At 61.4% G+C, this 91,407-nt stretch carries 71 protein-coding genes and 4 pseudogenes; 38 read left to right on the top strand and 37 right to left on the bottom strand.

The window, feature by feature from the left end; all coding sequences use genetic code 11:
• The first annotated feature begins 177 nt into the window (after positions 1-177).
• On the top strand, positions 178-708 hold the full coding sequence (locus KQ661_RS20985) for a GNAT family N-acetyltransferase (protein WP_216690873.1): 531 nt from the start codon (positions 178-180) through the stop codon (positions 706-708).
• Positions 709-960: 252 nt separating this feature from the next.
• On the opposite strand, the gene KQ661_RS20990 is transcribed toward KQ661_RS20985, so the two are convergent.
• Together KQ661_RS20990 and KQ661_RS20995 are read right to left on the bottom strand one after the other, a co-directional pair.
• Positions 961-2,571 carry an FG-GAP-like repeat-containing protein gene (locus KQ661_RS20990; RefSeq protein ID WP_216728052.1) on the bottom strand — a complete coding sequence of 537 codons (1,611 nt, stop codon included), beginning with the start codon at positions 2,569-2,571 and terminating at the stop codon, positions 961-963.
• A gap of 375 nt (positions 2,572-2,946) precedes the next feature.
• Entirely contained in the window at positions 2,947-3,726 is a 780-nt protein-coding gene (locus KQ661_RS20995; protein ID WP_216690871.1) for an MBL fold metallo-hydrolase, read from the bottom strand.
• Positions 3,727-4,237: 511 nt separating this feature from the next.
• On the opposite strand from KQ661_RS20995, the gene KQ661_RS21000 reads away from it, so the two are divergent.
• Positions 4,238-5,416 carry an MFS transporter gene (locus tag KQ661_RS21000; RefSeq protein ID WP_216728053.1) on the top strand — a complete coding sequence of 393 codons (1,179 nt, stop codon included), beginning with the start codon at positions 4,238-4,240 and terminating at the stop codon, positions 5,414-5,416.
• Positions 5,417-5,624: 208 nt separating this feature from the next.
• On the opposite strand, the gene KQ661_RS21005 is transcribed toward KQ661_RS21000, so the two are convergent.
• The 4 genes from KQ661_RS21005 to KQ661_RS21020 form a co-directional block, all read right to left on the bottom strand.
• Complete coding sequence (locus tag KQ661_RS21005; RefSeq protein ID WP_216690868.1) at positions 5,625-5,828, bottom strand: hypothetical protein; 204 nt, start codon at positions 5,826-5,828, stop codon at positions 5,625-5,627.
• 183 nt (positions 5,829-6,011) lie between these two features.
• Positions 6,012-6,218, bottom strand: coding sequence for a hypothetical protein (locus KQ661_RS21010; protein ID WP_216726967.1), 207 nt, complete (start codon positions 6,216-6,218; stop codon positions 6,012-6,014).
• 60 nt (positions 6,219-6,278) lie between these two features.
• Positions 6,279-6,938, bottom strand: coding sequence for a hypothetical protein (locus tag KQ661_RS21015; RefSeq protein ID WP_216728054.1), 660 nt, complete (start codon positions 6,936-6,938; stop codon positions 6,279-6,281).
• Between the two features lie 643 nt (positions 6,939-7,581).
• Positions 7,582-10,092, bottom strand: a complete 2,511-nt coding sequence (locus KQ661_RS21020) for a zinc-dependent metalloprotease (RefSeq protein WP_216728055.1) — start codon at positions 10,090-10,092, stop codon at positions 7,582-7,584.
• 143 nt (positions 10,093-10,235) lie between these two features.
• On the opposite strand from KQ661_RS21020, the gene KQ661_RS21025 reads away from it, so the two are divergent.
• Positions 10,236-11,348 (top strand): IS4 family transposase, encoded by a 1,113-nt coding sequence (locus KQ661_RS21025; RefSeq protein WP_216727498.1) that lies wholly within the window; start codon positions 10,236-10,238, stop codon positions 11,346-11,348.
• Positions 11,349-12,235: 887 nt separating this feature from the next.
• On the opposite strand, the gene KQ661_RS21030 is transcribed toward KQ661_RS21025, so the two are convergent.
• From KQ661_RS21030 to KQ661_RS21045, 4 genes are all read right to left on the bottom strand, one after another.
• Positions 12,236-14,713, bottom strand: a complete 2,478-nt coding sequence (locus tag KQ661_RS21030; protein WP_216728056.1) for a TonB-dependent receptor domain-containing protein — start codon at positions 14,711-14,713, stop codon at positions 12,236-12,238.
• Positions 14,694-16,046 (bottom strand): HTTM domain-containing protein, encoded by a 1,353-nt coding sequence (locus tag KQ661_RS21035; protein WP_216690863.1) that lies wholly within the window; start codon positions 16,044-16,046, stop codon positions 14,694-14,696. The genes KQ661_RS21030 and KQ661_RS21035 overlap by 20 nt, the downstream gene beginning before the upstream one ends.
• An 11-nt stretch (positions 16,047-16,057) precedes the next feature.
• Positions 16,058-17,170, bottom strand: coding sequence for an imelysin family protein (locus KQ661_RS21040; protein WP_216728057.1), 1,113 nt, complete (start codon positions 17,168-17,170; stop codon positions 16,058-16,060).
• 93 nt (positions 17,171-17,263) lie between these two features.
• Complete coding sequence (locus KQ661_RS21045; protein WP_216728058.1) at positions 17,264-18,415, bottom strand: DUF4856 domain-containing protein; 1,152 nt, start codon at positions 18,413-18,415, stop codon at positions 17,264-17,266.
• 812 nt (positions 18,416-19,227) lie between these two features.
• Here KQ661_RS21045 and KQ661_RS23205 point away from each other — a divergent pair.
• Positions 19,228-19,476, top strand: a pseudogene (locus KQ661_RS23205) (hypothetical protein); the annotation flags it as partial.
• 9 nt (positions 19,477-19,485) lie between these two features.
• Here KQ661_RS23205 and KQ661_RS21055 read toward each other — a convergent pair.
• From KQ661_RS21055 to KQ661_RS21065, 3 genes and pseudogenes are all read right to left on the bottom strand, one after another.
• Positions 19,486-19,890 (bottom strand): annotated as a pseudogene (locus tag KQ661_RS21055) (TerC family protein); the annotation flags it as partial.
• 376 nt (positions 19,891-20,266) lie between these two features.
• Positions 20,267-21,508 (bottom strand): replication initiation protein, encoded by a 1,242-nt coding sequence (locus tag KQ661_RS21060; protein WP_216690860.1) that lies wholly within the window; start codon positions 21,506-21,508, stop codon positions 20,267-20,269.
• Positions 21,509-22,166: 658 nt separating this feature from the next.
• Entirely contained in the window at positions 22,167-22,433 is a 267-nt protein-coding gene (locus tag KQ661_RS21065) for a hypothetical protein (protein ID WP_216690859.1), read from the bottom strand.
• Between the two features lie 474 nt (positions 22,434-22,907).
• Here KQ661_RS21065 and KQ661_RS21070 point away from each other — a divergent pair, with 474 nt between their 5' ends.
• From KQ661_RS21070 to KQ661_RS21105, 8 genes are all read left to right on the top strand, one after another.
• Positions 22,908-23,297, top strand: coding sequence for a hypothetical protein (locus KQ661_RS21070; RefSeq protein ID WP_216690858.1), 390 nt, complete (start codon positions 22,908-22,910; stop codon positions 23,295-23,297).
• Between the two features lie 127 nt (positions 23,298-23,424).
• Complete coding sequence (locus tag KQ661_RS21075) at positions 23,425-24,102, top strand: response regulator transcription factor (RefSeq protein ID WP_216690857.1); 678 nt, start codon at positions 23,425-23,427, stop codon at positions 24,100-24,102.
• Positions 24,103-24,222: 120 nt separating this feature from the next.
• On the top strand, positions 24,223-25,794 hold the full coding sequence (locus KQ661_RS21080) for a TolC family protein (protein ID WP_216726972.1): 1,572 nt from the start codon (positions 24,223-24,225) through the stop codon (positions 25,792-25,794).
• 61 nt (positions 25,795-25,855) lie between these two features.
• Positions 25,856-26,995, top strand: coding sequence for an efflux RND transporter periplasmic adaptor subunit (locus KQ661_RS21085; protein WP_216690855.1), 1,140 nt, complete (start codon positions 25,856-25,858; stop codon positions 26,993-26,995).
• Between the two features lie 178 nt (positions 26,996-27,173).
• On the top strand, positions 27,174-30,281 hold the full coding sequence (locus KQ661_RS21090; protein ID WP_216690854.1) for an efflux RND transporter permease subunit: 3,108 nt from the start codon (positions 27,174-27,176) through the stop codon (positions 30,279-30,281).
• Positions 30,282-30,430: 149 nt separating this feature from the next.
• Positions 30,431-31,324 carry a DUF2279 domain-containing protein gene (locus KQ661_RS21095; RefSeq protein WP_317196164.1) on the top strand — a complete coding sequence of 298 codons (894 nt, stop codon included), beginning with the start codon at positions 30,431-30,433 and terminating at the stop codon, positions 31,322-31,324.
• Positions 31,325-31,388: 64 nt separating this feature from the next.
• Positions 31,389-32,096, top strand: coding sequence for a DUF1345 domain-containing protein (locus KQ661_RS21100; protein WP_216690853.1), 708 nt, complete (start codon positions 31,389-31,391; stop codon positions 32,094-32,096).
• Positions 32,097-32,926: 830 nt separating this feature from the next.
• The gene (locus KQ661_RS21105; RefSeq protein ID WP_216726973.1) at positions 32,927-33,646 is read left to right on the top strand and encodes an SGNH/GDSL hydrolase family protein; all 720 of its coding nucleotides are present in this window, start codon (positions 32,927-32,929) and stop codon (positions 33,644-33,646) included.
• Positions 33,647-33,941: 295 nt separating this feature from the next.
• Here the strand turns inward: KQ661_RS21105 and KQ661_RS21110 are convergent, their stop codons facing one another.
• The 3 genes from KQ661_RS21110 to KQ661_RS21120 are packed head-to-tail and all read right to left on the bottom strand — an operon-like array spanning position 33,942 to position 39,948.
• On the bottom strand, positions 33,942-34,790 hold the full coding sequence (locus tag KQ661_RS21110) for a hypothetical protein (protein ID WP_216690851.1): 849 nt from the start codon (positions 34,788-34,790) through the stop codon (positions 33,942-33,944).
• Complete coding sequence (locus KQ661_RS22970) at positions 34,787-35,512, bottom strand: 4'-phosphopantetheinyl transferase family protein (RefSeq protein ID WP_216690850.1); 726 nt, start codon at positions 35,510-35,512, stop codon at positions 34,787-34,789. The genes KQ661_RS21110 and KQ661_RS22970 overlap by 4 nt, the downstream gene beginning before the upstream one ends.
• Positions 35,494-39,948, bottom strand: a complete 4,455-nt coding sequence (locus KQ661_RS21120; RefSeq protein WP_216728059.1) for a Pls/PosA family non-ribosomal peptide synthetase — start codon at positions 39,946-39,948, stop codon at positions 35,494-35,496. Before KQ661_RS21120 ends, KQ661_RS22970 begins: the two co-directional genes overlap by 19 nt.
• Positions 39,949-40,466: 518 nt before the next feature.
• Here KQ661_RS21120 and KQ661_RS22665 point away from each other — a divergent pair.
• From KQ661_RS22665 to KQ661_RS21150, 6 genes are all read left to right on the top strand, one after another.
• A complete protein-coding gene (locus KQ661_RS22665) occupies positions 40,467-42,227 on the top strand; it encodes a HAMP domain-containing sensor histidine kinase (RefSeq protein ID WP_216690848.1) in 1,761 nt (586 codons plus the stop codon).
• A gap of 33 nt (positions 42,228-42,260) precedes the next feature.
• Positions 42,261-44,303 (top strand): KUP/HAK/KT family potassium transporter, encoded by a 2,043-nt coding sequence (locus tag KQ661_RS21130; protein WP_216690847.1) that lies wholly within the window; start codon positions 42,261-42,263, stop codon positions 44,301-44,303.
• Between the two features lie 393 nt (positions 44,304-44,696).
• The gene (locus KQ661_RS21135; protein ID WP_216690846.1) at positions 44,697-45,137 is read left to right on the top strand and encodes a hypothetical protein; all 441 of its coding nucleotides are present in this window, start codon (positions 44,697-44,699) and stop codon (positions 45,135-45,137) included.
• A gap of 84 nt (positions 45,138-45,221) precedes the next feature.
• Positions 45,222-47,315 carry a phosphate acetyltransferase gene (pta, locus tag KQ661_RS21140; RefSeq protein WP_216726977.1) on the top strand — a complete coding sequence of 698 codons (2,094 nt, stop codon included), beginning with the start codon at positions 45,222-45,224 and terminating at the stop codon, positions 47,313-47,315.
• A 97-nt stretch (positions 47,316-47,412) separates the two neighbouring features.
• Positions 47,413-48,624 (top strand): acetate/propionate family kinase, encoded by a 1,212-nt coding sequence (locus tag KQ661_RS21145; RefSeq protein WP_216690844.1) that lies wholly within the window; start codon positions 47,413-47,415, stop codon positions 48,622-48,624.
• Positions 48,625-48,757: 133 nt separating this feature from the next.
• Entirely contained in the window at positions 48,758-49,192 is a 435-nt protein-coding gene (locus tag KQ661_RS21150; protein WP_216728060.1) for a hypothetical protein, read from the top strand.
• Between the two features lie 82 nt (positions 49,193-49,274).
• On the opposite strand, the gene KQ661_RS22440 is transcribed toward KQ661_RS21150, so the two are convergent.
• From KQ661_RS22440 to KQ661_RS21160, 3 genes are all read right to left on the bottom strand, one after another.
• Positions 49,275-49,571 (bottom strand): GAF domain-containing protein, encoded by a 297-nt coding sequence (locus KQ661_RS22440; protein WP_226930197.1) that lies wholly within the window; start codon positions 49,569-49,571, stop codon positions 49,275-49,277.
• Between the two features lie 3 nt (positions 49,572-49,574).
• Positions 49,575-49,835, bottom strand: a complete 261-nt coding sequence (locus KQ661_RS22445) for a hypothetical protein (RefSeq protein WP_226930192.1) — start codon at positions 49,833-49,835, stop codon at positions 49,575-49,577.
• A 306-nt stretch (positions 49,836-50,141) separates the two neighbouring features.
• Positions 50,142-51,044, bottom strand: a complete 903-nt coding sequence (locus KQ661_RS21160) for an alpha/beta hydrolase (RefSeq protein ID WP_216690842.1) — start codon at positions 51,042-51,044, stop codon at positions 50,142-50,144.
• Between the two features lie 572 nt (positions 51,045-51,616).
• Between KQ661_RS21160 and KQ661_RS21165 the strand changes: the two genes are divergently transcribed.
• Positions 51,617-52,327, top strand: a complete 711-nt coding sequence (locus KQ661_RS21165; RefSeq protein ID WP_226930190.1) for an IS630 family transposase — start codon at positions 51,617-51,619, stop codon at positions 52,325-52,327.
• 489 nt (positions 52,328-52,816) lie between these two features.
• Here the strand turns inward: KQ661_RS21165 and katG are convergent, their stop codons facing one another.
• The gene (gene katG, locus KQ661_RS21170) at positions 52,817-55,111 is read right to left on the bottom strand and encodes a catalase/peroxidase HPI (RefSeq protein WP_226930187.1); all 2,295 of its coding nucleotides are present in this window, start codon (positions 55,109-55,111) and stop codon (positions 52,817-52,819) included.
• Positions 55,112-55,469: 358 nt separating this feature from the next.
• Between katG and KQ661_RS21175 the strand changes: the two genes are divergently transcribed.
• Complete coding sequence (locus KQ661_RS21175) at positions 55,470-57,515, top strand: HelD family protein (RefSeq protein WP_216726983.1); 2,046 nt, start codon at positions 55,470-55,472, stop codon at positions 57,513-57,515.
• 258 nt (positions 57,516-57,773) lie between these two features.
• Here the strand turns inward: KQ661_RS21175 and KQ661_RS21180 are convergent, their stop codons facing one another.
• A complete protein-coding gene (locus tag KQ661_RS21180; protein WP_216690839.1) occupies positions 57,774-58,145 on the bottom strand; it encodes a transposase in 372 nt (123 codons plus the stop codon).
• Positions 58,146-58,410: 265 nt separating this feature from the next.
• On the opposite strand from KQ661_RS21180, the gene KQ661_RS21185 reads away from it, so the two are divergent.
• From KQ661_RS21185 to KQ661_RS21200, 4 genes are all read left to right on the top strand, one after another.
• Positions 58,411-60,969 (top strand): PKD domain-containing protein, encoded by a 2,559-nt coding sequence (locus KQ661_RS21185; RefSeq protein ID WP_216728061.1) that lies wholly within the window; start codon positions 58,411-58,413, stop codon positions 60,967-60,969.
• Positions 60,867-61,229: a T9SS type A sorting domain-containing protein gene (locus KQ661_RS23210; protein WP_394369654.1), complete on the top strand. Its 363-nt coding sequence runs from the start codon at positions 60,867-60,869 to the stop codon at positions 61,227-61,229. The genes KQ661_RS21185 and KQ661_RS23210 overlap by 103 nt, the downstream gene beginning before the upstream one ends.
• 213 nt (positions 61,230-61,442) lie before the next feature.
• Entirely contained in the window at positions 61,443-61,739 is a 297-nt protein-coding gene (locus KQ661_RS21195; protein ID WP_216728063.1) for a hypothetical protein, read from the top strand.
• Positions 61,714-62,625, top strand: a complete 912-nt coding sequence (locus KQ661_RS21200; protein WP_216728064.1) for a hypothetical protein — start codon at positions 61,714-61,716, stop codon at positions 62,623-62,625. Before KQ661_RS21195 ends, KQ661_RS21200 begins: the two co-directional genes overlap by 26 nt.
• 815 nt (positions 62,626-63,440) lie before the next feature.
• On the opposite strand, the gene KQ661_RS21205 is transcribed toward KQ661_RS21200, so the two are convergent.
• The 9 genes from KQ661_RS21205 to KQ661_RS21240 form a co-directional block, all read right to left on the bottom strand.
• Positions 63,441-63,662, bottom strand: coding sequence for a hypothetical protein (locus KQ661_RS21205; RefSeq protein ID WP_216728065.1), 222 nt, complete (start codon positions 63,660-63,662; stop codon positions 63,441-63,443).
• A 37-nt stretch (positions 63,663-63,699) separates the two neighbouring features.
• Positions 63,700-63,897, bottom strand: coding sequence for a hypothetical protein (locus KQ661_RS21210; protein WP_216728066.1), 198 nt, complete (start codon positions 63,895-63,897; stop codon positions 63,700-63,702).
• Positions 63,898-64,147: 250 nt separating this feature from the next.
• The gene (locus tag KQ661_RS21215) at positions 64,148-64,759 is read right to left on the bottom strand and encodes a recombinase family protein (RefSeq protein ID WP_216690833.1); all 612 of its coding nucleotides are present in this window, start codon (positions 64,757-64,759) and stop codon (positions 64,148-64,150) included.
• A 211-nt stretch (positions 64,760-64,970) separates the two neighbouring features.
• Positions 64,971-65,261: a fatty acid desaturase family protein gene (locus KQ661_RS22975; RefSeq protein ID WP_317196165.1), complete on the bottom strand. Its 291-nt coding sequence runs from the start codon at positions 65,259-65,261 to the stop codon at positions 64,971-64,973.
• Positions 65,176-65,976 carry a fatty acid desaturase family protein gene (locus KQ661_RS21220; RefSeq protein WP_317196166.1) on the bottom strand — a complete coding sequence of 267 codons (801 nt, stop codon included), beginning with the start codon at positions 65,974-65,976 and terminating at the stop codon, positions 65,176-65,178. Before KQ661_RS21220 ends, KQ661_RS22975 begins: the two co-directional genes overlap by 86 nt.
• A 417-nt stretch (positions 65,977-66,393) precedes the next feature.
• Complete coding sequence (locus tag KQ661_RS21225; RefSeq protein WP_216690945.1) at positions 66,394-67,014, bottom strand: DUF4136 domain-containing protein; 621 nt, start codon at positions 67,012-67,014, stop codon at positions 66,394-66,396.
• A 32-nt stretch (positions 67,015-67,046) separates the two neighbouring features.
• Complete coding sequence (locus KQ661_RS21230; protein ID WP_216728067.1) at positions 67,047-67,361, bottom strand: hypothetical protein; 315 nt, start codon at positions 67,359-67,361, stop codon at positions 67,047-67,049.
• A gap of 107 nt (positions 67,362-67,468) precedes the next feature.
• The gene (locus KQ661_RS21235; protein ID WP_216728068.1) at positions 67,469-67,699 is read right to left on the bottom strand and encodes a hypothetical protein; all 231 of its coding nucleotides are present in this window, start codon (positions 67,697-67,699) and stop codon (positions 67,469-67,471) included.
• A gap of 332 nt (positions 67,700-68,031) precedes the next feature.
• On the bottom strand, positions 68,032-68,367 hold the full coding sequence (locus tag KQ661_RS21240; RefSeq protein ID WP_216726993.1) for a YbbN family protein: 336 nt from the start codon (positions 68,365-68,367) through the stop codon (positions 68,032-68,034).
• 187 nt (positions 68,368-68,554) lie between these two features.
• Here KQ661_RS21240 and KQ661_RS22450 point away from each other — a divergent pair, with 187 nt between their 5' ends.
• From KQ661_RS22450 to KQ661_RS21270, 6 genes are all read left to right on the top strand, one after another.
• A complete protein-coding gene (locus KQ661_RS22450) occupies positions 68,555-70,246 on the top strand; it encodes a sensor histidine kinase (RefSeq protein ID WP_226916007.1) in 1,692 nt (563 codons plus the stop codon).
• Positions 70,224-71,276 (top strand): response regulator, encoded by a 1,053-nt coding sequence (locus tag KQ661_RS21250; protein WP_216728069.1) that lies wholly within the window; start codon positions 70,224-70,226, stop codon positions 71,274-71,276. Before KQ661_RS22450 ends, KQ661_RS21250 begins: the two co-directional genes overlap by 23 nt.
• Positions 71,277-71,623: 347 nt before the next feature.
• Positions 71,624-72,457, top strand: a complete 834-nt coding sequence (locus KQ661_RS21255; protein ID WP_216728070.1) for a YsnF/AvaK domain-containing protein — start codon at positions 71,624-71,626, stop codon at positions 72,455-72,457.
• Between the two features lie 182 nt (positions 72,458-72,639).
• Positions 72,640-73,095 (top strand): YsnF/AvaK domain-containing protein, encoded by a 456-nt coding sequence (locus tag KQ661_RS21260; protein ID WP_216728071.1) that lies wholly within the window; start codon positions 72,640-72,642, stop codon positions 73,093-73,095.
• Between the two features lie 137 nt (positions 73,096-73,232).
• The gene (locus tag KQ661_RS21265) at positions 73,233-73,856 is read left to right on the top strand and encodes a DUF4136 domain-containing protein (RefSeq protein WP_216728072.1); all 624 of its coding nucleotides are present in this window, start codon (positions 73,233-73,235) and stop codon (positions 73,854-73,856) included.
• A gap of 176 nt (positions 73,857-74,032) precedes the next feature.
• Positions 74,033-75,550: a trypsin-like peptidase domain-containing protein gene (locus KQ661_RS21270; RefSeq protein ID WP_216728073.1), complete on the top strand. Its 1,518-nt coding sequence runs from the start codon at positions 74,033-74,035 to the stop codon at positions 75,548-75,550.
• A gap of 379 nt (positions 75,551-75,929) precedes the next feature.
• Here the strand turns inward: KQ661_RS21270 and KQ661_RS21275 are convergent, their stop codons facing one another.
• Positions 75,930-78,578 (bottom strand): PAS domain-containing protein, encoded by a 2,649-nt coding sequence (locus KQ661_RS21275; RefSeq protein ID WP_216728074.1) that lies wholly within the window; start codon positions 78,576-78,578, stop codon positions 75,930-75,932.
• 46 nt (positions 78,579-78,624) lie between these two features.
• A complete protein-coding gene (locus tag KQ661_RS21280) occupies positions 78,625-79,683 on the bottom strand; it encodes a chemotaxis protein CheB (RefSeq protein ID WP_216728075.1) in 1,059 nt (352 codons plus the stop codon).
• Between the two features lie 254 nt (positions 79,684-79,937).
• Here KQ661_RS21280 and KQ661_RS21285 point away from each other — a divergent pair, with 254 nt between their 5' ends.
• From KQ661_RS21285 to KQ661_RS21295, 3 genes are all read left to right on the top strand, one after another.
• Positions 79,938-80,402, top strand: a complete 465-nt coding sequence (locus KQ661_RS21285; RefSeq protein WP_216728076.1) for a BON domain-containing protein — start codon at positions 79,938-79,940, stop codon at positions 80,400-80,402.
• Positions 80,389-80,589, top strand: a complete 201-nt coding sequence (locus KQ661_RS21290; RefSeq protein WP_216728077.1) for a hypothetical protein — start codon at positions 80,389-80,391, stop codon at positions 80,587-80,589. The genes KQ661_RS21285 and KQ661_RS21290 overlap by 14 nt, the downstream gene beginning before the upstream one ends.
• Before the next feature lie 130 nt (positions 80,590-80,719).
• Entirely contained in the window at positions 80,720-82,030 is a 1,311-nt protein-coding gene (locus KQ661_RS21295; RefSeq protein WP_216728078.1) for a sterol desaturase family protein, read from the top strand.
• A gap of 484 nt (positions 82,031-82,514) precedes the next feature.
• Here the strand turns inward: KQ661_RS21295 and KQ661_RS21305 are convergent.
• Positions 82,515-83,516: pseudogene (locus KQ661_RS21305) on the bottom strand (IS701 family transposase).
• 56 nt (positions 83,517-83,572) lie between these two features.
• Between KQ661_RS21305 and KQ661_RS21310 the strand changes: the two are divergent.
• Together KQ661_RS21310 and KQ661_RS21315 are read left to right on the top strand one after the other, a co-directional pair.
• Entirely contained in the window at positions 83,573-85,018 is a 1,446-nt protein-coding gene (locus KQ661_RS21310; protein ID WP_216728081.1) for a dihydrolipoyl dehydrogenase family protein, read from the top strand.
• A 373-nt stretch (positions 85,019-85,391) separates the two neighbouring features.
• On the top strand, positions 85,392-85,664 hold the full coding sequence (locus KQ661_RS21315; protein ID WP_216728082.1) for a hypothetical protein: 273 nt from the start codon (positions 85,392-85,394) through the stop codon (positions 85,662-85,664).
• Between the two features lie 142 nt (positions 85,665-85,806).
• On the opposite strand, the gene KQ661_RS21320 is transcribed toward KQ661_RS21315, so the two are convergent.
• Positions 85,807-86,490 carry a haloacid dehalogenase type II gene (locus KQ661_RS21320; RefSeq protein WP_216690951.1) on the bottom strand — a complete coding sequence of 228 codons (684 nt, stop codon included), beginning with the start codon at positions 86,488-86,490 and terminating at the stop codon, positions 85,807-85,809.
• Positions 86,491-86,851: 361 nt separating this feature from the next.
• On the opposite strand from KQ661_RS21320, the gene KQ661_RS21325 reads away from it, so the two are divergent.
• Together KQ661_RS21325 and KQ661_RS21330 are read left to right on the top strand one after the other, a co-directional pair.
• Positions 86,852-87,727, top strand: a complete 876-nt coding sequence (locus KQ661_RS21325) for a helix-turn-helix domain-containing protein (protein ID WP_216727004.1) — start codon at positions 86,852-86,854, stop codon at positions 87,725-87,727.
• A 210-nt stretch (positions 87,728-87,937) separates the two neighbouring features.
• Positions 87,938-88,495 carry a carboxymuconolactone decarboxylase family protein gene (locus KQ661_RS21330; RefSeq protein ID WP_216690926.1) on the top strand — a complete coding sequence of 186 codons (558 nt, stop codon included), beginning with the start codon at positions 87,938-87,940 and terminating at the stop codon, positions 88,493-88,495.
• 197 nt (positions 88,496-88,692) lie between these two features.
• Here the strand turns inward: KQ661_RS21330 and KQ661_RS21335 are convergent, their stop codons facing one another.
• The 3 genes and pseudogenes from KQ661_RS21335 to KQ661_RS23220 all read right to left on the bottom strand — a co-directional run.
• Positions 88,693-88,866, bottom strand: coding sequence for a hypothetical protein (locus tag KQ661_RS21335; RefSeq protein ID WP_216690925.1), 174 nt, complete (start codon positions 88,864-88,866; stop codon positions 88,693-88,695).
• A gap of 73 nt (positions 88,867-88,939) precedes the next feature.
• The gene (locus KQ661_RS23215; protein WP_394369655.1) at positions 88,940-89,281 is read right to left on the bottom strand and encodes a sigma factor-like helix-turn-helix DNA-binding protein; all 342 of its coding nucleotides are present in this window, start codon (positions 89,279-89,281) and stop codon (positions 88,940-88,942) included.
• Positions 89,282-89,324: 43 nt separating this feature from the next.
• Positions 89,325-89,438: pseudogene (locus tag KQ661_RS23220) on the bottom strand (hypothetical protein); the annotation flags it as partial.
• Between the two features lie 871 nt (positions 89,439-90,309).
• Between KQ661_RS23220 and KQ661_RS21345 the strand changes: the two are divergent.
• The coding region (locus KQ661_RS21345; RefSeq protein WP_216728084.1) for a dihydrolipoyl dehydrogenase family protein at positions 90,310-91,407 on the top strand (1,098 nt) is incomplete at its 3' end.

Consider the following 91,407-nt stretch of genomic DNA (forward strand, 5'->3'; position numbering starts at 1 on the left):
CGAATTTAGTCGCTGCCACATTTAGCGCAAAAGTGTTCCGTATAACCTACAAAGCCTCTGACGGATTTTATCTGAATTTAGCCCACCGCCCAGTAAACGAGCTGTCCTCTGATAAATAACCGGCCATTTTCTTACTTATGCGTTGGAAAACTATCCAACACCGAAATTCCTGCCCTTATGCCATTCAACACACAACCCACGTTGGAAAACCAACAAGTCTGGCTGCTGCCGTTGGAAGCAACTGACTTTGCCGACTTGTATGCCGCCGCCTCCGACCCAAAAGTCTGGGAGCAGCACCCCAATAAAGACCGATGGAAGCCTGAGGCATTTGGGACCTATTTTGAAGGGGCCATGGCGCAAAAGGCCCTCAAGATTGTGGATAAGGCCACGAACAGCATTCTGGGCAGCACTCGTTTCTACGACTATGACGCGCAGGATGACAGCATCCTGATTGGCTACACGTTCTATGCCACCCGGTATTGGGGCAAAGGCTTCAATTTAGGGGTGAAAGCGCTGATGCTGGATTACGTGTTCCAATTCGTATCCAGAGTCTACTTTCATATTGGTGCGGATAATATGCGGTCGCAAATAGCCATTGGCCGCCTAGGGGCGGAAAAAATTGCGGAGGAAGAAATAGCCTATTTTGGCGAAGCTCCGAAGTTGAATTTTGTGTATCGGCTGGAGAAGAAAGCCTGGCTAAACCGCTAACTGGAGCCACTTGTAAAGCGGTGCTCGCAGCAGAAGCCCTGCTCAACCGGACAGCGAGTAGCAGCCCATTTGTATCCATCGCTTTTTTTTAGGCAGACCAAAGGGTCTGGCAGCCCTCCCATTCAATCCTAAGCCCCTACTCCACGCCGGGGTGAAGATGCCATCAGGCACATTAACTGCCTGTTGGGAAGCCAATTAAACCGATTCTGGCTCCATAAATGGAAGGGGTCCTCCTCACATCACTCAAACCCCTTAATCCACCAGCAGACGGCGCGTAACCGTTGTGGCCCCGGCCTGCACTTGCAGCACGTACAGGCCCGGAACGAGGTGCCGCAGGTCCAGTTCCTGGTGCAGGCCTGTAGCGGGCACCATCGCCTCCACGGTGAATACCAGTCGGCCCAAGGCGTCGCGCAGGCGCAGGCGCACGGTACCCATGCCCGGGCCGGGCGGTACCCGCACTGTGGCCCGCGCATGAGCTGGGCTCGGAAACACATCCACCTGTTCAGCCAGCAGCCCGGGCACCGTTGCCAGGGGCGCGCTGACCCCGAAACCGGTGGCCGGGCTGGTGCCATGCGGCGTCACGACTGCCAGTAGATAGGGGCCCACGACCAGGCCAGCCGGCACCACCAGCCCGATGGTGTTGGGCGTGGCCGTGTAATTGGTACTGGTGAAGCTGGTAGCGGGCACGGTGGTCACAACCTGGGTATTACTGCTGAACGTAACCGCCGTGGCACCAACCAGTCGGGTACCGGTGAGGGTAATGGGCGTGCCCGCGCCGCCGCTCGCGGGGCCGGTCAGGTTTAGCACGGGAGCCTGGCAGAGGAATACACCGGCGGTGCCAGCGTTGAAATTTGACGACACCAAATCGGGGGCACCATCACCGTTTATGTCGCCGATGGCTACGCTGATGGGGCTGCTACCGGGGCCGATGGCGTAGTTGGTGACCGGCCCAAACAAGCCCGCCCCAGTCCCCAGCAGCACCGACAGCTGGTCGCTGCCGAACCCGGCGGTCACCACGTCGGGAAGGCCGTCGTTGTTCACATCGCCCACGGCCATACCCACCGGCGCCGCACCGACGGGGTAAATCGTGACCGGCCCGAACTGCCCCCCGGAATTCAGGCGCACCCCCACGCTTCCGGCGTGGTTGGCCGTGAGCAGGTCGGGCTGGCCATCGCCATTCACGTCGGCCACGGCTATTCCCAGCGGCCCGGTCCCGACGCCCATACTATAGCTCGTGGCGCTCCCAAACAGGCCATTGCCCAGGTTCAGGAGTACCTGTACGGCATCGGTGCCAAGGCTGGCCACGGCCAGGTCGGGTCGGCCATCGCCGTTCACGTCGCCCAGCGCTACGGCTTCGGGCTGGCTGCCGGCGGCGAGAGAATAGGTGAGGGCAGGCGCAAACGAGCCGTTTACGCGGCCCAGCAGCACGGCGGCCTGCTCGTCGTGGCTGTTGCCCGTGCTGGCCCCTGCCACGGCCACCGCATCGGGCTGGCCGTCGCCGTTCACGTCGCCCAGTGCTAGCGCACCCGGGTTGCTGGTCATGCGCAGCGAAAACTGATACCCGGGCGGGATGAGTACCCCGGCAGCGGTACCAATCAGCACGCCGCCCGAGCCGGCACCGGCTACCACCACATCGGGGCGCCCGTCGCGGTTGAGGTCGCCCACTTTCAGGGCCACCGCACCGGCGCCGGCTGCTGGCAGCAGCTGAAGCTGGCCTAGGGTGCCATTGCTCTGCCCGTAGAGCAGGCTCAGCGATTGGCTGGGGTCGTTGGCCGTGAGGAGGTCGAGGCGGCCGTCGCCGTTGAAATCAGCCAGAGTCACCCCGAGAGGCGCGACGTTGCTGCCGACGCTATACGGAATCATGGCCCCAAAATTCTGTGCCCGCGCAGACAGTGCGGCCCCGAAAAGCCCAGCTGCTGCCACCAGCCGCGCGGCCGGCACCCAAAAATGTAGTGGTAGCTTCATCAGCAGCAAGATAAGCCGCTGCCTCGCCCCAACCCGCACAACGACTTCCGGGGACAAATCATCTGGCAGACTCGTTAGCTGCCTTTCAGCGCTGCGGGCTGAAGTACGCACCCTATCAAATCCAACTAAACAAACTCACTTCTACTAACTATTATTCAGTTAGTTATACTTTAATTCGGTTTGAGCGAGCAAAGCCGTATTGGGCGCTGAAACCACGAGGCACATCCTGCCAAGCCAGCGGCTCGACAGGACGTGCCTCGTGGTTTCGTTACTTTATTGGGCCGCCGGATACCAGTTGCGCAGCCGGACGTCAATCTTCTTATTGGACGTGTTCACGGTTTTCTTAAAGCTGGCCACATCGCTCAGGCCGCTTTGCCCCCGGTAGTGGTACGGGTAAACAATGCCCGGTTTAAAGGCCAATACCCCCTGCGCGGCCTGGTTCACGTCCATGGTATAGGGCAGGTTCATGCACACGAAGGCCACGTCGATGCCCTTGAGGGCGCGCATTTCGGCAATATCTTCGGTGTCGCCGGAGAGGTAGACGTTTTTGCCGCCCAGGGTCAGCACGTAGCCATTGCCCCGGCCTTTGGGGTGCATGGCGTCGGCCGCTTCGGGCAGGTTGTACATCGGAACGGCCGCAACCTTCAGGCCCAGCGTATCGAGTTGCTGACCGTTGCTCAGAATGCGTACCTGTGCCTTGTACTGCGCCGGCAGCATATCGGCCACCGCCTGGGGCACCACCATCAGGGCCTTGCCTATGGAGAGCCCCGCCAGGGTTTTCGGGTCCAAGTGGTCGCCGTGAATGTCGGTGATGAGGATAACATCGGGTGCGGCCAGGCCAGCATAGGCCGCGGCCCCGCCGTAGGGGTCTACGTAAATGGTCTTGCCGCCCCACGTAAACACCACGCTGCCGTGCGTGATGGGCTGCACCGTGAGGGGACCTTTTTTAGTGGCAATCTGGTCGGCGGCCACGCGCGGCGTGCTGACGGCTTGGGCCTGCGCCTGAACCGCAAATGAAGCCAGGGCAGCCGCAAGGATTAGGGTGGATTTCATTGTTTTGTTGTGTTTTGAGTGAGATGAATTGCCGTTTGTTTCCAGTAAACTGGCCCCGTGGGAGCTGGCGCTACCGAAAACCGGCAGCATAACCTAGTCACCCCGCACAAGTTCAGTACCTGCCAAAAATGCCTGCGCTTGCCCGCAGAAGCATATGCCAGCCCTATTTTTTGCTAACGCCGCTTGGTGCGGGCCGCTGCCAAAGCCATCCGTGATAACCTACTCATCAATAGTGGTGCAGATACCAATGCAAGCTTTATTCTTTGTCGCAGCTGATTCGCCCGCGAAAGCGCTTACCACCGTTGACTGCCCGTTGAGCATGACAAGGGCGTGAGCGAAGACAGGTGCCCCGCAAATCCATTAGCCCGCCGTCGGGTCAGCCTAGCTTCAGCGCTTCGTCGCCGAAGGCGCGTATTTCCTGCCCGGCAAGCGCAGAAACGCCGTAGAGGAAGTGTAGCTGGCTGCTTTGCTGCTGCTCAAGCATGAATCACGGATTCCTAACCGCTACCCTATGCCTCGTTTCGCTTACCTGACCCGCGCGGTATGGCTGCTGTCGCTCATTAGCCTGTTCACCGATTTGGCGAGCGAGATGCTTTACCCGGTGATGCCGCTGTACTTGCAAAGCATTGGGTTTTCGGTGCTATTCATTGGTCTGCTCGAAGGGCTGGCCGAAGCTACGGCCGGTCTGAGCAAAGGCTACTTTGGCCAGTGGTCTGACCGGATGGGCCGGCGGGTACCGTTTGTGCAGTGGGGCTACGGGCTCAGCGCGCTCACCAAGCCCATGCTGGCGGTGCTGGCCGCGCCGTGGTGGGTATTTCTGGCCCGCACCCTCGACCGCCTGGGCAAAGGCCTGCGCACCGGGCCCCGCGATGCGCTGCTCTCCAACGAAACCACGCCGGCCAACAAGGGCAAGGTGTTTGGCTTCCACCGGTCAATGGATACGCTCGGGGCCGTGTTGGGCCCCACGGCGGCCTTGCTCTGGCTGGCGGCCCGCCCCGGCCAGTTCCGGCTGCTGTTCCTACTGGCCTTTGTACCGGGGGTGGTGGCCACTGGCTTCACGTTTTTCCTGCGGGAGCGGCGCGCGGTGCCGTCTAGCCGCCCGGTGCAGCCGTTCTGGGCCGTGTTCAGTTACTGGCGGGTGGCCCCGCCAGCCTACCGACGGGTCGTAGGCGCATTGGTGGCCTTTGCCCTTTTCAACAGCTCCGACGCTTTCCTGCTGCTGCTGGCCCGCCAGCGGGGCCTATCCGAAGCGGGCGTTATTGGCCTGTATATCCTCTACAATGCCGTGTACGTAGCCGCGGCCTGGCCCCTGGGCTACCTGGCCGACCGCTTGGGCCCGCGCCGGCTGCTGGTAGCCGGCCTGGTGCTGTTTGCCGCCGTGTACAGCGGCGCGGCCCAGGCCCGCGAGTGGTGGACATTTGCCGCCATTTTTGGCCTCTACGGCGTGTATGCGGCCAGTACCGAAGGGGTGGCCAAAGCCTGGGTCAGCAACCTCTGCGAACCGGCCGATACCGGCGCGGCCCTGGGCACCTTCGGCGGCCTGGGCAGCCTGGCCGCGCTGGTGGCCAGCTTAGGAACCGGTGCGGTGTGGCAGTTGGCCGGGCCGGGCTGGGCCTTCGGGCTGGCGGCCGGTGTAGCATTAGTCGTAGCCTTTTACCTGAGCCGCCTGCCGGCCAAGCATGGCTCCTGATAGCCTGATATAAAGTTAGTTATATCTTTTACCAAGAATCTAATCTCGTTACTGACCCAAGAATATAGAGACGCGACATTTCGCGTCCAAATACCCCGTACTCACTAGATACCGTCTCACCAGCCTTCAGCCAGCAATAAAATCTCAGCTACAGCAGGCACAACGTAGCAACGGTAACAACTCCCCTGGCCGTCTAGCTTTCCTCGTTTTAAATTTTGAATTTTAGGCCTGACCCCATTTCACCAGACAAGCCATTGAACACGGCTAAACAAGCGGAACCCGCCACCGTTGGGGCTATTAGCCGCATCCAGCTGCCCCCCACCGCCGTTACCTTGCCCTGAACGGCGATGCTCGGTTTTTCGGTGCTACCGTTGATTTCGCCTTCGAAGCCGCAGCATTGGTGTTCCTGCATAATTGGGTCAATAAACCTTATAACAAGAGCTTGAATATCAACAAATTACTCAATGTTCCGGGGCCTTCACCTGCGGGGCACCCACTACGCCGTCGGGCCGCTGGTGGGTACGCCAGAACTCCTCGTGGAAGGGTTGGCCTTTGAGCAGCATGGTGGCAATGGGCGGCCGCTCCGGCAGCACTTCTACGCCACTGGGCGGATGTTGGCAAACTGCAGGCTCTGCACCGAGAGCTTTTCCATGCGCTGACCGGTAGCCAGGTCCCAGTGTTTTTCAATCCAGGTCTGCACGCTGCGGTCGAGAAAATACGGACCACCGGGCTGCTGCTGCTGGTACGTCACGGTTTGCCGGATGCGATAGTCGCTGTGCAGCTGGTGCCAGCCCCGGGCCACGGTGCCGCCACGGGCAAAGTACTTACGGGCAAAACTGTTCAGCAGCAGCGTGTCGCGTTGTCACTCCACGTCGCAGCGGGTCACGGCGTAGTCGGCGCGGTTGATGTACAGCTTGCCGGTGTAGCCCTGGTCAAAGTAGTCGCCCGTGGTGCGGTGGTTATTCTTTTTAGCCACAAAATCAATCACCAGCGTTTCGCGGCCCTGGTCCTGGATGACAGAAGCCAGCGAGTACGTATATTTTTTCAGGGTACGCGCCTGAAACATCGGGTTTTCATCCACCAAATCGAAGAAGTTGGTGAAGGAACCAGTGTATGCGAAGTGATAATCTCCCCAGAACTTACTCGGGCCCGTGGCCTTGTTCCATTTCACTTCCTCCAGCCGCGAGGCTCCGCCGCCTGCCGAGCGGTAGCCCTGGGCATCGTAAAACGTGCTAAAACACTCCACATCGTAGAGCAGCGAGTCGAAATTGGTGGACGAGCCGCAAGCGTACACGTCGGCATCGTAGTCCTGCTGCTTGTAGTTCCGGGGCAGCCGCTGGATGACGCGCGCCATGATTTTGCGCGGGTCCAGACTTTCGGCTTTTACCGTCACTTCGGCCAGCGCGTAAGCTTGCGGCGGCAGTAGCACCGTCAGGTAGGGCTGGGCACCCACGGCCAGGGCCTGCCGGCCAAACCCCAGGCAGGTAGCCACCAGCGGGCACGGCCGGGCGGGGCAGTGCAAACTCGCCCTTGATGTTGGTGGTAAGGCCCCACGCCTAGCTGCTTAAGGTACACGCTGGCGAAGGGCACCGCCGCCCGGGTTTTCTGGTCGAGCACTACGCCGCGCAGCTGGCCGGCGGCCGGGCTGGTTCCGGCGGTGCGTATCGTTACCCGACTACGCTCATCGGCCGCCAGGGTGCCGCGGCTGGTCAATAAACACGGGAGGGTGCACGGTTTTTAGGAACAGCACGCCGTCGAGCACCTGGGTCCAGTTGCCGGTATTTGGCTCGTAGCCGAGCAGGCAGGAGGTGGCTTTCTCCAGGGCCGGTCCAGAAACACCACCCGCGCCGGGCCAATCGCCTGTTTCAAAAATGCTAAATCGGCCAGGTCCGGGTCGGCCGGGTTAATGGTCCTGATGGGGTGATAGGTGAGACCACTGGCCGTTTGCAGCGGTTATGCGGTAGCAACCACAAGGCGCAGCAGGAGAAAAAAAGAGGAGTAACAGACGATGGTAGGGCAGAAAGGACATCTATGGAAAGGGAGAAAGGCTTGCTGCCTAACATCAGAGGGTAACAGAACCACACAAATCTATAAGCAGCTCCCCCCCTCCTGAACGAGAGGCGCAGCGAGCAGAATCAACTGCAAGAAAATCGACCACCCCGGGCTTAGTCCAGGAAATTGAGCCCGGGCATGCCGATGGGGGCGCCGGGCGGCATGGTGGCCGTGGGCGGGGCGATGAACTTGCCCGGCTCGGACCAGAACTGGTCAATCTGGGCGAGGCCGAACAGCAGGTTGGCTTTTTGTGTGGGGGAGGCGTTTTTGGTCTGGCTGCGCATCCAGCGCTGCAGGTCGTCGATTTGCAGCAGGGCTTCGCCGCGTACGCTGGCGGCGGCGCGGGGGCTGGCGGCCAGCTGCAGCAGGTATTTCAGCGTCAGGTTGTTCACCACGGTTTGCAGGGCGCCGGCGTAGCCGGGGGCCGGGGCGGCCTGCCAGGTTCGGGCCAGCAGCTGCTTCACCACCGGTCCGAAGCCGGGCTGCCGGCCATCGCGGGCCCGGTACTCCATCAGCCGGGCGGCGCGCTCGGCGTTCAGCAGCGCGGCAATGGGCGGGCCGGCGGCAGCTTCGGCGGCGGCCAGTGGGTCGAACGTGGGGCCGGTATAGCCCGCAAAGGTTTCAACGGAGCCGGGGTAGCCCGTGGGCCGGGGCGGAATCATAGCAATCAGCGCCTCGGGCAACTGCAGTGCAGCCGGGCTGATGGTGGCCAGCAGGGCGTCCAGCGCCCGCTGCTGCACGGCCGGGTCCACGAGCCGGGTAGGCACCTGGCCGTCGCCTTTCAGGGCGGGGGTGAAATACATGCCGCCCAGCGATTTGGCCACGGCTTCTACCTGGTAGCGGTGCAGCAGGTACACGGGTACCAGCACCTCCTCAAGCGTGGCCAGCGGTGCACCGGCCCGAATGGCCTTCTCCGAAAAACCATCCAGCACGTGCCGCCGCAGGGCCATCAGGTTGGTTAACTGGGCGATGGGGTCGGGGCCGTCGTCCCACTGGTTGGCGTTGGGGTGGGCGTAGCCGCCAATGTCGGGAATGAAGCGGTGGCCCTGGCGCAAGGTTTCCTGCATAATGGCACTCAGCGCCGAGGTTTCGTCGGTGCCGGGGGCAAAATCGGAGTAGCCCCACATGATGGCGCGCTTGTCCCAGGCCCCAATACCGGTGGCGTAGGCATCGGCCACGTCCATGCGGCCATCGGGCAGCAGGCGAAAACGCGGAAACGGGTAATCCATCACCGAGGCCCGCTCCATGATGCTGGCCGTGAAGTTGTGCTCGAGGCCCAGCGTATGGCCAATTTCGTGCGCCGACAGCTGGCGGATGCGCGCCAGCGCCAGCTGCTGCATCTGCTCGGGCACGGGTTGGCCGTCGGTGTAGGGCTGCAGCATGCCTTCGGCGATGAGGTAGTCCTGCCGGTGCCGGTCGGCTCCGAGCGACACCACGCCCTTGATGATTTCACCCGTACGCGGGTCGGTGTACGCGATGCCGTATGAAAACGCGCGTGGGGAGCCCGAGCGGTTTATCCAGTTCACCACGTTGTAGCGAATATCCATTGGGTCGGCGCCCTCGGGCAGCTCCCGCACCTGGAAGGCATTGGTGTAGCCAGCGGCCTCAAACGCCTGGTTCCACCAAGAGCCGCCTTCAATGAGGGCTTTTTTGATGTCGGCCGGCGCGCCGCGGTCCACATAATACACAATGGGTTTCACCGGCTCGCTCAGGGCGGCGGTAGGGTCCTTTTTTTGCAGTCGGTGGCGTTTAATGAAACGTTGGGCCAGCGGCTGGCTCATGGGCACCGAAAAATCGAGGTAGCTGAATGGATTGAAGCCGGAGCGCGGGTCAAACTGCCGCCGCCGGAACCCGTTGTCGGGCAGCTCCACGAACGCCTGATGAAAATGCACTGTCACCGCGCCCGGGTCGGGGGCCAGGTTTGCGCCGCCATCCTCGCCCCCTCCGGTGCTGCCTGTTGTGGTGAAGGTCGCCATCGCCTCAAATTCGGTGTTTTTGGGAAAGTTGCGCGTATTTTCCAGGTATACCGCTGAGCGCGACTCATCGAGCTTGTAGGTAGCCGGCGGGCGCGCCCCGGCTCCGGGAGTCAGCAGGCTAGCGCCGGGCCCCGAGAACCCGCCGCTGCTTAGCTTCTCGCCAATTTTCTGGCTGTCGCGCACCAGAAACGGCGTCAGGTCAATGAGGACCTTGTTGCCCTCGCTGGCCAGCGGCACGAATCCCCAGATAACCGACTTCGCAAAGGCATTGTCGACGGCGCGCCGCTCGTCGGCACTGCCAGTGGTGGCGCGGTAGTCGTAGTTGGGTTCCAGCAGCAGCACCTTACCTCCCACCCGCACAAACTTGGCGATGGCCGAGGTGCTTTGGCCGCGCTCGATGCCATTGCCCACACCATTGGCCAGCGAGCCGAAATAAAGAAACTCTTCCTCCAGCCGGCCAATTTCCAGCAGGATTTTGCCGGTTTTCGCGTCGTAATAAAAGGGGAAGTAACCGTCAAATTTTTGCAGGCCTTTGGTGATGGCAGCCATCGAAGTGGACGGGGCTGCCGCGGGCTGTTTACCGGCCTGGGCTTGGCTTAGCGCCGGAGCCGCCAGCAGGGCCGCCAGCAACAGGTGTGAAATCTTCATGGTTGCGGGGTTAAGCTGTAAAATTTAATCCCGTAATGTTACAATTAATTTAACCAATTAACTCTACCCTACTAAATTTTAGGGCATAAAAACGGGGCAGCCCGACCTTTGGGGTTCCAACCACCAAAAACCCGTTCTGCCCCGTGAAGCAACACTTCGCTGCCAAAATTACGACGCTTTTGCAACAGGCCCCGTTTGTGGGCCACTTGTCCCGCCAAAAGTTTGTGGGCCAGTTTATTCTTGGCCTGATAAAGAGCCGCAACGTGCAATTCGGCGAGGTGGCCCAGCACCTCAATGACGCGGCCAAGCCCGCCTCGAACGAAACGCGCATTCAGGACTTTTTCCGCGAAGTAGACCTCAATTACGTACTGTTGGCCAGACTTTTACTGAGTTTGTTGCCTGCGCAGGGCAAGCTGCGCTTATGCCTCGACCGCACGGAGTGGGACTTCGGCCAGTGCCAGGTGAACATCCTGCTCGTCACCGTCGGCACGGGCGAGGTCCACGTGCCCCTTTATTGGCACCTACTCGACAACCGCAGCGGCAACTCCAACGCCGCCGACCGCATCGCCGTGCTCGAAAAATGCGTGGCCTTGCTGGGCAAAGACCGCATCGGCCTGGTCGTGGGCGACCGGGAATTTGTCGGCCATGCGTGGTTCAAGTGGCTCAAAGACAACGGGCTTAATTTTGTCATGCGCCTGCCCAAGCACCACTGCCTGACCCACGCCGACGGCCGGCGGCAGGCCGTGGCCGACCTGGGCCTGGTGCCGGGGCAGGTGCGCCGCTTCGCTCACGTGCAGGTCGACGGGGTTTGGGGGCAGGTCTGGGTCAAGGCCGTGGCGGCGGACGCGTTTGTCTTCCTGTTTGCCACGGCCGGCCTGAACCACCTCGAGCAACTCTATGCCAAGCGCTGGACGATTGAGCAATGCTTTCAAAATCTGAAAGGGCGGGGCTTTAACCTGGAAGCCACCCACTTGCGCTGTTTCCAAAAGCTGCGCAAGCTCGTGGCCCTGGTCAGCCTGGCCTACGCGTTTTGTCTGGGCGTGGGCGCGGCCGCCCACGGCGGCCGCCAGCCCATTGCCCGCAAAAACCACGGCTACCGGGCCGCCAGCCTGAGCCGCCACGGCCTCAATCTGCTCCGCCAACTCGCCCGCCCGCTGACCCTGCCCGAGGACCCATTGGCCTGCTTGGTTGAAACGCTACTGAACTGGATTACGAGGCAACTTGCTAAAAATCAATTACTAAAAATAGTAGGGTAGAGTACAACCAATTAACTGCGCGTTACACAGCCCGCCTCCACCGGCTGGGTAATATCGGTTACTGTATCGGGCCTTACCGGGATAAGATATGGAAACGGGCCGGCACTTTGCGGTGGTGCGTGGCCCACTCGCAGGCGTAGCGATATTTTATGAGCGTGTACTCACCAAACGAATGGCCCAGCAGCTGTAGCGCGGGGGGGCAGCAGGTCGGCCCACAGCATGCCGGTTCGCACGAGCCGGGACAGCGGTGGGAAACTGTCGGCCCAGCTCGCGAAGCGTGTTTAAATACTAGTGCACAAGGAAGCGTATGCTTCGGTCCGACCGCCTAAGGTTAGGCCGCTACTCAATTCTTGAATCAATGTCCTCGTGAGCCAATACGTACCTGAGAGCGGAATCGTGGAAGCACTTTGTTTAGCAGCTGCTTGAGTTGGCAAGATTTGAGAATCCGTTTCATATTGACCAAATGCACCAGGAAATCGGCTTTCCCATTGCAGAAGTGCCGCTTCAGCGTGGCTCTGTCAGACGGCAGGTTGGCCACCACGCTAACTGCCGTGGTTTCGGCCAATGGGGGCGTTGTGGCACCCACGGGTTGAGAACCGTGCAGGCGTTGCGGCGGGCCGCTACATCGCACCACAATACGCTAGACAAAGCCTTACTCTGGATTCGTATTCAGGTGCAGCAACGCGGCCCAGCCGGACTGCCGGCCAGGAGGCGGCCGTTACTTCGGGTACTACCGCCTGGACAAAGGCGAGTAGCTCCGCTTCCGGAAACTGGGGCCGGCTGCGGAAGTAGCCACGCAGCTGGGACCATGCCCGCAGCATCCGGTCCATCGACATAGTTGCTGGTATCATGGGCGTTAGGGCTGATTGCCCCCGCGAAGACACCGGTTACCACTTCACGGCGGCCGTCAGAAAGAAGCTGCGGCCGTCCGAGGGCAGGATGCCCGGGCCGGGGTAGCCGGTGGCGCGGCGGGTGAAGTAGATGGCGTTGGCCAGGTTGTTGACGCTGCCTTCGAGCTTGAGCCAGCGCCGCTCCCAGGATACAGAAGTATCCAGAATATGGTAGGCCGGAATCACGCCCACCACGGCCGAGTTGCGCTCCGGATTGGCCACGTACGGGCTATTGGGGGAGTTGGTGGCTTCGGAAAACTGGTTGGCTAAATATGTGAATTGCACCGATGCCTTGAAGGGACCGTAGCCCGCCTGCATGCCGGTTTTCAGGTTCACTACGGGCACAAATTCCACCTGGTTGCCAACGATGGCCTGGTCGTCGCTGGCAGTGTAGCGGCTACGAATCAGGGCCAGGTTGCCAAAGGTGGACCAGCGCCAGCGGCCGGGCCCGGCTTCGGGGGCCAGCAGGCGCAGCATATCTACTTCAGCGTACGACTCAAGGCCCAGAATCAGGGCCCGGCCAATGTTGCTGCGGTAGCGGAAGGGTACATTGTTGGCATCGTAGGTCTGCACCTCGCCAATGCGGTTGTTGTAGAGCAGGGCAAACAAGCTCACATCGTAGGTCAGCCACTGCCCCTGCTCGCCGCGCAGGCCCAGGTCGGCCGAATAGCCGCGCTCGTCCTGCAGGTTGGGGTCGATGACCAGCGAGTTGTTGACAATCTGCATGTCGGAGAACGTGATGGAGCGGTAGTTCTGCGACACGTTGGCGTACAGCTCCCGCTGCTCCGTCGGCTTGTAGCTCACGCCGAGGCCCCCAATCACAAAGCCGCGCGGGCTAGTGCGCACCTGGCTGTACTGCCGGATGGTGTCAATGTTGTTGGCCAAATCCCGGTCGATGACTTTATAAGAGCCTTCGGCGCGGGTGCGGATGTACTCCACGCGCAGGCCCGGCGTGACCGAGAACTTCTCACCGAAGTAGAAGATATTTTCGAGAAAAGCGGCCGCGTTGTAGTTGGGAAACCGGTAATCAGAAGATGAATTTTGAGTACTCAGGGCGGCCACGGGCTCCACGAAGCGAAAGTCGGCCCTGCGGCCCGCGGGGCCGAAGCCCTGCAGGCTGTGGTTGTAGCCCCGGTAGAGGCGCGTGCCCACCAGCAGCACCCCACTTTTCGAGGGACCCAGCTCGTAGCGGGTCAGGTAGCGGGCTTCGGCCCCAAGGTTGCGGAAGTCCCCGCTGATGAGCTCACGCTGCTGCGCGTCGTTGTCGGTGCGCTCCACGAAGTTGGGCCGGTAGCCCAGGGACTTGCGCGAGGCCACCAGCCCGAAGGTGGTCAGGTTGAGGTTGGAGCGGGGCGTGAGCTTCCAGTCGGCCGAGGCATTGAACAGGTTCCAGTCCACGGCAAACCAGTTGCGCTCCCGGTTCGACTGCCGGGCATTGCGGGCAAACTGCGCATCGGAGAGGCCGCCCGGCTGCTGGGCCAGGTAGTCCATGTGCGTCACCTGCAGGCCCACTTTCACGTTTTCCGTGAGCTGGTAGCGCAGGTCGGCATAAGCGGTTTTCGAGTCGAAGTGGGCGTTGGGGCGCCAGCCATCGCCGCGCTTGTACTGCACGAAGGTGTAGTAGCTGAGCTTCTTCACCGTGCCGCTCACGCTATTGAAGGAATTGAAAAAGCCGTAGGAGCCCACCGTCTGGCGCGACACCACCGCCACGGTTTTGTCCGGTTCCGGGGCACGCAGCTCAAAGTTGAGCAGGCCCCCGAACTGGGTGCCGTACTGCAGCGAAGCCGCCCCGCGCACCAACTGAATGCGCTTGATGGCCTCCACCGGCGGCGTGTAGTAGCTTTCGGGGTAGCCCAGGGCATCAGCCGAGATGTCGTAGTTGTTCTGACGCACGTTGAAGTTGCTGGTCCGGTTGGGGTCCAGCCCCCGGCCGCCGATGCTGAGCTGCAGGCCACCCTGGTCGCTCTCCCAGATGTTGAGGCCAGCCACGCGGGCATACACCTGCCGGGCGTTATTGGTGGCCAGGTTAGCCACCAGGTTGTCGGGCACGATGACGTCGGACTTTTTGGCCGCGAAGATGGCCGTGCCCTCTACCTCCCGCAGGCGCTGCGGTCCGAAGCGGCCCTGCGGCACCCGCACCGTCACTTCCTGCAGCTGCTGGTCGCGCCGCGTCAGCGTAAAATCCAGCACGCTGCCGACGGCGGGCAGCGCTACTTCAGTTTTCAGCGGCTCGTGGCCGATGGAGGAAAACTGCAATTGCTGGCGACCGGGCGCGAGGCGGGCCAGCGTAAACAGGCCCGCCGAGTCGGTGCGGGCAATCTGCCGGGAGCCGCGCACGTACACCTCGCAGCCCACCACGGGCTGGCCGGTAGTGGCTTCGCGTACCCGGCCCTGCAGGCTGGCCTGCTGGGCCACGGCCGCAAATGAAGACAGCACACTCGCCACCAGAGCGACGCTATAAACCGGAAATCTCATCGTCAAAGGGTAAAATCCAGGCCTTGGGCCGCAGGTCGTCAGCCGCCTGCGCCAGGTCCACGGTGGGGTCAATGAAGCTTTTGCCCAGGCGGCCGTTCAGGCTCACGTAGGCATCGGCGTATACTTTGGGGTTGGTCATGCCGCGCCGGGCGTAGTAGGCGCGCAGGTAGTGGGCAAACTGCACCAGCATGTCGGGCTGGGTGCTCATCATCTTTTCCTGCAGCACGCTCAGGTGCTCGTCGTTATTCACCAGCCGGGTCTGGCCGGTCTGACCATCCACTACCTTGAACTGCACCTGGCCCATCTTCTCCATGAGCATCACCCGCCACGAAAAGCGGTAGCCTTCCTCCGTCCAGAACAGCTCGTGCGGGTAAAGCAGGTAGCGAAACGGCAGGAGCAGCTGCACCGCAAAAAACACGCCCAGCACCAGCAGCAACCCCTGCCGGGTGCGCGGGGCATACACCAGCGGCCGCTCGGCAGGGGCTGCCACGGGGCTCTGGCCCCACCAGCTGCGCAGCCGGGCCAGCACCTGCTCGTGGGCGCTGGCCGGGAAATACACCAGGGCGGCCACTATCATCACGTAGGGAAACATGCCGATGGGAAACAGCACAGCCGTGAGCCCGTGGAACACTACCACCGTGGCGTAAGCCCATGGCCGGGTGGGGCGGTAGAGCAGGAAAAACACCACCGTCAAATCGTAAAACGCCCCAAACCAGCTGAACACGTAGGCCACCCAGGGGTAATTGAACAGGGGGCCGATGAGCCACAAGTCGTTTTTGGCCGGCAGCCAGATGCGCAGCGGCATGGCCTGCAGCAGCCAATCGGAGTTGAGCTTGGCCAGGCCGGCGTAGCAGTACACAATGCCCACGAGCAGACGCAGGGCATCCACCGTCCAGCGGGGCACCTGGTGGCGGTGGCGGGCCGGGTCGCGGTACGCATCCACCGAAAAATATCGGCCGGCCGGCAGCAGCATGAGCAGAAAAGCCGCCAGACTAACGAAGTAGTAGTGGTTGAGGTAGGTGCTCTTGTCCATGAGCTCGATGTAGGTGAAGCTCAGAAACAAGCCCACGGCCGCCGTGCGGTACCACCAGCCCAGCGCCACCAGCAGCGCGCACAGCGCACACAGTCCAAACAGGCCGTAAGTAGCCGGCCCCAAGGGCTTTATCCACTCAAACCCGTAGTAGGAAAAGAAAAGCCGGGGCTTTAGGTAAAGCTCCGCAATCCAGCCCCTGGCCCAGAAGCGCCCCACACTGGCCAGCACCAAAAGGCCAAAGGCCACGCGGAACGTAGCCAGTGGAGCAGCAGAGGTGTAGCCCTGAAAGTAGTGCCGCATCCCCGCCCGCATTAGTCGCCGTCGTTGTCGACGTAGGTCACCGTGATGCCCAGCGCCGAGGTCATATCCACCTTAATCAGGCGCACGGCCTTTTGCATCTCGTTGTAGGAAGCCACGGCATCGACGTTGCGGGCCGTGATGGTCGTGTGCAGGTCGGGGCCCAGGGAGCTGAGCTGCTGCGCCGACACACCAAACTGCGTGTTGATGATGCTGACCAGGCCCTGGCCCGTGCGGCTGTCCTTGGCGCCCAGCGCATCGAGGTAGCTTTTGAGTGAGGGCCGGCCCGTGCGGCCATTGAAAAACTGCTGCACCGTGGCGTGGGCCGTAGTGGCCAGCTGCAACGGCAGGGCTCCCTTCAGGTAATACGCCTCAATTTTCTCGGGCCGGGGCGTGCCGCTCATGGTGCCGGCCGGAATGCCCACTTTGCCGGCGCGCAGGTAGCGCTCAAAGTAAAGCGAGTAGGCATTGATAACCCGCGAGAGCGAGGAGCTGGCATCGGTGCCGGCATTATTGATGAACGTGTCGCGGTAGGAGCCAGTCCACTGGCCGTACACCGTGCCAAAGGTCTGGTCCATCTTGGCCATCACATCGGTGAGGTAGCGGCGGTGGTTGGCTGAGGCCACGTACTGCTGCACAATGGCCGCGTCGCTGGTCGCCACGCCGTTCAGCAGGTAGTCCAGCGTGGGAAAACCCTGCTGGGCAATAGCGGTGGCCACCTCAAAGTCGTAGGTGCCAGTCGAAATATTGCGATTGATGCCGGTCACATCGGTCGGGTAGATGTTGAAGTGGTTGCGCAGACTCACCGATTCAGCGGGGCCGAACTCAAACAGCTCCACTTTCTGCCACTCCAGGTAGGCCGCCTGCCAGGCCTGGCGTGCATCCAGTAAGCTGGCCGTAGTAGGGGCCGCCGTGAAGGCTGTGGTTTTGGTTTTGAGGGCGCTCAGCTTGTCGTTGAAGCGCTGGTAGCCGGGCTTCACCAGGCTGTCGGCCCACTGCGTGAGCAGGGCCTTACGGTCCAGGGACGTGTCCGGGGCCGGCGTATCGGAACCGGTGCTTTTCTGGCAGCTGAAGATACCCACCGTGGTGAGCAGCAGCAACAGGGCAAACAAAACAGTCTTTTTCATCGGAATCAATTTTTGGTGGCAAAGGCCCACGCACCCCACCGCCACAGCGGCCCGGTGCGTGGGCCTGGGTCCGCGGCGGGCGCGGGCCAAAAGCTATTGAATGCTGAACTTGGACTTGATGGCATTGATGGCCACGTCGGCCTGGGCATTGGTCAGGCTCCAGGCGCCGTTGGTGCCGGAAGTGAGGCCCGCGAGCAAATTATCGGAAAAAGCCGCATCGGCTCCGTACTTGGTGCCGAAGCGCAGCGAGTAGATAAAGCCCAGCCCTTCGCCCAGCGCGTGGGCTTTCACGTCCAGCGTGGAGGCCGATTTCCAGCTGCTCAGGTAGGACACCGCCGACAGGGCAATGGTCTTTTCCAGCTCCGTGCGGATAACATCAGCCTGGGTTTTCACGCCAGCCGCGTCGTTGTTAACAATGGCCGCGCGGCCCTTCAAGAAGGCCAGGTACACGCCGGGCGAAGCCAGACCGTTTTTCTCGTTCAGGTAGCCGGCCAGAAACCGCTCGCGGGGCGTCAGGTTGATGTCCGTGGTCATGATGGCGTTGGCCGTGAGGTAGCCGTAGGCCAAATCCCAGTTATGCTCCAGCTCGGAGTAGGCTTTGCCGGCTACCACCTGGCGGTTATCGGCCTTCAGGGCATTGTCGGTAAGCAGCACGTTGTCAATCTGGTCGAGCAGCAGGGCCCCAATCAGAGCCTTCTGAATCACCTGGTTCACTTCAATACCTTGCTCGTCCACAAGGTAGCGGCCCAGCCGGCCGGCGCTGCCGGGCGTAGCCACGTTGTTCACCGACTGGCTGGTGGTGGCCAGCTTGGTCAGCTGCTGGTCGAGGTAGACGCGCACCGTTTCGGCGTTAGTGGCCGGGAACGAGGCCGCAGTGGTAGCGCGCAGCGACAGGCCCGAGCCGTTCAGGCCGGTGCCGGTGAAGTAGCTGCCGGTATTGTTGTAGTAGCCGCGCAGCTTGGCCGCATCCAGGGTAGCGGGTGTGGCCGGGGCCGCCGCGGCCACCAGGGCCATGTAGGCATTCAGCTCCGAGAACATGTCCAGGCGCTGGTTCGCGGTCGTCAAATCCACCGTGGACTGCCCGCCGGCATCTTTGAACGATTCCGTGTACTTCGAGGTGGCCGTCAGCGTACTGGCATCCAGCTTGGCGCGCAGGGCCGGGGCCGACTCGGTGTCATTCTTGTCGCAGGAAGTAAAACCAAAAGCCAGGGCAACCAGCGCGCCGGGAACGAACTTAAACGTCATAAGAAACAGGTTTAGCAGAAGGAGCAGTAAACGATGCCTCAAAGGTATTACCCTTATTTGGAATTATTCCAAATAAGGGTAAAGTTTTTTATAAAATGTCTAAATAGTATAATAGTATATATTATATATTTACCCTTCGATACCCAAACTATCCTCGTGAATGCTCCCGGCGGGCGCTTCGGCCTGCTGCCCGGCCTGCCGCCGCAAGCCACGCCGTAAGGCGATTAGGGCCATTGCACCAAATGCGTTGCTATAGTTGAGCTAATATTCACAACGCATTGATCAATAACATGCTTTGAACAAGGCAAGTTGTGAGGAGGCTGTTGTAACTATTTGAGCAGCCAGTAAAACATTTCACTGAATCCTGGCGCTGGAAAGGGCCTTCCGATTCAGCAATCGACACATGTTTTTTTTAAGCTCAACCTGAAAACGCTAACTACGCATTTGGTACAATGACCCTAATCTACAAGCCGTGCTGCGGGAAATTGAGGCTGCGCGGCACTGCGAGCAGCAGGTGGGGTGCGGCGTGGAATTCGTATCTGGGGAATTGAATTTTCGGCTCCGCACCTGGCTGCCGCCCGGCAGTGGCTGGCTGATAGCGGGCCTCTCTAGAACAGCGTGCCGGAGCTGACGATGAGAAAAGCAGCCCAGCGCTTGAATCTCTTTTTTTATTCTTATTTGCAGGTAGTTGAGCCTGCCCGGAGTTGTAGCCACTTTGTACCTGCGCCATGAATATGCTGTCCCGCATTCACGATAAGGCCAGGCCCATTGGGCTATTTCTGCTGGTAATGCTCGTCATTTTGGGCAGTAGCATGGTAGAAAGGCGGCTGATGAATAAAGTCACCACCTCGCTTTCATCGCTGTACCAGGACCGGCTCCTGCCCGCCACGGGCTTGTTCGAGCTCAATAACCTGCTCTACGCCAAGCAGCAGCTGTTGACAGCGTATGAGGCCGCGTCGGCGATGGAGCGCCGCCGGACACTCCAGCTGTTAGCCGGCTACAATCAGCAGCTGGCCGCCATCATCAAGCAGCACCAGGCCACCTATTTGGTAAGGCAGGAAAAGGTGGTGCTACGGGCATTCCAGGCGCGGCTGAACCGCTACAACGCCCTCGAAGCGCAGCTGCACGGGCGGGGCCTTTTTGCGCAGGCGCATATTGAGCAGTTCGACCAGCAGCGAGAAGGCCATAGCGAAGTAGAGGTAGCCCTTTTCGATTTCCTGGTGGGCGGCCTCCATCACCAGCAGCAGGCCAATCATGATGAGGAAGGAGAGGGCCAGCATCTTGATGGTGGGATTCTTGTTCACGAAGTCGACCACCACGCCGCTGAAGGGCAGCATGAGACCCATGGCCCCTATCACGGCCAGTATCATCACCAGCACGTTATCGACCATGCCCACGGCCGTGAGCACGAAATCGAAGCTGAACACGAGGTCGATGACGCCGATTTGCAGCACCACGCGCAGCAGTGTGGCCCGGCCCGTGGTACTGGCGCTGGCTTCTTCCTAGCCCTGCAGCCTGGTGTGGATTTCGGTGGTGCTCTTGTACATCAGAAACAGGCCGCCGCCCAGCAGAATCAGGTCGCGCCCGCTACCCAGGTTGCCGATTACCAATATGCCGCACTCTACCCGAAAAGCCTGGCAAGGCGCATGGAATCGATTCAGAAAGTGGGTCTGACTGGACGATGCCCATCGATTTCGCCCACGCCTGAACCAGAACCAGAAAAGCGCCTTAATCGCGCTGATAACCGTCTTTACCAGTAATTACGGGCGCACGTTGCCTGCCACAACCACCGCCCACACCACCAAAACGCGGCCAAGCACCCGCCCGGTTTTGCATTCAAACATAACCGCGCTAGTGCCGCAAAATCAGCACCTGCTGTCCTTCCCTGAAGTCAAGCACGAAACCCTGACTGAGGTATATGCGCTCAATGTGTTGTTCAAAAGTCGGGGCTCGGTTCGCATGCTTGGCAAAGGGCCCAGGCGTTTCATACATTTCCCGTACTTCCTCCAACTGATATATTGTTTCGGCCGGAGCCACAGCAACCGGTTTGACAACAGATTTGCGAACGGGCTTCACGGCAGGAGCTGGTAGCACCTCCTGACTACGACGGAATTCTTCCAGCAGTAGTTTGCCCGTAATGCACTTATAAGCGTAATCAGCGGGCTTACGAATCTTGGCTTTACGTGGGCGTTGAAGCACTTCTATCACATAATCCAGGTAATCAACCGGGTACTGGCCCTCCACCAGATGCCGGCGAATGACCTCGCAGCCAGCTTCTGCAACCCCCATTGCCAGCAAGCTCATCGCCCAGAGCTCCATTGCAGTGGCAGGCTTGGCGACTGCAAACGGCAATTTGGTAGCAGATGGCTCCAATACCAACGGTCCCGCATTGAAGGTAAAGCGAATTTGCTTGACTGCCTTGCCTACTCGCAGCAGTTCCATTTCGAACCGCAAGTCCGTGTCAGCCAACTCTTCCTGCGCTTTGTCCAGAACCTTCGCTTTAAAGTTATTGAACCGGTCCGTGTACTCTTCAGACCGGATTCCCAGTCGAAAACGCAAGTCTTCTACCGTGAACGTGCGCGCACCAAACGTGCGGTATTCAGAAAGCAACCAGTAAATCTTAAACGAATGACTGCTATTCAAGCTCTTGAGCTCGGCAGTCAGGCTTTTTGTGAAGTTTCCACGTTGCGTGAGTTGCAGCAGGTAGGGGACAAAATCAGGGTTGACTTTGACAAAGAGCCCCCCACGCTGCCGCATGTAGCGCGCTTTGGTAATAAAGGAGATGTATTCGTAGTCCGGTTTGCTGACGCGCTCACCCTTCGGGCCCAGTAACTCCACATACAACGTGCGGTTCAGCAAGCGCTTAGCTAAGCTCTTAATCTGCGAGTAAGCACTTCCCCCCGTTTCATCGCCTACCAGCTCGGGAGCAGGGATGAAGTATTCCTTGAATTCCTCGTCGTCCGGATGAATACGGGACAAAATCGCGGTAAAAGCCCGCCATTCGAGCGTATTTAACACGAACGAGCTATTAATCAACGCATTATGCTGGCGAACTTCCGGACGCGGAGCAATGACGGTTAGCTGGTTATCCACAAAACGGCAATTTGGTAGCAGATGAGGCTTCAAGTTACGCACTCCCCCAATAGCAGTCGGCAATTTGGTAGCAGATAACGGCAGTTGGGTAGTTGGCAAACGGCAATTTGGTAGCAGATAACGGCAATCTGGTAGCAGATGACACCTACCCAAAACGGCAATCTGGTAGTCGGGAAACGGCAATTTGGTAGCAGATAACGGCAATCTGGTAGCAGATAACGGCAATCTGGTAGCAGATGAAGGGTGTAAAATATTATGATTCAATTAGTTGTGGAGCCTGTAAGACTTATAAGACTTATAAGTAAATAAAGACTAGCTAGGTGTTTTTTTGATTTATTAAAATCTGCGGTGAACTGCTTAGTGCAAGCCAGCGACGAGTTTGGCTTCGCACACCCCGGGGGGGGGGGCCAACTGCTGCTGAAGGCAGGCAGTGGTGCAGGGTAAGATATAGCGCAAGGGCAAAGCGGAAATGCCAGTTGGAACCAATGCGCCGGATTTTTGCAAGTTCGGGATGTCCCGATAACGGCCGCTTTAGCGGCCCACCCGCGCTGGCGGCTTCATACTGCGTAAAGCTGTAGCGTGAATATAACTTTCTGATTATAGACAATAAGCAGCTCGACACCTATAGCCCTTAATGACTTCTTGAGAAAGACCACCATCATTTGCGGCTGTATCCGTGTGAGTGCTTCCTGCTAGCAGTTACGCTGGCAACGGCGGGTTCGCCGTTCGTGGCGGCGTGGTCGCGCAGCTGCTCCAGCGTGAGCTGGCCCTGCTCGAAGGCCTGGCCGGCCCTACTGTCGAAGGAATCGTAGCGCTGCTGCCGAATCGGCTGGTAATCGGACTTTGGGCGCACGTTGTCGGCTGCGATGAGGGCGCGGGCAAACAGGTCCATGCCGACGACGTGGGCGTGGAACAGGTCCTGCAATGGTTCACTAAAGTACTCAAGGAGCCAAGACTGGCTTTTAAGTAAGGGGCCTCTCAGAATACAGAAAAATAACACGCTAAAGGACGGATGTAGCGCGCGACCCCGGAGATGCGCTGGCACCGGGAAACCTCGTTCACCCCACGCTGGCCCGCACCCGGGGGCTGCTCGGCGGCAGCAGACATGAAGGTGGCTAAAAAGCAAAATCAGTACCGCAAACTTCGACGTGCAAAGTGTAGGACAAATGAATAAATAAATCATTGTATCCCTCATAAGACATTCATTTCATGGGCATTAATCTTGTATCCTCATACGGTTGGCATCGCCAGCCGGTGCCCATCGCCTCCGGGTGAAACTGGCCTTCCGGGAGCAGTATTTTAAGTAGTAGATACTTCGATGTCCGGCATGCTTTTTTGCGGAATTTCCTTATTGTACCTCGTGCCTCCGAACCTGAGAATAGCACGTGCTCAGACTCTCATGCGGACTAATTCGTGGCGCCCCAGTCCACCTGCAGGCGCGCCCCAGCCCACCAACTATACCCACTGGGGTCTGGACGAGGGCACCTGTATCCCCCATTCCTACGGCCCCGCCCAAGCCGTTTTCAACGAAGCCGAAGCCACCCCGGGTTACGCCCCCACCGGCGATACGGAGTGGAACCTGCGATACACGCCCCTTTTCGGGGTCGGTAGCCGCCAGCGGCGGCGCGCCACCATCGCCCAAAACCGGGAAGGTAGCAGTGCCGCCGGCACGCGGGCACAAAGCCCAGGTGCCTTCCGGGTAGGCGCGGCCCGCGAGCTACCGGCCAGCCTGGCCACGAAGCGCCCGGCCCGTTCGATGCGCCGTTCGTGGCCGCGCGCCTGGACGTGACCAGGCGGGTCATCTGCATTCCGATGGTATTGATTTTCCTCAAAGGCACACTGCTGTAGCCAGCAAGTAACCGGGTGCCGTCCAACGGGCACCCTTACCTGCTCCACTCATTTCCCAATCAACCTTTATGCGCGTTCTGGTCATTCATTCTGAAGAAGCTTTTTGCCAGCAGCTGTACCACTTTTTGCAGCAGGCCCACTACCTGGTCGACTGTGCCGCCACTCACGCCGCCGCCGTTGAGCGGCTGGCCCGGCACGAATACGATTTTGTGCTGCTCGCCGCCGAACTGCCCGATGGCGACGGCCTGGCACTGTTGCGCGCGGCCGTGCTTGACCCAATGCAGCCGGCTTCGTTCATCGTCCTCACCGCCTCCGCCGGGGGCGTTCACCTCAAAGCCTTCGACCTGGGTGCCGACGATTGCCTGCCCAACACTGTGCTGCTGCCCGAGCTGGAACGCCGGATGCAGGCCATCGTGCGCCGCCGGTTTCGGTTGCAAGACCCTAAAATCCGGTTTGGCAACGGGTTCGTGATGGACTTGGCCGCCCACACCCTGCGCCATAATGCGTGCCCCGTGCCGCTCAGCAGCAAACAGTTTGATTTGTTGCACTACCTGTTGCTGCACCGCGGCTATCCCCTCACGCGCCAGCAACTGGGTGCCCACGTCTGGGGCGATGATGTGGCCAGCCAACGTGCTTCCAACTACATCGACGTGCATATCAAGAACCTGCGCAGGGCACTGGCCAGCTTTGCTTCGCCCGACTTTCTCGAAACCGTGCACAGCATCGGCTACCGCGTGGCCGCCTGAGTTCTGCGTGGTATAGCAAGGTCTGAAATTGGTTTATGATTCTGATAATCAGTAATTAAAATATACAACGCACACCCCGGATGCAAGCCCGGCTCTTCTTAACACCGCCTTATTACTGTCATGAAATCCTTCGGAACCGCCGCACTGCTGCTCGCCGTAGCCGTACTGGCCGGCCCTGCCGCGGCCCAGCGCCCGGCTACTACCACGCCCTCCTCCAGCATGAGCCGGCCCCCGGGTGGTACGCCCAATAACACCCCGGCCCAAATGCCTGGGCAACCTACTCCCGGCTACGGGCCGGCCGGCCGGCCATCAACACAACCGAAGCAGCCCAGTCAAACCAACAGTGGGACTGCTGCAAACTCCGCTTCGCCATCGCCCTACGGGCAGTATCCGGCAATGCCTGGGGTACTGCCTACCGGGGTGCCCATGAGTGCGACGCCTGGCCCCACCGATACGCTGCACGTCGACCTGGACCAGGCCCTGGCCCTGTTTATTCAGCGCAACTACAATTTGATTGCCCAACGCTTCAACGTGAACCTGGCTCAGGCAGCGGTGATTCAATCCGGGCTGCGGGATAATCCCAATATTTCGGTGGGGGCCAACGCCTACAACCCCGCCATCAAAACCCTGTTTCCGTTTGGTGCCAAACACGGTGCCGACGTGCCCGAAAACAATGGCAACGCCACGGGCAACACGGTGAACATTCAGGTGCAGCAGCTCATAAATCTGTCGCACTCACGCGCCAAGCTCGTGCAGCTGAGCAGCACCAACGCCGAGGTGCAGCAGGCCGCTTTTGAGGATTTGATGCGCACGGGGCGCTACCAGCTGCTGCAGACGTTTTACAACGTTATTGCGGAACGGCGGCGGCTCCTGTTGCTGCAGCAGCAGCGCGACCAGCTCGACCGCCTGCTCGTCGGCTTTCAGGAGCAGCTGCGACTGGGCACCGTGGCCGGCTTTGAGGTGACGCGCCTGGAGCTGGAGCGCGAAAGCCTGGAAAAAGACCACTCGGACCAGCTGGTGCAGCTGGGCGGCGATGAGGCGGCGCTACGGGTTTTTCTGGCCACGCCGGGCACCACGTTTGTAGCGCCCGAGGGGCAACCGCTGCTGCCCGACCCGCCGGCCACGCTGCCCACGCGGGCCGACCTCACCACGCTGGCGTACCAGGCCCGTCCCGACCTGCGCGCCGCCACCCGCCAGACCACTTATGCGCAGCAAAACCTCCGGCTCCAGAAGGCGCTGGCAGTGCCCAAGGTAGCGGTGGGAGCCTCCTACGCTTCGTACGGCAGTACTTACGCCAATTTTTACATGCTGCAGGCCGCTATGGATGTGCCCGTGTTCAATCGCAACCAGGGCAACGTGCAGGCGGCGCAGGTGGGCATTCAGCAGAGTGGCAATGTGCTGAGCCAGGTGAACCTACAGGTGGAGCAGGACGTGGCCGCCGCCGTGGAGCAGCTGCAGCACGCCACGGATTTGCGCCGCCGCGTGACCCCGCGCTTCGTGGCCAGCATTCAGGATGTGAGCCGCAACGCCACCCGCGACTACCAGCTGCGCCTGATTGATTTGGTGAGCTTTATCGACAAAATCCGGGCTTACAAAGATGCCCAGATGCACCTCATCGACGTGGGCAACCGCCTGGAGCTAGCCAAGCAGCAAGTCAACTACGTCACGAATACCCCGGTTTTTACCAATTAATCCGCGTTGGCGGCGGCTGGTTAGTAGGCGCCTCGGCACATCTTTTTTTTCTCCAATTACTATGTTTTTGTCCTCCCGTTTGCTTTCGGGGCTGCTTTGTGCGGCCGTAGGAGCCGGTAGCCTCAGCGGCTGCGGTTCCAAATCGGAAGAGCTGCCCGTCAATACGAAAGACCTGAGCAGCGGCTATCGCACCGATACGGTGCATCTGCGCTCCCCCGAGCAGGATTTGCGGTTCACCGGCAAGGTGAGCTACGACCAGAGCCGGGTGGACCGGATTTTTCCGGTCGTGAGTGGAAACGTGCTGGACGTGAACGCCGCCCTGGGCGCGCAGGTAACCCAGGGGCAGCTCCTGGCCCGCGTGCAGAGTGCCGACGTGAGCGGCTACCTCAATACTTACAACGCGGCCAAAGCCGACCTCGCCGTGGCCGCCCGCAACGCCTCCAATACGGAGCAGCTCTACAAGTCCAGCTTCGCGTCGCAGAGCGACCTGGTGGCGGCCCGGGCGCAGCTCGAAAAGGCCCGCTCTGCCTTCCGGGGTGCCGAACAGGTGCTTAAAGTATACGGCGCTACCGGTGGCGGAGCCGCCAGCGGCAAGCCCGTGTACACGGTGAAGGCGCCCGTGAACGGCTTCGTGGTGGAGCGCAACATCAACCCCGGCATGCAGCTGCGGGCCGACAACGCGACTCCGCTCTTCACCATTTCCAACCTGACGCGGGTATGGGTGCTGATTAACGTGTACGAGTCGGATGTCGCCGTGGTGAAAGTCGGGCTGCCGGTTGTCATCACCGCGCTGGCCTATCCGGACCGCACGTTTCAGGGCAAAATCACGAACATTTCCAGCGTGGTCGACGCCGATACGCGGGTGCTGCAGGCCCGCGTGGAGCTGGATAACCCTGGCGGCCTGCTCAAGCCCGACATGTTCTGCACCATCACCCTGAGCCAGCCCCAGGCCGGGCAGGCCCTGGCCGTAAACCCCACGGCCGTCATCTTTTCCAACGACCAGTACTTCGTCATCCGCCGCAAGGCCGGCACGCCCGCGCCTAGCCCCGAGCAAAATGCCAGCGTGGCCTACGAAGTGGTGCCGGTGAAGGTGTTGCGCTCCAGTGCGCGCTACCGCTTCGTGACCGGCGGCCTGCACGACGGCGATTTGGTGGTGACGCAGGGCAGCCTGCTGCTATACAACGACTTAAAAGGTAATTAATCTACTGATTCGAGATTGTCAAACGGTCATGCTGAGCGCAGCCGAAGCATCTCTACCGCAGTAGTAATCCATTGCCGAGATAACGAAGCGGGCGAGATGCTTCGGCTCCGCTGCGCTGCGCTCAGCATGACCGGCCGCTGTCTAAAGTATCCGGCCACTTACTTGACCAAAAACATCCATGAATAAAATTATCAAGGGACTCATCGGCTTTTCGCTGCGGCATCCCTACGTCATCTTTTTCATCACCGCGCTGGTGGTGGTGGCCGGGTCTGTGTCGTTCTACTACACGCCCGTGGAGGCCTATCCCGACGTGACCAATACCGAGGTGGTCATTATCACGCAGTGGCCGGGCCGCTCGGCCGAGGAAGTGGAGCGCTTCATTTCCGTCCCGATTGAGACGGAAATGAACTCCATCACCCACAAAACGGTGATTCGCTCGATTAACCTGTTCGGGCTTTCGTTCATCAAAATTGTGTTCGAGGACGGCACCGACAACTTCAATGCCCGCATGGAAGCGGCCCAGAAGCTGGCCAACGTGAACCTGCCCGACGGCGTGGCCGCCAACGTGCAGCCCCCCACCGGCCCCACCGGCGAGATTTATCGCTACACGCTCGTCTCCAAAACGCGCTCCGTGGCGGACCTGAAGACGCTGGAAGACTGGACCATTGAGAAAAACCTGCGCGCCGTGCCCGGCGTGGCCGACGTGGTGAGCTTCGGCGGCCGGGTCCGCACCTTCGAGGTAGCTGCCAACCCCGGCTTGCTGAGCAAATACGGCCTGACGGCGCTTGACGTGTACTCGGCGCTGCAAAAATCGAACGTGAACGTGGGTGGCGATGTGCTGCGCGAGGGCCAGCAGGCCTTCGTGGTGCGCGGCATCGGCATTGTGACCAGCGTGCCCGACATCGAGAAAATCATGATTAAAAACGTCAACGGCGTGCCCGTGCTCGTGCGGAGCATTGGCACGGTACAGGCCAGCTACCTGCCGCCGCTGGGCGTGGTGGGCCGCGACGCCAACGACGACGTGGTGGAAGGCATTGTGCTCATGCGCAAGGGCGAAAACCCCGGGGCCGTGCTGCCCGTGCTCGAAGCCAAGGTGAAAGACCTGAACGAGACCATCCTGCCCAAGGACACCAAAATCAAGGTGTTCTACGACCGCACCGAGCTCAACCAGCACACCCTGCGCACCGTGGGCGAAAACGTGGCCATGGGTATTCTGCTAGTGACCATCGTGCTGCTGCTGTTTCTGGCCGACTGGCGCACGACGGTGACCGTGGCGCTGGTTATTCCGCTGGCCCTGCTGTTTGCCTTCATTCTGATGCGCATCAAGGGCATGAGCGCCAACTTGTTGAGCATCGGGGCCATCGACTTCGGTATTATTATCGACGGAGCCGTGGTGATGGTTGAGGGCTTGTTTGTGATGCTGGCGCTCTGGGCCGCACAAGACGGCATGGAACGCTTCAACAAGCGGGCGAAGATGGGCCGCATCCTGAGCACGGGCCTGGAGATGGGCAAGTCCATCTTCACGTCCAAGCTCATCATTATCACGGCCTTCATCCCAATATTTTCCTTCCAGAAAGTTGAGGGCAAGCTTTTCTCACCGCTGGCCTACACCATCAGCTTCGCGCTGCTCGGGGCCCTGCTGCTGGCCCTCACGCTGGTGCCGGTGCTATCCAGCATCCTGCTAAACAAGAACGTGCGCGAGCGCCACAACCCGCTCATTGAGTTCCTGAACCGGACTTACGCTCCCCTGCTCGACAAGGTGATGGCCTACCCGCGCCGGGCCATGGGCACGGCCCTGGTGGCGCTGGTGCTGGGCGTGGGGGCCTTCCACTTCGTGGGTACCGAGTTTCTTCCTCACCTCAACGAAGGCTCGATTTACGTGCGGGCCTCCATGCCGCTAAGCATCAGCCTGGAAGATTCGTACCACTACACCAAGCAGTTCCGGCAGGTGTTTGAGAAATATCCCGAGGTGCGGGGCGTGATTTCGCAGACCGGCCGCCCCAACGACGGCACCGACGCCACGGGCTTCTTCAACCAGGAATTCTTCGTGGACCTGTTCCCGGCCGATGACTGGAAGCGCAAAATCTCCAAGGACGAGCTGATTGCCGAGATGCAGCACGACTTGAACCGCTTCCGCGGGGTGGACTTCAACTTCTCGCAGCCCATCAGCGACAACGTGGAGGAAGCCGTGTCGGGCGTGAAGGGCTCGCTGGCCATCAAAATCACCGGTCCTGACCTTGACCTGCTCGACAAAAAGGCCACGGCGGTGTACAACGTGATGCACAAAATCAAGGGCGTGGAAGACCTGGGCGTGTTCCGCAACCTGGGCCAACCCGAGCTGCGCATCACCCTCGACCCCGACAAAATGGCCCAGTATGGCGTGGCTGCCGCCGATGCCAACGCCGTCATCGAAATGGCCATCGGCGGCAAGGCGGTCAGCTCGGTGTTTGAAGGCGAGAAGAAGTTCGACCTGCGCCTGCGCTACGACCAGCCCTTCCGCTCGTCGGTGGAGGCCATCGGCGACCTGCTGGTGCCCACCCTGAACGGTGGCAAAATCAAGCTGGGCGAGTTGGCCGTCATTAAAAACGTGTCCGGCCCGGCCTTTATTTACCGCGAAGACAATGCCCGCTTCATCGCCGTGAAATTTTCCGTCCGGGGTCGCGACCTGGGCTCGACGGTGGCCGAGGCCCAGCAAAAAGTGGCCAAGGCCGTGCCGCTACCCGAAGGCTACCGCACCCAGTGGAACGGCGAGTTTGAAAACCAGCAGCGGGCCCAGCGCCAGCTCAGCATCGTGGTGCCGATTTCGATTCTGGCCATTTTCTTCATCCTCTTCGTGTCGTTCGGCAACGCCCTGGATTCGACGCTGGTGCTGCTCAACGTGCCCTTTGCCCTCATTGGCGGCATTGCGGCGCTGCTCATCACGGGGGTCAACTTCAGCATCTCGGCCGGCGTGGGCTTCATCGCCCTGTTCGGCGTGGCCACCCAGGACGGCGTGATTCTGGTGAACAAGTTCCGCCACAACCTGCGCGACGGCATGGACCTGGTGCCCGCCATCAAGGAGGGGGCTAAGTCGCGGCTGCGCCCGGTTATTATGACGGCTCTGATGGCCTCGCTGGGCCTGCTGCCGGCCGCCCTCAGCCACGGCATCGGCTCCGAAACGCAGAAGCCGCTGGCCATCGTCGTCATCGGCGGCCTGATAACGGCCACCATTCTCTCCCTGCTGATTTTGCCCACGGTGTACGAATGGGTGTACAGCAGTAAGAGCGAGCGGGCTCGCAAGAAGTAAATTCAAACAGTTAATTATACTCATCGCGAGGTAGGGTACGACCCCGTACCCTACCTCGCGATGAGTGCAAGCCTTCTGCTTTGCTGCATCGCACCATTCGCCTGATTGCCTGCCTTGGAAGTACCGTCGTGACTTTTGGCCGCGCACCAGTGGCTGCTCAAACGCTGCCACCAGTCACGGTATTGACCGACCCGATTACCCCCCAGGATGGCCTCAATTCGGCACGGCTGGTGGGCGTCGTGGTGGGCACAACGGTACTATACGCCCTCAGCACCTACCTGTTGGGCAAAACGTGGTACACCAAGCGCGTCCCCTTCCACTACTTTAACGACAATAACGAGTGGCTGCAAATGGATAAGGTGGGCCACGCCACCACGACCTACGCCATTAGCCGGGGCGAATACGAGCTGTTTCGTTGGAGCGGCGTGCCCGACCGGACTGCGGCACTTACTGGCGGGGCTATCGCGCTGCTATTTCAGAGCACGATTGAAGTGTTCGACGGCCATTCCGAAGGCTGGGGGTTTTCGAAGGGCGACATGGCGGCTAATGCGGCCGGAGTGGCTCTGTTTGTGGGCCAGCAAGTGGGCTTGGGCCAGCAACCCCTGAGCCTTCGCTATGGCTTCCGGAGCAGTATTTACCCGCAGTACCGGCCGGAATTGCTGGGCCGCCGCCGTTTTGCGCAACTGCTGAAAGACTACAATGGCCAGCAGTACTGGCTGTCGGTGAATGTAGCGAGCGTGCTGCCCGTAGGCCCCTCTTTTCCGCGCTGGCTGAACCTCGACCTGGGCTACAGTGGCAGTGGGATGACCGGGGGTAGCGCCAACCCGCCGCTATACGGGGCCGATGGCCGCCCCCTCGTTTTCCGGCGCGTGCGCCAGTTCTACCTGGCCCCTGACTTCGACCTGGCTCGGCTGGCACCCGTTGGTTCCACCGGTCATATGCTGCTAGGTGCCAGCCAGTTTCTAAAGCTGCCAACCCCATCCCTGGAATTTAATCCGCGCGACGGCTGGCGCTGGCACCCGCTCCGGGCGGCCGCCGATTAACGCGCGGTATCGCGGTCTAAATACGCCAGTACTGCTTCCTATAAATTTCTTCTCCTGCCATCCAATGGCTTCTTCTGCTATAACGGCTCGGGTACCGCGGCGTCGCCGACTGCACCGGCTACTGAACCTGCGCGCACTGCAACGGGTGGGCTGGGCGCTAGCCGCCGGCGCCCTCTGCGCGGGCCTGGCTCCGGCCGATTTTCACCCCGGCACCCGCGTGGTAGCCGGCTGGGACGGGTTCTGCTTAGTGCTTCTAATTCTGACCTGGGCCACCATCGCCACGGCCGATACCGAGCACCTGCGCCGGGTGGCCACCAGCCAGGACCCCGGCCGCACCTGGACTTTCGTGGCCGTGCTGCTGGCGGCCGGGGCGAGCCTCTTCGCCGTAGCCTTGCTGCTGCGGGGCATCAAGGCCCTGCCCCCGCGCGAGCAGGCCGAGCAGGTGGCGGTGTCGGTGGTGGCCGTGGTAGGGGCCTGGTTCCTATTGCACACGCTCTTCACCTTGCGCTACGCCCACGTGTACTTCAGCAAGGACCCGACCGCTTCCCCGCCGGATGAACTCGGGGGCCTGCAGTTTCCCGGCGACCCGCCCACCCGCTACTGGGACTTTGCCTACTTTGCCTTCACCATTGGCATGACTGCCCAGACCTCCGACACCGGCGTTACCTCCCTGCGCATGCGCCAGCTCACCCTCGTCCACGGCCTGCTCTCCTTTGCCTTCAACACCGCCGTTGTCGCCCTCGGGGTCAACGTCGTCTCCAGCATTCTCTAGCCCAGAACCTGCCATAAAGGCGCCTGAATTGCTGCGGCTCTCCGGTGCGCAGTTGCCTCCCTGCAGCCCGAACGTCATGGCCCGATGCGAGCGGCTAAGCTCGGCACACCAGACTTGCCGGCGTGGGGTGCGCCGGCTTAAACCTTCACCATAACCCGGTGTTAAATATCCAGTTAACCACTCCCGCTAGCTACGGGGCGAAGTAAATAGCATTGCGGCTCCTTTGGCGCCCCGAACGTTGCACTGACGAAGCCGGCCAGCACCGGCAGCCCTGATTGCGATAGTTCCCGCATCCGCTCTCGGCCAGTCCGGAAAAAGCCGCTCAACCGTGCTGCTTTTTCCGGACTAGTTAACAGCTTGTTGGCGCTTTTAAGTACTACGACATTACCGAATACGAAGACGGTAGCCCGACCCACGACACGGTATTGTTCGACGTGGCCAAGCACCGCAACGGCGCCACCGACGAAGTAATAACGGGCTGTTCCATGCGCCGGGGGACGTTCCAAGACCTTGTTCCTGTATTCTGAACAGTAGTATCTGTCATAAGCCTTGGCTCTAGCCACTACCTCCATAGCTTACAACCCCCTGAAAGTAAACAAGGATTTGTAGAAAAAAGATAATTTAAACATAATATAGTGCAGTTCAGAAAATCGAGTGCATCTTGCATCTTCTATCGATTCTAATTTCTAAGTGCCGAACCATTAGCTTTTAGCTGATAGTCTTTTTGTTTCTTGTTTATTATCAGTTAGTTATGTCAAATGTATCAACTGTTTAATTTGGAGCAAGCACTTAACTGACTTCTTAAAGGGGCTTTCCCCCCATTCTGCCGCATGAAGCGTATTGAAATAATTGTCCTGGGTGGCTGCCACGTGGCGGGCTATGCAATCTCCTCCGACCATGCTTTTCCGAAACTGCTCGCCGAACTGCTCCAGGGCGAAGTGGTGGCGCAGGTGCCTAACCTGTCCTTTGTGCAACTGCCCGAGCACCTGGCAGCCATTAGCGCACTGCACCCCTCGCATGTGGTGCTGCAGTTGGGCAACCACGAGTTCTCGGCCAGCTGGCGGAGCCTGGGGCACCAGCTGTGCCGGGCATTGGGCATCCGACCCAGTAGCAAAAAGCCCCTCGCCGGCGCGGCCCAGCCAATGAGCAGCGTGGGGCCGGCCCTTCCCATCGGCCGATTGGCCTACTACGCCCGCATCACGGCCACGGGCCTGCTCACGGCGGCGCTGTGGGTATTTTCGGCCCGATACCGCCGTAGCTTTCGGGCCCTGAACGACTGCATGCGGCAGCACCCCAATACGGCGTTTGTCTTTTTGTCGCCGTTTCCCTGCCTCGTTCCGGCCGACAACGCACTGCGGAATTTCGGCGGCTGGCTATTTCGGGGGCTTCTGGCCAACCTGCCCAACCGGTACTGGCTGGATTCGCACCGGGTGCTGCGTCCCGACCGCCAGATGTTCGTCGACACGTCGCACCTCAACGAAACTGCCCATCGGGTGCTGGCCCATAGCCTGGTCGCCCTTATCCTCAGTAATATAAATTCTTTGGTGTGAGCCTCGTGGAAGGCCTTTGCTCGGCGTGGCCACATGGGGAAGAGGTCGGCTCCTCACTCGTAGGGTTTCTGTCGCAGGGCACACCCACCCGCCGGCTACTCCCAAAACCGTACATCTTGTGCGGTTCCGGCCACCAACCCCCACTGGTCGCCGGGATGAAAAACCGAAACGTTGCGAGGGCCTTAAAAAGCCTTGGGCAGCCGTAGGACCTGGTTAATTTGGGCAGCATCGCATCGAATTGTAGCATCTCCTACGGCGGTATTGCCCACACTTTTCGATACGTTCCAACGTCTGGCTACTCTGCCGGTTTTGCGGGCAGCCGGAGAATAAGGGCCGCGCTCAGGTAGCCGAACGAGGGCGGAGCCTGGGTTTCGCCGCGTACGCGCAGCGGGGCCAGCAGGTGGCCGGCTAGGTTCAGGGCCAGGTGGCCGCGCTGCACTTCCAGCGGAAAGCTGAACTCGTAGGCCAGCGGCACCAGCCGCAGGGTGGGCTGGTCGATTTTGGCAAAGTTCTGGTCGAGCGGCGTGGCCAGGGTGCCGAAGCGCAGCAGCGCCAGCGACGAGCCCCAGTCGAGCTCCGCCGCTGGCGTAAAGCTCACCTTATCAAAGCCCAGCCAGTGCGCTTTTTCCAGCGGCAGGCTTAGGTTCAGACCAAGCGTATGGGCTTGGAAATGGTCGAACAGGAAGTTGTAGTCCAGGCCCAGCGCCACTGGGCCAAGAGTATATTGGGTGTAGGCTTCCAGGTTGTTGCGCAGCACGGAATCCTTTTTGGTGATGCGCTCGGCGTAGAACGTGCGGCTGCCCGACAGCGAGTAGCTCCAGTTATCGGTAAACTCGCCGGCGTAGCCCAGCTCCAGGCTGGTGTACACGTAGCCCGGTCGCACGGGGCTGAAATACAGGCCTTCGAGCCGACCGTAAAGGCCATTGGCGGCCGAGTAGCTCACCTGAGGGTTGAGGGAGTAGGCGTGGCTGCCGTATTCGCGGCCCAGGTAGCTGGTACGCGCCTCATAATCGAGCCGTAGCTCCCAGCCGGCGCTGCTGTCGGCCGCCGCCACGGGCGGGGCTGGGTTGGGGGCAGCGGGCGGCAGCACCTGGCCGGCAGCAAAAAACGGCAATGCCCACAACAGGGCCACGAAAAACTTCATCTGGGAAATGGAATGGCCGCCACCGGCAGCCGGGATGGAAAATCAAAATGCTGCCAGCAAACGGCCGTTGGTGCCGCGCAGGCCAGCGCGCCCGCGTGGTCCTCGTTCACCGCGAAGCCTTGGAGCTGGCCGGGGCCGGGCACTTGCCAGGCAATGGCCGAACCGCGCCGCCGCGCCACCGAGAAGCCCGCGAACGGCAGCGCCAGTCCCATGCCCGAGCACTTGGCCCAGGCTTCCTTGCGGGTCCAGATGGCGTAGAACAGCGCCCGCCACGCGGAGCGCCCCGCCGCCCGCAGCACGGCGCGCTCGGCCGGCGAAAACAGGTAGTCGACCAGGGCTGCCGCCCCGGCCACGGGCCGGATGGCTTCGAGGTCAACGCCCACCTCGCCCTGGTTGGAAACAGCCAGCAAGGCCCAGTCGGCGCGGTAGCTCAGGTTGAACCACAAGGGCGGGTCCGTGGTCAGGATAGGCTTTTGCCGGGCGTCCACGCCCAGGGCCAGCGCGGCCGGGGGCTGGTGGGTGTAGTGCCCCAGCACGGCCCGCAAAAAGACGTGCGCCCCGGCATAAGCCTGCGCGGGTCCGGCTGCCAGAAACCGCGCATGCCGGGCCTGCTCAGCAGCCGACAGTTTGGCCAGCGCGGCCGGGGTCACCGGGCCGAGGCGGGTCCGCCAGCAGTGATAAAACGGCAACGGGGATGCCGCCACTACGGCACGAACGAGCACGGAATGCCCTGCCAGGTAGTGTGGGCGGGCAGCCGTTCGCCCTTCATCAGCAGCGAGAGGCTGCGCAGGCGGGCCCCGGCCTCCATCTCCGAATCGTAGAGCACCACGGCCGACACGCCCACCGAGGCCCCGGCTCCAATGCGCAGGTGCGACATCTTCATCACCCGGTCCTCAAAGAGGTGGGTCTGGACGGTGACGCCGCTGGCCAGCTCGGCTTGGTCGCCGACGTGGGCCAGGTCAAACTCCGTAATTTCGGTGGTATCCAGATAGACACGCTTGCCAAAGTCAGAACCCATCCAGCGAAAGAAAATGGCCGCGAACGGCGTACCCAGCAGCAGCGCCTCCCAGAACGGATACACGTAGCTTTCGCACAGGGAATTAACCAATTCGCTGCGCCAGACGAAGGACGACCACAGCGGCTTCTCGGCCGGCACGTAGCGTCCGATTATCGTCCATTTGAGCGCCACCGTGAGCAGGGTCAGGCTGAAAATGGAGGTCAGAAAAATACCGGTGCCGCCCAGCACCACGCGCCAGAAGGGCAGCGCCGGGTGCTCGACGCAGTAGTGATAGAGCAGGCCGAAGCTCAGGAAAGCGAAGCAATAGGGGAGCGTTATTTTGAAGAACTCAATCAGCCCCCGGGCCAGCACCAGCCGGCGCGGCGGGGCAAAGGTGAGGCTGGCCGGAAAAGCGTGGCTGACCGGCCGGTTGGGCAGGGCAAAGGCCGGCGAGCCCACCCACGAGGTATCGTCGGCGGGCGTGGTTGCCGGGGCTGTGGATAGTGCCCCAATCAAGACGCCGCTGCCCAGCGTGGTGCCGCCGGGCACCACTGCGCTGTTGCCGATAAACGAGCGCGCCCCGATAACGGTGGGCGCGATGGTGAGCACCCCGCGCTGCACCCGCGGCGCGCCGATGCTGACCGAATCGGCCAGAAAAGCCTCCGCGCCCACCGTCAGCTGGTCGACCGAGAGGTGATTTAGCGTAGAAACTTCGGCCCGCCGGCCAATGCGCGCGCCCAGCAGGCGCAGGTAAAATGGCGTGTAGATGGTGGCGTACAGCGGCCGCAACAGGCGCAGGCTCTCGGCCAGAATGGCATCGACGAACCATTGCTGCACGTAGGCCCGGCTGTAGAGCGAGTGCGTGGCCGCGCCGCGCCGGCTGGTGCCCACCCGCACAAACAGGGCCGAGACCAGGATGGAAAGCACCACGTAGAGCGTGGAGAGGGGCAGCAGCAGCGCCAGCGCCGCCAGCCAGCCGTAGCGCAGCACGGCCTCGTAGAACAAGCCCACCACCGGCAGGGCGCTGCCCGCTGGTAATAGCTGCACCAGCAGCAGCGCGCCGGTTTGCAGGGCCAGGAAGCCCAGGCGGGTGCTTTGGCCGGGCCGAAGTACGGGCGGGCAGTCGGCCGGGGCCAGGGTGCGCACGCGCCGGGCCGGCGAGCCGGCCCACACCTCGTAGGCGGGCACTTCGTGGCCAGCGGCCAGGGCCGAAAGGTCTTCGAGCACGGCCTCGGCCCCGAGGCGCGAATTGTTGCGCAGCACCGCCCGCAGGCCCACGTAGGCATTCTCACCTACTTCGATGGGGCCCAGCAGCAGGCGGCCGGCTTCCACGCGGTAGCCTAGCAGGCCGGCCTCGGGGGCAATGCTGGCGCCCGCGCCGATGGTAATCAGGTCGAAGGCCAGCAGACGGTTGGAGTTGAGGTGGACGTGCGGGCCAATGTGTGCCCCCAGCAGGCGGTAGAAGGCATTGAGGTAAGGCGTGCCGGTGAGCAGGTAGGCGGGCACCGATTCGACGGCCTTCTTCACTAGCCAGAAGCGCAGGTAATAGAAGCCCCACAGCGGGTAGTTGCCCGCCCGAAACCGGCCGATAACGAGCCACTTCACCGCCACCACCAGCAGGCCATACAGGGGCAGATAGGCCAGCAGCGAGGCCAGGGACAGGCCCAGCAGCGGCAGCCAGTGCCAGTGCGCCATGCCTGTGCGGCGCAACGAAAACAGCAGCGTGGTGACGGGCAGCGCGTAGAATAAAGTAGCCGAAAGCAGCTGCAGTCCCGCCGTGACCGCCCGCACGCCCGTCGAAGCGGCGGGGCTGGTGGCGGCCGGCTCAGTGCTGAAGCCGGTCGTGGGCGCATCGGCTTCGGTGGGCGTTACCGCGCAGCGGGCCAGGCCCTCGATGGTGCGGCCGGCGTAGAGGTCGCGCACCGAGAGGCCGGCAAACTCAGGCCGCCGCCGCAGCTCCGATACCAGTAGCGAAGCCAGCAGCGAGTTGCCGCCGAGGTCAAAAAAGTCGTCGATGACGGAAATGGCCTTCGTGCCGAAGCGCTGCTGCCACATGGGCAGCAGGGCCGCTTCGGCGGGCGTGCGCGGGGCTACCAGCACTCGGTCCGACTCCGCTGCGGTGCCCTGCGGGTAGGGCAGGGCCTTGCGGTCGACTTTGCCGCTGGTCAGGGCCGGGAAGCTGCCCATTTCCACGAACAGGGCCGGCACCATGTAGGCGGCCAGCCGGGTGCGCAGGAAGGGGCGCAGCGCGGCTTCGTCCAGCGCGTGGCCGGCGGCCAGAATGAGATAGGCAATAAGCCGGGGCACGTCGTCGGGACCGGTTTTGAGGGCCACGGCGGCGTTGCGCACGCCCGGAAACTGCAACAGCAGCGCCTCGATTTCGGCCAGCTCGATGCGGTAGCCGCGCAGCTTCACCTGCGTGTCGATGCGGCCCAGAAACTCCACTTCGCCGCCGGTCGTGAAGCGGCCCAAATCGCCAGTGCGATAGAAGCGGCCGCGCAACGCCGGCTGGGGGGCATCTGCTTCAATAAACTTGCTGGCCGTCAGCTCGGGGCGGTTGAGGTAGCCGGTGGCCAGCGCGGCTCCGCCCAGGCAGATTTCGCCTTCCAGGCCCGGGGCAACGGCCTGCCCGGCCTGGTCGAGCAGCCGCACCACGTAGCCCGGCACCGGCCGGCCAATGGTGAGCGGCCGGCCCGGCACGTAGTCGGCGCTGGTGGCGATGACGGTGGCCTCCGTGGGCCCGTAGGTGTTCACGATGCGCCGGCTGGTCCCGCCCCAGGCCGTCAGCAGCTCGGCCGGACACACTTCGCCGCCCAGAATGAGTAGGCGCACCGTGGCCACCGGCGCATCGAGCAGCGAGAGTAGCGTGGGCACCGTGGAAAACACCGTGACGCCTTGGGCCAGTAGAAACGCTGGCAGCGCGTCGGGCGCTTTCATCACCTCGTCGGGCACCGGCACCAGCGCCGCGCCGGCGGCCCAGGCCAGCCAGATTTCTTCCAGCGAAGCATCAAAAGCCACCGAAAAGCCCTGCGCTACCCGGTCGTCGGCAGTCGGCTGAAACAAGGCCTGCTCGGCCTGCACCAAATGGCCAATGCTGCGGTGCGGCAGCACCACGCCCTTGGGCAGGCCGGTGGTGCCAGACGTGTAGATGACGTAGGCCGGCGAGTCGGGCGAAAGCACGGGGGCGGGGGCGGCCGGCCGGCTCTCGGCCGGATAAGCCGGTAGCTGGTGCAGGTTCAGGGCGGTGCCGGCCCACTCGCCGGGAGCGGGGGGCGGCCCGGCCGTCAGCAGCAGGCGCGCCCCGCAGTCGCTCAGAATGAAGGCCACCCGCTCGGCCGGAAAGCTTAAGTCCAGGGGCACGTAGGCGGCCCCGGCCTTGAGCACGGCCAGCATGGCCACGTACAGCTCCGTCGATTTTGCGATGAACAGGCCTACGAAATCGCCGGGTTGCACGCCCGTGGCGCGCAGATAGTCGGCCAGCGCGTTGGCGCGCTCGTCCAGCTCGCGGTAGCTCACGGGGCCGGCGGGCCCCAGCAGGGCCGGCCGTGTGGGGTACTGCTGCACGCTGGCTTCAAACCACTCGTGCAGCCGCGCGGGAGCGCCGGCGGGCAGCTGCACCGGGCTCTGGGCAAATTCGGCTAGCTGCATCAGCTCGGCGGTACCCAGAAATTGTAGCCGGCCCACCGTGGTTTCGGTAGCGGGCTCGAGCTGCTCGAATACAGCCTGCAAATGGCCGGCAGTAGCGGGCCGGTCGGCGACGGCAAACGTCACGTCATCATCCAAAAACGTAACTTTGCTTTCCCAGGCGGGTGGTGTGTCGGCGCTGTCGGGCGTCATTTGCAGGTGCCAGGGCTGCATTGCCGGCTCCCAATCAGGTGGCAATGCCGCCAGCGCCGTGCGGATTTGCTGTGCGGCCTCGGCAGTCAGCGTGCTCACCCGCTGCGCATCATCCAGCGAAAGATGCAGCTGGAGCACCGGAGCCAGCAAATCAGCCGGCGCGCCCAGCCGCACGGCCACGGGCAGCACGGTGGCCGTGCGCTCGGGTTGGTAGCGGTAGTGCACGAGCGCATAGGCGGTAACCGAGGCGGTTAAAGCGGCAAAGGGTACGGGCAGGACTAAGGTGTCGGTACTACCGTTGGCAAGCGTTTCGGTGGGGTTCATAGGTAAGCGACAGCAATGAGCAGACACAACAAGCGGATGGTGGATTCGATGGCGGAAGCCAGACTCCGTTTAATTACTCGGAACAACTCCTTTCCAGCCGACCGGCTGACTGTTGCAAACCACGTCCCGCCAGATGTTGATATGCTGAAGTATTGGCCTGGGCCAGTTAATGGAAGCCAGTCCTAACGGCTGGAAGAAGGGCCGCTATTTATTCTGTGATGACCGCCAAAAATGCCGGCAGCCCGGCACTGGGCGGCGGCCTCAACACGCGCTGCCGCCCCATTGCTGGGGGCGGAACCCGGTGCCCCGACCCGCAAGCATATCATTATGACAAACGCACCGGGTCATAATGGCCCAGTGCGCGGCCTTTGAGCGGTAGCGGCAGCGCTTTGAATAAATATAACCTACTGACTATATTTTGGTTATAGTAATTGTAGCACGCCTGGCCCGTTCTGGTCTGGCATTCGCTGCGGCCGGCGCAGTCCTGGGGTGTTCCCATTCTCTTAGCCGGCCGCCTTATGTCACTCAAAGCAAAAATCACCTGGGGATTCGTGGCCATGCTGGTCCTGCTGGTCGGGCTGGGGGGCTACGCCTTCGATACCGTGCACCAGCTGGACCGGAATTCGCGCGCTATTCTGCAGGACAATTTCTACTCGGTGCAGCTGGGCCAGCGCATGTTGCAGGCGTTGGATGAGCTGGCCACCCCAGCCGCCGCGCCAGCCGCCTTGAACCGCTACAGCACGGCGCTTACCCGCGAGGCCGGCAATATCACGGAGCCCGGCGAGCAGCAGCTCGTCGACAGCATGGTGCAGACCCTGGGCCGCTACGAGGATGCCCCGGTCACCCGGGCAGCCACCGTGGCCGAGCTGCGTCGGCACACCCACCACATGGTGGCCCTGAACATGGCCGCCCTCACCCGCAAAAACGAGCAGGCCAACCGCACGGCCACCGCCGCCACCCGCTTTCTGGTAACCCTGCTGACCCTGGGCGCGCTGCTAGCCCTGGCCCTGGTGCTGAGCGTGCCGGAAGCGGCCGTGGGCGGCCTGCGCAAGCTCACGGCCAGCATCGACCACGCGGCGGCGGGCAATTTTTCGGCCAGCATCCCACAGGAAAGTACCGACGAGTTTGGCAGTGTGACCCGGGCCTTTAATGGTTTGCTGATGCACCTCAACGAGTACCGCACGGCCAACCTGGCCGAGCTGCTGACCGAGCGCAACCGGGTGGCCAGCATCGTGCAGACGCTGAAAGAGGGCCTGCTGCTGCTCGATGAAAGCCGGCAGGTGATTGTGGCCAACCCCGTGGCCTGTGCCCTGCTGGGGCTGTCGGAGGCCGAGGTGGTGGCCCGGCCGGCCGAGGAGCTGGCGCAGGCCAACCCGGTGTTTGGCCAGCTGCTGGCCTACGTGCAGCAGCCCGCCGCCCAGCGGGGCAGCACGCCCCTGGCCCTCACCGTGGGAGAAGGGGCTGAGGCCGTATTCTACCAGGTGGGCCTGCACGAGGCCGTTTCATTTAACGCGGCCACTGACCGCATGGAGTTCATCGGCTCCATCCTGGCGCTGCACAACGTGTCGGCCTTCAAGAAGCTGGACCAGACCAAGTCCGACTTCCTGGCCACCATCTCACACGAGCTGAAAACGCCGCTGTCGAGCAGTAATTTCAACCTCAAGCTGCTGCTCGACCAGCGCATCGGGCCGCTCAATGCCGAGCAGGCCGACATCGTGAGCAGCCTGCGGCAGGAAAACCAGCGCCTGCTGCTCTTGGTGAGCGAGCTGCTGACGGTGGCCCGCCTGGAAGCAGGCGCCACCATTGCCCTCGACATGCGCCCCACCGCGCTGGCCGCGCTGGTGGCCGCCGCCACCGAGCCCCTGCAGCTGCAGCTGCGCCCCAAGCACCTGGTGCTGGACGTGCAGCTGCCCCCCAACCTGCCGCCGGTGCGCGCCGACCTGGAAAAGTCGGCCTGGGTGCTGCTCAATCTGCTGGCCAACGCCGTGCGCTACTCGCCCGAGGGTGGCCGGATTATCGTTTCGGCCGCCGCCGAGCCCGACGGCCAGGCGGTGCGGGTGCAGGTGCAGGACGACGGCCCGGGCATTGCCCCGGAGCACCAGCAGCGCATTTTCGAGCGGTTTGCGCAGGGCCCCGGCGCGGGGCCGGAAGCGGCCGCTGGTACCGGCCTGGGTCTGAGCATCTCCCGCGAATTCATCACCAACCAGGGCGGCACGCTGGGCGTGGAAAGCACGCCCGGTGCTGGCAGCACCTTCTATTTCACTTTGCCCGTGGCCTAGCGGCCACCCGATTCTTTCTAATCTCTTTTCGTTATGTCCACGCTCACGGCTGCGCTTCCCACGGAAATCAGCATTCACAAACGCAGCATCACGGTGGCCGGCCTGCTGGTTACGCTCGGCATCATTTTCGGCGACATCGGCACCTCGCCGCTGTACGTGTTCAAGTCCATTCTCGGCGACCGGCCCGTGAGCGAGCTGCTCGTGTACGGCGGCGTGTCGGCCGTTTTCTGGACGCTCACGCTCCAAACCAGCATCAAGTACATCCTGCTCACGCTGGAGGCCGATAACCACGGCGAGGGCGGCATTTTCTCGCTCTATTCGCTGGTGAAGCACCGGGGCCGGTGGCTGCTATGGCCGGCCATCATCGGGGCGGGCACGCTGCTGGCCGATGGCATCATCACGCCGCCCATTTCGGTGTCGTCGGCCATTGAGGGGCTGAGGCTGCTGGACCCCACGTTGACCGAAACGACTATTATCACCATCGTGCTGGTCATTATCACGCTGCTGTTCGCGTTTCAGCAGTTTGGCACCAAGGTGGTAGGGGCTTCGTTCGGGCCCATCATGCTGGTGTGGTTCAGCACCATTGGCTCGCTGGGGCTGATTCAGATTTTCCACCACCCCGCCATTCTCCAGGCGCTGAACCCGCGGTACGCCATCGAGCTGCTGACGGTGTACCCCAAGGGTTTCTGGCTGCTGGGCGCGGTGTTTCTGTGCACCACGGGCGCCGAGGCGCTGTATTCAGACCTGGGCCACTGCGGGCGTAAGAATATTCGGACGGCCTGGCTCTTTGTGAAAACGGCCCTCGTGCTCAACTACCTGGGCCAGGCCGCCTGGACCATGGACCACATGGGCCAGGTGCTGAGCAGCGCCCAGAACCCCTTCTTCCTGATTGCGCCCACCTGGGGCCTGATTCCGCTGATTATCATCGCCACCATGGCCACCATCATCGCCTCGCAGGCCCTGATTTCGGGCTCGTACACGCTGATTTCCGAAGCGGTGAGTTTGAACTTCTGGCCCAAGGTGCGCATCCTGTTTCCTACCGACCAGCGCGGGCAGATTTACGTGCCGAGCATCAACTGGCTGCTGTGGTTCGGCTGCGTGTGCGTGCAGCTCTGGTTCCAGACCAGCAGCAACATGGAGGCGGCCTACGGCTTCTCCATCACGGTGGCCATGCTGATGACCAGCATTTTGCTCTCGCAGTACCTGCGCGGCGTGAAGCACTGGGCCATCCCGGTGGTGGGCCTAATCATGCTGGTGTTTCTGACGGTGGAGTTGTCGTTTCTCATCGCCAACATCACCAAGCTGCTCAACCGGCTGGGCATCCTCGTCTTCGAGTGGGGCCTGATTCTGGGCATGTGGATGGGCTACAAGGGCCGCCAGATTAAGAACCGCTACCTCGACATGACCGACTGGGCCGAAAACTTGCCCATTTTGCAGGAACTGAGCCAGGACCAGACCGTGAGCAAGTACGCCTCGAACCTGGTGTACCTCACGCGCAGCAAAAACGCCCGCCAGATTGAGGCCCGCATTCTCTACTCCATCCTGCGTAAGAAACCCAAGCGCGCCGACCGGTACTGGTTCCTCAACATCAGCATGCTGAATGAGCCCTTTGGCATGCGCTACACCCTGGAAACGTTGGTGCCCGACGTGGCCTACAAAATCAACTTCCAGCTGGGCTTCCGCATTCAGCCGCGCATCAACCTGCTGTTCCGGCGCGTGCTGGAGGACATGGCCGGCAAGGGCGAAATCGACATCACCTCGCGCTATGCCACGCTGCAAAAGCACCGCATGCCCGGCGACTTCCGCTTCGTGGTGCTCGACAAAGTGCTCAGCTTCGACAACCAGCTGTCGTTGAAGGAACGGATTATCCTGCAAGGCTACTTCCTGTTCAACAAGCTGGCCATCAGCGACCAGCAAGCCTTTGGCCTGGACACCAGCGACGTGGCCGTGGAGCTGGTGCCCCTCACCATTCAGCCCCACCGCCCGCTGGAGCTGCAGCGCGTGGCTCCGGAAAACGTTTCGGACCCGGTGCCGGCTGCCGCCCTGGCCGCCGAGGAGCTGGCCCTTAAGATTTGAGGACCCGCGCGGCCATACCCCGAATTTTAGCCGCCGCCCGCAAGGACACCAAAGTGTCGGCGGCGGCGGCCAATTTTTCCCCGTTCGCCAGGCTGCCAGGCGCTGGCCGGAAGTTCGGGTAAGAGCTGCGTTGAAGCCTTGTAGGTAAATCCGTCCCTTTGCGGGAGGGAGTTCGGTACCAAACCGGCAAAAGGCCCGGCAAGCTGGCCGCACTGTCGGCGTCTGCTTCAAAACTATTTCTTTCAGGACTTGCGCAGTCGGCCGTTGGCGAGCGACTGCGACGCGCTGCCCCCCGTGTTCATGTTTTCCGTATAGCCGCCAGGATTGAGCCTGCTGCTCGTCTGTGTCGATGCCATTGTCGGCTTCCTTTCTGAGAAAACGAACCCACCAAGCATGCGTAATACTTTTATCCGCAACGGATTCATTGCCGCCGGACTGGTCAATATTCTGGCCGTGCTGTTCCTGTCGCGGGCTTTCACGAATGCGGTTATTCCGGAAACCGACCCGGTAGTCATGTCCAATTTTGGCTTGCTGATGATTGCCGTCTGGGGGCTGGTTTTTCTGGCCGTGGCTACCCGCTACCAGTACGTGAAGTGGGCCGTGGGCGCATTCGTGGTCGAAAAGCTGGTGTACGCCGTGGTCTGGTTCCGTTGGATTACGACCCACGAGGTGGGCGCCGTGTACGCCAGGGACTTGTTCGCCGGCGTGTTCTACTCGGTTTACGGGCTCAACGACTTTATCTTCTTTCTCTTCTTCGTGGCGGTGTTTTACCAGCTTCACCGCCTGGACGCAAAGCCGCTCAGCGAGGGGGCGTTCAGAGAGCGGAAAATATAGCATGACCTAATTAAAAAATGCAGTTGTTACAGCATAAGCTCAGCCATTGGTCAACGGATGCAGGCAGGACTGCGTTAGGTAAGCATGACGAAAGCTGTTTTCATTGCCGCCGCCGAGCCCTACAGCGGAAAATCGCTGATTACACTGGGGCTGGTAAATATGCTGCTGGGCCAAACGCGACAGGTGGGCTACTTTAAGCCGCTCATCGACTATGACCCCGCCCAGGAGCCCGACCCGCGCTTGGCCACCATCAGCAGCTACTTCAAGCTGCCGTTGCCCGCAGCCGATACCTATGCCTACACCCGCGCCGAGGCTCTGGCACTAATGGAAACCGGCGCGCAGGGCGAGCTGATTGACACCGTGATTCGCCGGTTTAAGTACTGGGAAGACACCTGTGATTTCACGGTGGTGGAGGGCAGCGACTTCGTGGGGCCGGGCACGGCGTTTGAGTTCGACGCCAACGTCTCGATTGCCAAAAACCTGGGCGTGCCTGTTATCCTGGTGGTGTCGGGGCAGGGCAAGAGCACGGCCCAGGTCGTGAGCGCCGTGCTCACCACGCTGCGCAACTTTGAGAGCCGCGAGGTGCCCGTGCTGCAAGTGGTGGCCAACCGCATTGCCCCGGCCCAGGTGGCCGATGTGCAGGCGCTGCTGCGCGACCAGCTGCCGGCCGAAGTGCTGCTCGCCATCATCCCCGACGACCCAAACCTGCTGCACCCGACCATGCGCGAAATCCAGGCTGGGCTGGGGGGCAAGCTGCTGTTTGGGGAGGCGGGCCTGGGCAACCAGGTCGATAACTACGTGATTGGGGCTATGCAGGTGCCCAACTTCCTCAACTACCTCAAGGAGAACGTGCTGATTGTGACGCCTGGCGACCGGGGCGACATCATCGTGTGCGCCCTGCAGGCGGATTTGTCGGCCAATTACCCCAAGGTGGCGGGCATTGTGCTCTCCACCGGCACGGAGCCCGACGAGCCCGTGCGGTTGCTGCTGGAGGGCCTGCCCGATACCGTACCCATTCTGGCCGTAGCCACTGGCACCTTCGAAACCACCACGCGGGTGAGCGCCATCCGCTCGCGCCTCACTCCCGACAATCCCCGGAAAATTCAGCTGGCTATCAGCACCTTCGACCGTTACGTGGACGTGTCGGCGCTGCGGGAAAAGCTGGTCAGCTTCCAGTCCGAGGGGCTCACGCCCCACATGTTCCAGTACCGGCTCCTGCAATGGGCCCGGCGCTCGCGCCGCCACATCGTGCTGCCCGAGGGCAACGACGACCGCATTCTGCGGGCCGCCGCCCTGCTGTTGCACCAGAACGTGGTGGACCTCACCATTCTGGGTGACCCGGCCACGGTGGCCGCCGCCATCAAGCGTCTGGGCCTCACCATGCCACCCGAGCACCTGCGCATCATCGACCCGGTGAACTCGGCCCTGTACGCCGGCTACGTGGAGACATTTTACGAGCTGCGCAAGGACAAGGGTATGAACCACGACATGGCCCGCGACCTGCTGCGCGACGTGTCGTACTTCGGCTCGATGATGGTGTATATGGGCGATGCCGACGGCATGGTTTCGGGGGCGGTGCACACCACGCAGCACACCATCCGGCCGGCGCTGCAGTTCATCAAAACCAAGCCCGGCGTGTCGGTGGTGTCGTCGGTATTTTTCATGTGCCTGCCCGACCGCGTGGCGGTGTTCGGCGACTGCGCCGTGAATCCCAACCCCACCGCCGAGCAGCTGGCCGAAATCGCCATTTCCTCGGCCGATAGCAGCGCGGTCTTTGGCATCGAGCCCCGGGTGGCCATGCTCTCGTATTCGTCGGGCACCTCCGGCGCGGGGGCTGATGTAGAGAAGGTGCGCCAAGCCACCGAGCTGGTGCGCCAGCGCCGCCCCGACCTGAAAGTGGAAGGCCCCATTCAGTACGACGCGGCCGTAGACCCGCTCGTGGGCCGCCTGAAACTACCCGATTCGGAAGTGGCCGGTCAGGCCAGCGTGTTCATCTTCCCCGATTTGAACACCGGCAACAACACCTACAAAGCCGTGCAGCGCGAAACCGGCGCGCTGGCCATTGGCCCGGTCCTGCAGGGCCTGAACAAGCCGGTGAACGACCTGAGCCGGGGCTGCACCGTGGACGATGTATTCAATACCGTTGTTATTACCGCCATTCAAAGCCAGCAGGGCTGATTTGATTATGCGAGCTAATCCCAATTACTCAAACGTTATGCTTCGCTCAGCATGATGTGGCACTGCTCAGCGATTTCAAATTCATAATTGATTAATAGTGAACATTTTCGTTCTCAATTCCGGCAGCAGCTCCATTAAGTATCAGCTGTTTCGCTGGCCGGCCGAGCGGCCCGTGTGCAGCGGACTGGTGGAGCGCGTCGGCTCGGCGCAGGCCACCATTACCCACCAGGTTTTCGACCTGCAGGCCCCCGCCAACCCGCCGGCCGAAACCAAGCTAACCCTGCCGCTGGCCGACCACGAAGCGGGCCTGCACGAAGTGGTGCGCCTGCTCACGGCCGCGCCCGGCGGCATTATTGCAGACCCGGCCGACATTGCGATAGTCGGCCACCGGGTGGTGCACGGGGGCGAAACCTACGCGGCAGCCACGCGCATCACGGCCGCGGTGAAGGTCGAAATCAAGCGGCTGTTTGCGCTGGCCCCGCTGCACAATCCGGCCAACTATGTGGGCATTGAGGTGGCCGAGCGCGTGTTTGCGCAGGCCCGGCAAGTAGCGGTGTTCGATACGGCGTTTCACCAGACCCTGCCCGAACACGCGTTTCGCTACGCTCTGCCCACGGCCCTCTACACCGAGCAGCGCATCCGCAAGTACGGCTTTCACGGCACCAGCCACCAGTACGTGGCCGCGCAGGCTGCCGCTTACCTCCAAAAGCCCGATGCCCGGCTCATCACCATTCACCTGGGCAACGGGTGCAGCATGGCCGCCGTGCGGGGCGGGCAGTCACTAGATACAACCATGGGCTTCAGCCCGTTGGCGGGCCTGGTGATGGGCACCCGCTCGGGGGATATCGACCCTTCGGTGCTGCTGTACCTGCTGGGGCCGCTGGGCTACACCACGGAGCAAGTGAACACCCTGCTCAACAAGGAAAGCGGCATGCTGGGCCTGGCCGGCTCCAACGACATGCGCGACATCGGCGCGGCGCTGGCCGCCGGCGATGCTCGTGCCGCGCTGGCCTACGACGTATACGCCTACCGCATTCGTCAGTACATCGGGGCCTATGCAGCCGTACTCAACGGACTGGATGCCATTGTTTTCACGGCGGGCGTAGGCGAAAACGATGCGCTGGTTCGCACGCGGGTCTGTGAAAATATGGAGTTTTTCGGGCTCACCCTGGACGAGGATAAAAACCAGCAGCGCCTGCCCGGCCTACGGGAGTTGAACCGGCCGGAAAGCCGGGTAAAAATCCTGGTTATTCCAACGGCCGAAGAGTTGGAGATTGCGCGGCAATGCGCGGACCTGCTTAGCAGGTAGTCAGTCATAAGTAGTCAGCAATCACAGAACTGGCACCGGCTGGCTGCCAGTTCCTGGGGGTTACTGGCCACAGTGCATCAACCAGTGTGCATCTTTGCTTAACAAACCTCATTGCCCCTCGCCCCAATGCTGCGTGGGTGGTGCCGTATACCCGCTTAGTGATTTTCTGTCGGCCCAGCGCATTCTTCACGATACCCCCAGCCTCACCATCTCCTACAGCTACGCCGACGACTGGCTGTACCTCGACTGGCCCGGCAAGCTCGATGACGAGTCCGTGATGGCTGGCGCCCTCAAAGTGCTTGAGCTACTGCAGCAGGAGCGGTGCGCCAAAGTGCTGAATGACAACACCCACGTTTCCGGCCTATGGGCCGATGCAGCCAAATGGGGGAGCGACATATTTTTTCCGCAGCTCTACGCGGTTGGCTGCCGCTACTTCTCGTGGGTGCATTCGGCCGAGCGCTACAGCCAGCTTTCGGCCGAGCTGGCCGTGGAACAAACCGCTGCCGGCATAATTTTTATGTCGTTTTCCGACCTGTCCACTGCCTCCGAGTGGCTTCGCAGTATGTGATGGCGAATGGTGCCCCTGGCTTTTTTGCTTCGCCTTAAGCCCCTGGCACCTGCCGCTTTTTGGTGCAGACTATTTGCCGGGTTCAGGCCTTGCGGGCCAGTTGCTGCTTTAACTCGGTCAGCTGCCGGTCATTCTCCTGCGCCGCCAGTCGTGCGGCCAGGCGTAGCTCAATCTCGTCCATCGCAATAGCGGCCATGTCCTGCAATATTAGTTTCTGGCCCTCGGTCAGGTAGCGCTGCTTCTGGTCGATGAGGCAAAACGTGCCCAGCATGTGGCCGTCGTGGGTCTGTAGCGGGGCGGCGGCGTAAAACCGTAGGCCAAACTCGCCTGCTACCAGTGGGTTGGCCAGGTTACGCGGGTCGCGGCGGGCATCCTCCACAATCTAAACCTCCTGCGAAAGAATAGCTGAGTCGCACAGCCCTCCGCCCCGGTCAATCTGCGCCGCGTCCAGGCCGTGGCGCGACTTAAACCAGATACGGTCCTCGTCTACCAGGCTAATGAGGGCTATGGGCATGTTAAAAACCTTGGCCGCCAGCCCGGCCAGGCGGTTCATGCTGCCATCTTCCGGCGTATCCAGAATATTGTAGCGCCTCAACACCTGCAGGCGCGCGGCTTCCGGGGTCGTTCCAATGGTCGTTATCATAGCGCAGGGAAGATAGGGCGGTGGACTGTTATTCGGGCCGAGTTGCTCCCGTGGAGCTTCTCGGCCTTCGTTTAACGCCTACGCACATTTGGAGGGGTATGATAAACGCGCTGCGGAAAAAAAGCAACCCAAAGAGGGCTGCGAACAGCCCAAAGATACCCAAGGTGTCCCTAACGACAAGGGTAATAACAGCGGCTTGAGCAGGGTTGGTCCTCGTCACTGACCAATCAGTATTGAAGCGTAGCGTCCGTACCACGATAGCCGTTTAATGGTTCCGGAAAACGGCCCAATTAGTTCTCTTCGGCTCTACTTCTGATCTAAAAACAGGAATATCTTCCGGTACGCCTCCTCCAGCTCGCTCGCGGAAGGGCTATGGTGACCCTCCGGCACGTAGAGCACGGTGTTTTTTTTCCGGTCCTGCTGGAGCTGGTCCACAAAGCGGGTAAACGTAACGGGCGGTACCTGGTCATCCTGGCCCCCGTGCCAGATAAAAAAGGGCGGGTCGCGCGGGTCCAGATAAGTGAGGGGTTCGTATTGCCGGGTTGTTTCTTTTGGCGCGTACCCGAGGGTTTCGGGGAACAGCGCCAGACCGATTTCTTTCATGACGGGCACCGGATGATTCATGAAAACCGCCTCCACGACGTCAAGCCCGCCCACCGGGCCGGAAAAGTTGACCACGCCGGCAATGTGGATGCCTGGCACGAGGGGGTGCGGGTAGGCGGGGTCATTGGCGGTCACGGCCACCAGGCTGGCGATGTGGGCACCAGCGGAAAAGCCCGTCAGCACAACCCGCTCCAGGTTCAGGGGGTAGGCGCTACGGTGCGCCGCCAGGAAGTTGAGGGCCAGCGTTAAATCTTCCGAGGCCACGGGAATGCCCCGCTTGAGCCGGTAGTTGAGGTTAACGACGGTGACGCCTTTCTTCAAATAAGGCTGAATGTACCGTTCTTCCCTGGCTTTGTCGCTGAGGTAATATCCTCCGCCATGCAGGAAAACAACGGTGTAGTTTTTGGCGTGGCGCTTCGCACCGTCGGCCGAGCGGTAAACGTCCATGGTCTGCTCCTTGTCGGCCCCATAGGGCACATCCTTGGTCACGACGTAGGTAGTCTGAACTTGGTCCGGGGTTTTGTCGGCCACGGCCGCCAGTTTCATGGAACAGGAGGCCGTGGCCATCGTAGCGGCCACGCGGAGCCAAATCAGGGGGGAGTGCATAAGAGCGAAGCGTTGAGCGAAAGCGAGCGGATGTGGCCCCTGCCGTTTAAGGCGGGGTTGCAGAGCAGCGGAGGCCACTGCCCCGTTCCCGGCGGGGCTAAAAGTAAGTACGGGCCGGCCTTGTTCTGAAAAGGGGTGCCAAAGTGGTCGGAATGGCAAACGAGCGTATCATTTCAGTGCGCCCCTGTCCGTCCACTTGCCCTACTACTTCGAAACCGGCTCGGTATCAGACAGCATGAGCCGGTTCGGCCCAGCGGGCTCCAGGTAACTGAGGACTGCTTAGAGCGGTTTCGAAGATAGTGTACGTGCTTTAGCTTTAGGCATATATTCGGAAATGAAAGCGTATTCACAAGATTTGCGGGAACGCGTGGCGGCGGCATGCGCCGAGCCGGGGGCCAAAACATACCAGGTCGCGGCTCGTTTTTGCGTGTCCCTATTGTTCACCGACAAGCTCTTGCGCCGCCAACGCACGAGCGGCTCGGTGGCCGAGTTGCCCCGTCATCCCGGCCCGGTCCCGCGCCTGGACGCGGCGGGCGACGAGCGCCTGCTGGCCTGCCTGCGGGCGCAACCCGATGCCACGCTGGCCGAAATCGGGCAGGCGCTGGTGGCGGCCGGCGGCCCCTCGTTGCAGCGCACGGCCGTGTGGCAGGCCGTGGAACGCCTGGGCTGGGGACGCAAAAAAAAGCGTCCACGCCGCAGAACGCGATACCGCGCGCGTCGTCGCCTTGCGCCGCTTGTTTATCGAAGCCATCCAGGAAGAAGAGGTGACTCGTTTTGTCTTCGTAGGTGAGACGAGCACGAACCTGACCTATTGCCGCCGCTACGGCCGGGCCCCAGCCGGCCAGCGTCTGGGCCAGGCCGTGCCGCTGCACGGCGGTCCGAACGGGACGCTCATCGCCGCCCTCACCCCTGAGGGCCTCGGGGCGCTGCTCACCGTCGAGGGAGCCGTTAATGGCGACGTGTTTGCCGCCTATCTCGACCAGGTGCTCGGCCCCACCCTGCGGCGGGGTGACGTGGTGGTCCTCGATAATCTGTCGGTGCATAAAGTGGATGGCCTGGCCGAAATCGGGGGGGGATATGGCGTGCGGCTGCGCTACCTGCCGCCCTATTCGCCCGATTTCAACCCAATTGAGCTGGCCTTCAGCAAGCTCAAAACCTGGTTGCGCCCCCTCAAAGCACGTACCCGCGACGCGCTTGAGCAGGCCATTATAGCGGCTGCCGCGTGGATATCCGACCAGGATGCCAAAAACTGGTTTGACCATTGCGAATATCATGTACAGTAACACCGAAACTGCTCTAAATGTGTTTTTCGGCACGTTAGCGTAGGCATTGCCGGCTCCGCCGCTGGTGCTGGCCCAGTGGCTCATGTCGGTCCAGGCGCCGGTATTGCCCACCCAGTAGTAGCTGGCGGCGCGGGCAGTTGCACTCAGGCCCAGCAGGCAAAGCATTAGGTAGAAGCACCTTAGCGCGGCGCTGACCAGGCAAGAGCCAGGTAAAGAAAATCGCATAAAGTATTCCGTGATGCCGGTTGCTAGGCCAGCCGGGTGCCAAAGACTATTAAATCAACAAATACCTGATAGACAGGTTATTGCTAATTATTTCAGTTGATTGTTTCTCCTGAGTGTGGCGTATTGTTCCAGCATCGGGAGCCGGGAATTGAGTTGCATCAGGGAAAGCAGCAAAGAGCAAGAGGCCCTGTCTTTATTGAAAACGACGCAAAGGGCATCGTTTTCAATAAAGACAGGGCCTCATAATCTCCGGTGGAGTCGGCGTTAAACTTTCACGTCGTAGCGGTCGAGCATCATCACCTTATCCCACGCCTTCACAAAGGCCTTCACGAAGCGCTTGTGACCATCGCTGCCAGCGTACACTTCCGCCACGGCGCGCAACTGGCCGTTGGAGCCGAAGATGAGGTCGGACCGAGTGGCCACGAAGCGGCTTTCACCCGTCGCGCGGTTGTCGAGCGAGAAGGTCATGCCCTTCGCGTCCGCCTTCTTCCAATCGAATTCCGTGCTTGTGAGTACGGTGAAGAAATCATTGGTAAGCACCCCCACGCGGTCGGTAAAGATGCCGTAGGGGGAGCCGTCGTGGTTGGCGTTCATGGCCCGCAAGCCGCCCGTCAGCGCTACCCACTCCGGCGAGGTGAGCGAGAGGAGCTGCGCCTTATCGAGGAACATCTCTTCTGGAGAAACGTCCTGCGAAATTTCGCCAAACCCCTTGTCGAGGTAGTTGCGGAATCCATCGGCCACGGGCTTGAGCCACGTAAACATCTCAATGTCGGTGAGTTCCTGCGTGGTGTCGCGGCGGCCCGGCGTGAAGGGCACCTCGGTTGCAACGCCCGCATCGGCCGCTGCTTTCTCGAGCGTGGCGCAGCCGCCCAGCACGATGAGGTCGGCGAGCGATACTTTCTTGCCACCCTGCTGCTGGCCGTTAAATTCGTCCATTACCGTGCGCAGGGCCGCAATAACCGGTACCGTGCGGCGGTTGACCGCCCAATCTTTTTGCGGGGCCAGCGCGAGCCGCCCGCCATTGGCCCCGCCGCGCTTGTCGCTGCTGCGGTGCGTGACGGCGGCCGAAAACGCGGTGTACACCAAATCAGACCCGGAAATACCCGCTGCCATAATCGACTTCTTCAGCGCCGCGATTTCCGCTGCTTCGATTACAGGGTAGTCGGCCACCGGGATGGGGTCCTGCCAGAGCAGGTCGTTCTCGTTCACCTTCTCGGCCCCGAGGTAGCGCTCGCGCGGGCCCATATCGCGGTGGGTTAGCTTGTACCAGGCCTTGGAAAAGGCCTGGGTGAAGGCGTCGAAATCGTTAAGGAATTTCTCGCACACCTTGCGGTATTCGGGGTCCTCCTTAAGGGCGATATCGGTCGTCATCATCATCAGGGCATTCATCTGGCCGGGGATGTGCGCGTCGGGCGTTTTGGGCGCATTCTTGTCAACCGGGGTCCACTGCAGGGCACCGGCCGGGCTCTTGGTCTGCTCCCATTCAAACTTGAACAGGTTGATGAGGTAGTCGTTGTCCCACTGGGTGGGGTTTGGCGTCCAGCTGCCCTCAATGCCGTTGGTCATCGTGTTTTCGGCATTGCCCGAACCTTTGGGGTTGTGCCAGCCCAGGCCCATCTGCTCCATCGGCGCAATCTCGGGCTGTGCCCCGATTTCGGCGGCTGGCACCATGCCGTGGCTCTTGCCGAAGGCGTGGCCGCCGGCAATAAGGGCCACGGTTTCCTCGTCGTTCATGGCCATGCGAGTGAACGTAATCCGAATATCATGGGCCGAGCCCAGCGGGTCGCCCTTCCCGTAGGGGCCTTCGGGATTCACGTAAATCAGGGATTGGAAGGAAGCTGCCAGCGGGTTTTCGAGGTCGTAGTCGGCATCGCCGTTCTGGCCGCGCCAGCGCTTGTCGCGCGACACCATGCTGTCGGGCGTGTTTACTTTCTTGCCGTCCCACACCTCGGGGCCCCAATAAGTGGCGTCGTCGGCCTCCCAGGCATCATGGCGGCCACCGGCGAAACCGTAGGTGGGGAAGCCCATGATTTCTAACGCGCAGTTACCAGTCAGCACAATAAGGTCGGCCCAGGACAGGGCGCTGCCGTATTTCTGCTTGATGGGCCAGATGAGGCGGCGCGACTTGTCGGTGTTGCCATTGTCCCACCAGCTGCTGATGGGTGCGAAGCGCTGCAGCGCCTCCCCGGCACCCCCGCGGCCGTCGGCAATGCGGTAGGTACCGGCCGAGTGCCAGGCCATGCGAACCATCTGCGGGCCGTAGTTGCCGTAGTCCGACGGCCACCAATCCACCGAAGAAGTCAGGAAGCCTTTGATTTCCTGCTTCAGCGCCTCCAGGTCGATGGCGTTGAATGCCTCGGTATAGTTGAAATCTTCACCGAGCGGATTGGCACCCGGGGCATTGTGGTGCAGCAGCTCCACGCGCAGCCGGTTGGGGTACCAGTCGGACAGGGTGGGCGAAGCGCCTTCGGCGCCGCCGATGCGGTCGCCGCCGAAGGGACATTTTCCGCCCATTTCGAATGTTTTGGTGTCGGTCTTGTCGTTGGTTATGTGCATCATACTGGTTTCGTGAAATGTCGTCGAATCTTGTTAGGCCGTTGGTGGCGCGCCGCTGCATCACTAAGCAGCAACGCTTCAGGTTATTGTGAATCAAAAATCGCTGCTGCCCTTACCCTGGTCACAAGCTCAGGCAAATGGCACATGCTAATGCATAAGAAAATCCCTCAATGGCATCCCCGGTTAAACGCAGGCGCGAGCATTGCGGCTACATTCTAAGCAAACCTTAAGGCGCCTGATGCGGGCGAAGTACTAGCAGCAGCCCCATATAAATACCGGGCTGATTGAAAAGGTTATACCCAAAATTCGCCGGACCGAAATTTGACCTCACCTTTGCGGGCTATTTCCAAGCACTGTCGGGATGAACGCAACGCAACAAGAAGAGAAAGAATACCTGGAAGTAATTAAGGAGAAGCTGACGCTGGCCATTCGGCGGATAGATGGCTCCGTTCGGCAGTTTTCCGACGAGCTGCGGGAGAAAAAGGAGTACATCCATGAGCACCAGTCCGGCATGGACGATGCCGACATGGTGTCTGCTGGTCAGTCCATTGACCGCATGGCGTTTACCGGCGAAGCAGCCGTGGGCCGTAAGCGGAAGCTGCTCAAGCTGGGGCAGTCGCCCTACTTCGGCCGCATTGACTTTGTGCCCCAGGGGCAGGCTAAACTGCCGGTGTACATCGGGGTGTATTCCTTTATGGATGAGCAGCGCCGCAGCCTCATCTACGACTGGCGGGCGCCGGTTTCGTCCATGTTTTACGACTTCGAGCTGGGCGAAGCCGCCTTCGCCACGCCTTCGGGCATGATTCAGGGCACCATTGAGCTGAAGCGGCAGTACAAAATCCGGGATGGCCGACTGGAGTTCATGCTCGAAAACGACGTGAACATTCACGACGACGTGCTGCAGCGCGAGTTGGCCAAGTCCTCCGACGACAAGCTGAAGAATATCGTGGCCACCATTCAGCGCGACCAGAACGCGGTGATTCGCAACGAAACCGCGCAGGTGATGGTCATTCAGGGCGTGGCCGGCTCGGGCAAAACCTCCATTGCCCTGCATCGCATTGCGTTCCTGCTCTACCGCTACCGCGAAACCATTGGGGCGAAGGACGTGCTCATCATCTCGCCAAATAAGGTGTTCGCCGACTATATCTCCAATGTGCTGCCCGAGCTGGGCGAAGAGCACATTCCCGAGCTGGGCATGGAAGAGCTGGCGGCCGATTTGCTCGACCACCGCTACTCGTTCCAGACCTTTTTCGAGCAGGTTTCCGCGCTGCTCGACAACCACGACCAGGCGTTTATTGAGCGTATCCGGTTCAAGTCGTCGTTTGAATTCCTCAGCCAGCTCAACCAGTACCTTATCTACGTCGAGAACAACTACTTTACGGTGAAGGAGCTGCGGGTGGGCAGCACCCTGGTTCCCCTGCCGTTTATGCTGGCCAAGTTCAAGACCTTCCACCGGGTGCCGCTCCTGAAACGGTTTGCGCTGGTGGCCGAGGAAGTACGGGCCTACGTGCGCGATGCCACCCGCCGCAAGCTCACTGGGCACGAAAAAAACATAATTGGAGAGGCCATTCCCCGCATGTTCCGCTTCCATCAGGTGCTGGACCTGTACCGGGATTTTTACCGCTGGCTGGGCAAGCCCGACCTATTCAACATCGACCACCGCCTGCACCTGGAATACGCCGATGTTTTTGCCCTCATCTACCTGCGCCTGCGCCTGGAAGGCATCAGCACCTACGACCACGTGAAGCACTTGCTGGTGGACGAGATGCAGGACTACACCCCCGTGCAGTATGCCGTGCTTTCGCGCATATTCCTGTGCCGCAAAACTATTCTCGGCGATGTCAGCCAGACGGTGAACCCGTACAGCTCTTCCTCGGCCGAAACCATCGAGCGCGTATTCCCGCAGGCCGATGTGGTGAAGCTGTACCGCAGCTACCGCTCTACCGTCGAGATTACGGCCTTCGCGCAGCGCATCACCCCCAACCCCCACATCATCCCCCTGGAGCGCCATGGGCAGGAGCCTGTGGTGGCGCGCTTCACGAGTAAAGACGAGGAATTGCAGGCCGTTAGGCAGTTGCTCACGGCCTTTTTCAGCTCCGGAAATCATTCCCTGGGCATCATCTGCAAAACCCTGCGGCAGGCCGAAGAGGTGTACCAGACGCTGGAAGCGCCCGGTATTTACCTGCTCACCGACGAGTCCACCACCTTCAAGGAAGGCGTCATCATCACCACGGCTCACCTGGCCAAGGGCCTGGAATTCGATGAGGTTATTCTGCCCTTTGTTTCCGCCCGCAATTACAAAACGGAGGTCGATAAAAGCATGCTCTACGTGGCCTGCACCCGGGCCATGCACCAGCTCACACTAACGCATACCGGCGATATCACGGCTTTTTTAGCCTTGTCATAACATCGTTTCGGGGGGGGGCTTTAACTCTACTTTGGCAGGTTGTCGGTTGGGTGTAGGGGCGGGGTCGTACCCGGTAGAGCTTGTCCCCGCCCTTACATCCTGGAAGCCCCAATTAGCTCAACCTGCCAAAGTTGAGTTAGAAAGTGCCCGAAAATAGTAAAGAACGTCATTCCGAGCGCAGGCGAGGAATCTCGCGTCAATCGTGGTGGTTGTCCGCCTGCGGGCTGGCGCAGGCCAGGGGCTGGCCCCGGTTGTCGGCTAGGAAGAGGGTCGTGGTGGTGCGGGCTTTTTTGCGGCCCTGGTAGCCGACGGCTTCCCCCCGTTCTTGTCGGGCGTGTTGCTGCCGTCCAGCTGGACGCTGGAACAGTCGAGGTGGGCCCCGTTTTGGCGCAACAAACGGAGCCACACCGCTTGCCAGGACCCGTCCTTGCGCCAGGCATTAAAGCGGGCGTATACGCCCTGCCAGGTCAGGGATGCGCCCGTAAAAAACTGTTTGACCGGCAATAAGCGCCACTGACAGCCGCTGTTGAGCTTGTAGAGAATGACCTCTACCAACTCAACCGGCTCCACGACCGAGGGGCGGCCGTGGGTCGAGAACGGGAGCGCGGGCAGAATCCATTGGCGAATCATAGCTTTGGACAGGACTTACATTAAAATGCGAAAAAAGGAGTGTTACATCTCAAATTTCACGCTTTTTTGGGAGTCCTTTGACTTTCTAAACAGTTTCACTGTGTGGGAATTGGTATATTTCACCTGAATAGGCAGTGAATTGATGAAAAATGCCTTGTTGTGGCCTGCGTTGTTATTATTAACATCATTATTATCGAAGGCCCAATGTCCGCCAGCAGTTAACTGCACTCCCGGTTCGGCTTCATCAGCCAATACCCAATTTGGCATGGGCATCTACCGGGTTCGGCTGGCCAATCTCGATACAATCACCAACGGCAGTGCCGACGGCTACCGCGACTACAGTTGCCAGCGCCGAGCAAACCTGTTGCAAGGTTCGACCTACACCCTGCGCGTGCAAACCGGAACCTCGGCGGCCGAAAACGCAGTTGCGTGGCTGGACTACAATAATGACGGGATGTTTGCCGCTGGTGAGCGTATCCTTTACTCCCTGAATGCCCGGACTCACACGGTTAACTTCACTGTGCCCGCTACGGCCATACTCAATCAGGCCTTACGACTGCGCATTGCCGCTGACTACGCGAATAGTCCCATCCCCACGGCTTGTTCGACTCCCCAATACTCCCAAACCGAGGACTACCAGGTGCGCATTATGGCCGGCAACGCGGCCCCAGTGGCGCACTTCGCGGCGGTCGATTCCATTACGTGCTCCGGCGTGGTCGCCCTTCGGGACAACTCCTTTAATACGCCGGTGGCCTGGCGCTGGCGATTTGGCGACGGCACGACCAGCACCCAACAGCACCCGACCCATACCTACGCGGCGGCCGGTACCTATGCCGTGTCGTTGCGCGTGTGCAACCCCAGCGGTTGCGACTCGCTCACCCGACCAGCCTACGTGCGGGTACGTACCGATGGCCCGCGCACCAGTAGTTGCCAACCGGCCACACTGGCCTACTGCTGTCAGTTTGGGCTTATCCGCGTGCGCCTGGCCGGCCTAAATAATGCCTCAGTCGACGGACAAGCCGGCTACGAAGATTTCAGCTGCGCCCAGCGTGCCACACTCACCGCCGACCGGCCCGACACGCTACGGCTCACCACAGGCCCCAGCGCCCACGACGTGCGCGTGTACCTGGACCTAAACGACGACGGCCAGTTTAGTGGCGCAGCCGAGTTACTTTACCAGGGCTTGTCCGTGCGCAGCCCGGTCGTGCCACTCACGATTTCCTCGGCTTGGGCTCTGGTCTATAACAAAGCCCTGCGGCTGCGCATCGTGGCCGACATTGCCGGCAGCACTGCTACTAGCGCCTGTGGCCCCGTGCAGGCCGGCCAGGCCGAAGACTATTCCCTCGTCGTGGTACCGAATGCCGCGCCTCCTGCTTCGGCCTTTACGGCGCACTACGAGCGCCTGTGTGATTCCGTGCGGGTGGCATTTGCCAATACCTCGGTGGGCGGGGCAACCAGCTACCACTGGAACTTTGGCGATGGAACGACTTCTACGGCTGCGGCACCTCCTGCTCATCTCTACTTGACGGCGGGGGTGTACGAGGTGCAGCTCGTCGCGCAGAATGCCTTTGGGCGCGACACGGCCCGGCAGCGAGTGGCCGTGGCCACCGCCTGCCCCAGCTACTGCACCGCCGGAGGGGGAAGCAGCAGTTCCGCCCCGGCCTACTTCACGCGCTTTCAATTCGCCAACCTGGACAACACCGACTTTCGGGGTCCTGGGGTGGGCTACCGCGATTTTACGGCCCGCTACGCGATGGTGCAAGCCGGCCAGAGCTACACCGTGCGGGCCGAGTCGCTGCCGTGGATTTTCTCGGGTCCCGGCCCGTGGGTGGCCGTGGAGGCGTGGATTGACTACAATCAGGACGGCGAGTTCGGTCCCTCCGAGCAAGTGAGCTCGCAGCCCCAGTTCAGCCCCCAAAGCGTGAGCATCACCATTCCCGCCGCGGCCAAAGCTGGAGCCACCCGGCTGCGGGCCATCATGCACAGCGTCACGAGTTTTGTGCCCACCAGCACGTGCACCCCGGGGTTTATAAACGCCGCCGTAGAGGATTACACGGTGGTCATCGTGCCGCCCCCCGTGGCCCCCACGGCAGCTTTTGCCGCCGACCAACCGGCCAGCTGCAACCCCCTGGTGCAGTTTCGGGACCAGAGCGTGGCCGCCCCCAATCGGTGGCAGTGGTCGTTTGGCGACGGCGGCACGTCCACCCTGCAACACCCGTTGCACACCTACGCCGCGCCGGGTACCTACACGGTGACCCTGCAGGCCGGCAACCAATACGGCACCAACACGGCCACCCGCTCCGGTTACGTATCCGTGAGCGCCTCGACAAGTGGCCCCCGGCCGGCATCCTGTCTGCCCTCCCCAACCACGGGCACCACGGGGGCGGGGCACGGCATGGGTACCTTGGAAATTGGGCCGGTTTTCACCTATCATCAACCCGCGAATGCGCCCGGTTACCGGGACGAGACCTGCACGCAGGTCGCCATTGCACTTACGGCAGGGGCCAGCGCCTCCTTCTATTTTGCCGATTCCAACTACAGCGGGACCGCTTGCTTTGTGTGGCTCGATGCGAACGATAACGGCCTCTTCGAGGCTCCGCAAGAGTTGCTGTTTAATTCGTTGGCCACCGGATTCATCGGGGTACGTTTCGCGGCATCATCACGGTGCCCGCGACCACGCTGCTCAACCAGCCCCTGCGGTTGCGCGTCGCCTGCTGGGGCATGCCCTTCAACACTCGGCTCACGACGGTTCCCGACCCGTGCCGCCGCCAGGAAGAACTGGGACAAGTGCGTGATTTCACTGTTCGGGTATCGTCGACGTTGAGTACGGTGCCGGCTGGGGCCGCTCCCACCAGTTGGTCATTGGCTCCAAATCCGTCTACTGGACTCGTTCGGGTGCAGGGGAGCTTTACCGGCCTAACGACTGTCGAAATACACGACGTAGTAGGGCGGTGCGTGTACAAAGCACCCGCGCGTCCATCAGTTGATGGAACGCTGAATCTGAATTTAACGGCTTTACCAAATGGAGTGTACTTGGTACAGCTAAACCATTCTGGCCAAGTGTCCCGACTTTTGCTAGAATGATTTTTGTTCGCAAATTGAAACCCTCCTTTTCCTGAACCGCTAAACTAACCAGCCGGCAAGTCCCGTCGAAGCCTGGACCGACTATTTTGTGTGGGTGTCGAGTTTAAGAAACTCGTCTATCAATCAAATTTTACGAAACCCCGTTTGAATTGGGTGTAATTCAAAACTACGCGCCGGGGCCGTAACTTAGGCAGGCTCTACTTCCTTTTGGTCATGACGAAAGAAGCCTACCTAGCGCTTGCCGCCGCGCAATACGACGATTTGAGAAGCATTGGCCAAGAGCCCGGTTTTTACACGCTGGAAGAGAAATTCGACCAGTTGTGGACGGCGCTGGGACGTTCGGTTCTGGAGCATACCCTGGAGTCGGTGCCGGCCAACAAGCAAAAAAAACGTTGTCCAGACCCGGTTCGGGCGCGTAGCCATCGCCAGGACGAACCCGTTCATTGCCCCGGTGCTGGGCTCGCGCACCAGCCCCTACCTACAAGTGAAACTGGTTTTACTGGCCGCTGAGCACGTTTTTGCCCACGTGCCGCCGCTGGTCGAATCGCTGCTGGGCATCCGGGTGAGCACGACGCAGGTGTACCGCCGCACCCAAGCCGCGGTCAAGGCCTTGCCGGCCGCCGCGCTCGATGCGCCCTGCCCGGGGGTGAGCGCCGACCCGGGGCCGGTCTACGGCATGGTCGACGGCTCGATGCTCTTCACTGACAGGGGCTGGCAGGAAGTCAAAGTCGGCCGCATCTTCCAGCACATCGCCCCGGCCATCGCCCCGGCCATCGCCCCGGCCATCGCCCCGGCCGGGGCGATGGGACCGTCGCAGTACGTGGCCCAGCGCGGGCTCTTCGCCATCTTCACCCAACGCTTTGAGCAAGCCCTGCCGCCGGACGCGGCGGCCGACCAGGTGTTTGTCACCGACGGGGCGCAGTGGATTCACCGCTGGTTACAAGACGCTTATCCCCACGCCACCCATATCCTGGACTTCTACCACGTGGCCGAAAAACTCGCCGCTGCCGCTCAGGCCGCCGCCGCTCAGGCCGCCGCCGCGCCCGCTTCCTGGCTGCCGGCCCAATACGCCCGCCTCTGGGCCGGCCAAAGCTCGGCCGTGGAACAGGCCGTGGCCGAGTTGCTCGGCTTGGCTGGCTCGGTGGCTGCTCAACTCGGCGCCTACCTGGCCACTAACCGGACCCGCTTGCGCTACGACCGGTTCCGCCAACGCGGGCTGCTTTGCGGCAGCGGACCCGTCGAGGCTGCCCACCGCACCCTGCTGCAGGTCCGACTCAAACGAAGCGGGCAGCGCTGGTCCAATGGCGGACTCGACCGGCTCGTATGCTTACGCTCGGCACTGAAAAGCCCCCAAATGTACCTGCTCACGGACCTGTTTAAAAAACCAACCGCGTAGTTCTGAATTACACCCAAGTGCTACAATCCTAATTTGCTTATCTGGGGCGGTGGTAAAGCTTTCGTTTTAATTGGCATAAAATGCCTCAAAAAATTAGTTAATACCAAATTGATTAGTCAATTGAGCACAAAAATTGTTGTTTCTTAAGTATCTCTAAGTGTCCTCAGCTACTAGCGAATCGTGGGCATAAAAAGGTACTAATCGGATTGAGTGTTTGTGCTTTCTATTACTTTCAAACCTGTTGGTTATGGGGTCGCATTAGTTAGGCTAGGAACGGAAAACAACTCTAAGCTCGCTTGACCACCAAAGACGAGTTGATTTATCTCACCAGGTCAGTTATTCAAGCCAAACCAAGTCGTTGATATGTGAAATAAGCAAAAGCTGCACGCCAGCCCAGCCAGAACCTGATTCTCTCGAAAACCGCCTTGGCAGTTTTTAAACGCACGTTTTCTGAGATAGACCGCTAGGTCAGGATGCCTTAACGTTGTTTTCCGTTTTTAGTCTGGTGCGGACCCCTATTAGACGGCGCGCCCGGGCGCAGCATCAATCAACTATGTTTGGGTGTACTGAATGGGGGCCAGCAGCACGTAGCCGTCATCGGTGGCACCGACCATATGCAGCTGCCAGCCCACCGTTTGCCGGGCCGGCGAGTAAAAGGCCAGCAGCAGGGCTAAAACAGCTAAAGACGGCCAGGGTAGAAGTATTTCATAAGTTGTTAACTTGTGATAAACCCGATTTTAATCAGTGGGTTACATAAAACAAACTCATCCCGAAGCAAACATCGCCCACCACTGACCTGCCGATACCTCGACGATTTATTTGGGCGGACCGAATGGTGCCCCCTCAGGCGGCGGGCCGCCGGGGCCACCCCGCTGGCCGGAACGCTGCTCGTCCGGTCCCGGCCCTTGTCCCGGCTGCTGCAGGCGGCGCGGTAGGATGGGGGCCAGCTGTTGCCAACGGGGCAGTTGCGCTGGCGTGAGCAGGTGGCCCAGGGCGGCAAAGTGGGCGTAGGTGAGGGAGTCGGTCTGGCGCTGCAAACCGCCGATGCGGGCCAGCAGCGCGGGCGAATAGCTCCTAGCGCAACGTGCTGAACTGCTGGTGCTGCGAGGCCGTCAGCTTTAGCTCGCTTACCAAGGTGGCGACCACGGGACTGGCGCCTTGGTGCAGCAGGGCCTGGTGGCTGGGCCACCCGAACCAGAGCATCGTCAGCAGGCCCACGTTGAGCAGGCCCATAACCAGCACAAGCAACGACAAAATTCGGGTTTTAGTCACGGTTCAAGGGCTGAGATTCGGTTGGTGTAGGGTAGTGAGGGGCAGCGGCCGGTACTGGTGCCAGCGTACAGCAGTCGGGGATGGCCAGCGGCCGGGCTTGCCGCGTAGCGTTGCAGCACGCACGCGCTGTCGGCGTCGGGCATCCTGGAGCCGGCCGTTTTCGAAGAATGTTCGCGTCCTGCCAGGGGTGCTATCAGAAAACGGAATAAATAGTACGTTAAGGATTTTGACCGAAAGGGTGGCGCAAAATTCACTCGGTCGACTTGGCTGCGGCGGCTTTTCGATGACTGTGAATGACGACGCCCCGGTGGCGCAGGTATTTATAGAGCGTAACCTTGGAGATGCGCAGGCGCTGAGCAATCTCGTTCACCCCGAGCTGCTGTTCGCGATAAAGCGTCTCAGCGACGATGGCCGTGCGTTCCGCTTCTTCCGATAGTCCCCGCCGGCGGCCGCCCACCCGGCCTCGCGCCCGGGCCGAGGCCAGCCCCGCGTGGGTGCGCTCGCGAATTAGCTCCCGCTCAAACTCGGCCAGGGAGGCGAACAGGTTAAATACGAGCCGCCCCTGGGCCGAGGTGGTGTTGATGGCATCGGTGAGCGAAACCAGGCCCACGCCCCGAAACTCCAACTCTGCCACCATGTCGAGCAAGTGTTTCAGGGAGCGCCCCAACCGGTCGAGTTTATAAATGTAGACCGTGTCGCCAGGTCGCAGCCCCGCCAGCATCCGGTCGAGTTCAGGCCGTGCTTTGGTGGCCCCGGATGCTTTCTCCTGGAAGATGGTTTCACAGCCGGCCTTGTTCAGGGCGTCGAGTTGTAGTTCCAGGTTCTGGTCGCGGGTTGAGACGCGGGCGTAGCCGATATTCATCGTTAAAGTAGAGGGTTCTCATCACGAAGATACCCTTTGCTGTACTTAGATTGCTGAACAAGTTTTCTGAACCAATTCCGATAGCTTTGCCTGGCTTTTCTGGTAGCGCAACCTACTCGCTGTTTTATTCACTTAAACGAGGGTTTTAATATTCAAGCACAAGACAACCTCGTTTTTCTGAGGCTCTCTTGCTCTACGGAGTAGCTTAGCCTTACGCGTGGACGGCTACCAAACGAGCCGGTTTCGCCACTATGGCCGGCTGGCTCAGGCGGCGCAAGAGGCGGTAGTGCGAGCGCAGGGCCGACCCAAAGGAGGGGTTTTCCAGGTAGGGCAGCCCAAATTCGCGCGCCGTTTGCCGCACGATGGACGCCAGGGCCGGGTAGTGAATGTGGCACACGCGCGGAAACAGGTGGTACTCAATCTGGCGGTTCAGCCCCCCACAGAAGAAGCTGGCCAGCCCGTTGCGGGGCGCGAAGTTGGCCGTGGTCTGCAGCTGGTGCACGGCCCAGGCGTCCTGCATCGTGCCGCTGCCGTCGGGGGGTGGAAAAAGTCGTTCCTTCCACCACGTGCGCCAGTTGAAACACCAGGCCCATTACCACGCCCTCCACCAGATGCAGCACCAGAAAGCCAAGCAGCACCTGCCCCCAGGGCAGCGGCACTACTGCCAGGGGCAGGGCAATGAAGAGCAGGTAGTAGAGGGCTTTGTAACCGAACAGGTTGACGTACTCGCGGCGCAGGTGGTGGGAAACGTGCGCCCCGATTTGGGCCTGACAAAACTTCACGTAGTCTTTGCGGAACAGCCACGAGAGGGATGCCAGCCCGTAGAGCGGCAAAGCGTAGAGGTGTTGGTAGCGCTGCCACGGCCGCCACAGCTCCTCGGGCGACAGGCGAATCAGGCCCGGCGCCACTTCAATGTCCTCGTCGTGCCCGGGAATGTTAGTATAGGTGTGGTGCACCACGTTGTGGGTGAGGTTCCACACGTAGGAATTGGCCCCCACCAGGTTGAAGAGCAGGCTGAAAACCTGGTTGACCCGCTTGTTGGCGGAGAACGCGCCGTGCAGGGCATCGTGACAGATATTGAAGCCGATGCCGGCATTGCACGCGCCCAGCAGCTCGGTGGTCAGCACCAGCCAGAGGCCCGGGCTAACCGGCCCGAACACAACCAGGCCATAGAGCAGGCAGAAACTCGCCAGAAAGAAGCTCGTTTTGGCCCACATGCGCCCGTTGGCGTGGCGCGAGAGCTACCGCGACTGAAAATAAGCATCCACCCGCTCGCGCAGGGTGGCGTAAAAAGTCGCACCGTTGGCGGTGGAGAATTTCAGGGAAGCAGCCATAAGTAACGGCTGGCTCGCGCCAGCTTCTTGCGCTCAGAGTGGAGGTCGTCGCTTATTTAGTTAAGTGGAACACCGGCCCCAGCGCCAGGCGGTGCAGGCAGCGTTGCAGCACGGGACGAACCTGGCACAATTCGGATACACGCGCCCCGGCTGCGAATGACAAGCAGCTGCGCCACAAAGTGGTACACGCCCGGCAAGTGCGGCGCCAACAGTCCCCGACAATCGACGGCGAGGTGCACGGGCGGGGCAAGCAGCCGGCTCGTTGCGTTGGTTACAGGCCTTGCGCGTGGTTGCGGGCGGCTACTTTACCTTAATCGGAAACTGGTCCAGAATGTCTTTGGCCGATACGCTGAACTCGCTGCCCAGGCGGCCGGGGTCATTCACGGGGTCGGCCAGCGAGCCGCGCCACACGAGGTTGTTAGTGCGGCGGTCGATGAAGTCGATAATGAGCGTACCCTGGGTGTACTGCTCCGTATGCTGCTGCTGGTAGTAAGGCCGCTGGTAGTAAGCGGGCGAATACCAATAGCCGTAGTTGATGGGCAGATACGCCCCGTGGTAGCCCACGGAGTAAGGGTAGGCAAAGTTCGCCCCTGGGTAGGCGTTACGATAAACCGTGCGCTCCGCTTCATCGATGTAGGTGTGGGTCGTAATAAGAAGGTCAGGATTGTTGTCTACCTGCCGCAGGCCACGCCTGGCCAGCTCACCGCCAATTACCTGCTTAATATGGTCCTGGGCAATGGGACTGCGCAACAACGGATTTTGGTTGCCGTTGGTTTTCACTTGCGTCTCGGCAAAGTCGAAGGTGCGGTACTTACTGAAGTTGACATTATCGCGCTGCTCTACATTAACGCCGGAAATAGCGGTACAGCCGCTCAGCCCACCGCTCAATGCAAGCGCGAGGCCTATGAGAAAATATTTCATTGAGAAAGGAATGAAGTGAAAGAATTACTTGACTACTGCCTGTTTTGGATAGCCTCTAAGTGAAACACCGGCCCCAGCGCCAACAGGTGCAGGCAGCGGTGCAACACGGGATGGACCTGGCATAATTGGATGCACGTGCCCCGGCTGCGGATGACCAGCAGCTGCGCCACAAAGCGACACACGCCCTGCGGGTGCGGCACCAGCTGCTCCCGACAATCGACGGAGAGGTGCGCCGGCGGGGCGAGCAGCAGGCACGCCAGCTGTTTGGGCGTTAAGCCAGGCAGGTACAGGGGCTTCTGCGCCACGGTGGTGGCGGGTAGGGCCGCGGCAGGAGAGGAGATTTTCATGGAAAAAGGATTAGACTAGCTCGCCAAAGTGAGTCGCGTGCAGCGTCGCACGAAAAGCTTAAAATGTGCTCACAACAGGCGCGACCTGGGCCGGGGCGGCCACCGGGTTAGCGGGCAGCATTGGCCTGGGCCGCCCGGATGGACGCCCCTACCGTTGGGCGGCCTACAAAAGGCACCGGCTGGCCTGCGGAAGCCGATGGAGCGGCCGAGTCGGCGGCGGCCGTTTGGGGAGGGGCAGCTGCAGCTACCTTGCCGGGCGGCAGGTTGGCAGGGGGAGCCGGAGAGGCCGGCGAGCCGTTGCAGGCTACCACCAGCAGGCTGACCCCGGTCCAGAGCAAAGTAATAGGCCCTAAATACTTGGTAACCATAAAGTATCAGAGGAATGGCAGAAGCCGCCAGGGTGCGGGGCAACCAGTGAAGTCCGATACGGCGCAGTAAACCCTCGCAGCGCCGTATCGGACAGGTCAAAAGTAGCGGCAGCCCCTACCGTGGTGCCATGAGCCAGCTTATGATACCAGATAATCCTCCTCATGCCGGCCTTACAAAAGGCCGCGCCGCGTACTCCCGCTTCCGGGCCGGGAGCCCCGCCATTAGCACGACTTACTTGCTAGTTTCCAGATAGTTACGCGGGTGATGGGCTGGTACCGCTGAAAAGCAGGCTGGTTGCGCCTTAGGCTACCGCCGGGCCGCTGGCAGCCGGGCGCAAACGGCCCAGCAGCTGCTCGGCCAGCAACTCCTCTTCGGGTAGGCCTGGCTGCCGCCACAGCTCCTGGCCCTGTTGCACGAGCACGCACATGGGCAGCCCGGCCGGCTGGAAGCTGCGCACCACGTCGGGGTGGCTGGCCTCGTCCACCACGAGTACGAAAATGGCGGCCCCCAGGCGGCGTTGGAGCGCTGCCAGCCGGTGCTGGGTAGCCTCCACCCCGGCGCTGCCTACCAGCGGCAGCAGCACCAGCAGCACGGCGGCGGCCAACGGGGGAAGGGATACGAGGGGGCGAAGTGGCATGGAGAAGGCCCACCAGGGGCACAAATTCAAAGGTAGGCCGCCGCTGTGGCCGCTCCCATGAGGCAGGTTATGCCGCAGGCTAATGCTCGTTATGCCGGCTATCGGGGCGGTAGCCGCGTATAAGCAACAGATTATCACATATACTCTTTAAGCGCCAGCCGTACGCGTGCCGGTTTTCCTGCGATTTATGGCTGCCACTAACCCCTTGCTGCCCCCCGGCGCGGCCTTTCCGGCCGAGCTACTGCCCGCGTTGCTGGACGTATCACTGGCGGCGGTGCTGCTGCTGCGCCCGGTGTACGCGCCGGGCGGGGGCGAGCCGGCCGATTTTGCGGTGGAGTACCTGAGCCCGGCCGCGCAGCGCAACTGGGGGCAGCCCGAGCGGCCGGGGGGCACCCTGCTGAAGTATTTCCCGCACCTGCCAGCCAGTGGGGTCCTGGATTTTTACCGCCAGGTCTTCGAAACCGACACGCCCGGCCGCTACGAAGTCCATTCCCAGACCAATGGCTTCGATAGCTATTTCTACGTGGCCGCCCGGCGACAGGGGCCGTGGCTGCTAGTGAGCTTTACTGACACGGCCGAGCAGCCCCGCAGCGCCCTAGAGAAGGCCCTGCGCGAAAGCCAGGCGCGCGAACGGGCGGCCGGGGCCACGGCCGAAGCCCAGCGCCAGCGCCTGCTGGGCCTCATCGGGCAGGCACCGGTGGTAATTGCCGTGCTGCAAGGTCCCACGCATGTCATTGAACTGGCCAACGAGGGCTTCCGGCGGGCCTTTGGCCACCGCCCGCTGGTGGGGCGCACCTGCCGCGCGGCTGCCCCCGAGCTGGCCGACCAGCACCTGTTCGAGCACCTCGACGCGGTGTACCGCACGGGTGAGACCTTTCGGGCCAGCGAAATGCTCGTGCACCTCGACCAGACCAACTCGGGCAAGCTCGACCCGTTTTACTACAACTTCGTGTACCAGACCACCCGCGAGGCGACCGGAGAAGTGAGCGGCGTGCTCATCATCGCCACCGACGTGACCGCGCTGGTGCTGGCCCGCCAGCGGGTGCAGGCCCTCAACGAGGAGCTGCATCTGAGCAACGCCGAGCTAGAACACCAAGTAACCGACCGTACCCACGCCCTGCTCGTGACGCTGCAGCAGCTGGAGCGCCGGGGCCGCGAGCTGACCCAGGCCCTTGCCGCCGAGCAGGCGCTGGGCGAGCTGAAATCGCGCTTCGTGAGCATGGCTTCGCACGAGTTTCGCACGCCCCTCACGGTGGTACTCACCTCGGCCGACCTCATTGCCGACTACCCCACCGCCGACCAGCAGCCCGACCGCCTGCGGCACGTGGCGCACATTCGCACGGCCGTGGAGCACCTCAACGACCTGCTGGAAGAATTCCTGTCGGCCGACCGCCTGGAGGAAGGCAAGCTCGTGGCCCACCCCGCCGACTGCGACCCGGCCGCCCTGCTGGCCGAAACCGTGGCCGCCGTGCAGGGCCTGCGCAAGGCCGGCCAGACCATTGTGGTGCAGGCCTACGACGGTACCATTCGGCTCGATGATTCGCTGCTGCGCAAAATTCTGCTCAACCTGCTGTCCAATGCCCTCAAGTATTCCGGCGAAAACACCGTGGTGACCGTGGCGATGGAGTACCGAAATAATGAGCTGCTGCTTAAGGTTCAGGACCAGGGCATCGGCATTTCGCCGGCCGACCAAGAGCACTTGTTCGAGCGGTTTTTTCGGGCCCACAATGCCACCGAGCTGCCCGGCACCGGGCTGGGCCTTTTCATTATTGCCAAGTACCTGGAGCTGATGGACGGCCACATTGCCCTGCACAGCGAGCTGGGCGTGGGCACCACCTTCACCGTTACCATTCCCTATGCCGACCATTCTGCTGATTGACGACAACGCCCTCATTCGCGCCAACACGGCCGAGCTGCTGAAGCTGGCCGGCTACGCGGTGCTGGTGGCCGAAAACGGCCAGCTGGGCGTCGCGCTGGCCCTGGAAACCCGGCCCGACCTGGTGGTGTGCGACATCATGATGCCGGTGCTGGACGGCTACGGCGTGCTCCAGATTTTCAACCAGAACGAGCGGCTGGCGGGCGTACCCTTCATCTTCCTCACCGCCAAAACCGAGCGTGCCGACCTGCGCCGGGGCATGGAGCTGGGGGCCGACGACTACCTCACCAAGCCCTTCAACAAGGCCGAGCTGCTGAGCGCCATCGGGGGCCGGCTGGCCCGCTTCCGCCACCTGCGCCCCGACTACGACCTGCAGGCCGGGGGCTGGTGCGAGTTTCTGGCCGATGCCCGCGTGGTGGGCCAGCTCGACGGGCTGGCCCAACAGCAGAAAGGGCACGCCTTCCGCAAGAAGCAGGACATTTTCCAGGCCGGCGACGAGCCCCTGCGGGCCTACCTGGTGCGCAGCGGCCGGGTGAAAACGCTGCACAACACGGCGGCCGGCAAGGAGCTGATTACCGAGTTTTACGGCCCTGGCGAGTTCTTCGGCTATCTGCCCCTGTTCGACGGCACCCCGCATTCCGACACCGCCGTGACGGTGGAAGACACCGAGCTGGTGTACCTGCCGCAGGCCGATTTTATGGCCCTGCTGCTGCGCAACCCCGACGTTAGCCAGCAGTTTATCCGGCTGCTGGCCGGCCGGGTGCGGGCCCGCGAATTGCAGCTGGTGGGCATGGCCTACGCTTCGTTGCGCCGCCGCGTGGCCGATGCCCTGCTGCACCTGCACGCCCGCGCCGATGCCGACCCGGCGGCGGGCATCACCATTACCCGCGAGGATTTATCGGCCCTGGTGGGCACGCCCCCCGAGTCGCTAAGCCGCACGCTCAACGAGTTTCGGCAGGAGGGCCTGGTGGAGCTCACGCCCGGCAACGTGCGCCTGCTGCACCCCGACCAGCTGCGCCGGGGGAAGTGGTAATGGTTTAGTATTTTGGCTACTTATTTTATTATGAGGTAAATGGCTCAAATATTCTCGTCGCTGAGCGCCCTACTCCCCAATGAGCATGATGCCGGTAATGCGGCGGCTTAAGCAAACTCATGGCGCGGCATGAAGTATCTCATGGCCTGCCGGCAGATGGTGCCGGACCTTTGACCTACTTCCATTATCGGGGTATCGGCCGTGTTTTCCCCGCTTCCTTTTCCTGGCCGGGTGCCCTTGTGTGTGGGTTTTCAAACGAATAGCCAGGTGCCGATTGGGACTTGGCCGGGCAGCGCCTAGTCGATTTGGCACTACTCAATACCTTTCACCTCTTTACTATTTCTGACATGAAAAACCAAACCGTAATTGGCATCTTCAATACTGCTACCGAAGCCAAACAGGCTGTGCAGGAACTTAAAAGCGCCGGCTTCGAGCTGGATTTCGTGGACGTTTCGCAGGCCTCGTCGAGCGACGCAGGCAGCAACAACTCCTCCACCAACGGCAAAGCTGCCGGTCGCACCAGCGATAATGTCGGCGGCTTCTTTAGCTCACTTTTCGGCAGCAACAGCGACGAGGCCCATACCTACGCCGAAGTGACCCGCAGCGGCAATTCGCTGGTAACGGCACAAGTCGACACGGCCGAGCAGGCCCGCAAAGCCGCTGATATTCTGGATAATGCCGGCGCAATCGACGTGGATAGCAAAGCTATCGAGTATGGCGTAAAGAACAGTTACACCGCCGGCCGCGACGGCAGCAAGCGCGACCAAGCCGACGGCATGACGGCCAAGGTCATCGAAGAAAAGCTGAACGTGGGCAAGCGCACCGAGCAAACCGGCGGCGTGCGCCTGCGCTCGCGCATCGTGGAAAAGCCCGTGGAAGCCAGCGTGCGCCTGCGCGAAGAGCACGTGACGGTGCAGCGTACCCCCGTGAACCGCCCCGCCACGGATGCTGATTTCAAGACCTTTAAGGAAGGTGACGTGACCGTGACCGAAAGCGCCGAGCGCGCCGTGGTAGCCAAACAAGCCCGCGTGGTGGAAGAAGTGTCGCTGGGCAAGCGGGTAACCGAGCGGGAGGAAACCGTCCGCGAAACGGTGCGCAACACCGAGGTGGACGTGGAGCAGATTCCGAGAAAGGAGAACAGCGGCTACGCTAACCAGCCGGGCAATCCCAAAAATACCTAACCGCTTTCTAACCACTAGCAATCTGATTCGGCTGTGGCTCCCCGCCGCAGCCGAATCTATTTCTCCGAAATCGTGGTGCCAACTGCCTCTGGCTCGTCCTCCCGACCACCAGTCAGTGCGGTAGTTGACTAGCGAACTTGTTGCCAGCCCTTTTCTCCACTCCGCACACATCCCGTCCGCCCATGCAAACCCCTGATTTGCCACCCGATGATGGACTGCCGGTGCGCATTCCCGTAGTAGCCGAAACGCTGCGCGTGGACAAGCAGGTGGTGGAAACCGGCCGCGTGGTGCTGCATAAAACCGTGCACGTCGAAACCCAGACCGCCGACGTGCCCCTGCGCGAAGAGCAGGTGCAGGTGCAGCGCGTGGCCGTGGGCCGCTACGTAGACGAGGCCCCCGCCGTACGCTACGAGGGCGATACCATGATTGTGCCCGTACTCCGCGAGGAGCTGGTGGTGACCAAGCGCCTGCTGCTGGTGGAGGAAGTGCACGTCCGCACCCAGACGCTCACCATCCACGCCCCACAGGCCGTGGAGCTGCGCCGCGAGGAGCTGCATTACGAGCGCCTTGCCACGCCGCCAGCCGGGGCCGCGCCGCCAGTAGCCGGGCAACCCCCGGTATTGCCCGGCCCCGGCTAGGGCGGATGCGCCGGATTTTTCCTTTCTGACCTATGAACCAAACAGCTACTAGTTGCTGCCTGGGTTCGCTACCCTAACCCGCATCTCCGAACCAACTTACAGTGCATAACCCAACTTTTTTTAACACCTAGACAATCATGAAAACTTCCCATCCTTTTTTGCTCCTCACTTTCTTTGCCGCCCTTGCTGCGGGCTGCGCCCAGCATTCGGGGTCGGATGTCGTGGTCGGCAGCGACCAGCGTGGCGGCACCAATTCGAACGCAGGAGCCGGCATGTACGGCAGTAATGCCAACAACGGCCCCGACTTCAGCAAGTACAAAACGTACTCCTGGGCCTCGCAGGTTACCAACCCGCAAAACAGCACGTATTTCCTTAATGACTTGCTGTTTAAGGGTATGGTGCGCGATGCTGTGGAACACGAAATGGCGGCCAAAGGCTATACCTACCAGCCGACCGGCGCCGATTTGGTGGTCAATTTCCGGTCCTTCGACGAGCCAGTCGAGATTATGAGCAACGATAACCTGGGCACCGGGTACTGGGCTTCCACAGAGCCGTACGCCTACGATAGCCAGCAGAAAGTGAAGCTCGACAAAGGCAGCATTCTGGTACAAATGATTGACCGGGCAAAAGGCACCGCAGTGTGGCAGGGCTATGCGTCGGGCCTCACCGACGGCAATGTCTTTGACAAAAACAAGGACAAAGTATACGTGGCCGTCGGCCAGATTTTCAAGGAATACAACCACCGCGGGGATAAGCTGTAAGCAGCAGCCTGCCTGCTTGCAGGTGACGCCCCCCCCGGTGCTGCCGGGCCCTGTATCACGTGAGCAGGCTGCTACGGTGGCGGCTCGCCGGCAAAACGCGGCCAGCGCGACCCACACCCACACCGCCGCTGCCGACGGCTCATCGAAAAGTGCATTCCGTATTCACACCCAATTGCATGAAAATGACAAAATCGGCCACTTTGCTGCTGGGCAGTATGCTGGGTTTGGTGCAGCTCCTGGGCGTCAGCTGCTCCAGTAAGAAAAGCCCGGCTGCGGAGGTTGCGGCCCCTGCCGCCCCCGAACCCTTGCAGAAAGCCACTGCCCCGACGGGCAGGGGGCCGAGCACCATGGGCGACTTTGTCGTGGCTGCCCGCGTGGCCAGTCCCGCCGTCGTGCACATCAAAACCAGCTACCCGCCTTCAAGTGGGTACGATAATATCTACGGCCGACCCAGCGGTGCTCGCGGCGGCGGCCAGGTGGCGCGGGCCTCCGGCTCGGGCATTCTGATTGCGGCCAACGGCTACATCGCCACCAACAACCACGTGGTGGAAAACGCGGCCACCATTCAGGTCATCCTGCCCGATAAGCGCCAGTTTGCCGCCAGGCTGGTGGGCCGCGACCCCAATACCGACCTGGCCCTGCTGAAAATCGAGGCCACCGACCTGCCCACGCTGCAATTTGGTAATTCCGACAGCGTGCAGGTGGGCCAGTGGGTAGTGGCCGTGGGCTACCCGTTTTCGCTGAATACCACCGTCACAGCCGGTATTGTCAGTGCCAAAGCCCGCAGTATTGGCATCATCAACCGGCCCAGCCGCAGCGATGATGGGCAAGGCAAGGCCGCTGGCAACACCGGGGTAGAGTCCTTCATCCAGACCGACGCGGCCATCAACCCCGGCAACAGCGGCGGCGCGCTGGTCAATACCCAAGGCGAGCTGGTGGGCATCAACTCGGCCATTGCCTCGCAAACCGGCAGCTACGCGGGCTACGCGTTTGCCATTCCGGTGAACCTGGCCAAGAAGATTTTGGGCGATTTGCAGCAGTACGGCGCGGTGCGGCGGGGGGTGCTCGGGGTGGCGTTTCCGGCCCCGGCCGCCGAAGAGCAGTACCTGAGCCAGCAGGGCTTGCAGCCGGGCGCGGTGAACGGGGTGTACATCACGGGGGTGCTGCCGGGCAGTGCCGCCGCCGGGGCCGGCCTGCGCGCTGGCGATGTTATTCAGCGTATTGACGGGGTGACGCTTAACTCATCGGCGGAGTTCTCGGAGCGCATTGCCCGGCACCAGCCGGGCGATGTGGTGCAGCTCACCTACCTGCGCAACCGCGCCCCCGCCACCGTGTCGGCCACGCTGAAAGGTGAACCGGCGGCAGCAACGGCCCCGGCCCCGGCCAGCAACCCGGCCGCGCTGGCCACCATTCGGCAGAAGCTGGGGGCCAGCTTTGCGCCGCTGTCCGACGCGCTCCGGCAGCGGCTCCAGCTCCGGGCGGGGGTGGTGGTGACCGATGTGCGCGCGGGCGGCTTCTTTGCGCAGCTGGGCATTCCCCGCGGTACGGTTATCGCCTTTATTAATGGTCAGCCCATCAGCACGCCCCAGGATATCGACGCGGCGCTGCTGGCCGCCCAGCGGGGCCTGATTCAGCTGCTGGCCATTGCCCCCGATGGCTCCCGCGTGGTCTTCGACTTTTCGCTGGGTACGTAGCCGGGCCGCTGGTTCAGCAAGGGTGCTCATTGCCCAGAAAGTGCCTCTAGCCTTGGGTTAGGAGCCCTTTTCGTTGTCGCACACGAAATGATTTCCCCTTTGGGGATGGGGCGAAACTGGTGAGGTTTATGGCGGCGGGCTATTGAAGCTGTTTAGAAAGTCCCCGAACGGTCATGCAGAGCGCAGCGAAGCATGACCGTTCGGGGACTTTCTAAACAGCTTCAGGATTAGGAGAAACGAGAGAATCTACAGAAGCAAAAAGGACCATTTGAAGCAACTAGGGCAGGTCAGCTTTTTAAATGCGGTTAGTCTTTACGACGCCAGGCACACGCGGACTCCTACCGTCCAGGCTGCATCTTGATGTGCTCCTGGCCAGCGGCTAGCGCGGCAGGTAGACGGTGAAGGTAGAACCCTCCCCAACCTGGCTGACCACTTCCAACGCTCCTCCTTCGTTCTCTACCAGTTTTTGCGCCATGTAGAGGCCCACGCCCGAGCCGTCGACGTGGGTGTGGAAGCGCTGGAACAGGCCGAAGACGGGGCGGCCGGGCGGCAAGGCCAGACCCAGGCCGTTGTCCTGCACTTCCAGCGCCCAGCGGTGCTCCTCCGTGCGGCACTGCACCCGCACCTGGGGCACGCGGTCGGGGTGGCGGTATTTCACGGCGTTGCTGAGCAGGTTGTACACCACCGAGCGCAGGTGTTTTTCCGCCAGCCGAACGGCGGGGCAGTCCGCTATGTCTACGCTGACTTGCGCGCCGGCCTCGGCGATGGGCAGGGCCAGGTCCAGCAGCACGTCGCGCACCACGTCGGCCAGCGGCACGAGCGGGGCCTGGGGGCCGGCCTCGGCCTGCGTGCGGGCAATGGCGCTCAGGTGCGTCAGCGTGTGCTGAAAGCGTTCGACGGAATCGTGCAGCAGCTCCAGGAGGTGGGCCACCGGCACCGAGCGCTCGGTGCCGGGCAACTCTTGGCGGAGCGCCTGGAGCAGGCCGTCGAGGTTATTGAGTGGGCCTTGCAGGTCGTGGGAAGCGGTGTAGACGAAGGAATCCAGGTCCACGTTGGTACGCACCAGCTGCTGGTTGGTGTCGTCCAGGTCGGTGTTGTGGGTGGTCAGTTGCTGGTTAAGGGTCTGCACTTGCTGGCGGGCGCGCACCTGGCTGCTCACGTCGTAGGCGAAGACGACCACACCATCTATTACATCCTGCGCGTTGCGGCGGGCCTGGTAGGTGAAGGTCCAGTAGGCTTCCTCCAGCGGGCCATCGGTGTGGCGGGCCAGTTGCAGGGGCAGTTCCTCGGCCACGTAGGTTTCGCCCGTGGCGTACACCTGGTGGCACAGGCCAGGAATCTCGGTGTTGGCCAGCTCCGGCAAGACGTCGAGCAGGGATTTGCCGAATAACTCCCGGCCGGGAAAAACCTGCTGGTACGCCGGGTTCACCAGCTCGAAAACCAGGTCCGGCCCGGCCAGGATGGCAATGGGCCCCGGCGCGGCCATGAACAGCTCGTGCTGCTGCCGCTGCTGGCGCTCCACTTCGGCGCGGGCCGTTACCTGCTCCGTGATGTCGGTGATGAGGCAGTAAAAGCCCACCACCTGCTCCTGCTGCACATCGGGCACGAAGCTGGTGCGGATGTGCTTGATTAAGTCGTTGCGGTAGGGCATCCGCGCTTCAAAGTCTACCCGCTCGCCGGCCAGGGCCCGCGCCATGTAGGGGGCCGCCGCCGCGTAGGACGGCTCGCCCACCACGTCGCGCACGCGCTGGCCCCGCAGCTGGGCCGACGACTGCTGGAACCACCCTTCGTAGGCCTGGTTGGTGAACTGGTAGCGCCGGTCCTGGTCCACGTAGGAGATGAGCGCCGGCAGCGCATCGGTCACGAGCTGCCGCTGCCGGGCAATATCTTCCCGCTCCTGCCGGGCGCGAACCAGTTCCGTTACTTCGTAAGCGAAAATCAAGATACCCGTAATCTGGCCCGCTCCGTCGCGGGTAGCCTGTAAGATGTAGGTGGCAAACAGGTGTTCCAGCTGGCCGGAATGCGTGCGGTCCAGCGTTACCGGCACGTCGGTGTCGGTGTAGGTTTCCCCGGTGCGGTACACCTCGTCCAGCTGGTCGAAAAAGGGTTGCCCTTCCAGCTCCGGCAGGGCCTGGCGAAAGGGTCGGCCCACCAGCTCGCGATGGCCTACCATGGCCCGATAGTCGTCGTTGGCCAGCTCCACCACGTGGTCGGGGCCGGTGAGCACGGCAATCATGGCCGGGGCCTCGGCCACGAGCCGGTGCAGGCGCTGGCGCTGGGCCTCGGCCTCGGCGCGGGCCGCCTCGGTGGCCTGCAGGCTATCGATGATGGTATCTACCAGCCCGGCATTGGTAAGGGTCAGCTCGTTGTTGAGCAGCTCCACGGCCTGCTGGGACTGGCGCAGCTCGTCGGCCTGAGTACGCAGCGCCTCGTTGGCAGTCAGCAGCTGGTGGTTCGATACCTGAAGCTCCTCGTTGCTGACGTGCAGTTCCTCGTTGGTCACGTCCAGCTCTTCATTGGCCACGGCGAGCTGTTCGTTGGCCATGGCCAGCTGCTGGGCCGTGCTGGCCGGCGGGGCGCTGCCGGCTGGCTGCCGGGCGCGCATGTGGGTACTCACGTTATAGGCGAACAGCAGCAGGCCACTGACCGCGCCCGCCGCGTCGCGCACGGCTTGGGCGATAAAGGTGAAGTAAACTGGCCCGCCGGGGGCCGGCTGGGTGGCGCTTTGGAAGGCCACGGCCTCGTGACCAAAGCAGGTGGTGCCGGTGCGGTACGCCTCGTCGAGCAGCGCGAAAAAAGACTGGTCGGCCAGCTCGGGCAGCGCCTCGCTCAAGCGCAGGCCAGCCAGCGGCCGCTTATCAAACAGCTGCCGAAACAGCTCATTGGTCACCGTGACCTGGTGGGCGGGCCCGGCCAGACTCGCCAGGCCGGTGGGCGAATCCCGCAGCAAAGCGGCGAGCTGCTGGGGCTGCCCCGTCGTTTCCGCCGGAGTATCTGAGGGGGCGGCGGGGGTTGTTTTCTGAGACATTGTCGGGAAGCATAGGGCATCTGGTGGTAGTTGCCAGTAAATAATATTACGCCAGTTTTTTTTGGTAATATTGGAAGTCGCCGCTCAGGGCCTCGTGTTGCAGGATAGAGGCATGCACTGGTTGGGCCCGCTCGCCGGTTTCGGCCGCTTTTTGGATGAATAACTCGGCCACTGCCGCCTGTTTTTCTGCCTGAAAATGCCCGCCCAGGTTTTGGAGCAGCAGCTGGGTTTCTTCCAGGCCGCGCAGGGACTGGTAGAGCAGGCTTTCCACCGAGGCGCTGACTTCGCTCAGCAGCGCGCTCACGGTGTAGGCGTGGCCCGTGTGGCAGCGGTAGCGAATCAGCTTGCCTTCAATTAACTGCGTAAGCGCGCCGTGGCAGTCGGGGCAGGTGAAGGGCGTGAGCTCACCCTTGTCGATAATGCCCATCTCGAAGCCGCCGCCCTGCTTGGCGATGGTCAATTCGATTTTGAGCAGGTCGAGCTGCGCGGCGGGCAGGCGCGTCTTGGCGGGCTCCAGGGTCAGGCGCACCAGCAGGGGCCCGAGCTCGGCCAGGGGCACGAGGTAGTCGACCTCCACAAATTCGAGGGCATTGGTGGGCATGGCGGGCTGCTCGGCGTCGTGCGGGTCTTGCACGATGGCCAGCCCGCCCATGCGCTGCACCGACCACAGGCCGGAGGTACCGTCATCCAGATATCCGGTGAGCACCACGCCCGGCACGCGGGGACCGTAGGTGTAGGCCGCCGAGCGAAACAGCGCGTCGATGGAGGGTCGGAAGCGATTTTCCTTGGCCCCCCGCGTCACCAGCACCCGGTCATCCTCCAGCAGCAGGTGGTGATTGGGCGGGGCCAGGTAGATGGTGCCCGGCTGTACCACTTCCCCGTTTTGCGGGTGCTTGGCGTGCAGCGCCGACACCGAGTTGAGCAGCTGCGGCATGATGCTGGGCGAATCGGGGGCTACGTGCAGCACCACGAAAATGGGGGCGGGAAAATCGGCCGGTAGCGTTTTGGCCAGCGCCAGCAGCGCGGTCACGCCCCCGGCCGACGCGCCGATGACGATAATATCGCGGCGGGGCCGGCGGGTTTTGGGGGGTGATGGGGTCGCCATAGCAGTCAGGTTTAAAAAAGAGCGTGGTGCCCGGGCTTACGGATTAGACGCCATGGCGGACGGTTGGGCGGCCGCCTGCGGGCACGGGTGGTGCGGGCTGCTGAATAAACGAGAACCTTAAAAAGTGCCGGGCAGGAAATCTCGTTGCGAGCGGGCCATTTGATGGATGTCATCCAATGCGCCGAATAATGTTATGGGAAGGGCTACCGCTTCAGCGGACTTTTGCAGCACTGTAATCATCGACTCCCAGCCCCATGCAAGCCCGTAACCAACCCCTGCTCGATGCCCTCCATTTGCTCGGAGCCTACCGGGCACCGGGCAGTGAGCTGCGGGGCGATAATTTCGCCCCTCGCCCCGACGAGGCCATCGTCCATAAGGTGCGGGAGGCCTTGCTTGGCAACCCGCGCGGGCACGGCTCCGAAACGCTGGTGCAGGCCCACCGGGGTATCGTGACGCTCATGGGCACGGTGAGCAGCCGGCGTGCCCACCAGGAAGCTGAGCACGGTGCCTGCCAGGTGGCCGGCGTGCACACCGTTCATAACCTCCTGAAAATAAGGCCTGCCTATATGGCGCCCGACTCTGGCATTCATCAGTCCACGCTAGCTGCCGGGGCCCACGCCAGAAACACCTGCCTGCGCGTGCCAGCCCCGGTGGAACCGGCTGCCTACGAGCCGCAAGCCACTGCAACCCTGAAGTTCAGCGTCGATGCGCGCCGCTAGCGGCACCGCCCTGAGCGGCCAGCCCGGGAGCCGGGCCGAATCCTTCCTCCCCCTGGACCCGACCAGCCGGGAACTGGAGCGGGATGCCGATGCCAGTTTGACGGCGGATAGGGAGTACAAGTTTACCAGTCACCTGACGCCTATACCAGCTGCCCCTAAGCCCAATACCGCTCCCGAGCCGCAGTAGCTTCATCGCTAACTGACGCCTATGAGCTAGTTCGCGGGCATGAGGGACTACCTCCTTCCCAAACACCGATTTGGCACCCATAGCATTCTCCCCGCATGGCCACCGCTCCGCCTATTCTGCTCCTATGTCTATGCTACTCTTAATAGAATTCCAGGACCCGAAAGTTTACTTGGTGCCGCTGGGCATAGCTCTGATTCTGCTGGAAGCGGTGTTGAGCGCCCGGCACGACGAGCACCTTTACGAGTGGCGCGACTCGGCCGCCAGTGCTGGCATGGGGCTGGTGGCCACGCTGCTGGGCATTGCCACCAAGGCCGGGACGCTGGTTGTGTTCTACGTCGTGTTCACGGCGCTAAGCCCCGTGCGGCAGCGCTGGCTGGGCTACGACGCGCTGAGCGCGGCCTCGGCCGTGGTCTGGGTGCTGGTTATCCTCGGCGACGATTTGAGCTTCTACTGGCACCACCGGCTCAGCCACACGGTGCGGGTGCTGTGGGCGGCGCACGTGGTGCATCACTCGTCGCAGCACTTCAACCTGGGCACGGCGTTTCGCAACGGCTGGGTGATTTTCTTCTACAAGCCCGTTTTCTGGCTGTGGCTGCCGGCGCTGGGCTTCCCGCCGGTGATGGTGGTGCTGGCCATGTCGATTAGCTCGCTCTACCAGTTCTTCCTGCACTCGCAGAAAATCCCGCACCTGGGATGGGCGGAGAAGGTGTTCAATACCCCGCAGCTGCACCAGGTGCACCACTCCTGCAACCACGCTTTTCTGGATAAAAACCACGGCGGCATCCTCATCATCTGGGACCGGCTCTTTGGCACCTACCTCGACAGCCGCCATCCCGAGGTGCGGCAGTTTGGGGTGCTCTCACCGCCCGCCTCGTTCCATCCCTGGACGATTTTTGCCCACGAGTTTCAGCACCTCGGGCACGACGTGCGGCAGGCCGCTTCGTGGTCCGACAAGCTGAAATACGTGTTTTACCCGCCCGGCTGGGCCCCCAACAACTCGGGCCAGACAGCCCGGCAGCTGCAACAGCAACTAGCGGCCCCTGAAACCTTGGCGCCGGCCCCCGAACGGGCTAAAAATGCCCCCGCAGTATGCCCCAATCACCCATCACCTCGTCTTTTTTTCCTGTCCCCGATGCACACGCTAACGACGCTTTCCCAAACACTGGCCCGACTCAAAAAGGAGGGCTACACCGAGGACTTCAACCTGAACGGAGCCTACCTGGCCGGGCAGCGCTCGGCCATTCAGCTGGCCCCCGAGGAGTTTGTGGTGGACCAGCACTTCCGCTTCGAAGGCCCTACCGACCCGGCCGATGAAGCCGTGCTATACGCCATTTCCTCCGCCCGCTTCAATCTCAAAGGCACGCTGGTGAACGGCTACGGCGTGTCCAGCGACGAGGCCGCCGACCAGATTCTGCGCACCATCCGGGAGCAGACGACTTAACTCTACTTTGGCAGATTGAGCTAATTGGGGCTTCCGGGGTGTAGGGGCGGGTACGCCCCCGCCCCTACACCCAACCGACAACCTACCAAAGTAGAGTTAGAGCCTATCTGAATAGTCTCTTAGCCGCCGCCTTCCTGGCTGGGGCCGCACCGGGCCGCCTGTTGCTCGTACTGCTGCTGGTGCCGCTGGTGCGGCGGCTGTTTGGGGGCGCACAATAGTAGAAACGGAAAACAACAGTAAGGAGCACTGGCCGGCCGGGTTGGAGTCCCCTGGTTTTGTGGCGGGCGAGGCATCTCGTAAGAAGGCCGTTTTAAGGTGTTTAGGGCAGCTTCGCCTGACGAGCACCTTTTGCCCTTTGAAAGCGCACGTTCTAGCTATCTCGTTAATCAGTGGCCATTAAAGACCGCAATAGATGACTTAATGAGACGAAAACGACTTGTTAACGTTGAACCCTGACCTTTTTTAATAGGACTTACGCACTCGACTATACAAGTACTTGAATGAGTGGCTTTTGGTGTAACTGCCGCAGGTCGGGTGCCCATTGCTGCTGGTGCGCCTGATAAATAGTTTGCCCCATGCGGCGGGCGTGTTGACGCAGCGATACCCACGCCCAATAACAACAGGCCAAGTGGTTGCGTTGCGCCACCTCCTTCCGGCACGGGCACTTCTCCGACCCCGTCAACTGTTTGAAGCTGCGGAGAAACTCCTCTACCTGCCAACGCACCTGCACGGCTTCAATTACTATTTCGCGGGTCAGATGAGTAGCCAAGTAATTGGCAATGAATCATTAAGTATCGCCGTTCGTGGTCACTAGCTTGAAGCGTTTTACGCCAAAGGGCACTTCTTTCAGGCGCACTTCCACGCCCTGACTCCAACCGCCGGGCGGCGGCGCTAGCGTAGTCAGGCCTTGGTAGCCGCTTTCTTTGGCCAGGCTCACCAACCGATTGCCTTTCAGGGTCGCGAAAAACGTCCAACCAGCACGATGAATGCGTTTCAAATTCGTGCTGCCCGCATACCAGGAATCAAATAAAATGGTGCGTGCCAGTAGTTTGCCCTCCGCCACAACCTGGTCAAACATGGCCAGAAAATGGTCGTTTTTCGTCTGTTCGTCTTGGTCGGGCGCGTAGATGCGGTAATCCAGGGGGAGGAAATCCCCGGCTTCGCCGCTGCTATGCCCCAAATTGACCAGCCCAATGCCGGTGACCATGCCGTGCTCGTTGCCCGAATACTGCCGCTTGACCAGGGCGATAAAGCGGCTGTAGCGTTGGTCTTGTACGCTGTCGTCGACGAGCAGAAAAGCCGCAGGCGAATCGTGGAACAAGGGCTGAACTAATTCGTACAACAAATTGATTGACAGTGTGCTCGTGCGCAAAAACCGATTCACCTGGTCGTGGCTTACATCGGGCAGATGGGCGGCCAAATTCGTGCAGGTGCAGTTCGTGGACGTACTGAACAGGTACTCGATGCAAGCAGTTTGAGTCGGCATGAGCGGGCGGGTTTGCTTAAAGTACCCCAAAATGCGTAAGTCCTACTAAAGATATTATGGCCGAAGATGCTGCTGATTTTGACCTGATTGTGCTTGGGGCCGGTTCGGCCGGGCTGGGACTGGCCCTGTTTATGGCCCGCATCAAGTTGCGGGTGCTACTCATCGACCTGACCCCCGAAGATGTGGGTGGCGACTGCCTAAACCACGGCTGCGTGCCCAGCAAGGCCCTTATTCATGCCGCGTGGCAGGTGCACCAGGCCCGGCAGGCCACCCAGTTTGGCTTGCAGGTGAGCGGCCCGGCCGACATGGAAAAAGTAATGGCCTACGTGCAGGGCCGGCAGGATATCATTCGGCACCACGAAAACCCGGACTATTTGCGCGGGTTGGGCATCACCGTCGAAATCGGCACGCCCCGGTTTGTGGGCGACCACGCCGTGGAAATCAACGGCCACACCTACACCGGGCGCAAGCTGGTGGTAGCCACCGGCTCGCGCCCGCAGCAGCTGGAGGTGCCCGGCGCGGCGCAGGTGCGTCTTTATGACAACCAGCGCGTGTGGGACCTGCGCGAGCTGCCCGGGCGCCTGCTGGTGGTGGGCGGCGGCCCCAACGGCGTGGAATTGGGCCAGGCCATGCAGCGGCTGGGGTCGCAGGTGACCATCGTGCACCACGGGGCCAGCATCCTCGAAAAGGAGGACCCCGTCATCCGGGCCGTACTGGCCGAGCGGCTGCGGGCCGAGGGCCTTACCATTCACCTGGAGGCCGAAGTGGAGGCTTTCACGTCGGCCTCGCAGGCCCGCGTGAAGCCCAAAGCCGGCGACTCGCTTTCGGTGAATTTCGACGTGGTGTACGTGGCCATTGGGCGGCACGTGAGCTTTGAAGGGCTGCAGCTGGAGCAGGCCGGAGTGGAAGTGGACGAGAAAGGCCACATCCGGCTCAACGAGCATCTACAAACCACCAATCCCGATATTTTTGTGGCTGGCGATGCGGCCAATTCACTCAAATTCAGCCACGGGGCCGAATTGCACGTGCGCCTGCTGCTATTCAATTTCTTCTCGCCCCTGAAGAAAAAGCTGAGCTACGACCATTTCTCCTGGGTCACTTTCACCGACCCCGAGGTGGCGCACTTCGGCCTCGATGCCGCCGAGCTCGACAAGCGCGGCACGGCCTATGAACGCTGGGAAACCGACTTTGCCGACGACGACCGGGCCGTGGTGGACAGCTACCGCGACGGCCGCCTGCTGCTCTTTATCGAGAAGAATGCCCTGCCGCTGCCCGGCCGCAAGCGCCGCATTCTGGGTGGAGCCATGGTAGCCCCTGGCGCGGGCGAGCTCATTCAGGAGCTGATTCTGGCCAATGCCAGCGGGCTGGGCATCAGCGAGATTTTCGACAAAGTGTACCCGTACCCGGTGGCGGCCCGCATCAACCAGAAGCTCATCGTGGAGCACCAGGAAGTATCGTCGCTGCTGCAAACGGCGCTCGATGTGGCGTTTAAGCTGCAATAAGACCCTGGCCAGAGCGGGGCAATTGTGCGGCGGCGCACCGATACCCGCCGGCATTGGCTGGAGATGGTGCATTTTCCGTCTCAGGGCAGGTGGTAAGCACAGGAGCCGGCGGCAAGGCATGACCAGCCAGGAGCGGAACTGATGAAAAAAGTTTGCGCGCAATTGTAAGGTTAGGGCAAAAGAGTTGAACTACTGCCCTGTCTCCGGAACGGCCGGGGCCACACACACTCCAACCTTTTTCAATTATTGCCATGACTACTCCCATAAAAATTCTCGTAGCCGGCCTGGTGGCCACTGGTGCCATGACCCTGCTGATGCTGATGGCCCCGATGATGGACATGCCCCTCATGAATATTGGGTCATGCTCGGCGGCATGCTGGGCACCTCAGACATGGTGGGCTGGATGATGCATTTTATGATTGGGGTGGTCTTCACCGCCGCCTATGCCTTTTTCTTCAACCAGCGTTTGCCCATCGGCAGCCCCGTGGCGCGGGGCGCGGCCTACGGCATGCTGGTATTTGCAATGGCCCAGGTGATGTTTGCTCTTATGCGGGCCATGGGTCTGCTGGGCCACCTGGTGTTTGGGGTCGTGCTGGGCGGCTTTTTCAGCACCCAGCGCGCTACCGTCGCGCACCCGTTGGCCTAGCCTGTTTTGCCTCGCCAGGCTTACCCGTTGGCGTTGACACCCTGACCACGCCCTAAAAAAACACCGCTGGGCCGCCCGGATACAATCAGTGTATCCGGGCGGCCCAGCGGCTTTGGTGTTTGAACCGCAACCGACGGCGGGCTTAGCTCAGCAGCTGCCGGGCAATGTCGGGCAGGGTGGGGCCGGTGAGGGTGGGCGCGGGGGCCAGCGGGTAGATTTGCTGGCCGGGGCGGGCAATAAAAGCCGCCTGCAGGCCGGCCAGCTGCGCCCCGGCCGTGTCCCAGCCGTGGGCGGCCACCAGCATGGCCTGGGCGGGAGCCACTTTCAACTTCTCGCAGGTGCTGTGGTAAGTGTCGGGGTGGGGCTTGTAGCGCTTGAGCGCGTCGATGCTGAGCAGTTGCTCGAAAAAGCCGGTGAGGCCGGCGTAGGCCATCTGCTTTTGCACCGTGGCATCGGGCGAGTTGGTGAGCGTGACCATGCGGAAGCCCGCCTTTTGCAGCGCCGTGAGACCGGGAATGATATCGGGATGCGGGGGCAGCTCGGTGATGAGCGTGAGCAGCTCCTTTTTGCGGGCGGCCGGGCGCGCCGGCTGGCCCAGGGCCTGGGCCAGCATGTCGAGGGCGGCATCGCCAATCTGCCCGAAGTTGTGGTAGTTACCGGTCACAGTATCGACCAGCGAGTATTGCAGCAGCAGCGAAAACCACTGCTTGAAGGCCGTTTCGGACTTAAATTCCTGGTTGACGGCCCGCTGCAGCTTGCCCAGGTCGAGCATGGTTTCGTTGACGTCGAAAATCAGCAGCTTGGGGCGGTTGGGGGCTTCAGCCATGGCGGACAGGGAAATGGGCAGGGCCGCAGCGGCAGTGACCAGGGCGAGGGAGGATAAAACAAAACGTCGGGTAACCATGGCCCTGCTTACGCAGCCCGGCAGCATCGGGCTGGCTAAAACCGCAGTTTTTTTTGCAAAAGCCTGCCTTCGCTGGCCAAGGGCCACGGCCCGACAACCTTATGCAGTGCCCCGCAGTTTCTGCTAATCCAGTTGCTCGCGGTGGCCCGCCTGCACTGCTTGTAGCGGGCTGCCGCCTCGCCCGTCCGGCCAGCACGGCGGGCCGCCAATACTTTGCTACCGGCGCGGGGCACCAAACGAGTCAGGGGCACCAAACAATGCCCGGCTACTATTCCATTTCCCTATGATTATCGAACGAAAAGCTTTTTCATACAAGGGAAAAGTCATCATTGAAAAGGTGCTGATTAGCGCCCCTTATCGGTACGAAGCTATTTTTCATAACGAAGGCTGCTTTATCCAGATAAGGGGAGCCGGCACCAAGCTGCTTTCAGTGGAAGACAGCCTGCTGATAGAAAATCAGGAGGCTGTGCTGATGAAATGCGGGACTTATTTTCTGGATTTTATCAATAAAATAGCGGGCGATACGGTTGAAGTTCTAGCCATTCATTTATACCCCGATATTCTAAAGCAAATATACAGCACCGAGCTGCCGGCCCTGATTGAGAAGCGCGCCTACGACGGCAAAAGCAACGTTATTGCCAATGAGAGCGTAATTTCCCGGTATATCGAATCTTTGGAATTTTATTTCCAGAACCCCGCGCTGGTCAACGATGACTTGCTGGAATTAAAGATAAAGGAGCTGGTTCTGCTATTGGTGCAGACTAAAAATGCAGCCTCTATTCTGGAATTAGTAACCGACTTATATTCTTCGCGAAATATCAATATTAAAAATATTATCGACCTGCATAAACACTCCAATCTGAGCATCGAGGAGCTGGCCGCGCTATGCAGCCTGAGCTTATCGGCTTTTAAACGGGCATTTAAGAAAATATACAACGATAATCCGACGCACTATTTCATTAATGAAAAGCTGCGGAAAGCCAAGGAGCTGCTTATCATTTCCGATTTATCGATTGGGGAAATTGCTTACGAATCCGGATTTAACGACCCGTTATATTTCACCCGGTTGTTTGGCAAAAAAGAAGGCGTCACGCCCAGTAATTACCGGGCCACGCACGCCCTGTATTCGCCGGAGGGCAACGACGCCCGGGTAGGCTAACGCCGGTGGCACGGGCCGCCCGGCTGCGTCGGGCATGCCGGTTCCTCCCGCAAGCCCCGACAAAACCAGCCGTGGCCCAAATGTCCATAACGTAGAACGTATTGTCCATTTGACCGCTCTGGGCGGCCGGTACCTTTGTGATAAGCAAGCTGCCACCAAGAAGGCCTCGCCTTTGAGCAGCGCCTATTCACTTTTTTAAATCAGAATCTCATGAGCACTTTCCCAATTCACACCCTCGAAACGGCCCCCGAAAAAAGCAAGCCATTTCTGGAAAACTCCCTGAAGTCGTTTGGCATGATTCCCGGCCTGCATGGCGCGCTGGCCGAATCGCCCGGGCTGCTGGAAGCCTACCAGATGCTGCACAAGCTGTTCACCGAGTCGTCGTTCAACAACGACGAGCAGACGGTGGTGTGGCAGACCATCAACGTGGAGCACGAGTGCCACTACTGTGTTCCGGCCCACACCGGTATTGCCCACATGATGAAGGTAGACCCGGCCATTACCGAAGCGCTGCGCAACAAAACGGCGCTGCCCACCGAAAAGCTACAGGCTTTGCACGATTTCACGCTGTCGATGGTCCGGAACCGGGGCCGCGTTTCCGAGCAGGAGCAGGAGGCCTTCTACGCCGCCGGCTACACTCAGCGCCAAGTGCTGGACATTATCCTGGGCTTGTCCCAGAAGGTGATTAGCAACTACACCAACCACGTTGCTGAAACGCCGGTGGATGCCGCTTTCCAGAAGTTTGCCTGGCAGCCGGCAACGGTCTAATGGTGCGTTGAACAAGAAAGAAGAATTATTCTCTCTTGTTCAACGCATGGCTATTCTACGATTGACCTCAAAAGTCGGCTTGCCGGCTTTTGATGCGTATAGCCATTTTTACGACGCTTACCGGCGGCGGGTGCACGAGCGCCTTCCAGACATATGGGCCGGAAAGTACCCGGCCCGCCACCGGCCCCGTAAGCCGCCTAGCTCGCCGCCGGGCCGGAATAGCCGGCCTGGCGAATGAGCTGGTCGAGCTGCTGCGCCAGTTCGGGCGAGAGGGTTTCATCGGGTTGCCCCAGCCGCCGGGCCAGCCGCGCCACTACCTGCGTTTGCTGGGCATAGCGGCGGCACAGCACGCACATGCTTAGGTGGGCCACACGCTGGCACGCTCGGTGGGGGAGAGGGGCAGCTCGGCCCGCTTCTCGATGAGCAGGCACCGTTGCAGTTGAATCAGGCTGACATAGCGATAAGAAACGATAGGGAGGTATTAGGAGCCCGAAAACCAGTGCTTTTCCAGACACTTGCGCAGCTGCAGCTTGGCCCGGTGAATGATGCCCAGTAGTTGGCCGGCGAGATGGCCAGCTGCTGACAGATTTCCTCGCCCGACATTTCTTCCACGAAGCGCAGGCTGAACACGGCCTGGTGCTGGGCGGGCAGCCGACCCTGGCAGCCGAGCAGCTGCTCGGCCAGCTCGCGCTGTTCGAGCTGGGTGTCGGCGGCAGCCCATTCCCGGGGCTTTGCGCCACTGCGTGCGGGCTCCGGTTTCGAAGTAGGTGCCGTTGCCGGCCTCATCGGCCGCGCCGAGCAGCGGCACCAGCGGCGAGCGGGCCTGCTGGCGGTAGTAGTCGATGAGCTTGCGGCGCAGAATCACGAACAGCCAGGTACACTCCGACGACTCCTGCCTGAACGAAGCCAGCGTGCCCAACGTACTCACGATGGTTTCCTGCACCAGCTCCTATTGCGGCGGCCACCGTGGCCACCCGGTGGCGGGCAAAGCGGAACATTTCGTTGCCGTAGCGGCTCAGTCACAAGTGGGGCTCAGGCGTGGTCGCAGCAGTAGGAGCGGGGGCAGGAAGCATAAGACGTATAATAGACTTGTTCCCGAATAAGAAATCGGCTGTCTTCTAAGCCGTATTTGGGGCCAGAAACAATGGATGCTCACAGAATCAACGGATACTGGCTTGACCAAGCTGGAGTTGTTTAGAAAGTCACAAAAGGTACTCAAACGGTCATGCAGCGCGCAGCATCTTGCTCGCCTCGTTGAACGGGCCTGACGATACGAGCAAGATGCTTCGCTGCGCGCTGCATGACCGTTCGGGGACTTTCTAAACAGCTTCGCTGAAAAGAATAGCTTATTGCCTAAACCAGCGAAGAATTTCAGCCGTTTCTTATTCGGGAACAAGTGTAATATCTAAGCGAAGGCAGCGCCGCCCCTGCGGCCGGGGCCGGAGGTAGCGAAAGCAGAGCGGTAGCTCCCTGCCGGATGGATAAGCCCCGGTAAGGTCGCCGTTGGTCTTGCAGCCTGCACTTTGCGGCGGCAGTCGTTGGCCCGGGGGCGGCCTTACAGGACCGGGCATTTTTTCTTCGAAATTGAAAAGCCGGCTGGTTTTTCGATAGCCACTGTAAGGTGCAGCCTTGGTAGTGCGACTGTCGGTAATGTCGGACCAGCACTGAGGCTGCTGCTTGCCGACTCTTAAACTTTGGCCATTAGATATTTATATTCTCCATAATCAGCCGCTTAACAAAGCTATAAACTAGCATTTTAGCGAGAAATATTCGGCTTTTTCTCTCATTTTCCACCTTCCCTGTTCTCCCGAATTATGTCGCAACACACCTTTGATATCCTGGTAATTGGTACTGGCGGCGGCGGCAGCGTGGCCGCCCGCAAATGCGCGGCCGCCGGCAAGCGCGTGGCCATTGTAGATGCGCTGCCCTTCGGCGGCACCTGCGCCCTGCGCGGCTGCGACCCCAAAAAGGTACTGCTCGGTGCGGCCGAGGCCGTGGCCCGCTCGCGGCAGCTGCTGGGCCACGGCCTGACGCAGGAAGCCGTCATCAGCTGGCCCGAGCTGGTGGCCTTCAAGCGCACGTTCATCGAGTCGGTACCGGCAAAGAAGGAAACCAGCTTCGAGCAGGCCGGGATTCGCACGTTTCATGGTGTGGCCCGCTTCACGGGGCCGCACACGGTGCAGGTAGGCGAGCAGGTACTCGAAGCCGCGCAGTTTGTGATTGCCACCGGGGCGCGGCCCCGGCCGCTGGGCATTCCGGGCGAGGAGCTGTTGCTCGACAGCAGCGACTTCATGGAGCTGCCGGCGCTGCCCGCCGATATGACGTTTGTGGGGGGCGGCTACATCGCCTTCGAGTTTGCCCACCTCGTGGCCCGCTGCGGGGTGCAGGCGCGCATCATTCACCGGGGCCCACGGCCGCTCGAAAACTTCGATGCCGACCTAGTCGGCCACCTGCTCACAGCCACCCGGGAAGCGGGCATCGAGGTGGTGCTGGACACCGAAGTAGCGGGCGTGGAGCGCCTGCCCGACGGCCGCCTGCGGCTGCGCACCACCGCCCAAGGGCAGGCCGGAGAGCTGACGGCCAGCCTGGCCATTCACGCGGCCGGCCGCGAACCGGCCCTGGCCGAGCTGAACCTGGAAGCCGCTGGCGTGGCCTGCACCCGCCACGGCATGACGGTGAACGAGTACCTGCAGAGCACCACCCACCCCGACGTGTACGCCGCCGGCGACGCGGCCGCCTCCGGGCTGCCCCTGACGCCGGTAGCCGGCAAGGCTTCGCACGTAGTGGCCGCCAACCTGCTGCAAGGCAACCACAAAACTGTTGACTACGGCGTTATTCCCTCGGCCGTGTTCACCCACCCGGTGCTGGCCAGCGTGGGCCTTACCGAGGCGGAGGCCACCAAGCAGGGACTC

Origin of the sequence: Hymenobacter siberiensis (genome assembly GCF_018967845.1) — a bacterium.
Lineage (GTDB): Bacteria > Bacteroidota > Bacteroidia > Cytophagales > Hymenobacteraceae > Hymenobacter > Hymenobacter siberiensis.

Coding starts and splice junctions, on each gene's coding strand:
- KQ661_RS20985 (WP_216690873.1), top strand. CDS start 178: ATGCCATTCAACACACAACCCACGTTGGAAAACCAACAAGTCTGGCTG.
- KQ661_RS20990 (WP_216728052.1), bottom strand. CDS start 2,571: ATGATTCCGTATAGCGTCGGCAGCAACGTCGCGCCTCTCGGGGTGACT.
- KQ661_RS20995 (WP_216690871.1), bottom strand. CDS start 3,726: ATGAAATCCACCCTAATCCTTGCGGCTGCCCTGGCTTCATTTGCGGTT.
- KQ661_RS21000 (WP_216728053.1), top strand. CDS start 4,238: ATGCCTCGTTTCGCTTACCTGACCCGCGCGGTATGGCTGCTGTCGCTC.
- KQ661_RS21005 (WP_216690868.1), bottom strand. CDS start 5,828: ATGCAGGAACACCAATGCTGCGGCTTCGAAGGCGAAATCAACGGTAGC.
- KQ661_RS21020 (WP_216728055.1), bottom strand. CDS start 10,092: ATGAAGATTTCACACCTGTTGCTGGCGGCCCTGCTGGCGGCTCCGGCG.
- KQ661_RS21030 (WP_216728056.1), bottom strand. CDS start 14,713: ATGAGATTTCCGGTTTATAGCGTCGCTCTGGTGGCGAGTGTGCTGTCT.
- KQ661_RS21035 (WP_216690863.1), bottom strand. CDS start 16,046: ATGCGGCACTACTTTCAGGGCTACACCTCTGCTGCTCCACTGGCTACG.
- KQ661_RS21040 (WP_216728057.1), bottom strand. CDS start 17,170: ATGAAAAAGACTGTTTTGTTTGCCCTGTTGCTGCTGCTCACCACGGTG.
- KQ661_RS21045 (WP_216728058.1), bottom strand. CDS start 18,415: ATGACGTTTAAGTTCGTTCCCGGCGCGCTGGTTGCCCTGGCTTTTGGT.
- KQ661_RS21070 (WP_216690858.1), top strand. CDS start 22,908: ATGCGGACTAATTCGTGGCGCCCCAGTCCACCTGCAGGCGCGCCCCAG.
- KQ661_RS21075 (WP_216690857.1), top strand. CDS start 23,425: ATGCGCGTTCTGGTCATTCATTCTGAAGAAGCTTTTTGCCAGCAGCTG.
- KQ661_RS21080 (WP_216726972.1), top strand. CDS start 24,223: ATGAAATCCTTCGGAACCGCCGCACTGCTGCTCGCCGTAGCCGTACTG.
- KQ661_RS21085 (WP_216690855.1), top strand. CDS start 25,856: ATGTTTTTGTCCTCCCGTTTGCTTTCGGGGCTGCTTTGTGCGGCCGTA.
- KQ661_RS21090 (WP_216690854.1), top strand. CDS start 27,174: ATGAATAAAATTATCAAGGGACTCATCGGCTTTTCGCTGCGGCATCCC.
- KQ661_RS21100 (WP_216690853.1), top strand. CDS start 31,389: ATGGCTTCTTCTGCTATAACGGCTCGGGTACCGCGGCGTCGCCGACTG.
- KQ661_RS21105 (WP_216726973.1), top strand. CDS start 32,927: ATGAAGCGTATTGAAATAATTGTCCTGGGTGGCTGCCACGTGGCGGGC.
- KQ661_RS21110 (WP_216690851.1), bottom strand. CDS start 34,790: ATGAAGTTTTTCGTGGCCCTGTTGTGGGCATTGCCGTTTTTTGCTGCC.
- KQ661_RS21120 (WP_216728059.1), bottom strand. CDS start 39,948: ATGAACCCCACCGAAACGCTTGCCAACGGTAGTACCGACACCTTAGTC.
- KQ661_RS22665 (WP_216690848.1), top strand. CDS start 40,467: ATGTCACTCAAAGCAAAAATCACCTGGGGATTCGTGGCCATGCTGGTC.
- KQ661_RS21130 (WP_216690847.1), top strand. CDS start 42,261: ATGTCCACGCTCACGGCTGCGCTTCCCACGGAAATCAGCATTCACAAA.
- KQ661_RS21135 (WP_216690846.1), top strand. CDS start 44,697: ATGCGTAATACTTTTATCCGCAACGGATTCATTGCCGCCGGACTGGTC.
- pta (WP_216726977.1), top strand. CDS start 45,222: ATGACGAAAGCTGTTTTCATTGCCGCCGCCGAGCCCTACAGCGGAAAA.
- KQ661_RS22445 (WP_226930192.1), bottom strand. CDS start 49,835: ATGATAACGACCATTGGAACGACCCCGGAAGCCGCGCGCCTGCAGGTG.
- KQ661_RS21160 (WP_216690842.1), bottom strand. CDS start 51,044: ATGCACTCCCCCCTGATTTGGCTCCGCGTGGCCGCTACGATGGCCACG.
- KQ661_RS21165 (WP_226930190.1), top strand. CDS start 51,617: ATGCCACGCTGGCCGAAATCGGGCAGGCGCTGGTGGCGGCCGGCGGCC.
- katG (WP_226930187.1), bottom strand. CDS start 55,111: ATGATGCACATAACCAACGACAAGACCGACACCAAAACATTCGAAATG.
- KQ661_RS21175 (WP_216726983.1), top strand. CDS start 55,470: ATGAACGCAACGCAACAAGAAGAGAAAGAATACCTGGAAGTAATTAAG.
- KQ661_RS21180 (WP_216690839.1), bottom strand. CDS start 58,145: ATGATTCGCCAATGGATTCTGCCCGCGCTCCCGTTCTCGACCCACGGC.
- KQ661_RS21185 (WP_216728061.1), top strand. CDS start 58,411: ATGGGCATCTACCGGGTTCGGCTGGCCAATCTCGATACAATCACCAAC.
- KQ661_RS23210 (WP_394369654.1), top strand. CDS start 60,867: ATGCCCTTCAACACTCGGCTCACGACGGTTCCCGACCCGTGCCGCCGC.
- KQ661_RS21195 (WP_216728063.1), top strand. CDS start 61,443: ATGACGAAAGAAGCCTACCTAGCGCTTGCCGCCGCGCAATACGACGAT.
- KQ661_RS21215 (WP_216690833.1), bottom strand. CDS start 64,759: ATGAATATCGGCTACGCCCGCGTCTCAACCCGCGACCAGAACCTGGAA.
- KQ661_RS21220 (WP_317196166.1), bottom strand. CDS start 65,976: ATGTGGGCCAAAACGAGCTTCTTTCTGGCGAGTTTCTGCCTGCTCTAT.
- KQ661_RS21225 (WP_216690945.1), bottom strand. CDS start 67,014: ATGAAATATTTTCTCATAGGCCTCGCGCTTGCATTGAGCGGTGGGCTG.
- KQ661_RS21230 (WP_216728067.1), bottom strand. CDS start 67,361: ATGAAAATCTCCTCTCCTGCCGCGGCCCTACCCGCCACCACCGTGGCG.
- KQ661_RS21240 (WP_216726993.1), bottom strand. CDS start 68,367: ATGCCACTTCGCCCCCTCGTATCCCTTCCCCCGTTGGCCGCCGCCGTG.
- KQ661_RS22450 (WP_226916007.1), top strand. CDS start 68,555: ATGGCTGCCACTAACCCCTTGCTGCCCCCCGGCGCGGCCTTTCCGGCC.
- KQ661_RS21250 (WP_216728069.1), top strand. CDS start 70,224: ATGCCGACCATTCTGCTGATTGACGACAACGCCCTCATTCGCGCCAAC.
- KQ661_RS21255 (WP_216728070.1), top strand. CDS start 71,624: ATGAAAAACCAAACCGTAATTGGCATCTTCAATACTGCTACCGAAGCC.
- KQ661_RS21260 (WP_216728071.1), top strand. CDS start 72,640: ATGCAAACCCCTGATTTGCCACCCGATGATGGACTGCCGGTGCGCATT.
- KQ661_RS21265 (WP_216728072.1), top strand. CDS start 73,233: ATGAAAACTTCCCATCCTTTTTTGCTCCTCACTTTCTTTGCCGCCCTT.
- KQ661_RS21270 (WP_216728073.1), top strand. CDS start 74,033: ATGAAAATGACAAAATCGGCCACTTTGCTGCTGGGCAGTATGCTGGGT.
- KQ661_RS21275 (WP_216728074.1), bottom strand. CDS start 78,578: ATGTCTCAGAAAACAACCCCCGCCGCCCCCTCAGATACTCCGGCGGAA.
- KQ661_RS21280 (WP_216728075.1), bottom strand. CDS start 79,683: ATGGCGACCCCATCACCCCCCAAAACCCGCCGGCCCCGCCGCGATATT.
- KQ661_RS21285 (WP_216728076.1), top strand. CDS start 79,938: ATGCAAGCCCGTAACCAACCCCTGCTCGATGCCCTCCATTTGCTCGGA.
- KQ661_RS21290 (WP_216728077.1), top strand. CDS start 80,389: ATGCGCGCCGCTAGCGGCACCGCCCTGAGCGGCCAGCCCGGGAGCCGG.
- KQ661_RS21295 (WP_216728078.1), top strand. CDS start 80,720: ATGCTACTCTTAATAGAATTCCAGGACCCGAAAGTTTACTTGGTGCCG.
- KQ661_RS21310 (WP_216728081.1), top strand. CDS start 83,573: ATGGCCGAAGATGCTGCTGATTTTGACCTGATTGTGCTTGGGGCCGGT.
- KQ661_RS21315 (WP_216728082.1), top strand. CDS start 85,392: ATGCTGGGCACCTCAGACATGGTGGGCTGGATGATGCATTTTATGATT.
- KQ661_RS21320 (WP_216690951.1), bottom strand. CDS start 86,490: ATGGCTGAAGCCCCCAACCGCCCCAAGCTGCTGATTTTCGACGTCAAC.
- KQ661_RS21325 (WP_216727004.1), top strand. CDS start 86,852: ATGATTATCGAACGAAAAGCTTTTTCATACAAGGGAAAAGTCATCATT.
- KQ661_RS21330 (WP_216690926.1), top strand. CDS start 87,938: ATGAGCACTTTCCCAATTCACACCCTCGAAACGGCCCCCGAAAAAAGC.
- KQ661_RS23215 (WP_394369655.1), bottom strand. CDS start 89,281: ATGAGGCCGGCAACGGCACCTACTTCGAAACCGGAGCCCGCACGCAGT.